We start from the raw sequence: 115343 nt of genomic DNA, 5'->3' as shown, positions 1-115343 counted from the left end.
GATGGTGGCAATGGTAACCTTTGCCAAGGACATCAAGACCGTAGTGTTCACCACAACCCCACAGATGCACTGTGCGGCTTGTGAGAATAAGATCAAGAGCAACCTTCGCTTTGAGAAAGGTATCAAGAGCATTGAGACTTCTGTGCCAGACCAGACAGTCACAGTACAGTATAATGCCGACAAGACAACCCCTGAGAAGCTCCAGAAAGGTTTTGAGAAGTTTGGCTATAAGGCTCGCATCCTGAAAGATGGCGAGAAGGTTGAGAAGAACACTGGGGAGAAGTGTGACTTGATGTAATGTTCTACGTATGGCGCATCAGGTAATAAGTATAAATAGGGAACGCAGTGCGTTCCCTATCTGTTAGCCCCACTCCTTCTTCACATCAAAGCAGGGACAGGCTTTGTTGGCAAATTCATTATGACCATGAATCGTGGCTAATGGATATTCCTCCTTCAGCTGCTCGATGAGCGAGCGCATTGCCACTTTCTGGTCTCGGGTTCTTGTATCCTTCGGCTTACCTTTCTTTGATAAGCCGCCGATGTAGCAAATGCCTATACTGATGGAATTATGGCCCTTGCAATGGGCGCCAACCTCCTCTATCGCACGGCCTACATGAATGCTGCCGTCACGATAAATCACGAAATGATAACCTATGCAGCGCATTCCGCGCTCGCGGTGCCAGCGGTCAATATCCGCTACGGTGAAGTTGCGACCTTCCTTGGTCGCACTGCAATGAATGATGATTTCTTTTATCTTACGCATGATATTACTATTTTAAATGAATGAATGTTAGGGTGGAAATCCTAAAATGCTATCGAGATTTCATCACGACCCCAATCTATGATACGTAACTTGATACACTCCATCTTTTTAGAAGCCTTCCTTAATCGTTCACAAAGTCGGTCGAAGTATTCCTGAGAATGAATTACCAGCCCAGAGGCTACAGCCTTACCCAGAATGATGCATCCATATTTCAGCGTCATCGGACCATTTCCGGGCTTGAGACAAGGAGAATTGATGCCCACTTCCCAAACAGCCTGTCCCTTCCTCAGAATAACAGGCATTTTCCTACTCTTATTAGCTATAGAAACAAAAGCTATCTCATAGTCTCCTGCAGGCAAATAATGCTCAGGATGTTCTATGGTATTACAAACTTTCGTACCCTTTATTACTAATGTGCCATCTACTCCCCATCGGGTAAAGCGACGGCGATAAATGATTATTTCCATAAATATCTAAAAATAAAATTGATTTATTGATAGGGCCATTAAGGATTTCCTTACTGAAAATCCTTAATGACCGAAAATGACCGTGACCGTTAATGACCGGATGTATTAATAGTCACTTATTTTGAACCTCTATTATACAGTAGGTTGAACCTTCTGGTAACGCATATCGGGCAGCACACCTATCAATCCCTGTCGCTTCCAGTTTTTCAACATCTGTCTAACAACCTCCCGAGTAACGTTTGCTCCTTTTACCGCAATACTTTGCTGCAATGCCTGCTCGAAGGAGAAAGTAACGTCAAGCCGCTCGAAGATGGAATCATTTTTGCCGCGTCGGGAACGATCATAAGTTGTCTGACCGCAATAACTCTTGGATGAGAATGCATCCTCTATGCGACTACGGAAGAAGTAGAGAGCATTGTCCAACTGATAATCTGCCAGTATATTGAAGGCTTCGAGCATGGTTGGTGTCTGCGTCTTTACGATCATTTCCTTCCATAACAGCGGATTCTGTTTCAGCTGCTTCTCGGCACCCTGGAAACCATGTTTCTGAATCAGCGTCTCGGCCACCTTACAGAGCATGATGCAGGTCATCATTCTCATCGTGGTAGGACAGATACGGAAACGCTGGCGGGCTTTCACCTTGTCGTCATTTTTCATGGTCTCCAATCGTATCTGTTCCAGCCACTCCCTGCCCTTATTCTCCAACTTAGGCAGAACCACCTCGCCCTCCATCAGGGGCAAGAGATGAGCTATCTGCCGTATGTGCTCACGTTGAGTTTCGGTCAGCACAAAGAGATTGTCTGTAAGCGGAGTGAACGTGTTGTCCGGCGTTCGCGCCACGACAATACGGCTTTGGAAACCATCCGTATAATTGTTCACTACTCGATAGAGTGCATCTGGCGTTCCGCACATCACAACGTTCCACAAAAGATGTTCGATATGAACATTCACCGCATCTGCACTTCTTGCCTCGCGCTCATAGCTTGTTCCGTCGTAAGCCTGTCTTAACATGACAGAAAAGTCGCTCATTGCCGATTTCCACTTCTGTGCTACAGTGTCAGCTTCCGGAGTGAACGAGAAGGCGTGCTTGCCTTCAGTATTAGCCAGTCGTTCTGCAAGATTCGCCACCGTATTATTTAAAGTAAGACATCTTACAGGCAGCTTTGGTTCTTCCGGTTGCTCCTTCTTGTTCTTAGCCGCACGCTTCCTGGCTCTCCATTCATCCTCCTGCTGCTGATACATTTTGTCCATCTGTTTCACTTCCGAAGTCCATGCATCAACCACGGGGTCGATGCTTCCCTTGCCTGATGCAAAATCACCGGCAATGTAGGAGATAAGGTTCAGCGAGTTCATCTTGCCGTGAACGGAAACCTTCACGCCAGTAGCAAGCATTCCGATGGTAGGACAGATGGCTGTAATCACTGGCATTGCCAGAGCCGGCCCAACAGCACTGATGGAATCACGCACGCCTTGTGGCATCTTGGGTAAAGCATCGTAATAGAACAGATCATCCTTGGCGTTAGCTTCGTCCAAGGCATTCACCAGCGCCTCGCTGTCTTCATCTGCATTCCCGTTTGAAGCCCCCTGTTTCAGTTTCTCCTGTCTCAGCGCAGCCAGCACATCCTTCAGTCGCTTAGGCATTTGCGTGATTTTCTCGTTCAATGCCGACTTGATGCAAGCCATCTTTTCCTGTTCGGGAAACCCATCGTAGCAGGGAATAATCTGAGCCAGCAGATTGCGGTCAAAACCACAGATATGGCGCAGATTCACAGCCAGCTCAAAGGTCAGCGTATTGCGGTTGGAGCGCATCGGCTCCTGCCCATCATTATACATCTGCCACCACTTCTTAATGATTTCGCCATAAGGAATCCCGAGGTAATTGTCTTGAGAAGCAGAAGAAGAAGCTGATGAACCAGCTGGGGATGAAGCAGCAGAAGAAGAAGAAATTCTCGAATTCTCTAATTCTTGACTCTTAAAACTCCCTTGAGAATCCTTCTTGAATTCTTCCTTCCAAGGCATAAAGTGCTTGTTTGCCTTGTGCGCCCCTTCCGGTAGTTCCTCCTTCCCATACCGTTCTCTTTCTTCTAGAACCTTCCCTTCAGCTGCCACGGCAGCCTCATCGTATTCATCCTTGAAGAGCCGTGGCGAAAGGAATAGCAAATCTTCGCCATCCGATGTGGTAGTGAAATAAACCCGATTAATGTCGTGAGCCGAAGTATCCATTTCGCACTTGAGCATCGTAGCAATTCGTACCTGATTCTCCAGAACCGTCTTGCCCTTTTCGCGTTCAAACACCGCATGTCCGCCCTGTCGTGCGCTACGTTCCAGCATCAGCAGTCCGTACTTGTCCGGTTCCTTCAGCAGCAGCTTGGCAGCCTTGGCGAAAGCCTCCGGCTCATCCATATCAAATCCGAAAGCACCGCTTGGCAGTTTCATTCCCTTCACCACGCCTTGCGGATAATGGCCGGAGTAGTTAAACTGTACCAGTCTCCGTTTCGCAGCATCGTTTCCGGCACGAGCCAGGCGAAGATTCGCCTTCTGCTCATTGCTTCCACGCAACTGCTTATACTCCTCTTCCGAAGTGATGGAGCGGGCAACCTTGTGCCCATTCTCCACCTTAATTAAATAACAACTCATCTATCTTATTACTTATCGTTTTAATTGATAATCCACTAAAGCATCAGCCCCTTCTGCTGACTCAACAGTCAGCGTTTGGGCGATGTTGAGTCCTTCATGGCAGAACACCTTCAGCGTGAGCTGAATAGCCCCATCCTTGGTCTTGCTCAACCGACCATGCGCCAGTTTCTTAATCAGTTCCGACTGGCTTTTCGGCTTAGAAACTGCTACGAAATCAAATGTTCCGTCTTGCATTTGCTGAGCCACACCATGACGGCGAAAAGCTTCTACAACCCCCTGATTTACAGAATCAGGACTGAAGAGGAAATACTGCTTATCATCATAGTAAGCCATTCCACCCAACTGCACATGCTGGCAGCCGTTATTATTCACCTGCTGGTTATTAACCTGCTTCTTATTTGCTTTTTTCATAAATCTTAAATTAAAATTGAAGATGAACGAAAGAAGTGTCGTAAGTTTCAGTTTGCGCAAATTATCCCGGGACAATTCTCACGCCACCTATTTCAATTCAAGATTAATTACTTGCCAAGTTTCTCAATGTCTGTAACGAGGATGTCTTGGTAAACCTGACCATTATACTCACGAGTCGTGAATCGGAGCGTAACCGCCACCAATGTTCCCGGAGCAAACTTACACTGGGCAATGTTGCCCAGCATTGCAGCAGCATACTGGTTCTCATACTTGCCGCCCATCTCCTGGAGAACGATGTTGCATTTCATCATCTGTCCGTTCTCACTTTTCTGACTCTGTACAGCGAACGCCTCGCCCTGCTGCACCACTCTCATAAACATTCCGTTCATAATCTATAAACCGCAAGGTCTAACCTTCCTTTAAGGTTTTCTTTAATCCGCCCAACCTTGCTAAAGCTGGTGCAAAGATAGCAACACTTTCGATGCGGCGGAATAGTTGGTGAAAGAATGCCCCCTCATCTTTTCACCACTTTTTATTTCAGCTCTGCTTCAAGGATGTTTTTCATCACGATAAGCAGGCTGACGGCTCCGTCGCCCCCACAGGCCATTCGCCGTTCATATTCCTTATTAATAAGGTCGAAGAAGAGTTTCAGATAGAACCGCTCCGTAGCTTTCTTCATCTCCTTCCCGTCTCTGATATTCCTCAGCGTAGGATAGTTGATGCTGCTGTCGAGCCTTGCCAGTTTGCTGTGCGTATAGCCCAGCTTGATGACGGCTTCATAGGCAATGCCCAGAGCCGTAAGCTGATGTTTTTTTTCTGCCATGATTCCTGATCGGTTTGCGAGAGAAGCCGTGGATCACCGATGGCCATCTTCAATCACGTTGTGAGGTTCCCCGCCTCCGCTCAGGTTAAACTAAAATAAAAACACTCGGAAATGAGAAAACTGATTCCCAAATCCGAGCGCAAAGATAAGAATATTAGTCTGTAGATAAAAATACGCATAAAAAAATAAGGAGGCTATTTCTTATCAGCTGCTTATCTGCTGGTAATCAGACAGAAAGAGGGCGCTGACAGAAGTATTCCATCAACGCCCTCATTATCTTTATCTGTAACAGCTGCTTTTTATCCGATTGCAGATAATATGAATTGCTTTATTTTAGCATGCATTTCTTTGGTTAAAGTAGTATTACTGGATCCAAAATCGGCATGGTTTCCAATATAGGCTCTCACGTTCACTCCTACAGCATCGCTGATAGCCTGAATGCTTCCTGCTAACACGAAACCATCACCATAAGGAGTAACATGCAATATGCCCAGAACATTTGCTACCAGTTTCAGATTAAATCCCCATTTATTGTTTCGAGGTTGTTCCTTTTTGAGCAAAAGGGAAATTTCTTGTTCAGCACAAATATTCCTCCAAATAGTATCGTAAACAGTCCAGTCTATGTTCAGAAAGCCTCTGATTCCCCGTGTGAGTTTCTCTATCTCTTCTACCCATCTCTCCACATTAGCCTTAGCTTCTTCGTCCATCAATTCCAAAGGAGATTTCACATTCAAATAGTCTGTTACGGGTAAAATAATCTTGTTTCCTTCGTTATCGTAGCGTCTGCTTTTGTATGCCGCGATTAATTTCACAAAAAAGGGCTTATTCTTCAAACGACGAGCCAAGACCATACAGACAGCCCGGTTAGGATTACGCTCGGCAGCATCATCCTCTTCATCTGGTGCTGCATCACACATCTGGGTGAATAGAACCGTAAGAATGATTATGGCGGTGGACTCAGACTGGTGCCGTTTCACGAGATCTCCATAAAGAAATTCCACCTCATTATCACGATGTTCCTTGATTGCAGACAGCTTCTGGCGAATCATTTCCGTTTCACTCCATACTTCTACGGCATTTAGACCGTTCAGTTGTTGCTCAAGCAAACAGAGAATCCATGTCCAGGTTCTAAACAAATCATCGCCCCTATAACGGGCACGTAAGGAGGTAAGCCTCTCCTCCGAAAAACGTTCAAACTTTTCCATCCCCTAATCAGCTTAATGAGTAAATGTATCCGGCATATCCTTCATAAAACTCTTCACCTTATCCATAGCAGATTGTCCCATGCCAGGAATCGGCTGTGCTCCGATTACCAGATTATTAAACACCTCAGAATCGAGTTCACGCACCACGAATTGGTTTTTGCCGCATAATATAGCCTTTCCTTTTTCACCATTGGGAAGCATCTTTATCCATGCTCCCGCTCCTGATGCGCCTGCTATAAGTGCAGTCTGGCGCGAATTCTCCGGATCGATTTTTACCGCACCACCTTCGTTTGCACCGAATGTAAAGTCAAGATCACTATCCCAATCCTCACGAGCAGTTTTGAGATATTTATCCATCACTTTGGTCAGACGATCTAAATTGAGATGAGGGAAATGAAAAGTCACTTTACTGAAGCCATTAGGGTATTTTTTCAGCATATCCCAAAACACATTCGAACTGTAAACCGCAGATAGTTCAACCTTCAACAGTTTACTCTTCAGCAGTTTGCAGAAGGATGCTTCGAGAATATTAGCCACAGTTTTTGTATGGCTGAAAGCCGTAGATTTTCGCTCTATGGCGATGCGTTGGATTCCTGGGCGATTGTCGATGATGACCAGACAATTTCTATAATCAGCATATTTTTGAGACATCAGGTGTTCGTCGGTAATCGTTACGTTTGTAACATTTGCCACACGCATCACATAGACATTATCTTGTGGTTTCACTATTTGTTTGTGCCAGTATGGTTTCTTTCTGGCATTCTCAAACGGGAATGGTTTCTCGAAATCAGCCAGCAAAAGCTCTTCAAGCAATTGCTGGCGATTTTCAAATGATTCTTGCACATTTACTTTTACCCAGTCGGGGAACTCAAGTTGATATTCTTCGTTAGGTCTTATGATGCGTAAGAAATTGTAGTTGTAAATTGCAAATCCAGACATAGTCTTCAATGTATGTTTATTTGTTTATAAGTTTATTCAAGTTTAAATTTTATATTTATAGCCTGCTTTTTATAGCAGAATTGCCTTCAAAGGTACAAAATAATTGCGAAACATCTACATTTTATTATAAATATTAACACAAAAATGTAGAAAAAGACTTACCTAGGGATTTTACCTTTTATACAAGGAAATGAGTATAAAAGCTGATTATGTAAATAATGCTTACCGCCCCAAAACAGAGCAATATTAAAGGAAGAAACTATTCAAAGGATAATGATATAAAACATACTTATGATAGCCATGTTCGATATTTTTACTCTTCTATATAAAGAAGCAAAAGAACTGATATCAAAGTGGTTTTATAGATTTCCAAAGGGAAAAACGCAAAAATGCTCTTCCTCACATCAATTCATGCTCCAAAGAAAGAGCATTTATGGCAGAAATGAGAGTGAAGGGAAGGCGAAAATGGGGCAAAGAAGCAACGATATTGTAGGAAAAGGACGCTGACATATGTAGCTTATTTCTATACATTTACACACAGATAAAAATATATAATGGCTTATTATAAATCATTAATGCAGAACAAATTACAAGTACAGTACTAGCATTAAAAGAGTATTAATTAAAGCCTCAGAATCCGGTCATTAATGCCCGGTCATTATCGGTCATTAAGGTTTTCGGGGGCGAAAAAGAGAGCTATAATATAATATTAAAATATTTAATATATATTATAGGGGCTAAATGACCGGAAGTAATTTTTCTTAATGACCGATAATGACCGGTCACTAATGACCGGATGCAGCCCGTTGCCATGACACTCTTCACCTACTCTCGAAAGACTCCATTTCACAAGATTCCGGAAAACTGAATTCAAGTGGCCGGAAAAGTATTGCTTCCTACAGCGCTTTTTCGTACCTTTGCACCAGCAATCGAAAGAAAGCTATTTTGTACCTAAAGGCGGTCATCTATGAAGACCGAGACAGGGAGCAAAAGATGACAGGCGCCGGTCATCAATGAAGACTCTGAAAAGGACAAAAAAAAGCATCTGGGAAATTGTGATTAAATAAACTCTTTAAAGCATAACATAGTATGATTAATTACAGCATCGTAATGCGTAGCGTGAACGCAAATCTTCTGGAAATCAACCAGGCTAAGTCACGCATCAACCAGGCAAAGAAGGAGGGTACTACCCCTGACCCAAAGGACCTGGAACTCGTGAAGACCGAGAAGCAGAACGCTTTCGCTATCTCACAGTACACCGACATCATGACCATCGAGAAGTTTGCCAAGCACATCACTTCACATGGAAGTGTCTATTCGAGAGCCGACATCAGCGCCATCCTCTACATCGCCGTAGACTGCATGCGTGAGATGTTGCTTGAGGGCAAGAAAATCCGTCTGGGCGATCTCGGTGATTTCTCTCTCCTTCTCACCTCAAAGGGTGCCGAGGATGCTGACAAGTTCACTTCGCAGAACATCACCGGCGTGAAGGTTCAGTGGGAACCGGGTCAGGAGTTCAAGAACCTTCGCGATGACGCCGAGTTCAACCTCGTAGCCAGCCGCAGCGCTCAGGCAGCTGTTATCAAGGCGATTAAGGAGGGTAAGACCAACGTTGACCTCAACGCGCCAACTACTCCGGATAATACGCCAGGCGGTTCTACCCCAGGTGGTTCAAACACCGGTCAGACCGGTAGCGAAGGCCAAGGCTCTGAATCAACCGGCGGTACTACCGGCAAGGACGATACTGGCGACGGCCTTGAATAGCCCAAGGATAGACTGGCTAGGGTGCTAGCCCCTAGCCCAGCCTATCCGCCCACAAAAAATTCAACATTCAACACTCAACATTCAACATTAAAAAACCATTCAACATTCAAAAAAAATGAAAGCGAACACTTGGAAAACAATTCTGCAGATAGCCATCAGCATTCTGACCGCTATCGCTACTACGCTCGGAGTAACGAGCTGCATGGGATAAAGAACATGGAGTCTACCTTATTATAATAAGCAGACTCATCCATAAATAAATCGACCGCTCACCTCAATACGAGGAGAGCGGTCTTTTTCGTTCTACCGAGAATTCCGGTCATTAAGGTCACGGTCATTTTCGGTCATTAAGGATTTTTGGGGTTCAAAATGCGAATACACTGTGTGCGCAATTGAATACCATTGAGAGTGCCACGAAGGTTATGGCAATGGCTATGTAATAGTTTTGCTCTATCGTTTTTATATTCCTTCAGTCAGGAACTTGCGAAGATGCAGGTGCGTGATGCCGTCATTATCATTTTTGGTGAGCAGAGGGGTCATGGAGATAACGTACTTCGGATAATTGTCCTTGATGGCACGGAGATTACCGAACTCCCGTTCTCTGGTTGCATCGTCGGCTATGATGTAGGAAGCTTGCACGTAGATGCGTTCGCCGCCTGGTTTGGTACATACAAAGTCGATTTCTCCAGCTTGCAGTTGTCCTACATATACTTGATAGCCCAAGCGTATGAGGTTCTGATAGATGATATTCTCTATCACTTTCTCAATGTCTCCTTCACGTGTTCCCCCGGCAATGGCATTTCTGATGCCGTTGTCTTCAAAATAAAACTTATCGTTGGTTTCAAAGATGCGTTTGCCGTGGATGTCATAGCGGTTCACCTTGTGTAGGATATAGGCTTCACAAAGGAAGGATATGTAATTGATGATAGCCGTGGACGTTATAGATTCGCCTTGTGATTTCATATATTTGGCGATACTGTTGGCGGAAATCAACTTACCGGTGTTGTCTGCGAGAAAACGTACTAAATTCTCTAAGAATGGCACGTTTCTTATCTGGTTGCGCATAATGACATCCTTAAGTAAGACGGTATGGTAAATATCCATTTGATATTCACGTGCATCATCCTCTTCAAGACCTATCTTTGCCAGACCAGGCAGACCACCATACTGAATGTACAGAGCAAGTGCTTCGTCATTATCTGATAGTTGATGAAATTCCAGAAACTCGTTATAGCTCAGCGATTGGATATAGATTTCCTTATATCTGCCACCGATGAGTGTGCTCAGTTCATTGCTCAGCATGCGGGCATTGCTACCTGTGATGATAATGTCGGTGTTGGGTTCTGTGCGATAACTTCGGATGGAGCGTTCAAATTCCCTGATGTCTTGTATCTCATCGATAAGGATATAGTTATGTTTATCGGACTGAAAGTGCTCTCCGATATAGTCGTTGAGATCCTGATAGGTCTGAATGTTGTCAAACTCTCTTTTCTCCTTATCTATAAAGATGATATTGTTGCAGTCATCTGCCTTCTTGCGGTCACGAATCATTTTCATCATGCAGCTTTTACCTACACGACGTTGACCTACTAATACGATGATAGTCTCCTTTCCAAGATACCTTTCTATCTTGTCGATATATGATTGACGAATAATAGTTGCCATATTTTTATCACTTATAAATGAAATTTTCTGCAAATATACGATTTTTATCTTTTATAATGGATGAAAATCCTAAATATTTTGCTTTTATCTTCTATAAAAGATAAAAAATGGCGTTTTATTCTCATTTTATGATAATCATAAAGTGATTATTTATCTTCCTTCAGATACCAGTCTTTGATGTATCCGGAATAATGCTTGGCAAACTCCTCGGCTTGGCCGGGAGCGCAAGCTTTCACCTTCTTGGCAGGAATACCCGCCCAAATCTCATGTGCAGGAACCTTGGTGCCATGGGTAACTACAGCACCTGCTGCAATAATAGCCCCTTCTCCAATGTCAGCCTTATCTAGCACGGTGGCATTCATTCCGATGAGTGCACCTTTTCTGACTGTGGCTCCGTGGACGATGGCACCATGTCCCACAGATACATCATCCTCCAGGATGCAAGGCATCGTACCGGTTTGATGGATGCAGGCGCAATCCTGCACATTTACCCTGTTTCCACATCTGATGGCATCCACGTCAGAGCGCAATACCGCACTATACCAGATGCTGCAGTCATCACCAAGAATGCAGTCACCGGTCAGTACGGCATTCTCAGCGATAAAACAATTCTTTCCCCATTGAGGAGTCTTTCCCTCTACTGTCTTTATAATAGCCATATTGAATATATATATTTAAATTTGGGTGCAAAGGTAACAAAAATATTGAAATCACCTTATACTATTTCAGATACTTCTTCAGCCACAAATCGAAGAACTTGTCATATACCACGTAGGCATCATCCTGCTGGGTGATGAAATCCTTCTCCAGCAATCCCTTCAGGGCGGAATTTACAGAGCTTGGCGACGGGAGATGATATTTCTTTGCGAAGGCTCCGCTCTTTACGCTTCTGGCTTCGCCCTCTGCAGAGATGGCGATGAAGACATTGCGCTGCTTTTCCGGCATCTGGCGCAGAAGGGTCTCGTAGGTGTCTGATGCCATGTTGAGATTGTAGTTGATGGCATCATCTACCATATCCAGAGTGCAGGTACCCTGTTCGGGAGTCTTGAGGAAGAGAACATTCATTACTCGCTGGATGTATGAAGTGACACCACCGAAACGGGCGAAGAGTTCTCCGATAATGGCAGTATCTAGATGCTTGTTGCGCTCCTCGAACTTGGCTGTGGCAAACTCCTTGTATTTCTCCACATCCAGAGGCTTCAGGTTCATCAGCGTCACGCTCTGATAGAATGGGCGGGCAGGAGATGTGAACATTTCTGCCATCAGATGGCGGTGAGAACCCGAGAAGATGAAGTGGGCATTGGTGCAATGCTGAATGTAGGTACGGAGTAAAGCTTCTATGCGGTTGTCGGCATAGTTGGTGATTTGCTGAAACTCGTCGATGGCAACAAGACATGGCTTGTCGGCTTGGTTGAGATAAGAGAATATCTCATCAAGCGTAATTTCGGGATTTACTATGTTGCCGATGCCTATTCCCCAAACTGGAGCCCCGTTGATATCGAAAGAGATTTCTGAACGGAGAGAAGAGAGTGCTATCAGGAATTTCTCCCAAGCGCTTCTGCCTTTAGGGCGAAGTTCATCAATAATGGCTTTGCCGAACATATTGACCAGATCGCTGACGGAATTGGTTGAATAGATGTCTATGATAAAAGTATAATAATCTTTTTGGATGACTGGCTGGGCAAAGCAATGATGAATCAGCTCTGTCTTTCCGATGCGTCGAGGGGAAATCAGAGCCATGTTATTCTCATTGGTCAGCATCTCTGTGATATGCTGGGTTTCTTCCATACGGTCGCAGAAGTATTCCGGACCGGCGTAACCGTTTGTGACGAAAGGATTCTTCATTACCATATCTATACCTTATTATATATTTTACGGCTGCAAAGATAATGCAAACGAGCGCAATGTAAGCTTGCTTACAAATTGCCGAGTGCAGCTTATCTTCTGCAAAGATACAACTTTTATTCCGATTATCATAAAGTGATTATCATAAAATGATAATAAAATAAGGAATTTTATCATTTGATGATTATCATAAATTGATAATTATGACTTGGAGACTCCCTAATGTCAATAGAAAAAGGGTTGTAATCCTCGAAAAGATGGATTGCAACCCTTTATACCTTATTATATATAAGAGTTAAGATAACTCTATCATATATTCAAATGTGGAAGCTGATTACAGCTGAGCCAACTCTACAACCTTATCTACTGCAGCGCTCAAGCCGTCCTTGTTCTTACCGCCAGCCTGAGCATAGTGAGGCTGACCGCCACCGCCGCCCTGAATCAACTTGGCAGCTTCGCGAATCATCTTACCAGCATTCAAACCGTGATCCTTTACCATATCATCGCTGAACATTACGCTGAGCATAGGCTTGTCGTTATAAACAGAACCTACCACGCAGATCATGTTCTCTGGCAATGCCTCGCGAACCTTGAATACCAAATCCTTGGCAGCTGCTGGCTCCATTGGCAATACGGCTGTAACAACCTTCACACCATTGATTTCTTTTGCATTCTCTACAAGCTTATCCTTGGCACGCTCTACAGCCTGAGCCTGGAACTTCTCAACATCCTTCTTCAAGGCATCGTGCTCGTCGATGTACTTTCTGATGACACCTTCGAGATCCTTGGCATTGTTGAACAAGCCCTTCAAGGCTACGATGGTATCCTGTAAGCCGTAGATAGCCTCCTCGCAAGCCTTGCCTGTCAAAGCCTCGATACGGCGGATGCCGGCTGCTACGCTGCTCTCAGAGATAATCTTGAAGAAACCAATCTTACCGGTGCTCTTGGCGTGAATACCACCACAGAACTCAGCAGATGGACCGAAGCGAACCACACGAACCTTGTCGCCATACTTCTCGCCGAAGAGGGCGATAGCGCCAAGTTCCTTAGCCTCCTCGATAGGAGTATCGCGGTGCTCATCCAATGGATAGTCGGCACGGATCATCTCGTTTACCATGTGCTCTACCTTGCGGAGCTCCTCATCAGTTACCTTCTGGAAGTGAGAGAAGTCGAAACGCAAGGTGTCCTTATCTACATAAGAACCCTTCTGCTCTACGTGCTCGCCCAAAACCTGCTTCAGACAGTAGTCGAGCAAGTGGGTTGCAGTATGGTTGGCTGCACTTCCCTCGCGGTTCTCGATATCTACGCAAGCCATGAAATCTGCGTTTACATCCTTTGGCAACTCCTTTACGATGTGGATGCTCTGGTTGTTCTCGCGCTTGGTGTCGATAACCTGGATGGTCTCATCCTCGCTAACGAGTACACCCTTGTCGCCAACCTGTCCACCCATCTCACCATAGAATGGAGTGTTGTCGAGTACCAACTCATAGAAAGAGTTCTTCTTCTGAGTCACCTTGCGGTAGCGCAGGATGTGGCACTCATATTCTGTATAGTCGTAACCTACGAAGTTCTGGTCACCTTCCTTCAAGACTTCCCAGTCGCCGTTCTCTACAGCAGCAGCATTGCGGGCACGTTCCTTCTGCTTCTTCATCTCCTCGTCGAAGCCTGCAGCATCTACGGTGTAACCATTCTCACGGCAGATAAGCTCTGTCAGGTCGAGAGGGAAACCGTATGTATCGAAGAGGCGGAATGCGCTTTCGCCATCAAGCTGAGTCTCGCCATGAGCCTTGAGCTCGTCCATATCGCCATTGAGGAGGTTGATACCCTTCTCCAAGGTGCGGAGGAATGAATCCTCTTCCTCTTTCATCACACGGGTGATGAGCTCCTGCTGAGCTGGCAACTCTGGGAAGGCTGCACCCATCTGCTCTACCAATACATTGACGAGCTTGTACATGAATGCCTGCTTCTGGCCGAGGAATGTGTAAGCGTAACGTACGGCACGGCGCAAGATGCGTCGGATTACGTAACCTGCCTTGGCGTTGCTTGGCAACTGACCATCGGCGATAGAGAAGGCTACGGCACGGAGGTGGTCGGCGCAGACACGCATAGCGATATCAATCTTCTCCTGCTCATCCTTGCCCTCGCCATTCTCACCAGTAGGAGTAGTGAAGCCATACTTCTTGCCAGAGATAGCCTCAATTTCCTTGATGATTGGCTGGAAGATATCTGTATCATAGTTAGAGTGCTTGTCCTGCAACATGCGAACCAAGCGCTCGAAGCCCATACCTGTATCGATAACGTGCATTGGGAGTGGTTCGAGAGAACCGTCAGCCTTGCGGTTGTACTGCATGAACACGATGTTCCAGATTTCGATGACCTGAGGGTTATCCTTGTTTACCAACTCACGGCCTGGCACCTGAGCCTTCTCCTCTGGAGTACGAGAATCCACGTGAATCTCTGAGCAAGGACCGCAAGGACCTGTATCGCCCATCTCCCAGAAGTTGTCGTGCTTGTTACCGTTGATGATGTGGTCGGCTGGCACGTGCTTAGCCCAGTAACCTGCTGCCTCGTTGTCGCGTTCCAGACCTTCCTCCTTGCTACCCTCGAATACGGTAACGTAGAGGTCGGCAGGGTTGAGTTTCAACACTCCGGTCAGGTATTCCCAAGCCATATCGATGGCACCCTCCTTAAAGTAGTCGCCGAAGCTCCAGTTACCGAGCATCTCGAACATGGTGTGGTGGTAAGTATCGTGACCCACCTCTTCGAGGTCGTTGTGCTTACCGCTTACACGGAGACATTTCTGAGTATCAACACGACGAACATCCTTGCCTGGGTCTTTTGTACCGAGGATGATGTCTTTCCACTGGTTCATACCAGCGTTTGTAAACATCAGCGTTGGGTCATCCTTGATAACCATAGGTGCTGATGGAACAATCTTGTGGCCTTTACCTTCGAAGAATTTCTTGAAGGATTCGCGCACTTCATTAGCTGTCATCATATCTTTTTTATATTTATCTTTAATTTCTTTTTCCTGTTTTGGAGAGGGGATTGAGTATCCTCTCAGAAAATATTTTTGCCCTTTAGGGCATTTTCTTCCGAAAATCTTTGCAAAGATAAGAAGAATTGTTTAATTTTGCAACTAAATTAATTATTTTTGAAATTAAAGACGGAAAAAATGGCAATAATTCCAGATAAAACAACGAAATTGTACTATTCTATCAAGGAAGTAGGTGAAATGTTTGGTCTAAACGACTCTACGTTGAGATATTGGGAAAAGGAGTTTCCTTTTCTCAAACCGAAGGTTGCTGGCAACAAAGTGCGCCAGTATACCGATAAGGATATTGAGCAGGTAAGGCTCATCTACAACCTTATCAAGGTGAAGGGATTGAAGATTGCGGCTGCCCGTAAGTATCTGAACCAAAACAGAACGGGTGCCGAGAAATCTTCTGAAGTTCTCGACACCCTTATTTCTGTAAGAGACCAGCTCAAAGAACTCAAAAAGCAGCTCGATGGACTGGTTTAGTAACTTTGGACTTTATGATTAGCTAGAGTTACCACGCTTCTTCGCCGAAGACATTCTCGATGGTAACTTTAGCAGCTTCTTTCTTGGTGAGCTGACGGCTCCAGGCTACGCGTGCCTTGGTTGCAGCACCTGCACCGTGGTTGTTATATTCGCTGTAGCGGGCTGTCTGTTCGTTGCTCTGCTTGCCCCAGTTGTGCCATCCTTCTGGACGGATGTGGCTGCCCATTTCGCAATTCATGAAGAGGGTAGCTGCATAAGGGCGCCATGGACGGCCCAGATAAACCTTGTCTACACCTGGCTCGGCGGTAAGCTTGCACTTGTTGAATACATAGCCATATTCCTGACCGGCAGGACTGGATGCGGCTGTGATGTAGCTGTTGGCCTTGCTGCGAATCTCACAATTCTCAAACCATGCTCTTCCCGGACCAAAGATGAAATCGGTGGTTCCTTCGATGTAGCAATCGTAGAAGGCTGAACGGTTGTTGGCTATACCTGTATAAACGGTATCCTGATTGCCCAGCAGACGGCAGTTCTGAACCAGGATATGATCGCCTTCAAGATGCAGGGAGACTGCTTGTCCCAGTTTGGCAGCATTGTTCTCGATGGTGATGTTTTTCAGGGTGATGTAACTGCCCTGTACCTTCAGGGTATAAGTGCGGAATGTGCCCATCGGTTTACCCTTTACAGCTGCTTCTGAATCGAGTCCACCTACAGGCATCTTGATGTTGGCATGATCGTCCCATGTGATGATGGTGTTATCACGGTCTTCACCACAGATGGTGATGTTGGTGAGCCATGAAGGGAGGATGAGTTTCTCCTTGTATACGCCTTTCTTTACGTAGATTACCTTGCTGTAATCCATGAAAGCGCGACATACTTCGATGGCTTCGTCGATGGTGCGGAATTCGCCGGTACCATCACGGGATACTACAATCGTGTCGGGGTTGTCATACTTGTTGGCTGCTGCCAGAGGCAACAGGGTCAACATCATTAAAAATGATAAGAATAATTTTTTCATATTGTTTTTAAGCTTGTTGTTTTGAATCTGTTTTTATAAGATGTTGAAATCTGTATGATTTCATAGAGAATCGCCAGATTTTAAATCCGGCGATTCTCTATTATTTATCTTTTCTTTATTATCATAAACTCCTAAGTTACAGGATTCTCTGTACTTCCTGCAGATCATCAATATTCCGGAGTTGGTTCATAATGGTCTTAACTTCTTCGCGGTCGTGAACACGGAGTTCGATGGTACCGTCGAAGATACCGTTATCACTACTGATTGTTATCTTGTGGATATTGATACCCAACTGGTCGCTAATCACCTTACTTACATCCAGCAGCATGCCCTTACGGTCGATACCCTTGATTTCGATGGTTGCATCGAAGAGTATCTGCTTGTGCATATCCCATTTGGCATCTACGATGCGGTTGCCGAAACTGGACTTCAGTTTGGCTGCTATGCTGCAAGAGCGCTTATGTATTTCGATGCGGTTCTTGTTGTCGATAAAGCCCATAACGTCATCGCCAGGAATCGCATGGCAGCAGCTAGGGAAGATAAACTGGTTGATGTTCTCCTCGGTCAGGATGAGTGGCTTCTTCTTGTTGAAGTCTTTGCCCACCACGAAAAGATCCTGAGGCTTCACGATGCCTTTTTCTTGAGCCTTCTCCTTGCTCTTGCCCAGGAATGGGATATAATTGCGCCAGCTGCTGGCCTGCTGTTTCTTAGGCTTGCCCTGCAACTCATCGAAATCTTTATCGCCTAGGATAATCTGATGGTCTCCCAATGACTGGAAGAGGGTTTCAGGCTTCTGGATATTATGAAAATCGCATAGGCGGTCTACCACCGACGCACTCATCTCGATGCTGTTCTTCTTGAGCCATTCGGTGAGTATGTTTTCTCCCTTCTTCTGAACCTCTCGTGAATCGCGGCGCAGGATAGCCAGAATCTTGCTCTTTGCCTTGGCTGAACTGACGAAGTTGACCCATTCTTCCTGTACATGCTGGCTCTTGGAAGTAAGAATCTCAACCTGGTCGCCACTTTGCAGCTTATGGCTCAGCGGAACCAGCTTATGGTTTACCTTGGCTCCGATACAGTGGCTGCCCAGGAAGGTATGAATCTGGAAGGCGAAGTCGAGGGCAGTACAGCCTGCCGGCATCGTCTTGATTTCTCCCTTTGGTGTGAAGACGAAGATTTCTGAAGCATAGAGGTTCAGCTTGATGGCATCGAGGAAGTCCATGGCATCCGGCTGCGGATCGTCCAGAATCTCCTTGATGGTGCAGAGCCAGTCGTTCAGCTCGTTCTCATCTTCTGTATATTCACCTTCGTTTCCTTCTTTGTATTTCCAGTGGGCAGCAAACCCCTTTTCTGCTACCTCGTCCATACGGTCGGAACGGATCTGCACTTCTATCCATCTTCCCTGCTTACTCATCAGGGTAACGTGGAGTGCCTGATAACCGTTTGCTTTCGGATGGTTCAACCAGTCGCGCAGACGGTCTGGATGGCTCTTGTAGATTTTGCTGATGGCTACGTAGATATTGAAACATTCGTTTACTTCGTTTGCTCTCACTTTTGGCGTAAAGATGATGCGCACAGCAAGAATGTCGTAAATCTCATCGAAGGTAACGTGCTTGTTCTGCATCTTGTTCCAAATAGAATAAGGGCTCTTCACGCGTGCTTTGATTTTGTATTCTACGCCTAACTTGTCGAGTTCTTCTCGGATAGGTGCAGTAAAACTCTCGAAGAGGGTATCGCGCTGTGATTCGGTATCGGCAAGCTTATGCTCTATGTTGGCATACTCCTGTGGATGGTCGTAGCGGAAGCTGAGGTCTTCGAGTTCGGTCTTGATTTTGTTCAAGCCCAATCGGTTGGCGAGGGGTGCATAAATATACAAGGTTTCGCCCGCAATCTTGTATTGTTTGTTGGCCGGTTGCGATTCCAGCGTGCGCATGTTGTGCAGGCGGTCGCAAATCTTGATAAGGATAACACGGATGTCATCGCTCATAGTGAGCAATAGCTTTTTGAAGTTTTCTGCCTGTGCTGATGCCTTATCGCCGAAGATTCCACCACTGATCTTGGTGAGTCCATCAACGATTTGTGCCACCTTGGCTCCAAAGATGTTTGAGATATCTTCTACGGTGTAGTCGGTATCTTCTACCACATCATGAAGCAGTGCGGCACAGATGCTCGTTGAGCCGAGCCCCATCTCCTCGCAGGCTATCTGAGCCACGGCGATAGGGTGCATGATATATGGTTCGCCCGACAGGCGCACACCTTTGTGCGCCTGTCGGGCGAAGTTGAATGCCTTGGTCACTATATCTACCTTCTTGCGGTGTCGCGAACTCAGGTAGGTGTCAAGCAGGTGTTGAAAGGCATCGCCAATCAACTGGTTGTCAGCCTGCTCTCTTTCGAGGTCTTTCAAGTTCTGGTCATCCATAGTGGGTCCCTCCAATAAATAATGTTCTTAATTAGACTGAAAAAACTACAGCATACGTAGTTCTTTTATTTCACTTTGATTTTCTTTCCGGCACGGATACTGTTACCCTTGATGCCGTTCAGTTTGCGCAGTTTCTTAACGGTTGTTCCGTTGCGTGCTGCTATTTCAGAAAGGGTATCACCATTCTTGATGGTAACACTCTTGCTGCCTTGTTTTCTGTTTCTGCCTCGCTTGCTGCTCTTCTTGCTGCGTGAAGAAGCGCTGTGGCGACTGTAGCTGCTTCGTGGGCGGCTATAGGTTGGCTGTGCATCATTGACATCTACGGTAGCGCGCTTCAGGAAGAGTTCATCGGCTCTGTAAGCACAGATGCTGTCCTGCTGGTCGATGAAACTACCGATGAGGGTAGATGGAAGACGCAATACCATCGGATGGTTCAATCCGTTGATGATATCATGACGATACTGTGGATTCAGATTGCGCAGGTGCTCGATATTGATGTTCAGCACTTTGGAAATCTGCTCCAGGTGGATATCTTTTGATACTACGATAGTGTCTGTCTTTACTGGCAGTTCGCTTACCATAGGGCAGATGTTATGATCGCAGTAGTAGTTCATGATGTAGTTGGCAGCGATGAAAGCTGGTACATATCCACGTGTTTCCTTTGGCAGATATGGATAGATGTTCCAGTAGTCGGCGTTGCCTTTTGCACGATGGATGGCCTTGTTGACATTGGTTGGACCGCAGTTGTAAGCTGCAATCACGAGGCTCCAATCGTCGAATATTTTGTACAGGTCGCTCAGATAGTGAGCGGCTGCATAGGATGCTTTTACCGGGTCGCGGCGCTCGTCGATGAGTGAGTTTACCTCCAGACCATATCGCTTGCCGGTAGGCAGCATAAACTGCCATAAGCCTGTGGCACCAACGCGTGATACAGCTTTAGGGTTGAGTGCCGATTCAATAACTGGCAGATATTTCAATTCCAGTGGCAGGTTGTAAGCCTCTAATGCCTCTTCGAAGATAGGCATGTAGAAGTTACTTGCTCCCAACATAAAACTTACCGAACGGCGTAGTTTACCGCTGTAACGGTCTATGAATTTCTGTACTACCTCATTGTATGGCATTTCGATGATGGTAGGCATTCTCTTCAGACGGTCGATATACACTTCCTTCTCGAAGACAGGGTTTACATCGCGGTATTTGCAGGTTGTATCTGCCATCATGTAAGTCTGTGCATTGTAAAGGTGGAGCAGGCTGTCGAGGTTATCTTCCATTCCCTCAGGTACTTCGATTTCCTCCTGCTTTCCGTCTTTGTCGGTAACGGTGATGATATCATCGTTATTTGTTTCTTCTGTAACGTCGGTTTGGGCATGAATGCCTTGTAAGCTGAACAGCATCGCTGCTGCCATGACTAGTATTTTCTTCATATTGATGTTTTATCTCGTCTATGTTTCTAATTTCTATTTTGCGTTATAATATATATAGGTGTATTCTAACTCCTCACGCATTAAAATGTGAGTGAGCAACTTACGCCGAGGCTTCCAGACCGCAGCGGATTGGCAGTCTTGTTGCCGTTATTCAGCATGGTAGGCTCTATTCTGAGCGAGAGATCATCGGAGATGTCAAATTCCGAGAGCGATGCATCTACGTAGGCATCAATCACTGAGAAGGCATAGATGCCTATCATGACGAAGGTTCCCAAGTCTCTCCAACGGCGATATTTATCTTTTCGCTTGCGGAAGATTTCCTTATAGCGTTCTATGTTCGATTCGTTGATCTGGGCGCCCAAGTGCAGAAACTGATTGTAGCTCTGGGTGTTGGGGTCATCGTCCATAATATCCATGTAGGCTTGCGAATAGTCGTGATACATCTGGTTGTTCCAGGTGATGGCGTATGTACAGCCTACGAAACCGCCATAGATGAAGGGCAGTTTCCAATATTTGCGATTGTATATCTGTCCGGCACCAGGTAATACAAGTGCTAACCACATGGCACGCTTGGTATCAGGTCGCCAGGTTGCCCAGTTGCGCTTTTTGCGTACAGGCTTTGCTGGTTGGGTGAGGCTTGCCAGTTTGCTGCTGTCTTGTGCGGTAAGCATCGAGTCTATGGCTATTTTTGCCGAGTCGGCTGATGCAATGGTTGGCACATCGGTCACTTGTTTTTTTTGTTTCGACTTTTGTGCCTGTGCGCCCATCGGTGCCAGAAGTAGCAGGGTTGCCAAACAGATTTGTGATATACTGAGTTTCACTTTTATTCTTGCTTTAACTGATCGAAAACATTCATGATGTGCTCCAGCTCCTCTTCGTTGGCGAATGGAATGCTGATTTTTCCCTTGCCCTTAGCAGAGCAGGTGAACTGCACTTTGGTATTGAGAAACTGTGACAGGCGGTTTTTGAGTTGTGTAAATTCCTCAGGCATCTGAGCCTTAGCCGTGATGGTTTTCTTACCGCTCTCGATGTCTTCTCCGCTCTTGAGTCGCTGTACCATCTCTTCAACCTTTCTTACTGAGTAGCCGTTCTTCTGTATCTCCTTGAACAACTTGATTTGCAGCGAAGGTGAGTCGAGGGCCAGTAGGGCACGGCAATGACCCATGTCGATTTCTTTCTTCTGTAGTGCCATCTGCACCTGGGCAGGAAGTTTGAGCAGTCGCAGATAGTTGGCGATAGCTGCACGGCTCTTGCCCACACGTTCTGAAATTTTCTCCTGTGTCATACCCTCGTTTTCCAGAAGGTGTTCGTAGGCGAGTGCTATTTCTATGGCGTTGAGGTCTTGGCGCTGGATATTCTCTACGAGCGCCATTTCCATTACGTTCTCATCGCTGATGGTGCGGATGTATGCAGGGATAGCTGTCAGCCCCGCAAGTTGTGAAGCGCGCCAGCGGCGTTCACCGGCGATAATCTGGAATCTGTTTTCTGAAACCTGTCTTAAGGTGATAGGCTGGATGATGCCTATGGCCTTGATGCTTTCGGCGAGCTCATGTAGGGCTTCGTCGTCAAACTCCCGGCGTGGCTGATTGGGATTCGCCTCAATCTGGTCGAGAGGAATTTCATTGATGGTACTGCTGCCCTGGGTGCGCACTCCCTCGGTAGAGATGAGGGCGTCGAGTCCGCGTCCTAAAGCGTTGCTCTTTGTACCGTTGTTGTATTTCTTGTGTACTGCCATTTTTTTACTTTTAATTTTGAACATTGAACTTTCTAAAAGAGTTCAATTTCCAAATCTTAACTATTCTTGTTGATAATCTCCTTTGCCAAGGCCAGATGGTTCTTGGCTCCATTGCTTTCTGCATCGTAAAGGATAACTGGGAGACCATGGCTCGGACTCTCGCTCAGCTTCACGTTGCGCTGGATTACGGTCTTGAACACCAATTCCTGGAAGTGGCGTTTCACCTCGTCGTATATCTGGTTGGCAAGGCGTAGACGACTATCATACATGGTGAGCAGGAAACCTTCTATCTCGAGTTTCGGATTCAGCTTGCTCTTGATGATCTTGATGGTGTTGAGTAATTTGCTGATACCTTCAAGAGCGAAATATTCACATTGAACTGGGATGATGACACTGTCGGCTGCCGTCAACGAATTGACGGTGATGAGGCCGAGCGAAGGCGAACAGTCTATCAGGATGTAGTCGTATTCGTCACGGATAGGCTGCAGCAATGTCTTAATCACCTTTTCGCGATTTTTGAGATTCAGCATCTCTATCTCGGCACCTACCAGGTCGATATGACTAGGTATGATGTCGAGTCCATCAATGTCGGTGGTGTAGATGGCATCGCGCACGTCTGCATGGTCGATGATGCATTCGTAGAGCGAGCAGTCTACCTCGCTGATGTCCACGCCCAATCCACTGGAAGCGTTTGCCTGTGGGTCGGCGTCCACTACGAGTACCGTTTTCTCTAGCGTGGCAAGCGATGCTGCCAAGTTAATGGTGGTAGTAGTCTTTCCTACACCGCCTTTTTGGTTAGCTAATGCGATGATTTTTCCCATTTTCTTAGTAAATTTTCGGCAAAGATACAAAAATATTGTGAGAAAGTCGCTATCTTTAAAGGTTTTTTCGTACTTTTGCACCAAAAAGAAAGATATTTTTATGGAAAATAAGAAACCGTTAGTATTAATTTCGAATGATGATGGCTATCATGCCAATGGAATCAAGACCCTGGTGAACTTTCTGAAAGACTGGTGCGACCTGCTGGTTGTAGCACCGGAAAGTGCCCGTTCGGGATTCGCCTGTGCCTTCTCGGCTACTACTCCCTTGCGCTTGAAGCGTCGCCACAATATGGGGAATGATGTGGAGGTTTGGTCATGTAGCGGCACACCGGTTGACTGTGTGAAACTGGCGTTGGATCAGTTTCTTGCTGATCGCAAGCCTGATCTGATTATCGGCGGTATCAATCATGGTGACAATTCTAGCGTGAATAATCATTATTCGGGAACTATGGGTGTAGCTAAGGAGGGCTGTATGCAGCATATTCCAAGCATAGCCTTCAGCAGTTGCAATTATGATGAAAATGCTGATCTCACTCCTTTGCGCAATGGGGTACTGAAGGTTGTTAAGATGGTGCTGGAGAAGGGATTGCCAGAATATACCTGTCTGAATGTCAACTTCCCGGCTTTGCCTCCGTTCAAGGGTTTCAAGGGTTGCCGGATGACTCATGGCTCCTGGATCAATGAGGTGGATCATCGCACTCATCCGCATGGATATGATTATTATTGGATGGTTGGTGAATACCGTAATGACGAACCAGAGGCAACGGATACCGACCAATGGGCTGTGAATCATGGTTACATCGCTATTACCCCAACTAAGATTGATGTAACGGATTATGATTGGTTAAAGAATTTTGAATTATGAAGTATTACCTGATAGTAGGCGAGGCTAGTGGAGATTTGCATGCCAGCAGATTGATGCGCTCGTTGAAAAAAATAGACGAGTTTGCTGAATTCCGTTTCTTCGGCGGTGATTTGATGGCTGCTGAAGGTGGCACTCGCGTCAAGCATTTTAAGGAGTTGGCTTATATGGGTTTTGTGCCTGTACTGCTACATTTGGGTACCATCTTTTCGAACCTGAAGAGATGCAAGGAAGATATTGTGAAATGGAAGCCGGATGTAGTGATACTGGTAGATTATCCGGGATTTAATCTCAAAATAGCTAAGTTCTTGAAAAAGAACACTAATATCCCTGCCTATTATTACATTTCTCCTAAGATATGGGCATGGAAGGAGTGGCGGATCCGCAGCATTAAGCGCGATATCGCAGAACTCTTCTCAATCTTGCCATTCGAGGTGCCGTTCTTCGAAAAGAAACACCGTTATCCTATTCACTATGTAGGTAATCCTACGGCTCAGGAAGTAGGGGAGTTCAGGTCGGGATATCATCAGAGTTTTACGGAATTCTGTCAGGAGAATAATCTTGACACTTATCGTCCTGTTATCGCTTTGCTGGCAGGAAGCCGCCTGCAGGAAATCAAAGACAATCTGCCAGCGATGATAGAGGTGGCTGAGCGTTTTGAAGATTATCAGATGGTGCTTGCCGGTGCTCCTTCGATAGACGATGCTTACTATGAGAAGTTTATCAAGGGTACACCTGTCAAACTGGTGCGTAACAAGACTTATCCGCTCTTGTCGCATGCTACGGCAGCTCTTGTTACCAGTGGTACTGCAACCTTAGAGACGGCTCTTTTCGATGTGCCTCAGGTGGTATGTTATGAAACACCTGTACCTCATCTCATCCGTTTCGGTTTCAAACATATTATCAAGGTGAAGTTTATCTCGCTGGTGAATCTTATCGCCAATAAGGAGATTGTGCCGGAGATGCTTGCCGACCGCTTTTCGGTTGATGGTATTGCCAACGAACTTTATCAGATTCTTCCGGGAGAACCTGGCAGGGATAAGATGTTGGCAGAATATCAGGAAGTTCGAACTCAGTTAGGCGATAAGGTTGCGCCGGATGAGGCTGCGGGCATCATGTTTGATCTTCTGGTTAAGCGTAGGGAAATGCTTCTCCGTATGGCTCGTGAACGTGCTGAAGCTGAAGCCAAAGCCGCAGCTGAGGCTGCAGAACGTGCGCGACAGAAGGCGATAGCTGAAGCCGAGGCTGCTAAGAAACGTGCCGAAGAGGAAGCTTTGGCGGCGCAGAAGCGAGCAGAAGAAGAGGCTGAACTGGCAAGAATAAGAGCAGAAAAAGCCCGATTGGCGGCTGAGGCTAAAGCACGTGAGGCTCAGCAGCGTGCAGCCCAGGCACAGTATGAGGCGCAGGAAGCCCAGAAGGGTGAACACTTTGAAGAAGAACAGGGAAAAGGTGAAATGTTTTAATAAAAAGTAATCTCTTTCAGTTCTGTGGCGGATATCAATCCGCTGCAGAACTGCTGACTAAGGCAGACTTGAAGGTATACGCTAAAACCATCATCACGGAAATCAGAAAGTATGATCCGGATAATATCATCCTGATGGGCTGTCCGCATTGGGACCAGGATATTAATATCGTGGCAAAGAGTCCTATCGAGGGTGTGGAGAATGTGATGTATACCCTTCATTTCTATGCAGCCACCCATAAAGATTACAGATGATCTCATCAAGACATGGGGCAAGATGGTGAAGCAGGCACTGAAGAAATATAACAGATAACAGCATAGTTTATCGCAACTACTTTCGTGAGCCAACGAAGCTACTTGTGTTTTTTATGGTGATATGAAAAAAAAGGCAGGGGTTCTTTGAGGAATCCCTGCCTTTCTTTGTGCTTGGCCAAACTGCAGGTTTGGCCTTTATCTCATAAAAGATGTATTATCCAAACAACTGGATGGTGTATAGGTAGATTACTGCTGCTGGTATCGCCATGAGCGAAGAGTCGAAGCGGTCGAGCATGCCTCCATGTCCTGGCAGGATGTTGCCGCTATCCTTTACTCCGAGGGTACGCTTGAAGAGGCTTTCTACCAGATCGCCCCATGTGCCGAAGAATACCACAACCAGACCTAAACCTTCCCAACCGAGAATGCTGAGACGATGGGCTTCGCCATCGTTGGCGATATAGCCGATGATGCCTGCTGCTATCAGTACGAATATGCCTCCGCCTATGCTGCCTTCCCAACTTTTGGCTGGACTGATGCGAGGAAAGAGCTTATGCTTGCCGAAAAGCGAACCGCTGCAATAGGCACCGGTATCATTGGTCCAGAGGAAAATGAAAATGCTCAAAGGCAGCAGCATGTCGTAATGTATCTGGCCATCGAAAGCTGATGTCTCGAAACTCAATACATTAATCATCGAGAAAGGCAAGGCGATGTACAACTGAGAGAGCATGGTGTAAGCCCAATCGTTGATGGCATCCTTATTGCCCGTATACAGTTCACTGATGAAGAGATAGAGGATGGTGAGCAGATAAGGTACGAAAACCACGAAATTGCCCACAATGCCCATGCGGAAACCAGCCACGGCAAGGAAGAAGTAAACACCCGCCACGGTGCTGATGAAACGGTTTACCGTAACGTTCTCCTTCTGGTTAACTAATCCGCAATACTCCCAGATGCTCAATCCGGTAATGAGGGCGAACAGGATAACCATTGCCCTGGGATTGAGAAAGCAAGATACCATGCACACCACGAAAAATACGCCTGTGATGGATCTTATCACTAGATTCTTCTGTTTGTCAGTCATATCAGTTTGTTTTATTCGTTCTTGTTTTCTTCCGAACCTTCATCCTTCTTGGAAGTCTCTTCAGAATCTGCATTCTTCTTCTGGTTCTCTTCATGCTCCTTGATGGCAGCCTGAACTTCAGGAAGCTCCTTTACGGCGTCATCGTCTATCTTAGGCTGTTCGTCTTCCATGATTTCCTGCGAACGGCTCAACCAAGGGCGCTTGCCAAAGATATGTTCTACGTCTTCTGCCATAATCACTTCTTTCTTGATCAGAAGTTCTGCTAAGGCATTGTGGCCTTCCTTGTGCTCCATCAGAATGTTCTTGGCACGGGTATACTGCTCGTTGACAATCTTCAGAACTTCCTGGTCTATCTCGCGGGCTGTAGACTCAGAGTACGGACGCTGGAATGCATATTCGTTCCGGTTGTAAAAGCAGATGTTTGGCAACGTCTTGCTCATACCGAGATAAGCTACCATACCATAAGCACTCTTTGTGGCGCGCTCCAGGTCGTTCATGGCTCCTGACGAAATATGACCGGTGAAGAGTTCTTCTGCGGCACGTCCACCCATTAATGAACACATCTCGTCGAGCATCTGTTCCTTTGTGGTTATCTGGCGCTCTTCTGGCAGATACCATGCTGCACCGAGAGCCTGACCACGAGGCACGATGGTAACCTTGATGAGAGGGTTGGCATACTGGCAGAACCATGAGATGGTTGCGTGGCCTGCTTCGTGGAGAGCGATGCTACGCTTCTCGTCGGCAGTCATCACCTTAGTCTTCTTCTCCAGACCGCCTACAATACGGTCTACTGCATCGAGGAAATCCTGCTTGCAAACAGCCTTCTTGTCGTGGCGTGCAGCAATGAGGGCTGCCTCGTTACAAACGTTGGCAATATCTGCACCCGAGAAACCTGGAGTCTGGCGTGCCAGGAGATCAACATCTACAGTTTCGTCAATCTTGATAGGTTTGAGATGAACCAGGAAGATAGCCTTACGTTCGTTCAAACCAGGGAGATCTACGTGAATTTCGCGGTCGAAACGTCCGGCACGGAGCAAGGCGCTGTCGAGCATGTCTACACGGTTGGTAGCTGCAAGGATGATGACACCACTGTTGGTGCCGAAACCATCCATCTCTGTAAGGAGAGCGTTCAAGGTGTTTTCGCGCTCATCATTACCACCCATGGCTGGGTTCTTGCTGCGGGCACGGCCTACAGCATCAATCTCATCGATAAAGATGATACAAGGTGATTTCTCTTTAGCCTGGCGGAACAGGTCGCGTACACGTGAGGCACCTACACCTACGAACATTTCAACGAAGTCGGAACCGCTCATGGAGAAGAAAGGTACGCCAGCCTCGCCGGCAACAGCCTTAGCCAAGAGGGTTTTACCAGTTCCCGGAGGGCCTACGAGAAGAGCTCCCTTTGGAATCTTACCACCCAAGTCGGTATATTTTTGTGGGTTTTTCAGGAAGTCTACAATTTCCTTCACTTCCTGCTTGGCACCTTCCTGTCCGGCCACATCCTTAAAGGTGATGCCGATGGCATTTCCCTTTTCGTACATCTTAGCTTTGCTTTTGCCCACGCTGAAGATGCCGCCGCCCATACCGCCGCTGCCCATACCGCCGCTGAATCTTCCAGACATCCAAAGGATGAAGAATACGAAGAAGAGCAGAGGCGCCAGATTGAAGAGCGTGCTTAAGAAGTCGTTATCCTTCTGGTTGTCGTAGCTGAAGGAGCGTATCTTCTTTTCCTTCAACATCTGGTTGGCATAGCGTTCCACTTCGTCAACCGAGCCGAACTGTACTTTTACGTATGGGTTAGGACCTACAGACTTTGCCGGCATATTGTATACATCGCGCGTATATTTCGGGTTGATGTATATCTTGAGGGTGCTTTCTGTTTTATTGGCCACAACACTGAGCACATAACCCTTGTCTACATACTGTTTGAACTGGGTGTATGTGGCTTCCTTGGCAGCGCTGCCTCCAATCGCATCGCCTCCTCCAGTAAAGAAGAGGATGATCATGGTGATGAGGCAGATGGTGAAAAGCCAGGTCATATTAAATCGTGGCATCTTTGGTCCACCATTGCCACGAGGCTTCATATTATTGCTTTGTTCCATTTTATTTTATATGTATAACTTTTAGTCGAAAAACAATGTCTGATCCATCATGTAGGATGGGAGAGACTGACTAGTCGAGATCAGGTATATGGGTAAGCTTTGCATCCTCCCATAAATGTTCGAGGTCGTAATAAGCACGTACTTCCGGAAGAAAAATGTGTACTAATACGTCAACAAAGTCCATTGCCACCCACTGGTCGTTGCCGAGACCTGCTACATTTACAGGTTTTTCTTTCAGGTTCTTGCGCACGATGTCTCCCACAGAACCTGCGATAGCTTCAACCTGAGTAGGGCTTCCTCCCTGGCAGATGATGAAGTACTTGGCAATGCTTCCATCGATTTCTGTCAGGTCGGCGATAACAATGTCTTGACCTTTCTTTTCTTGTATACCTTCTTTAATAGTCTCTACGAGTTGTTTAACTGTGTTCATTTATCTTTTCTTTCTTACTTAATTTATATTCTCTATTTTTCTGCAAAGATACATTATTATAATGGAAAATCGACTTAAAAGGCAAAAAAAATGTGGAAAATTAAAGAAATTGCGCTTTTTTTAGAAAAAAGTGCCGAAAAATTTTGTAGGTTCAAAAAAAACTAGTACCTTTGCACTCGCAATTGAGAAAAGAACATCTCGCTTGCTGATATTGGGATATGGTGTAATGGTAACACTACAGATTCTGGTCCTGTCATTCCTGGTTCGAGTCCGGGTATCCCAACAATCAAAAAGTTCTATTTTAAGTTTGGGATATGGTGTAATGGTAACACTACAGATTCTGGTCCTGTCATTCCTGGTTCGAGTCCGGGTATCCCAACTCATACGGTAAGGCATCTTTCAGTAATGAAAGGTGTTTTTTTTGTTTATAGGAATTCTGTTTTATGGAGTATTCATAACAATAAACCCCAGAGCTTTCGCCCTGGGGTTTATTGTATTTATTTCTTCTCGGCATCAATAGCCTTGATTTTCTGCTTTACCATTTCGAGGTCAGCCTTGAGTTTCTCAATCTTACGGTTCATTTCTTCTACCAGACTATTGCCCTTCTTGCTGGCTGTGTTGAAGAAACCAAGGTTGTTCTCGTAAGTAGTAATCTCGCTGCGCAACTGGTCGTAGCGGCGCAAGAGTTTGCCACGCTCATTGCCGAGTGCATTGCCGCCTTCCTTGGCAACATTCTTCAAGTTGTTCTTGAAGTTGTCGAAGTGGCGCTTTGCGTTGGTGGCATGAAGTTTCTCGTAGGCTGCATCGATAGCCTCATGATACTCTTTATAGACCTTGTCTTTCTCTTTGAAAGGAACGTGTCCGATTGCACTATATTGCTTGGCAAGATCTTTGAGCTTCTTTTGGAAATCGTTGTCTGAAATCTCTGCAACTACAAGTTCCTTGAGCTGGGCAATAATGTTGCGCTTCTTGTCTAGATTGGCATGTTCCTCGCTGCGTGAACCGGCATTCTGCTTGTTGCGGGCTTCAAAGAACTTGTTGCAGGTATCCAGAAATTCCTTCCAGAGCAATTCGCCTTGTTTATGAGGTACGGTACCCACCTTCTTCCATTCTTTCTGAAGAGCGATGAACTTGTCGCCAGTCTTCTTCCAGTCTGTACTGTCAGCCAGTTCCTTTGCCTTGTTTACGAGTTGCTGTTTCTTTTCGAGATTGGCAGAGTAGGTATCTTTCAATCCTTTGAAGAATTCTGCCTTCTTGTTGAAGAATTCATCGTTGGCGATGCGGAAACGCTCGAAAATCTTGACGTTCATCTTCTGAGGGGCAAAACCGATAGTGCGCCACTCTTTCTGAATCTCTATGATTTCCTGGGTAACCTTCTCCCAGTCCTTAGCAGTCTTGTATTCTCCTTGGTTGGCAGCCTCTACCTTTTCGCAGAGGGCAGTTTTCTTGGCGAGGTTTTCCTCTTCCTTGGCACGCAGGTCTTCGAAGTGCTGCTGGTGCTTCTTGTTGATAACAGTGCTGGCAGCCTTGAAACGCTCCCAAATCTGTTCTCTCAACTCCTTGGCAACAGGACCAATCTCACGATATTGCTGGTGGAGGTCCTGAAGCTGGTGGAAGGCAGAAATAACATCCTCTTCCTCATTGAGTTTCTCTGCAGCCTCGCAGAGTTTGGTCTTGGCTTCAAGATTCTTCTTGAAATCATATTCGCGGGCTTCGCTGTTCAACTTGAGCATGTCGTAGAACTGCTCTACATAGAGCTGGTAGTTCTTCCATACCTCGTTTGCCTTGTCTGCAGGGATGTTCTTGATTTCCTTCCATTCCTGCTGCAAGGCCTTGAAGTCCTGATATGATTTGTTGGCCTCCTCCGGTGAGGTGGTCATGGCCTTTATCTTTTCGATAATTTCCTCTTTTTTGCGGAGATTATCTTGTTTTTCTTCTTCTTGTGCCAGGAAGATCTTGGCTCTTTTCTCCTTGATGAGTTGCATCTCAGCCTTGAAGGCTTCTTCGGTGTCATCCGGTAGAAGAATATACTTCTCTGGGTCACCGCCTTTTGCGAGATACTCTTTCATCTGTGCGTCTCTTTCTGCGAGATGAATCTTGTAGAAAGTAGTCTTGAGTAGGTCGAGTTCCTCCTTGTTTGGATTTTCGCTGCTATGAGCGATTTCCTTTACTCTTTCGAGCACTTCCTGCTTGGTGGCATAAGCCTTCTTGGCAGGGTCTTCCAGGGTGCTCTGCTGCAACAGAGCTTTTTCTTGAGAGTCCATCATGTCACTTTGTTTAGTTTATGATTCGAGTTTCTTGGGCCGGTAGTCGCTTATCCGCAATTCGACCCCATACAAAATTATATTATTAATAAGTTGCAAACTTAAAAAAAAAAATCGAATATCTTGCCATGATATTCGATTTTTTAATTTTTTTTGTATTTATAATTGCCTTTTTCTTGCTAATCATCGTTTTATGTGCTCTTTCGGGCTACTTAATGCATATCAGAGTGGTATATGCTTAGAGCAGGCGCTTGTATCTGAGGAAGCCCCATGAAAGTGCAGAAACGAGCACGGAGATAACCAGGGCAATGGCAAATCCGTAATGGCTGTCTTCCATACCGTTGATTAAGTTCATACCGAACAATGAGGAAATCAGCGTAGGCAACATCATGACGATACTGATACTGGTCAAGGTACGCATCGTGGTATTCATGTTGTTGTTGATGATGCTCGAATAGGTATCCATCGTCGACTCCAGAATGTCGGAGTAGATGCTTGTGGTTTCGCGTGCCTGTGTCATCTCGATGTTTACGTCTTCGATGAGGTCGGCATCAAGTTCGTCCACCTGCAGCTTGAACTTCAACTTAGACAGGAGATTCTCGTTGCCTCGGATAGAGGTGATGAAGTAGGTAAGGGAGTCCTGCAGGCGGCTCAGGCCAATCAGGCTCTCATTGTTCACACCATGATCGAGGTTTCGTTTTGCCTTTTCTATGAGCGAATTGATCTGTTTCAATCGCTTCAGATACCAAACCGCTGATGAAAGGAAGAGACGGAAGGTCATGTCTACATAGTCGGTGAACCCCTCGCTGCGCTTCTGCTGGTAGCTTACGAAATCAATCATCATATTGGTTTCATAATAGCATACGGTGATGGTAACATCGCGCTTATGGATAATACCCAGAGGCACGGTGGTGTATGGGGTACGGCTGCGTATTTCCTTGACATAAGGGATACGGAGGATGATGAGCATCCAGCCATCGTCATATTCATAGCGGGCACGCTCATCGGTATCGCTGATATCCGAGAGAAAATAATCAGGGATCTTGAATTCTTCTTCCAGCAAGCGCTGGTCTTCATCAGTTGGACATGTTACTTGTATCCAGCAGTTTGGCTGCCACTCATTGAGTACAGTCAGATTCTTGTCTATATTCCAATAAGTCTTCATAGTTTGCTAATCTCCACATAATAAAAGTTTGGGGTATGGAGACTAGCGCTTGGGTACGGCCTACTGAAAGGCTTCATCGTTGCTGAATCTCCACGCCTTACAATTCATTATTGTTCTCCGCGTGATAATCGTCCATTTTGGTGTTATTTTAATGAAACTTATGCAAGTGAATTTGTATGATCTGCTACAGAGATTTTACAAGACTTGCGAAATCGACTGCAAAGGTAATGATTTCTTTTGAAAACTGGAACAAAAAAGCCGAGAATTTTCACTCTCGGCTTTCTTTTTTAATCTTTTTGTAATTTCGTTCCCCATTTTTTACTTTGCAGGAATCTCTGTCAGGAGCTGCTTGACGAGGTTCCAGAAAGGAGCTACGCAACTGATCTGGCAACGCTCATTGGCTGTGTGAGGACTAAGAAGAGTAGGACCGAATGATACGACATCGAGGTTAGGATACTTACTCAGGATGATAGAGCACTCCAGACCTGCGTGAACAGCCTGTACCTTACCGTCTGTGCCGTTCTGCTCTTTGTAAACCTTCAATACGTGTTCCAGAATGTCGCTCTTAGGGTTAGGGTTCCATCCCATATAGCTGCCGCTGAATTCAACCTTCATGCCTGCCATGTTGAAACAGCTCTCTACCATTGTGGCAAGATACATCTTGTAGTATTCGTGGCTAGAACGGGCCAGAATCTTGATAGCAGCCTTGCCGTCACCAATCTCAACGATTGCGAGGTTTGAAGAGGTCTCTACGATTTCAGGCATAGATGGAGCCATACGCAATACACCATCGTGGCAAGCGTAGATTGCATCTACAAGATTATCCTGAATTTCGGCAGGAACCTGCATCTTTGGAGTCTCTACATTCTCAGCGAAGAACTCGATGTTCTCAGTTGTTTCAATGCCTTCGAACTCATCACAGATTTCGTCCTTCCAGTCTGCTACCAGGTCATTCAAAGCTTCAATGTTCTCCTTAGGCAGGGTCAGAACAACCTCAGCCTGGAATGGGATGGCATTGCGCATGTTGCCGCCCTGCCATGAAGCTAGACGGGCATCGAGTTCTGAAATAGCTTCACGAACGAAACGAACCATGCATTTGTTGGCATTCGCTCTGCCTTCGTTGATTTCGATACCGGAGTGACCGCCCTTCAATCCCTTGAGGGTTACCTTAACGGCAGCATCTTCCTTGTCGGTTTCTACCTCTTTATAATCGAGAGTTGCTGTGATGTCGATACCGCCAGCGCTACCGATAACGAACTCGCCCCAAACCTCGGTATCGAAGTTCAAGAGAATGTCGCCGTTCAGTTCGCCTGTAGGGAGATCGTTGGCACCATACATGCCTGTCTCTTCGTCGGCGGTAATCAAGCCCTCGATAGGACCATGCTGCAAATTTTTTGATTCCATTACCGCCATGATGGTAGCTACGCCAAGTCCGTCGTCGCTACCGAGTGTTGTATGATTAGCACGTACCCAGTCGCCATCGATGATGGTTTCGATAGGGTCTGTTTCAAAATTATGCTTGCTGTCTGGTGCTTTCTGAGGAACCATGTCCATGTGCGCCTGCATAATAACGCCTTTGCGGTTCTCCATACCTGGAGTAGCAGGTTTGCGCATCACGATGTTGCCTGCTGGGTCTTGGAAAGCCTCTACACCTGCTTCTTTTGCCCAATCGAGCAAATAAGCCTGAATCTTTTCCAAATGTCCAGATGGACGTGGAACTTGTGTTAACTTGTCAAAGTTACGCCAGATTTCAACTGGGTTCAAATTCTTAATGTCAGCCATATTATTTTTATTTTAATGTTAAATGTTCAATGTTAAGTTGGACATACGCCCCTAAAGCAAGAGGATTCTTCACTCCTCACTCTTCACTTTCCCGGTAAACGCCAGTGCTATCCAGGCATAGATTCCCAAAAGGACCACAAGCAGGGTTTGCACGGAGTGTACGATGAGAACGAAGAAGAGGGCATCGTTTGCCTGAATGCCATAGAGAATGAGCATTGTCTTGACGGCAAAATGCCAAGGTCCGGCTCCGTTAGGAGTTGGTACGATGACCGCTATGCTGCCCACGATGAATGTCACCAGACCGCACATCAGATTAAGATGGGAGGTTGCCTCGAAGCATTGGAAGGTGAGATAGTAGTGGAAGAAATAGCTCAACCAGATGCCCAGTGTAAGGGCGATGTAGAGCGGTACATTTCTGACACCTTTCAGCGAGATGATACCTTGCCAGAGTCCTCCCAGTGTTGCTTTCACCTTATTATATATAGCGAGTCGCTTGAGCAGATAGTGAGCCAGGATGAGTACTGCTATGCCACAGATAGCTGTCACTATGTAACCTGTGGCTGTAAACTGGCAGAATAAACTGTCCATGCTCGTACCTGTTTTCTCAAAGAAATTGAGGAATACCGGAATCTGCATCACAAAGACCAGCGCCGTAATCATCAGCACGAGGAGTGAATCGATGGCTCTTTCTGTAACGACGGTACCCAAGGCTTTCGGAAACGAAACATCATCCCATTTCTTCAATACGCCGCATCTGGCAAACTCGCCCGCACGAGGAATTACAAGACTCAGAGCATAGGACAGGAAGATGGAGTAGACGCTGATACTGGAGCGGGCCTTCTCGCCTAATGGTTCCAGCGACTGTTTCCATCTCCATCCTCTGAACACCTGGGCAGAGATGCCAAAAGGGAACGACAGCAGCATCCAGGTCCAACTCATCTTGTGAAGCAGAACATCTTCTACTTGCTTGAAGTCGAATCCGCGATACATCCAATAAAGGATGGCGCCACCCAGAATGAGCGACAAAGCCACCTTCCATATGTTGTTTGCTATCTTCTTTATATCCATAATTAGATGCAAAGATAATACTTTTATTGACAATATCGTTCGAATCTGCATATTTTTAGCATAAATAAACGCTTGGGCGCCATTTATGGCTAAAAGTATAGCCTTTTTTTTAAGAAACAAGTGGCTCTTTCCCTTTTTTACCCAAAAAGATAAAAAAAATCGCATACTTCGTGTGGATTCTCAAAAAATAATCGTATTTTTGCAAAATATATAATATAAAGATAAGATATGAAAGCTGTAAAGCCTAAGAAGAATCTCGGTCAGCACTTCTTGACCGACCTCAATATAGCAAAGCGCATCGCCGATACGGTGGATGCCTGCCCGGATATACCTGTTCTCGAAATCGGACCAGGTATGGGCGTTCTTACCCAATATCTCGTAGAGAAACCAAGACCCGTCAAGGCTGTGGAAATCGACTCGGAGTCGGTGGCGTATCTTCATGAGAATTTCCCGACACTCAAGGATAATATTATCGGTGAAGACTTCCTGAGAATGGATTTGAACCAGATATTCGATGGAAAGCAGTTTGTACTGACAGGTAATTATCCATACGATATCTCATCGCAGATATTCTTCAAGATGCTCGATTACAAGGATCTCATTCCTTGCTGTACCGGAATGATCCAGCGCGAGGTGGCATTGCGTATGGCATCAGAACCAGGTAACAAAGCCTATGGTATCCTCAGTGTGCTCATCCAGGCATGGTATGATGTGGAATATCTCTTTACGGTAGATGAGAATGTGTTCAACCCACCACCCAAGGTAAAGAGTGCGGTAATCCGTATGACTCGTAACAAGGTGACTGACCTTGGCTGTGATGAAAAACTGTTTAAGCGTCTGGTTAAGACTGTCTTCAACCAGCGTCGCAAGATGCTCCGTGTAAGCCTCAAGCAGATGTTCCCGGGTGTAACCCCACGCGAGGATTTCTACACCACAGACATTATGACCAAGCGCCCTGAACAGCTCACTATCCAGCAGTTTGTAGAACTCACCAACTATGTGGGCGAAGAATTGAAAAGATTAGAATTAATAAAATAAAAACATATAATTATGATAGACGTTAAAGAAACTTTGAATTCTGCAGCAGAGCGTATGGAGATGGCAGCAATGTATCTCGCAGAGGAACTCTCTCATGTTCGTGCAGGTCGTGCTAATGTAGCCATCCTCGATGGTGTGCGCGTAAATAGTTATGGCAGTATGGTTCCTCTGAACCAGGTAGCTACAGTTACAACCCCTGATGCCCGTACTATCGCTATCCGCCCTTGGGACAAAAAGGCTATCAAGGATATCGAAAAGGCTATTATGGATAGTGGTGTAGGTATCACTCCTGAGAACAATGGCGAAATCGTACGTCTGGGTATTCCTCAGCCAACAGGTGAGCGCCGTAAGGAACTCGTAAAGCAGTGTAATAAGATTGCTGAGCGTGCTAAGATTGAGGTGCGCAACGTGCGCCAGGAAATCAAGGATAAGTTGAAGAAAGCTATCAAGGATGGACTTTCTGAAGACTTGGAGAAGGATGCTGAGAACGATTTGCAGAAGCTCCACGACAAGTACATCAAGCAGCTCGAAAACCTGATGGACGAGAAGGAGAAGGAAATCATGACAGTCTAAATCATTCTGGACTTACATTATTTAATAAGTGATAATGAGAGGACTCGTTATTAAAAATACAGGCAGCTGGTACACCGTCAAGACAGACGATGGCCAGCTGATTGAAAGTAAAATCAAGGGCAATTTCAGATTGAAGGGCATCCGCAGCACCAATCCTGTGGCTGTAGGCGATTATGTGCAGCTTATTACCAATCAGGAGGGTACGGCATTTATCTCTTCTATCGAAGACCGCCAAAACTATATCATTCGTAAATCACCTAACCTCAGTAAGCAGAGTCATATTCTGGCTGCTAATGTAGACCAGGCGCTGCTTGTGGTAACGGTGAATTATCCGCAGACATCTACTACCTTCATCGACCGATTCCTTGCTGGCGCTGAGGCCTACAGAGTGCCTGTTATCATCATCTTCAATAAAAGTGACATACTTTCAGAAGAAGAATTGCATTACGAGAAGATGATGTGTACGCTCTATGAAACCATCGGATATAAATGTATCGAATTGTCGGCAGCTACAGGCGAAGGTGTTGAACTGTTGCGACCTCTTATCAAGGATAAGAAATCTTTGTTGAGCGGCAACAGCGGGGTAGGAAAGTCAACCCTCATCAACCAGCTCATTCCTGATGCAGAGCAGCGTACCGCCGAAATCAGCGAGGCGCATAATAGCGGAATGCATACCACAACCTTCAGTGAGATGCTGGAACTGCCGGAAGGTGGTTATCTCATTGATACTCCGGGCATCAAGGGTTTTGGTACCTTTGATATCGAAAAGGAAGAGCTGACCAGCTATTTTAAGGAAATCTTCAAGTTCTCTCAGGATTGTAAGTTCTCTGACTGTACCCATACCCACGAACCGGGGTGCGCGGTAATCAAGGCGGTTGAGGAACATTATATTGCAGCTAGCCGCTATCAGAGTTATCTCTCTATGTTGGAGGATAAGGACGAAAACAAATACAGAGAGGCTTTTTGATAGGGAAGAGTGAAGAACGAAGAGTGAAGAAATTAAAAAAATCATATTAATGAAAGAACAGAAGGACGTCAGGCAGCGTATCGAAGAAGGTGAGTTCGCACAGAGTGCAGAAATCAGTGCGAGCTATCTGGATGAGGACATCTTGATTATAGATAATGTCAAGGTGTTGCAGAACCCCGATCCTATGAGATTCCAGATGAACATGATTGCATCCTGTCAGAGAGGCAGCCTGAGAGCTGAACTCAACGGGCGGGAATTCACCGTGGAGAAGGGCGATATATTTATCAGTCCGCCTAACTCAATTCTCGACATCAAAGAGGTGTCGGAAGATTTTGCATGCACAGCCATGTGTGTCAGCAATCACGGCTTGCTTGGTATTCTTCGTTCTCATATCTCGGTATGGAACCGTGCCATGTATGTGAGCAAGGTTTCGGTGTTGAAGATGAACGAGGTGGATATGGTATTCTATTCTAAGTTTACCGACTTGGTGCGCCTCTGTCTGGATCCGAAGTTCAACGACCGCAGTTCATGGAAACCTTATCGCCGTGAGATTGTGGAGACGCTCTTGAAGAGTGCTCTCCTTGCCGTGAGCAATCTTTTGCTGACAGATCTCCCGAAAGAAACTTTGGGAACCAGTGCCAGCGATTTCTTTGATAAGTTTCTGGAGATGTTGCAGCAGAGCGAAATCAAGCATCAGCCTGTAGAATATTTTGCGCAGCAGCTTTGCATCACGCCAAAATATCTCTCCATTATCTGCAAGCGCCATTCCGGCAAGACAGCCATCGAGTGGATTACGGAGTATACGCTTGCTGATATCACCTATTATCTCCGTTCTACAACGAAAACAATCAAGGAGATTTCAGGTATACTGGGCTTCTCCAATACCTCATTCTTCGGTAAATATGTAAGAGAGCATCTGCACATGTCACCTCTGAAGTATCGTGAAAGTTTGAGAAAACAATAACAGCAAAATAAAAACTCGCAAATTCTAAAGAAAGAATCTGCGAGTTTTTTGTTTCTGTCAAATAGGGTGGAGCTGGAGGGATTCGAACCCTCGTCCGCACAAGGAAACCATACGCTTTCTACATGCTTATTCCAGCCTTCGGTTTTCGAGGCATGACAGGACCTGGACCACCAATCATACCCTTATCCTCTAAAATTTCATCCATGCAACGAGGCGTACATGAACTATTTCCGATTTACCTGCACCGCTTGATCAACAAGATTCGGAACAACATCCGTTGAGCGATGTCTCGTTCCAGCACCCTGTGCTGGAATAAAGCTAGTTTACTATACTTCGACTAGGCAGCGAGAGCGTAGTTATTTTCGCCAATTAATTTTTTGTTCACTAGGATTTAGGAGGTAGCCAACGAGCCTCCGCATGCTTACGTACCATTTCATCTCGCCGTCAAATCCAGTCAACCCCGAGAATTTTCTGATATTGGGTGCAAAGATAAGGCGAAAATTTGAAATTACCAAATATTTTTAGGGAAAAAACTGCCAGCATCCTCATTTTCATTATTTTTAGGTATTGCATACCTTCTTAGAAATATGTACCTTTGCAGCCTGATTCAAGATAGTAATAATGATTATGAATATGCTAAATAAGAAAATAACTTGGAGAAAACAACATAAATGGTTAGGCATCGGTATGAGTTTTTTCATACTGATGTTCTGCTTGTCGGGTATTCTGCTCAACCACCGTTCGCTTATCAAAGATGTGGACGTGAGCAGGAAATATCTGCCAAGCCGCTATGAATTTAAGAATTGGAATGGCGGGTTGCTGAGGGGAACGCTTGCTTTGGATGATGCCATATTGCTGTATGGAAACGGGGGAATCTGCCAAACGGATTCTACAGTATCCACATTCAGGGACTTTAATAAGGGGATTCCAGCAGGAGCAGACTGCCGACAGATAAGAAATGTTATCAGAACGGATGATGGTTCTGTCTGGTCGGTATCTCCATTTTCACTTTACCGGTTGGGGAGTCACAAAATATGGAAAAGCGTAACTCTTCCGACAGAGCCGGAAGAGAAGTTGAGCGACATTTCTGCTCATGGAGATACGCTTTTGGTTCTCAGCCGCTCCTATGCTTATGTTTCCTTGCCACCTTATCAGAACTTCCAACGGATAGAATTGCCTATGCCAAAGGAGTATGATGGGAAGGTTACAGTCTTTCGTACGATATGGCTGCTTCACAGTGGAGAGTTGTTTGGCAGCATAGGTAAACTCATCGTAGATGGCATTGCCATCATCCTGGTGTTGCTCTGCATCTCAGGTCTTATCTTCTGGTTAAAGCCTAAACAGAAGAGGTTGCTTCGCTTTTCGCTACAATGGCATGACAAAATAGGCCGATATACCATCATGCTTACTTTATTGATAGCCCTGACAGGTTGGTGCCTTCGTCCACCTGTGATGATAGCTTTGGTGTTGAACAAGATGCCGTCTATTCCTGGGACGACGCTTCATAGCAAGAACCCTTGGAATGACAAACTCCGTGTGGTGCGTTATGATGAAAAGTTCGGTGACTGGCTCTTGTCAACTTCGGATGGTTTCTTTTCCGTGAATTTCCAGACAGGAAAGTTGGAGTCCATCTCCAATACTCCACCAGTCAGTGTTATGGGATTGAATGTCCTTCAGCAAAACAAAGATGGTAAATGGTATTGCGGTTCGTTTAGTGGTCTCTTTGTTTGGGATAGAGTAAAGGGGACAACCGTTGATTATTCTACCGGGAAAGCTGCTTTAAAGAACGCTGGCGCACCATTCGGAAAAAAGGCGATAGCAGGTATGAGCCAGGATTTCTCTGATACGCCTGTCATTGCTGAGTATAATGAAGGAACCGACTTTGCGCCACAACCCGCTTATATGAACCAACTGCCCATGTCATTATGGAATGTGGCTCTGGAGGCTCATAGCGGTAGAATCTTCATAGGTAGTATTGCTACATATATATTTATCTTCGTGATGGGAATACTTGCCGTATGGTGCCTTTGGTCTGGATATGTCATTAGACTGGTGAAGAAAAAATAAAAAAAGTTTGAATGCGTTGTTTTAATTGCCATATTGCCATATTGTATGTGCAAATGGTTGATACTCAGCGTAAAAGTACGTATGGCAATTCTCGGAAAAGCGCCGGGAATTGCCATATATTGTTATTGTTGCCTCTACTCATCTCCCAACAATCCTCTTATTTCCTGGTCGAAGTCAGAGTCAATACGTTGGGTCTTATTGAAAATTTCGTATTCTTGTTCCGCTTTCCTCTTGGCTTGTTCCGCAGAAATTTTACCTTTGTCTGGTAAAATTTGGTAGCGTCGGAAAGAGAGGAATTCATTTACGCTTGCCGAGAACTGCTGCATATTAAACGTGTTTTCACGCTCAATAAGATCCTCGATATAGTCGAAGAAACCTGTGACGGCACGTTCTAATTGGCGGATTTCTTTCTCTTGCAGATAGTTCTTGGCGATGCTTACATCCGATTTTAGAACACGACCATCTGGTGCATTTTTCCAAGTGGTAAGTCCCATGTGGTCCTTAGTATGGTCAGCCTTGGAGTATATAATCTCTGCTGCTGTATGTCCAGTGATAGCATAATGGAAGCGGTTTTGAACCATTGCATAGAATTCGCGTGTGGTTGGCGAGTTCTTGTCATAGTCGGTACTACATTCTGCATAAATATCTGTTATTTGCTGCCAGATACGGCGTTCGCTTGCTCGAATAGAGCGTACACGTTCGAGTAACTCACGGAAATAGTCCTTTCCGAACACTGCCGTGCCTTGCTTCAATCGCTCATCGTCCATAGCAAATCCCTTGGTGATATATTCGTTGAGAATCTTTGTTGCCCATTGGCGGAAGCGAGTAGCCTTTAATGAAGAAACACGATAGCCAACCGCAATGATGGCATCGAGGTGATAGAAGTCCACACTATGTGTCTGCGACTTATTGGCCATGGCTCCATGCTGAGTGGTTATTTCCATTTTGGAAACAACCACTTCTTTATCCAATTCCCCTTCCTCAAAAATATTCTTCAAGTGCTTACTGATAGCTGGTACACCAACACCAAATAGCTGTGCCATAGCTTTTTGTGTACACCAAATCGTCTCGTTCTTGATAACCACCTGTACCTTGCCTTCAGAGTCAGGCATACTATACAGTAAAAATTGTATTTCGTTACTCATCTTGTTATTCCTTTTTTGCGTTATCATTAAAGTTGATGCTGTTAAGCTGTCGCATAATCTCATTCTCTAAGCGATGGCTTTCCTCGAATTGCTCTGCCAATGTATTCTTGTAATCAGTCATTCGCTTATTGAATTCCTCTTCCGTGATGTCAACATAGTCTATCTTGATGTCAAAATATTGACCGGCTGAAAGACTGTAACCCTTTTCTTTGAGTCGTCAAAGAATAGCACGGACACATTGGTACCTGTATTGGCAAATACGAAATCTTCCATTCCATCAATTTATTGATTTTAATGCAAATATAATGATTTATTTCGAAAAAGAAGTCATGTTGGTTGATTCTTTAACACGATATAACTAATTGACGATACTATAGATGAGTAAGAATGCACTTCTGTGAATAAAATTACTAAAGGATGACAAAGATCGATATTTGCTCTTTTCGGGCCTATCAGAGAAGCTTTCGGCTCTTTCAAGGCGATTTCTCGAAAGATATTCACCAGCGGAGCCGATTGCTATGTTTCACTCAGAATGACCACACTGGTCATGCTGAATTTAAAATATGCCTCTTTTTAAAGTGGTCTCAGAAAATAAAAAAAGTTTGAATGCGTTGTTTAAATTGCCATATTGCCATATTGTATGTGCAAATGGTTGATACTCAGCGTAAAAGTACGTATGGCAATTCTCGGAAAAGCGCCGGGAATTGCCATATATTGTTATAGTGAGAATTTAATGCTGTTTTTGCCTAATAACCAGATACTCAGTACCTTTCATCGTTCTTTTCCTCTTTAGCCCATCGATGTTCTTTAGGCATCGACCGAACGAAAGAAGGCTTTTTGCTTCCAATGATGCCCCATATTTCGCCTTTAACTCGCTAAAAATGGCGGCGGCAGTCATGAAAGTACCCTCATTTTCGTCTTCTGTTGGCGTAAAACTCTCGCTGAAGCATTGCATGACTGGATCTATTTGCTGGTATCGCCTGTTGTTCTCCATGATGAGAGCCGTCTGTTCTGCATCAAAATAGGTCTTTTCTCCATTCCAGATTGCCTTTTCTGCTTGGGCAAAGAGTTGCTGATAGTTGGGGCGCACACTTACATCAATAGGACCCGTCAGTTCGATACCGATGAATCGGCGGTTGCCGGAAGGATCGGTCAGGATGTCGTCCATATTGCTTGTGGCGATGAAGGAGGCGGTGCGGGGAAACTCCTGTACATGGCCGCCATAGGGGGGCTTGTATTTCACGTTTGGCAACTGGATGAGATTTTTCAGGAATCCCTGTTGTACCTTGGCTGAAATCTGGTTGAATTCATCCAGATTGATGAGTAGGCACTGGCTCATAGCCTGCAACACCTGTCTCTTCTCCGAGAGAATCAGATTATCGGTGTAGCCCCATTGCAGCTGGGGTGGAATCAGACGGCGGCAAAAAGTACTCTTGTTGTAGCCCTGTTTTGAAATGAGCAGGGGAGCCACGCTGTTGCCATACTGTCTGCCGGTGCGGTTGTGCCATTGCTCCACCATGGCTAGAAACCAGGTGTAGAACCAGTCTTCCCAGTGCGGGTTGTTGGTAGGCACGGTACGTGCCAAGGCACGTATATGGTCCTTGCCGTCCCAGTTGTCATAACAGGTGAACAGAAATTCCTCTACGGGATTATAGTTCTTGATGAAATTGGATTCCAGAAAATTTCTAACGTCCTTGATGCTGACGTTGATACCTGCCAGTTGCACTTCTAGTGTCAGACTCTTCTGTACTCTCGGTTCCACGGCTTGAAATCCAATCCATTCCTTGTCCTTCGGTACATATTCGGTATATTTCATCACCATGTTGTATCTCAGGTCATACTTCTCATTCAGATATTTCATCATCTTCTCGATGTTCTCTTTCGAGCCTTTCATGCCTTTTTCTTTCTTGTCAGTCGGGTCGCTTTTAGCCTCAGGTATGGATGGGGTTGGTTCCTGAAGCATCAGTTTCTCGTCTACTTTCAAGGCGACAGCCTGAGGATTATAATAAGGCAGGTTATCGAGCGTAAGGAGAAAATAGCTTCTTATCGAAGGCTTTTGGCTGGCTATCTCGGCATGGATGACAGACTGGTAGATGGGCAGAATGTGTCGGTAGGCACTTTGGTAGAGTCGGTCGGCATGTTCTTCATCTGTAGGCAGTTCACCCTTTTCATCGGTGAATTTCACCAGTATTTCCACGCTTCTGCCATCGGCTCCGGTCACGGCGATGAGGGTGGAGGGGAGGAAGGCAGCTTGTTTCTTCACGAGTTGGACGTCTTCAGGTTTCAGTATGTTCCTGAACGATAGGAGCAAGAGACCGTTGAATGCCTTCATCCTGAGATTCCCGTTTTCATCTTTCAGAAACTCGGCGGCAGGGTATACCCGGTGCCAGGTGGGCATGTCTTTATACCCATCGTAACCGAAATTCATGGAAGGAACCATATCTCTGAATTTCTGGATGGTAAACTTGGAATCATCTTTGAGCATACGCTCCAAAAGGTGTCCGATACTTCTGTTGGTAACGCAAAGCTGGTGTTGCCGGTTGGTTCTGATGACTGTTATTTTCATCTGTCCTGTTATTAAAGTTATTTCTTTTTCGAGTGAGGCTTACGTAATGTTTGAGTAGGGCTTACTTGGAGTTCAAAAGAGGCTCACTTGGATTTCAAAAGAGACTCATTTGGGGGGCAAAAGAGGCTCACTTGGATTTCGGAAAGCATTACTTGCTAAGCCAGGATGTATCTGAAACTGCGTCGCGACGTATCTGTTGCTGCGTCGTGACGCAGTTATTGTTACGTCGCGATGTATCAGATGCTACATCGGGACGTAATTTCTTCCGCATCGATGGCGAAGTTACGAAAAAAGATTGAAATCCCCAAGCATTGAACCGAAAAAATGCTTTTTTGCTCAATACTTTCTGTGTTTTTCTCAAAAAAATACGCTAAAATCTCCTGAATAGCTTAAAATGAGCTATTTATGAATCTTTTACCTCGGTAGAGGTAATGATTGGGCAACAGTCCCAATTTCTGCAATATGCATACGTTTGCTGTCAAACAACTCTTCTCTGCTGCAAAGAGAGAATAACTACACGAAATAACAATCGCTATATTGGGATAATTTACATAAAATAGTTTAATTTATAATGATTATCGCAAAAATTAATGTATATTTGCAGCTAAATTCAGTGAATTTATGAAACAAAACAAGATAAGATAAAAGATATCTTAGCAAGTATGTTGTAGAACTTCCGATAATAAAATATTATTTGAATATGGGCATAAGCAAAGAATTAACAGAAGAGGATGTCAAGTTCCGCTATATCAACGAGAAGCCATCACAGGCAAGGGATGGTCAAAGGATAGTGTCAATGCATTGCTAAAGGACGATACAGCGTATCTTGGGAATAGATGTGAAGGTAGATGAATTGTAAAATGTGGGACGCTGTCCCACAAATTCAGATTGATATAAAAAGGTGAGACATTGTCTCACTTATTTGAAATAGAAATTTTGGGGACGTGTCCCCAAAATCTGATAATAATACAGAATTATGGCAAACGAAATAACAAAGATTTCGGATAATATTGAAGATTTACTTGATAAGGTGTCTGGTCTAATAGAACAGGCAAGGACTTACGTGAAGACTTCGGTCAATACTGCTGAGGTCTATACCAAGTATTATATAGGCAAGTATATAGTGGAGTATGAACAGGAAGGGAATGTTCGAGCGCAATATGGAAAGCAAGTCTTGCAAGAATTGTCAAAGAGTTTGACTGTTCGTTTTGGGGCAGGTTGGTCATATCCAAATCTCCGCAATATTAGGCAATTCTATATTGTATATGCAAAAAGGTCAACCACTGGTTTCCCTTTTGAAAACAAAAATGCTAACCAGTGGTTAGCAAATTCAAAAGATAGTGATAATCAGACGTTTAAACTTTCTTGGAGTCATTATTTGATTCTGATGCGAGTGGAAAATCCAGACGCTCGTTCTTTCTATGAGATAGAGTGCGTCCAACAGCAATGGTCAAAAAGACAGCTGAGTCGTCAAGTAGGCAGTTGCCTCTATGAGCGATTGGTTTTGAGCCGTGACAAGGATGAGGTGATGCGTTTAGCAAAGGAAGGTCAAACTGTAGAGAAACCTTCTGATGTTATCAAAAGTCCTTTGACCTTGGAGTTCTTGGGCTTGAAGCCAGATGCCGCTTACTCTGAGTCGAAGTTGGAGAATGCCATTATCAGCAAGATGCAACAGTTCCTACTCGAATTAGGCAAAGGCTTCCTCTTCGAGGCACGCCAGAAGCGTTTCACCTTTGATGAAGACAATTATTATGTAGATTTGGTCTTCTATAATAGATTGTTGCAATGCTATGTCCTTATTGATTTGAAAACAGATAAGCTTTCTCATCAAGACCTTGGACAGATGCAGATGTATGTCAACTATTATGACCGCTATGTGAAGCAAGACTTCGAGAAACCAACCATCGGCATTTTGCTTTGTGAGAGTAAGAACGATGCACTTGTAGAGTTAACATTGCCAAAAGACTCTCATGTATATGCTTCTGCGTATCAATTGTATTTGCCAGACAAGGCTTTACTGCAAGCCAAGGTGAAGGAATGGATTGCAGAGTTTGAGAGTAACTCAAAAGGTTTTGAGTAATTGGCAATATATGGCAGATAATCCCTAAAGAAAAAAGAATTGCCATACCCATAACAGCTTTGTAATCAGAGAGATTACTGGCTGGTATGGCAATATGGCAATTCTTGGAAGGAAAATATTCAAAAATATGTCTTGTTACTTCACGCTCCACTCAAACAAACCGCAAGAGTGGGTTTCTGGCTGCTTCAACTCGAGTTTCACAGCCTTGGTCTTCACTGGGTCGAAATTCACGATGCAGGCTACACCACGCTTGCATGGATAAGCATCGGCTCCAGGAACTTCCTTCCAGTTACCAGCCTCGTCCTGATAGTAGAGCTTCCAGCTGTCTGGCACCTTGCAACCGCCCCAAGGCTGGTCGTCGTACCAATATACGGTGCTGGTCTTGATCTCCTTGCTCTCAGGGAAGGTGTAGGTAATCCACTCTGTGGTGTTCTTCTTTGGCCACCAGTGGATGTATGGGATAGAACGGTCGTTCTCATCGGCAGGAACCAGTCCGTCGGTGATACTGCTCTTGGCTGGCACAGGAGAAGAGAATTCTACCTTAGCCTGAGCTGCGAGAGTTGCAGGAGCTGATGGCTTGGCAGCCTTGACATCCTGTGGTAACCATACCTTCATGTTGCCGTTACCACGATGAGCCCAGGCGAAGTATGGGATGAGGGTCAGGGTCTGGTCCTTGGTGCTCAGCTTGCCACTCTTGTCGTAGGCGAGAGTCTGCACGTTCTCAGTCAAGGTCTCCATGTTCTGACCCTTGTAGAGTGTCAGTACATTCTTATATTTAGGGTCGATGAAGCCATCGTACGAGAGCTTGCCCTCAGCGAACTGAGGTTCGCGGTTCTCCAGGATGCTCATGATATCGAAGCCCTGGTTGTCTGGCCACTCTGCACAATATACGATAGGACCACGCTCGATGCTGATGCAGCCACGGTCGGCCTCTACCTTGTTGTTGGCACGTACGGTGCGTGCCTCCATATCGAAGTGAACGCGAACCACATCGCCCTTCTTCCACTTGCGGTTGATGGTATAATAGCCATCCTCTGTTACCTTAGCCTCTACCTTCTTTCCGTTTACGGTGATGGTATAGCCCAGACGCTTGCCGTCGCTGTAGTAGTAAAGGTCAGATGGAACAGGCTGACCCTTTACCCAGCCCGGGATGCGGATCTTCATACCGAACTGACCTGCCTTGTTGTCATCCACCTTGATGGCGATATCTCCGTTCCAAGGGTACTGTGTATCCTGGCTCAGGGAAACCTTCTTGCCGGCTACTTTCAGAGAAGAAGAGTTGCTGAGGAAGAGGTTGACATATACATTCTTATCCTTTACTGCATATACATAGCCCGGGAGGGATGGCAGGAAGCGGCAGATGTTGCTAGGGCAGCAGGCACAGCCGAACCAAGCCTGACGCTGGTGCTGACCCATACTCTCCAATGGGTTAGGGTAGAAGAAGCCGCCGCCGTCCATACTCACACCACTGATGAGACCATTGTAGAGGGTGCGCTCCAATACATCGTAATACTTACTCTCGCCATGGAGGAGGAAGAGACGGTAGTTGACATAAACATTGCCGATAGCTGCGCAGGTTTCGCAGTAGGCACTCATGTTAGGCAACTCGTAGTTCTTTCCGAAAGCCTCGCCGTTGTTGGTGGCTCCTATACCTCCGGTGATGTAGAGTTTCTTGCTTACGATGTTGTCCCAGATGCGGTCGATGGCGTGGATATAGGCAGTATCACCGGTGAGGGCTGCTACATCTGCCATACCTGCATACATATAGGTAGCACGTACGGCATGACCTACAGCCTCGTCCTGCTCCAAAACCGGTTTGTGGCTCTGAGAATATTCCTGTTTGATAGATGTCTTGCCACGATAGTCGAGGAAGAACTTAGCCTCTTCGAGATATTTCTTGTTGCCTGTAGCGAGATAGAGTTTGCAGAGTGCCATTTCGGCAATCTGATGTCCCGGTACCACACAAGCCTGTCCTGGGTTAGGACCAACCTCGCGAACCACACAGTCGGCATAGCGTATAGCGATGTCGAGGAACTTGCGGCTGCCTGTAGCCTGCCAGTGAGCCACGGCACCCTCAACCATGTGTCCAAGGTTGTAAAGCTCATGGCTCAAGTCCTCCTCCATGCTCCAGCGCTTGTCGCCAGCCCAGAAATGAGGATGTTTCGGGTTCTGTGTACGGGCGGTATAGAGGTAACCGTCAGCCTCCTGGGCAGGAGCAATGATGTCGAGCACGCTGTCGATATATGCCTTGAGTTTCTTGTCAGGGTAGGTCTGGAGTACGTAGCTGGCACCCTCGATGGTCTTGTATGGGTCGGTATCGTCGAAACTGTAGGGCATCAGTTTGCCTACATCATAGGTGTCGCTTGGATGAGCGGCGCGCTCAAAGTTCTTGTATCTTCCCTCTGATTCGCACTTGCTGAACGCCAGCGGGATGGTTACCTTGCGAGAGGTTTCGATACGCTGTCCCCAGAACGTATTGTTCCAAACCTTTACTGATGTGAAAGGCACCGGAGTGATTGGATAACCACCCGAGCTCTTGTTCACCTTCTGTGCCGAAGCAGGCATCAATGCCAATGCTGCCAAGGCTGATGTCATCAAAATTTTCTTCATGTATTGCTAGTTTATTTTGTTTATTTTTTGTAAGGGATGTATTCATCCCAGAGTTTCAATGAGTGCAGGTAGCCTGAGAAAGGCCATGCCTCTTCGGCGTTCTTGCCCAGAAGCATAAACTGCGATGGCTTGACGAGGAGCTGGATATCCTTCTGACTGACGAGTTTGTCGTTGATGTAGATGCTCTCGATTCTGCCATCGAAGCAGACATATACGTGCTGCCACTTGCCTTCCAGGGTCTTCATCTCCTTGTAGCCGGCATCCTCGTACCATCCGTAGTGGTTCATCACACCGCAGCGTGGTTCGGTGCCGTTTACCAGCATCAGCTTTTCCAGTTCATCGTGAGAAGAGGTGAAATCGGCTACGCATTCATTCTCGGCAATCTCCGGATTCAGAATCCATGCCTCGATGGTGTATGGAGCGTTGTCGCGGATAGTGGCAGGGAGCATGAAGTTGCTTCTGTAACTCTCCTTGCCGGTAAAGGCGAATGCCTTCTTGCCCTCTATGGTCTTGATGATGGCTGCTGTATCGTGCTGTGTCTCGAACTCGCCCTTGAGATGAACATCCAGTGGACTGCCGTTCTTGATGTAAGGCACAGTATCGCCCTCGTTGTAGTAATCGGCGCTGATATCTACCACCAGTCCCTGACTGTTCTTATCGGCTACAGCCTCACGCACGATGTTGCTCTGGGCATCGAAAGCCTTTTCTGCCACCTCCTGTTCCCAGTTATAATAACGGAGATTGGTGAGGGTTAATTGTTTTTCGCCTGTACTAATTACCAGTTTTCCTTCAGAAAGATTCAGTCGAGGATCGTTTTCATCTATCTGATGCCAGCTTCCGTTGTCGAAAGCTTGGGCGGTGAGGGTATGCTTGCGTGTCTTGCCGAGCTGCGGATGAGTCATCACCAGCTGGGTGCCCGGTTGCAGGGTGATGGCATCTTTGCCAGCCATGCGCTCTCTGAGGGCGGTGCCCTGAAGAAGCGAAAACTTGCCGGCAAGCATTCCCTCGTTGTTATGCCAGGTTGTGCCATCGAAGTCGGCTGCTGTCAGACCGAGCCACTGCTGTGGGGCTGAATCTTCTACGGAACCGTAAACCTTGATGTTCCAGATGGCGCCACCGAAACCGTTCTTCTGTCCGCCGGTATAGGTGAGGCGGATGTACTGTGCCTTGACATTTCCGAAATCTACCATCGGTGAACCAGCCAAACGGTTCTGTCGCTTGTCGGAGAAGGTCTGCCAGTGCTTGCCGTCATTCGATGTCTCGATGAGATACTGATAGAACTGGGTTCCGTATTCAAACTGAGTCCAGATGCTCTTGATGCTCTGCTTTTTGCCCAGGTCAATCTGGATCCAGGCTGGTCCGGTGGTGCGAGGGCGCCAGAGTGTTCCGTTGTTGTCATCTACCGCATATTCCGGACGGAAATCGTTATCGTAATAGGAAGAGGCGGTAACCTTGGCACCGAAGGCTAGGTTCTTAGCCACCTTCATCTCCGGTTTCAGATCGAGACCTTCGTGGGTTGGGATAACCTCCTTGATGGTACCGTCGGCATTGAATTCGAGTTTATCGATAGCCACCTGACGATGGAATCCACGGTTGGAGTGCGGATTGTCGTGGCGATGATATACGATGTAGTAGTTGTCGCCTTCCTGGAGCACGCTGTTGTGTCCCGGACCATGAACGGTTCCGTCGGCATTGGTCTTGAGGATAGTGCCATGGTAGGTATAAGGACCGAGCGGACTCTTGGCTGTGGCGTAATCTACGCGGTAGCTGGCATCCTCGCAATGCTCGCAGGAGTAGAGGAAGTAGTAGATGCCGTTGCGCTTGAAGACGAAAGGAGCTTCGAAGAAGTGAGTAACCTCAGTGTTCGGGATGAGCTTGGTTTCGCTGAACGACTTCATATCAGGATTCAGCTTACCTGCTCCGCAACCGAAGCCCTTGTAGATGCCCCAGGTTCCCCAATACATATAGACCGAACCGTCATCATCGCGGAAGGTCTGACCATCCAGGGTGATGGCATTCTTTACGAATCTATCCGGTACGAGCACGGCTTCGCTCTCGCCCAGCACATTCTTCCAAGGACCGCGAGGTGTATCGCCCACACCCAGATGGAGCTTGCAAGGCTGGCAGTAGAGATAGTAATACTTGCCGTCGGCTTCGTTCTTCATCACGTCGGGAGCCCATATCCAGTGGCTGTCTGGCCAGTTCATCGGCATCAGGGTCCAGTTCTTGAAATCCTTGCTGCACCAGAGCTGTGCCGGTCCGAAACCGGCTCCGCTACCGTCAGTAGTAGCATATATATAATAGGTATCACCAAACTTCTTGATGGTTGGGTCGGCAAAATAACCAGGCAGGATAGGGTTGCCTGCTCCCGGAGTGTTGTAGGCAGCTTTCTGGGCAGCACCTGTCTCAGGCGCTGCCGCAGCTGTAGTTACTAACAATGTTACAATTATATTTTTACTAACCATATGAACATCTTTTCTAAATATTTATTTCTTAATAAGTTTAATGACGAATCCACCGCCTGAAGCAAGATGGATCTTCAATTCTGATTTCTGATTGATGACGGATTTCTCTATCTTGTAATCCTCGGCATCATGGTTGGCATTGATACCGTCTTTCAATACGATAGCCTCGTAATCGCCATCTGTGAGGAAGTCAAACTTCAGGGTGAGCGTGCGCTCATCCCAGTTACTCTGACCGCCTATATACCAGTTGTTGCCCTTCTTTCGGGCAGTAACGATATACTTTCCGATTTCTCCCTGTGGCACGATGGTCTTGTCGAAGACTACTGGCAATGAAGCGATATATCGGGTGTATGGCTCATCCGCCTCGTAGTTGGTAGGAGTGTCGGCGAGCATTGTAAACGGACTGTCCTGTACGATGTAGCAGGCTGCCTGGTGGCATCGGGTACCCATCGAAATCGGTTTGGTATAGATAGCCTTCCAGTTGTCTCGGGTTCCGTTTCTCATCGCTCCCGGTGTGAAATCCACCTGTCCTGCCATCATTCTGATGTATGGGAAGGTGACATCATAGAGCGGCATATCATTCTTGGCTTCCGTCCAGCGGCACTCTTCCATACCAAAAACACTCTCGTAGTTGAGGATGTTGGGGTAGGTGCGGTTCAAACCGTGTGGCTTGTAGATGCCGTGCAGGTCGAGGATGAGATGATGCTTGGCTGTGCAGGCAGCCAGGCGTTCCACCATTTCGATGGCAGTCTGGTCGTCGCGGTCCATAAAATCCACCTTGAATCCCTTGATGCCCATATCAGCATAGGTCTTGCAGATGGTTTCCAGGTTCTCGTCCATCACGTTGAATACTGCCCAAAGCACGATATCCACGCCCTTGCTCTTACCATATTCTATGAGTTTAGGCAACTGGATATCGTCTATTGGTTTCAGAATGCTTCCCTCTTTCGAGTTGTACCATCCTTCATCAAGGATGATGTATTCCAAGCCGTGATTATGAGCAAAATCTATGTAATATTTGTAAGTATCGAAATTGATGCCTGCCTTGAAATCTACACCTTTCAGATTCCAGTCGTTCCACCAGTCCCAAGCCACCTTACCCGGTTTGATCCAGGAAGTATCGCCTATCTTGTTGGGAGCAGCCAGGGCGTACACCAGATTGTTGGTTGGCATCTGGGTATCGTGCTCTGTGATGGCGAAGATGCGCCAAGGATAATTGCGTTTGCCGTTGCTGGTTGCGATGTAATCGCAGGTGCTCTTTACGTGGCTCATGTGTCGCCAAGGGTAGTAAGCCATCTCCTTAGGGTAGGGAGCAAAGGCGGCTCTCAGGATTCCCTTCTCTTTATCTTGTTCGTTGCTGTTAGCCTTCAGCCACATGCCCGGATACTTCTCCAGGTCGCTCTCCAGGATAGTGACTTTCGCCTTTCCGCAATCTATGGTTGCCGGGAGAAAAGCCAAATCCTGCTTAGCGGTATCGAGCCGTGTTTCGTGATAGATATTCTGGAAAGCCATGGCAAAAGGCTTTTCTGGAGTCGTAGTGTATGGCAACCATGCCTTCTTGTCCTTGCCAAACTGGTAGGCGGCGGTTTCATTCAGGATGATGGTCTTGCCTTTTCGCTGGGTATAGAACCGGTAAGCCACTCCCTCATCGTAAGCTCTCAGGATGATGCCGAAACCATTCTTCAGTTTCAGATTCAGTTCCTGATAAGCTGTTTCAAAGTTTTGCTGACGATAGAATGGCGCATGGATGGTTTCCTTATGGTTGCTAAGCTTGTGGCTTGCTACCTTCGGATTCTTACCCATGTCCATTCCATCGTTCAGCGTTACACCTATTAAAGACTCCTGTAAAAGAATGGAGCCATTGTATTTAAATTGAAGAGAGAGAGACTTGTTGGTGTTGAGTTCTGCTACGATTTTACCATCTGGTGATTTCACCAGATAGTTCTCTGCCGATACTGTTGCCCCTATATATAATAAGGTGGCGATGAAAAAGAGTTTCTTAACCATAACTTTCTAGGTTTATTGTTGTTTTGTCTGTTTTGTTGTTCGCTTGGTGGCAATGCCTGTATTACCGGATTACCACAAGTTTTTATTTCTGCTGCAAATTTACGAATAGAATTGTTTATGTAATGCAAAGAAAGTCCAAAATGATGAAAATATCGTATCAAAAGCCCCCTGTTAGACGATAGTTGCATCTTTATGTACGATAATTTTAGGACTTCGTTGATTTTTTCTGTTATTTTGCAGCCAGAAAAATAAACGAAACAATAATAAACCTAGAAGATATGGATTTAAAGCAGTTCACATTATTAATAGGAGTAGCTTGTTTGCCTGGAATGACAACAGCAGCCACGGTTTATCGCACTATCTCAAAGGTGGAGGCAATATCAGTGGATTGTCCGGTGGGCACAGCTCCCCGACTTCCTAATCTCGTATGGGTAACCTATTCTGATGGTTATTCAGAGTATCGACAGGTACGCTGGGCTAACGCTCCGCTTGCTGATGAGCAGGCTGAGGCTGATGCGCACAAACATCCTGCCGGGAGCCAATATGAGATAGGTGGTTTTGTGATTGGTGATGAGACTACCGACAATGGTTATCCTGTCAAGGCACAAATCAAAGTGGTGGCTGAAGGCTATCAGACTCCAGAAAAGGAAGTGGCTCATACCTTCTCACTCGCTGATGTGAGCATAGATGGTGACAACCGACTCACCCACAACCGTGATGAGGCTATCCGTGAGATCTGTTCCTGGGATGTTACCCAACAACTCTACAACTATCGCGATACCTACGGACTCAGTACCGAAGGGTATACCAAGAGTGATGGCTGGGATTCGCCAGACACCAAGCTCAAGGGTCATGGATCTGGTCACTATATGTCGGCAATTGCACAGGCATACGCCGTGGCAACCAATCCTGAACAGAAGGCAATCCTCCGCAAGAACATCACCCGTATGGTGAATGAGTTGCGAGAGTGTCAGGAGAAGACCTTCGTATATAATAAGGATCTGAAGCGCAACTGGGAGGCTCGTGATTTCGCTCCTGAGGCTGAACTCAGAGAGATGAAGGGCACCTGGGATGCTTTTGATGAGTATAAGAAGCACCCTGAACTTTATGGCTACGGCTATATCAACGCCATTCCAGCTCAGCATTGTGCTCTGATTGAAATGTATCGTGCTTACAACAACTCCGATTGGGTTTGGGCTCCTTATTACAGCGTACACAAGCAACTTGCCGGTCTGATAGACATCGCAACCTATTTTGATGATAAGGAAATCTGCGACAAGGCTCTCCTCATCGCCAAGGATATGGGACTTTGGGTATGGAACCGTATGCACTACCGCACTTACGTAAAGCAGGACGGCACCCAGGATGAGCGTAGAGCCAAGCCGGGCAACCGCTACGAGATGTGGGACATGTACATCGCCGGTGAGGTGGGAGGTATGAGCGAATCGCTCTCCCGACTTTCCGAGATGGTTTCCAATCCGGATGAAAAGGCAAAGCTCCTCGAGGCTGCCAATTGTTTCGACGCACCTAAGTTCTATGATCCGCTGAGCAAGAACATCGATGATATCCGCACCCGCCATGCCAACCAGCATATTCCGATGATTATCGGAGCGCTGCGCAGTTACAAAAGCAATCAGAAGCCATACTATTACAATCTGGCTGAGAACTTCTGGAGACTGGTGCAGGGGAGATACATGTATGCGATGGGTGGTGTAGGAAATGGAGAGATGTTCCGCCAGCCATATACCCAGATTCTGAGTATGGCAACCAATGGACTGCAGGAAGGCGAATCGGAGGCTTATCCGGATATCAACGAAACCTGCTGCGCGTATAACCTCGTCAAGTTGAGCAAGGATTTGAACTGTTATAACCCTGATAATGCGCAGTATCTCGACTATATCGAGCGCACGCTGTACAATCAGATTATCGGTTCCCTCAATCCAGACCAGTATCAGACCTGCTATCAGTATGCGGTAGGATTGAATGCCACCAAGCCGTTCGGCAACGAGACTCCTCAGAGCACCTGCTGTGGCGGTACAGGTTCTGAAAACCATACCAAGTACCAGCAGTCGGCTTATTTTGCCAACGATCATACCCTCTGGGTAGGTCTCTATATGCCAACCACCCTCCACTGGAAGGAGAAGGGCGTGACCATCAAGCAGGATTGCCTATGGCCGGCACAGCATTCAGCCATCAAGATTACGGAAGGCGAGGGCGATTTCACCCTGAAACTCCGTGTACCATACTGGGCTACTCAAGGTTTCTCCATCAAGGTGAACGGCAAGGAAGTGGCAAAGAGCTATCAGCCTAGCACCTATGTAGAACTGGAGCAGAAGCACTGGAAGGTGGGAGATGTCGTAGAACTCGACATGCCGTTCAGCAAGCATATCGAATATGGTGCCGACAAGCTTTCGAGCGATGTGGCAAGTCTGGACGGTACTCCGCTGAAGACATCCTGGGTAGGAACCCTGATGTACGGACCATTGGTGATGGCGGGCACAGGCGCACAGACCTGGAATCAGGCTACGCTGAACATCGACTCCCGATTGAGTAATATTACCGTGGGCGAATCGAACGGCGTGACAACAGGTGCAGGAGCCAATCTCCTTACCCTGAAGCTGGATGGCAAGGAATTCCAACCCGATTATTACCGCAACGCCAACAGTACCCACTACTACCGCATCAACCTGACCGATGCCAAGAGCAAGAAGAGCAAGAAGGTGAAGATAGATTTCACCGAACTGAATTCTCTCCTGAATCTTGCCGCAGAGCGTAAGTCAGACCAGGAGAAGTGGAATGCCCTCTCGCAGAAGGTTCCGGAGTATGCTCCATGGGCACCATTCGGCTATGAGCGCATGCAGAAGGTGATGGCTCAGGCACAGGAACTGGTGGAAAAGGGTAAGAAGAAGGTAACCCAGGATGAACTGGAAGGTACTACTGCCATCCTGAACCGTGCCATCAACACGATGCGCCCTGGCAATCTTGCAGAGATGGAAGATCTCAGAGAACTCTCCGGTCTGCTTCGCCGTGCCGGTTGGCCGGATGAAAATACCAGCGCAGAACTAAAGGATGCCATCAGTTATGGCAGAATGGTTCAGAAATACGTGACCGACGGAAGTGGAACTCACGACATGATTCATGCCGCTGTGGGAAAACTGAAGAAGGCGATGAAATAATAAATAATAAGCCGTTACAGGCAATTTCTGAATAGAAATATAGGCTAAAAGACGAAAATATCGTCTAAAATACCAAAATTAGACGATATTTTCACTCTTTTGGACGATTTTGTGGCATGATATGATAAATATTATGTTACTTTGCAATCGAAATTTTTAAAAAACAATTATCAACCTAACAAACAATAGAAATGAGACAGACACAAAACATTTCAGGCTTTGTACATAGTCAAGCTTATGTAAAAGCCATCGCGTGTTTGGTCCTTGCCTGCGGAAGTACATTACCTACTTTAGCAGCAAGTGTGACCTCATCAAGCCTTTCTGTTCAAATTGTTCAACAGAATAGTTCCACCATTAAAGGTGTGGTAGTAGATGAACATGGTGAACCTATTATAGGTGCCAGCGTCGTAGAACAGGGTTCTTCTAATGGAACGGTTACCAATTTAGATGGTAACTATGTTCTGCAATTAAAAAAAGGTGGTAAGGTTCCCGTAGTTATATCCTATATTGGATATAAGAGCGTTACTACTGCTAAGGGTGGTAAGATTATACTTCAGTCAGACAATAAACTCTTGGATGAGCTTGTAGTCGTGGGTTATGGTACACAGAAAAAAGCAACCCTTACAGGTTCTGTTTCCCAGATTTCGGGTGATGATCTCCAGAAAGTGGCAGCTACAAATGTGGCTAATACTTTGGCTGGAAAGACTGCTGGTATCATAGCCAACAACCGTAGTGGTGAACCAGGTGCCGATGAGGCTTCTATTCTCATACGTGGTAAGGGAACTCTGGGTGATACCTCACCGCTTATCGTGGTGGATGGTGTTGCTGGTCGTAGTTTTAGCCGTTTGAATCCTGAGGACATAGAGAGTATTTCTGTGTTGAAGGATGCTTCTGCTGCCATTTATGGTGCACGTGCAGCTAATGGTGTTATCTTGGTAACAACCAAGCGTGGTAGCAGTGGACGTACTCGCGTACAATATAATGGTAGCCTTACTTTTACTCAGCCTACTCGCATTCCTAAGATGCTTAACTCGTATCAGTATGCTAACTATGTGAATGAATATGATGCCGATGAGCGTCATGGTCAGGCCGGTCTTACTTATTCTCCAGAGGCCTTGGAACATTATCGTACAGGTGATGATCCTGTCAACTATCCAAGTACAGACTGGTGGGGCGAAGTGGCAAAGGATTGGACTACCAAAACAGAACATAGTCTTTCTATCTCAGGTGGTTCGGACAAGGTAAACTATTATCTCTCAACCCAATATATGAATCAGAATGCTATTTATAAGAATTCTGATCATGGTTATAAGCAGTATCAGTTTGCTTCTAATTTGGATGCAAAGCTGAATAAGAGTGTAAAGCTAAGTCTTGACTTGAATTTCCGTCAGGAGGAGCGTAAGCGTGGTATTTATTCTACCCCGTATCTCTTTACTTATTTGATGAGTACCTTCCCCGGTAGTGCACCTTATTTCCCTAATGGACTTCCACGTACGGGTTATGATGGACTGACTAATAATGCTGCAGTCATGGTGTCGAGTGCTCCTGGTTCCAACAACTCCAAGAATTTGATCTTTAATGCTAAGCCAAAGTTGCATGTTGACCTTGACTTGATTACTAAAGGTTTGTATGCGGAAGGATATGCTGGTTTAGACTATACTCAGCAGAATGGTAAACAAATAAATCAGCCTTACGATCTCTACGAATACGATAATGCCAAGCAAGAGTATAACAATCGCCGTAATGATACTAGTAAAATAAGTCTGAACGATTGGAGTTCTTACTACTATACTATTACATTAAACGGTCGCTTGGGTTATAACCGAACCTTTGCTGAAAAGCATAAGGTGAGGGCTTTCGTGGCTTATGAGCAGAGCAAGTATAAGTATCACACCATTAATGCTTATCGTACAAACTTCCTCTCAAATAAGTTGATGGATATTTTTGCAGGTAGTGATGTGCCTGCTGATAAGGATAATGGTGGATATTCTGACCTTACCACTCGTATGAATTACTTTGGCCGTATAAATTACTCGTATATGGATAAGTATCTTTTCGAGGCTACGGTACGTGTGGATGGTTCAATGAATTTTGCTCCAGGTCATCGTTGGGGTACATTCCCTTCATTCTCTGCAGGTTGGGTTATTTCTGACGAGCCATTCTTCAAACCATTGAAGAATGTTGTGGATTTCTTGAAGATTCGTGGTTCTTGGGGACAGATGGGTAATGATAATATCTCTAAGTATCAGTACCTTTCAACTTATCAGTTTACACAAACTGGTGCTTACTTCGGAGCAGGAGAGAAAGGATCCATTAACAAAGGATTCTATCTGACACGAACAGCCAATCCATTGGTAACTTGGGAAACTGCCAATACGCTCAACTTAGGTATTAGCTCTACATTCCTTAATAACAAATTCTCATTGGATATCGACTGGTTCCAGTCTCGCCGTCGTGATATCTTGATTAGACGCAATGCTTCTATTCCATCATATTCTGGATTAGTATTGCCAGATGAAAACTTGGGCAAGGTGAATAACTCTGGTATCGAACTTGTGGCTACCTATCGTGATCGCAAGGGTGATTTCGAGTGGAGTGTTACTGGTAACTTTACTTATGCCGAAAATAAGGTGAAATATATGGATGAGGCAGCTAGTACCCCAGACTGGCAGCGTACAACCAACCATCCTATTGATGGACTTATACTTTATCATGCTTTGGGCATCTATCAGACTCAGGAGCAGGTGGATAACACTCCTCACCTAGATAATGCCAAGCCTGGAGACCTGATTTACCAGGATACCAATGGCGATGGTAAAATTACATGGGATGACGCTGTTCGAATCAATAAGTCGGCTACACCTAAAATCCTATACGGATTGACATTGAATGGTAGTTGGAAGGGTATCGACCTGAATGTTTTCTTCCAAGGTCAAGCTGAAGCTGTGCAACTTGTTCAGCCAACCATGAATATGATTACAGACTTCTATGAGGGACGTTGGCGTGCAGATAATACCCCTGAGGAAAATATGAAAGCTCGATGGCCAAAGGCCTTTATCAAGCAGACATATGGGGACACTTGGAATGGTGTAGCTTCCGACTGGTGGTTACGTAATGCAGCCTTCCTTCGCTTGAAGTCTATCGAATTGGGCTATACCATACCTAAGAGTATCACTCAAAAGATCGGTATCGAGAAGTTCCGTGTATATATCAATGGAAACAACCTCTTCACTATTGATAAGATGAAGGTTTGTGATCCGGAAATCGGTTCTTCTTACAATGACGATGGCTACTTGATCAACTCTAATGGTATTCTTGGATATCCATTGCAACGCATGGTTACCATAGGTACAAACGTCACATTCTAACAAATAAATGATCATACAATGAGAACAAAATATATTATGTCGATTGCTTTCGCAGCAATGACGCTTTCGCTCACGACTAGTTGTGACGACGGCTTACTTGATCAGAGCCCGCTCAATAGCTACTCCGACGATGCTGTGTGGGGGGATTTGGCTCTGTCAAAGATTTATCTGAATGCTCAGTATGCCAATCTTGAGGCAGAAAACATGAAGGGTACTCGTTATTCAAATTATACAGAAGAAGTGTACCAAAAGCACCTTTATGGTTCTGAGACGGTGACCGCAGGTCTTCTTAACTGTGACACCTATAGTTTTGGTTGGGATAAGACCAATGGTGATGCTTGGGGCACAATTTATGGCTATATTAAGAGTTTGAACCTTATGTTGGAGAAAATTGATAATGTGCCTGGTGATGAGGCGGAGCGCAATTGCCAGAAAGGACAGGCACTCTTCCTTCGTGCTTGGAACTATCATTTGCTCTATAGCCTCTATGGTCGTGTACCATTGGTTGACAAGACTTTCCAACTCAATGACAAATTTGAGTTGAAACGTGCAGGATTGGATGAGGTTGCAGATTTCATCTGTAAGGATTTGGATGAGGCTGCCACTCTCTTACCCGTAAAATATGATGATTCAGAGTTGGGACGTGCTACCAAGGGAGCAGCCTTGGCTTTGAAGTCAAGAATTCTGCTCTATAAGGCAAGTCCTCTCTTCGGTACTCCTTCACGTGAAAAATGGAAAGCTGCAGCTGATGCAGCTAAGGCAGTCATGGATTTGGGCGTATACTCTCTTAAATCGGTAAGTAACAGTGAGGATTATGGTGCCTTGTTCCTGGATCCAACAAACCCTGAGGTTATCTTCGAGAAACTCTATGATCCTAAATATGGTGCAGGAGAGAATAATTCTTATATTTTCCAAGCTCCTTGTGGCAGTGGAAATGGTTTTGAAGGTTGGGGAAACTTTGACCCAAGCCAGGAAATAGTAGATAAGTTCCAAATGGCTGATGGTACCAAGCCTGTTCTGCAAGACCGTTATACCTCTTATCCATGGGGTGGTCGTGAAATCCGTTTCAATGCAGCATTTATCTTGGATGGTGATAAATGGGGATATGGCAACTCTGCCCGTGAAGTGGAAACCTTCATTCCGGCTGAGGATGGTGTTGTAACTGGTAAGGATAGTAATCAGGGTGAATCGTGGTGGAATGCCAGCAATACTGGTTATTCTATGCGTAAATTCTTGGATCCTTCATACGACAACTACGGTACAACCCAGCATGTTACGCCTTGGTTCTTCATTCGTTTGGCTGAGATTTATCTCAACTATGCGGAGTGCGAAATCCAGTTGGGCAATATCGATGAGGCGATGACTTATATCAATAAGGTGCGTACACGTGCCCTTCTTCCTGCTGCCACTGCTGCAAATACAGAGCAAGCTTGGGATGCTTATTATTACGAGCGCCAGATAGAACTCGTATTTGAAGGTCAGCATTGGTTTGATCTTCGCCGTTGGAAGAAGATGGAAGAGTGCTATAGTAAGCCTGTTACGGGAGTAATCATTTACAAATATAAAGATGGACACAAGGAGTATCAGACTGGTAATGTTGTAGCCAATCGTATATTTAATGGTGAGGCTCCTGCTGGGGCACATTATTGGATGCCTGTTCCTCGTTATGAGTTACGTCGCTCTAATTTGATAGATGGAGCTCCTTATGAGTAAAGAGATAAAAAGGGAAGGTTCCTGTGGTTAGCCAAAGAACCTTCCCGATAAAAACAATATATTAAAACGAATACTTATGAGAAAAAATAAATATATATTTGGGGCTTTGGCTTTGCTCTTGGGCATGGCTTCATGTACTGATTATACCGAGCACGACCCTTATACAGTAACTTATCCTATCCCTGATGGCAAATCATTGTATCGTCCAAGAGAATTCTCTGGTCAGGATTGGCGTAATGATACCTTCCAGTATTGTTATAATCGTGCCGCTTATACTGAAAATCTCGCCATTTTTTGGGAGAGCGGATTTGGTAAGGACTTAGCATCTCCACCTTCTTTGGAAGGTACTGATATGAGTGTAGACTTGGAAAATCTCAAAACTCAGTTGGAGAAATTTTATAAGTTCTATCGTGATGACCTTGGCTTCCATACAGAAGGTTCTAAGGCTGACAAGTATCGCATGATGGTGATGCTTCAGTATTCTTTGGATGGCACTGCGTATGGTGGTACTTATGATAATACCATTGGAGCTTTTTGGGCAGCTCCTAATCGACTGAAAGATCCAAAACTCAATACAGTTGCCCATGAGTTAGGACATAGCTTCCAGTTGCAATTGCAGGCTGATGGAGCACATGGATTTGATAGTACGTTTGGTGGTATCTATGAGATGACTTCACAATGGATGCTTTGGCAGATTAATCCAAACTGGATAGATGATGAAACTTACCATTGGGATGCTTTCAAGGGATTGACTCACAAAGCTTTCTTGCATGGCGATAATATCTATCATTCTCCATATGTATTAGAGTATTGGAGTCAGAAGCATGGAAAAGATATTATGGCGAAGCTTTGGAAGGCTGCTCAAGAGTACCAGGATCCAGTTGCGGTATACCAGAATGTGACAGGAACATCTCAACAGCAGTTCCTTGATGAGATGTATGATTGTTATGCTCGCTTGGTAAACTTTGATTATGACCGTGTGCGTGATGTAACTCGTAAGTATGCTAACTCTTTTCCAAGTGCTAAAGAGTATATGAATGAGATAGGTGATGGTTGGTTACAGGTAGATCCAAGCCACTGTCCAGAAAACTATGGTTTTAATGCTTTGAAGTTGGAAGTTCCAACCACTGGTTCAACAGTATCTGTGAATTTCAACAATATCATGGGTGATCCTAATTACACTTGTGATTGGTGGTGGTGTGGTAGTTACCGTTTTGGCTTTGTTGGTGTAACAGAGTCGGGTAAGTCTGTCTATGGTGAAGTTGGAACAGCAGACTTTGACAATCGTAATGCTTCTGTTTCATTTGAGTTGCCTAAAAACGAGCAATTGGCTCATTTGTGGCTTGTAGTTACTGCTGGTCCAAAGGATGGACACTGGAGTTTGGCTCAGTTGCCATTGGCACAATGGCCTTATCAAGTGAAGTTTAATGGTACAAAGTTGATTTAGGTATAACTTTTTTAATTTTTATTATTTTGAAGTTTCAGTATTTATTGGCTGCGTCATTAGCGATTGCTATGGCGCAGCCGGCAAATGGTCAGATGTTCTTTGGTAAGCCAAAGGTAGTTTCTGATTCTGCTTATCTGGCTCAGGCTCAAACTCCTCCTATGGGATGGAACTCCTGGAATAAGTTTGGTTGTAATGTCAGCGAAAAGCTGATTATGGATATGGCGGATAAGATGGTAGAGTCTGGTATGAAGGATGCGGGATACCAGTATGTTGTTATTGATGACTGCTGGCAGGTAGAACGCGACTCGCTTGGCTTCATTCAGGCAGATCCCGACCGCTTTCCTCACGGAATGAAATACCTGGCTGATTATATTCATAGCAAGGGCTTGAAGTTCGGTCTTTATTCCTGTGCTGGAAGCTACACCTGTCAAGGTCGCCCTGGCAGCCGTGGTCATCAGTTTCAGGACGCCTTGATGTATGCCAAATGGGGTGTAGATTACTTGAAGTATGACTGGTGCTCTGATGAGGGACAGAATGCGCAGGCTGCTTATGCTACTATGAGCGATGCAATCAAGGAGTCTGGTAGACCTATCATTCTCAGTATTTGCGAATGGGGCGAGCATGAACCTTGGAAATGGGGTAAGGGTATCGGACATCTGTGGCGCGTTACTGCCGATATCAGAGATTGCTTCCAATGTCTCTTCGACTGGGGTGGTGTAGGTGTACTCAACGTCATCGACAAGATGGCTGATCTTTATCCGTATGCTGGACCGGGTCATTGGAATGATGCCGAGATGCTGGAAGTGGGTAATGGCGGTATGACCAAGGATGAGTATATTACTCATTTCTCTATGTGGTGTATGCTGGCAGCTCCGCTGATGGCCGGCAACGACTTGACCAAGATGGATAAGGATACCCATGAGATACTGACTAACAAGGAAGTGATTGCCGTTGACCAGGACCCTATGGGCGAGCAGGGACGCCGATTCATGGATATGGGAGAGAAGGAAATCTGGGCAAAGCCTCTGAGCAATGGCGAACTGGCAGTCTGCTTCCTGAACCGTACCGATTTCCCTTGGAAGCTGGACTATAACTGGAGAGCCCAGACTATCTATTTTGCCAACGAGGTGAACATTCATGCCAATGAATATGTTATCAGGGATCTTTGGAAACATAAGGATATTGGTACTACTGCTCAGAATACCAAGACAACTATTCCTGCTCATGGTGTATTGATGGTGAGACTTTCGAAGAAAGCTAAATAAATATAGTTAGTTCCGTTGCTGACGTAAAACTGTTGTTTTGCAGAATGCAACGGAACTTTTTTGTTTCTTCCCTTATATTGATAACGCTCTCGTTTCTCCTGTTTTATACGTACATATCCGAAGCGTAAGGTGTGTTATCTTAATACCCTATAACTCATAACTTAAACAGTCATACATCCACGTTTATTTGGTTTGAATATCTTGATTTGTGCGGTTGCTGGCATATGGCAGCAATCACATACATCTAATTCTTTAAGGTGATAGATTGGTCTTCTCTCATCATATCAGCTATGTGTTTTAGCCTTTTAAGAATACTAAAGAAAGCATTCTTTCATCATAATGATAAAGGAATACGATATTGAGGTTTTGTATTAAAAAGAAAACCATCTGATAGAACTAATGCTATCAGATGGTTTTCTGTATTATTATTGTTTAAACAAGTGTGCTATCTGGCGATGGCTTGTCTATAGGGTGTTGATTTCCCATTCGTCTATTGTCCTGTTGTCTTCCGAGAAGTTGATGCCGACCAACACTTTCTTGCGCTTGTCATCAGCAAAGGCCGAGGCATATTTCTTGTCCTCGATTTGAGCCAATGCCGTAGCGGCATCCTTTTTATATTTCAGTTCAAAGACATAGATACTGTCGGTGGTTTTCAGTACCATATCGATTCTGCCGTCAGAAGTAGGCTGTTCTGGGGTAACATCCACTCCTAGCATGGCAAATATGGTGTACAACACCGCTTGGTAATGGCGCTCATTGTTGTTGATCAATGTATAAGGGAACTTATCGTAGAAAGTCTTTAGATGAGGCAGGAATGCCGACATGTCTCCATCACGAACCAAGCAGTCGTAGTAGGCTCTACACAAAGCATCGTAGTTGCCCATTCCATCTGGTGAATAATAACGGAAAAGACTTGTGGAGAATCCTTGTCGAACCTCTTCGTTAGGAAATCCAAGACGGTATTGCTTGCTTCTCTTGTCGTACTCCTTGATAGTAAGATAGCCACTTTGGTACAAGACAGGCACTGGGTCTGAAATCTTTTCTGTAGGAGCGTCAAAGCGTTTGTCGGATGTCCAAATATCATCTAGCTGAAGCATATCGTATCCTTTTTTTTGCAAAAGCTCAACCAGAAATGTTGGGGTACCCGATGTAAACCAATAGCTGTTAAATTCTTTGTCATCCAATGCATTGATGATGCTGAATGGGTTGTAGATCCCAGGTGACTTTGCAGAAAAATGATAACCGTCGTAATGATAGCGCAACTCTGCCAGCGCTTCGTCGTAAGTTAATTCGTTCTCGTCTGCCAATTCTTGGATGTCTTCCTGATAGTTGGTCAAGAGTTCTTCTTCTGTGAAACCACAAACGGAGGCATACTCATTCTTCATCGTGATAATCTTGAGGTTGTTCAGCTCGCTGAAAATGCTCAATTGGCTGAACTTCGAAATACCTGTGATGAAGACAAAACGCAAGTTGGCGTCTTGTTGTTTGAGAGGGCTGAAAAAATCTCGCATGATGTCGCGTATCTGATTCTGCAAGTTTTCATCTTTCACGGAGTCGTGCATCGGGCAGTCGTATTCATCAATGAGCACCACCACCTTCTTGCCAGTCTGTTGACGAGCAGCCGATATGATGTTGGTTAATCGAGAACTGTAAACATCTGGATTGACAGTAGGGGTAGCGATGTGGTACAAACGTTCATATTCAGACAATATGCGATGAAGTGTTGTATGTAGGTTCTGTAGCTGATAATACTTGCCACTGCTCAAGTCGATATGGATTACAGGATAAGTTTCCCATTCGTTTTCCAGTTTCTCGATGGCAAGTCCTTCGAATAGTTCCTTCTTACCCTCAAAATATGCCTGAAGGGTAGATACAAGGAGAGACTTTCCAAATCGTCGAGGACGACTCAGAAACAGATTTTGTGCATAATGCACCAATTGATATACAAGGTCTGTCTTGTCAACATAAGAGAAACCTTCCTCAATTATTTTTTCAAATGTCTGTATTCCTATAGGATATTTCATAATTGTCATCATTTCTTTTTATGGAATTCTTTTGGCAAAGATACGACTTTTTATAATATCCCCCAAGTTTTTTGGCATAAATCTATTATTCTGATATAGTTTTTGACAAATCTCTAAGATGTTCTTTGGAAAAATACGATATTTCTATCATTTTAGACGATATTGCGAGCGTTTTTGCTAGATTATCAGTACTTTTGTGGCGAAATATCAATAACGAAAGTAATAAATAACGCAAAAATCATAACCGAAATGAAACGAATCTTCTTATCGCTGATACTCACAGCGGCAACCTTGCCTTGGGCTACTGCAGCCCTGGCGCAGCAGGACCCATCTGAGGCTCCTGCCACCAGACCCGTAAATCCTGTTTCTGCACCACAGAAACTCATCTTCGTACCGGACTCTCTGAAACCCTATGATTTCAACAAGGATGATGAGAGATGGTGCTGGCGACATAGTGCACAGACCCAGAATATCGTGTATTTCTGGGAAAAGCCGTTTGGGGATAATCCTCAGAATCCTCCTACGCTCAAAGGGCATTCGATGAAATTCGATCTGGGTAATCTGCAGACTCAGGTAGAACGGTTCTACCGTTTCTTCCGCGATACCCTGAAGTTTTCTCTGCCGGGAAGTATCTGCGACCAGTATAAGATGATGGTGATGGTAAACTATTCGCTGGAAGGAACTGCTTATGGCGGAACTTACGATGACTTTATCGGAGCGCTCTGGGTAACACCTAACCGTATTCAAGATCAAAAACTCAACTGTCTGGCTCACGAGTTGGGACACAGTTTCCAGCTTCAGATCATGGCAGACAAAACGGGCGAAGCCTGGGGAGGAAGCGGCTTCTTCGAGATGACATCCCAATGGATGCTCTGGAGAGTGAATCCTGACTGGCTGACGGATGAGAAGTATCATTTTGATGCCTTCAGACAGCTTACCCATAAGGGGTATCTGCATCTGGACAACATCTATCATTCGCCATACGTGATAGAATGGTGGGCTGAGATGCATGGATTGGAAAGCATCGCCCAGCTCTATCGGGAAGGAAAAGTAGGAGAGGACCCGGTTGTTACCTACAAGCGGAAATATAAGATGAGTCAGAAGCAGTTTAATGATGAAATGTTCGACTGCTATCGTCATCTCGTGAACTTCGATTTCGGTTATGCGCGTAAGGAGACCCGTCCTTATGCTTGCACCTTTGATACCAGGATGCTGAAGCAGAAGAATGGTTATCTCCGTCCGGATACAGCTTCGGTTCCAGAGAACTATGGTTTCAATGCCATCAAACTGGAAATCCCGAAGGCAGGCAAGAAGGTTACTGTAGATTTCAGAGCACTCGATGCTGAGGGTAAGGCGTTCAAGGCTTCCAAGGACAAGATGGCACGCACCATCGGTTATCGTTATGGATTGGTGGGAGTAACCGCCGATACTGATGAATGCATCTATGGTCAGATGGGTGATGCGATGAATGGAAAGGTTTCGTTTCAGGCTCCAAAGTCCCAGCTTCTCAAGGCGCTCTATCTCGTGGTGATGGGAGCTCCTTCGAATCATTCGCTCGATCCATCTTCCCGCCGTTTCCCTTATGAGGTAAGAGTGAAGTAAGAACAACTTAAAATTTCCGTTTATGAAACAACTAATGATAAGCCTCTTGTTGTTGCTTTCTTGTTTTTCTGTGCAGGCACAGGAAAAGTCTGGTAGCCGGGAGGTAACAAAAGTCAAGAAACTTTATACCTTGTTTGGTGAAACTTACGACTCATTCACTCGTATGCCATTGAGTGCAAAGGTATTTCTGATGTTGAAGGATTCTACTATTGTAGATACCTTGTCGGCAGAAGTGTATAATAAAGATAGTTTCTTTAAGTTCCCCGTGGAGAAGATTCGCCGTGATTATATCCTCAAAGCAACTTATCCAGGTTATTTCGATACATTCATCAACTATACTTTCGAGCCGAAAGGCAGAAAATATGAGAATGCCTTGCCTAAGATATTGATGAAGAGAGATAATCAAAACTACGAGGCGCAGCTGGATGAGGTGGTTGTTAAAGCCACCAAGATTCAGGTGGTGCATCGTGGCGATACGATTGTATATGATGCGACAGCCTTTGCCTTGCCTGAAGGGTCCATGCTGGATGCTCTCATTAAGCAGTTGCCAGGTGTAGAACTCAAGGAAGGGGGAGAGATTTTTGTGAATGGCAAGAAAGTGGATTTTCTTACCTTGAATGGCAAGAAACTCTTCAATGGCAATAATCAAGTGATGCTTGAAAACCTGCCTTATTATACGGTGAAGGATATCAAAGTGTTTAACAAGAAACGCACTTTGGCAGAGCAGATAAGTAAAGGTGAGGGCAGGGATTATGTGATGGATCTGAGCCTGAAACGTGATTATATACAGAATGCATTAGCTACCGTGGAAGCTGGTGGTGGAACCCAAGACCGTTGGTTGGCACGTACTTTCGGACTATTGATGGGAGAAAAGCATGATGCGATGCTCTATGCCAATGCCAACAATCTGAATGAGGATGGTGCTCCAAGGAAAAATGGCGATTGGCTTCCTTCTCGTTTCTCGCAAGGTGTGAAGACCAATCGTGAGGTAGGACTTTCTGTCCGTTCCGGTAATAAGGAGAAAACCATCGACAACGATTTCCAAACGACAGTAAAATGGAATGAAGAGAAGATAGAGAGTGAAAGTCAGGGAGAGGTATTTGCCAAAGATGGCAATATCTTAAAGCAAGGGTTTACCAAGGAAAAGAATAAATACTTCAGCTGGCGACTGGAAGATGAATTCCAGCATTTTACAGATAAGTTTGCGCTCTATACTAGTTCCTATGTGAGCTATGACCATGCCAAGACCCTGTCTTCGGCAGGAACTTCTACTTATCGTGACCAGCTGATTAATGAAAGTTTGAATCAAGGTCTCGTTAAGGCAGATTATCTTTATGCGGGTACGAGGCTTTACCTTGAAAAACGCTTTTCGTGGGGTGATGCTATTATTTTTACTTCACGCATAAACGTTTCTCATAATAAGCCAAATGATACCTATTCGCTCAATAAAATGAATTATGCTGTCGAAGGTGCTAAGGATGTTCGTAATCTCTATAGCGACCAGCACAAGCATTCCTATGATTATAGCTTTGGAGTGGGATATAATCTGAGCTTATCTTATGGTTGGAGTATCAATATCCCAGTATCATTCATACAGCAGTATGAGAATCGCCATCATTCCAACTATCGTCTGGATCGTTTGGATGAGGGGGGATTTGATGAGTTAGGCATATTGCCTTCTACTACCGACCAATGGATGAAGGCGCAGGATGCAGACAATACCTATAGTTCAGACTTGTGGAAAAAAGGTTGTAAAAGTGAACTCCAGGTAATCAGACAAGGTGATGAAGGTTTCTTGCAAATTGTCTTGCCTCTAGAGTGGCAACAAGAACAGTATCACTATATGAGACTGGATATGGACACGGTGGCGAAGAGGAGAAAGTTTCTTTTTCAGCCCCAGCTTTTTTATACGAACTGGGGCAGGAATTCTAAGCAGATAGATTATAGTCTCAGTATGAAACAGCCAGACTTTGCCGATCTGATGCCATACGGCGATGATACCAATCCTCTGGCTGTTCGTATCAATAATCCAGATCTTAAGATGCTGATTCGCCATCATCTGGGAGTTTATATGAGTTGGAGTTCTGATTCTACCGACTTGAGCAGATGGGTGGATATGGAGGCTAATTTGGTGAGGAACTCATGGGGTACGCGCACCTCTTATAATACAAAGACGGGTGCTTTTACCTATAGGAATGACAACGTGAACGGAAACTGGGATGCCAAATTGGCTGCAGGTTTTTCACGTTCCATAGACAAGCAGCATCGCTTCCGTTTCTCGGCAGATGCAAAACTGGGTTATGTGAGCAGCGTAGATTTCGACATCGACTACGATAACAAGGGGGCAGAACTGAGTAAGGTGAATACTTGGAGTCCATCAGTAGGCGCAAGCCTGACCTATCAGCTCAAGGATTTCCTATGGAAGGTGAAGGGAAAGTATGAGGGAAAGTACAGTTGTAGTAATCTGGAAATTTTTGAAGACATCAAAGCCTGTGATTTCCAATATGGCACGGAACTGCAATATACCATCCCTTGGATGAAAGTGGGTATTCAGACAGACCTCACCATGTTTACCCGAAAAGGTTATAACAGTAACGAGATGAACACCGACGATTTGGTATGGAATGCCATGTTGACCCGTACCTTCTGCAAGGGAAATGTTACAGCCAAGCTTCAAGCTTACGACTTGTTGCACCAGTTGACCAACAAGGTTTATACCGTCAATGCTCAGGGCAGAACCGAAACTTGGTATAATACCATCCCTCGTTACGTGATGTTCTCGTTGGCGTTCAAGCTTCATAAGAAGGCAAAAAATGCGGAATAGGCATCTTTTATGCTTTTAATTATGAGGTTTGATAATAATACAGAAAACCATCCGATATAACTAATGCTATCGGATGGTTTTCTGTATTATTGTTGTTTAAATAAGTCTCTCTATATCTTCTATTGAAAGTCCTGCTCCTTGGGCAACTTGCTCTTGTGTGAGCCCCATGCCGAGAAGACGCTTTGCGGTGGCCAACTTTTCTTTGGCAATACCTTCTTCTCTGCCTTCTTCCTTCGCTGTATCGATCGAATTTTTTATATCTCGGTAAGCCTTGAGGCTGTCTTCATATTCTCGTAGCTCTTGTTGACTGAATTTTGCGATTTCTGCTTCTTCAAACAACTTCGTGAAAATTCTTTCTTTTAAAGCTTTCGGTCGTTTGTCAAGCTTGGGTAAATTCTTGAGTACATAGAGCCATTTGTCATACAGCGTTTCTAGCTCTGTCTCGCTTTTGTTGAACTTTGCAATCTCAATATACTTGAAAGAAAGCTTGTCGTTAAAGACCTTGAATGTCTTTTTGTCTAGCAGGCCAACATCGTGGTTGATTTCTTTTTGGTCGAAAGCTTCTTCCTTAAAATCAAAATTGAGCAACGCTACCGTGTAAACATGGGCTAGCTTGAAATTCCAATCCTGTCCTTTTGGTGCTTGCTCTCTGATAGGAAATGTAGAGTAGAAGAGAGAACGGTCTTTGAAATATTTCTGAAAAGCGTTCTGCATCTCAACAATGAACTTTTCTCCTTTCTCATTTTCACAATACACGTCAAAGATAGCTTTGCGCTCAGCGAAAACATCACCAACGTGCTCGCTATTGAGGTAGCGGACATCCTTAATGACTTGCTCTCCATCAAAAAGTGAATTTAGAAAGTTGATGAGCAAGTCTTTATTTGGCTTTGTTCCAAAGATACGTTTGAAACCAAAGTCGGTAAGTAAGCTGATATATCGTTCTTCTGATAATCTCATAATCTGTTCTTTTTATAGATTCTTTTGGCAAAGATACGACTTTTTATAATATCTCCCAAGTTTTTTTGCACAAATCTATCATTCTGATGTGATTTTTGACGAATCTTTAAGATGTTCTTTGGGAAAATACGATATTTGTATCATTTTAGACGATATTGCGACCGTTTTAGCTAGATTATCAGTACTTTTGTGGCGAAATATAAATAACATAAAAATGACAATCGAAATGAAGAATAAGACTTTATTATCGACATCTCTCGCCTTGATGATGGCGATGCCGATGCAGGCACAACAACTCAAAGAGTATGCGGGGGATGCAGAGCTACGCATCCCGGAATGCAAGATAACGGCACCACCCAAATCTATGCATTTAGATAAATTTTATAAGAAATACGTGGATGTGAATGGCATTCCGATCGTAACGTCATGGCGAGTGCCAGACTCATGTATAGTGGCTGCGCATCATACACTCTATGCTATGACGAGTATGTTAAAACCAGAGGTGTTGGAAGCGATGAAAAAGCATGGAACTCGTGTGGCTATTATGGCTAGATATGAGGGCGAGACCGACATCCCAGAACATCATTTCATGATCAATGACACTACGGTGAATATGGATGTGCGGGCTCGAGGAATGGAAGGTACGATGGAAGTACCTGTCACAACCTGTGCGGAAGAGAACATCCTTGCTTACCAAATAGATAAGTATCATGCCGAGGATATCCTCATCCATGAGTTTGCACATTCCATTCATTTGATAGGTATCTATCAGGTGGATCCTACCATCAATGAAAAGCTAGACTCGCTTCTTGACAAGGCGAAAGCTCGTGGCATTTATGCCAATACTTATCGATTGGACAATGGGATGGAATATTTTGCCGAGGCTGTACAAGACTGGTTTAATGTAAATGCAGAGGTACAACGTGCTGACGGCAAGCATAACTGGATTAACACCCGTGAGGAATTGCAGGCGATGGATCCTGATATGTATCATCTGTTGGCACAGTATTTCCCTGCTACTCAATTACAGATAAGCAAGCACAAGAAGCAAAACATTTATACTTGCGATTATACAGACTTGTTGCGTGCCAAGAACTTTGCATTCACCAGGCAAAAGCAGAAAGTAGAGGAGGGATACATGCCTTTCCGAGGACATCAGGTTTATTATCGAATTGTGGGCGAACGCCAGGAAGGTAAGGCACCTATCATCTTGCTGCATGGTGGACCAGGCAGTACCCACAACTATTTCGAGGTGCTGGATCAAATTGCCGAGACTGGCCATCAGGTCATTATGTACGACCAGTTGGGCTGTGGAAAATCGTATGTAGAAGGTCATCCGGAACTTTGGAAGACTGAGACGTGGGTGGATGAGCTAGATGCGCTCCGTAAATACTTACATCTTGACCAAATACATCTCTTGGGACAGTCGTGGGGAGGTATGTTGGCTTTGGCGTACGTCTATGAACGTCATCCCGATGGGATTCGCTCACTCATTCTCTCCAGTACCAATCCATCGGCTTCGATGTGGGTAAAGGAGCAACATCGCTTGGTAAAATACTTACCGGAAAAAGAGCAAAAAGCCATAGCCAAGGCTGAGGCTACGGGGGATTTTGACAGTAAGGCATACAAAAGTGCAATTGCTCACTATATGGAGCAACATTGTGCTGCACCTGTTACTGCCGACTCGCCTGAATGCCTGAGAAGAGAGAAAAAGGCTGGTACCTTGTCGTATATTTATGGTTGGGGACCTAATGAGCTAAATGCTACTGGCGACTTGAAGGATTTTGAGTATTTGGAGAAGATGAAGAGCATCGACATCCCTACCTTGGTAATTAGTGGTAGTGATGATCTTTGTACTCCTGCCATCGCCAAAGCCATGCATGATGCTTTGCCTAACAGTAAATGGGAACTCTTCGTGGGAAGCCGCCACATGCCTTTCGTAGAAGACCATGATCATTACTGCAAGGTTTTGGCAGAATGGTTGATGACACATTTGTAAAGGCTTACGTAATGGCGCATCTCTTTTTATAATGGAATTTTGTAAAAATATAATATGAAGAATAAAGGATTATTGACTGCATCTCTCGCCCTGATGATGGCTTTGCCGATGCAGGCACAGAAGTTTGAAGATAACTTTGAGGACAAGACGTTGCGACTGGATTATATCGTGGCGGGAGATAGCGTGAACCAGGCTATCTATTTCGAACAGGCTTACAGCAACCCTACATGGGCGGGCAGAAAGACAAGACTGGATGAGAAATTCCTGAACGGAAACGGACAGGTGACCGTGTATGAACATGGTACCAACAAGGTGCTCTATATAAACACTTTCTCTACACTCTTCCAGGAGTGGCAGCTTACCCTGGAGGCGAAGCATCTGCAGAAATCATTCGAGAGCAGTTTCCTCGTGCCTTTCCCAAAGAAGCCGGTGGATGTTAGCATTACCCTGAGCGATACGCATCAGAAGGTGACGGCTGAACTGCGCCATACCATCAATCCACAGGATATCCTCATCCGACCATTGGGCGAGAATGGTATCCCTTACCGCTACATCGTGAAGAGCGGAGATGCTGCCGACTGTGTTGACCTCGCCATCATCGCCGAGGGTTATCGCCAGGACCAGATGGATAAATTCTATCAGGATGCGCAGCGGGCAGCCGATGCCATCTTCGAGCGCGAACCTTTCGCTTCGCTCAAGTCGAGATTCAACGTGGTGGCTGTTGCGGCTCCATCGCTCGATGAGGGACCAAGTATTCCGCACGAAGGGAAATGGAAGAACACGATGGCTTGCTCTCATTACGATACTTTTTATTCGAACCGTTATCTCACCACGAGCAAGATTCATCGCATCTATGATTCCTTGAGTAATGTGCCTTTCGAGCAGATCATCGTATTGGTGAATTCTCCTACGTATGGTGGCGGCGGCATCTATAACCAGGTAACGCTTTCTACCTCTGATCATCCTACGTTCAAGAAGGTGCTGGTACATGAGTTCGGTCATGGCTATGCGGGCTTGGGCGATGAGTACAGTACCGATGAGTACGACCCGATGTATCCTAGTGATACCGAGCCTTGGGAGCCGAACCTCACCACGCTGAAGGATTTCCAGAGCAAGTGGGCAGATATGATGCCGAAGGGCGTGAAAATTCCTACGCCGCTTGCCAAACTTCCAGATTATAAGAATATCAGAAACGCGAAGGAGCAGAAGAAACTCAACGAAGCCGTCTTCAAGATTGGTGTGTTCGAGGGGGCGGGCAACCAAAGCAGGGGATGTTACCGTCCGGCGCAGGTCTGCCGTATGCGAATCAACGAAGTGGATGATTTCTGTACGGTTTGCCAGCGTGCCATCCGACGCATCACAGATTTCTATACTGGGAAATAATATTTTCCTAACTGGAGAAAAATACTTAAGAAGTTAACAAGTAAAATATCAAGCATAATGAAGAATCAGATTTTAGCTCTTTCGCTGTTGAGCGCAGCTTTGGCGATGCCGGCAGCTACAGCTTCAGCACAGGGCACATTAGAAGATTACAACAGAGCCTATGCGCTGCGTCATCAGTTTTCAGCCGACTCCGTGTTCCATTGGGCACGATCATCGGCTTGGTGCGATTCCACCCACGTACTGCATTATCAGATTTCTACTCCTCAGGGCAAGAAGTTTGTATCCTATGATGCCGACAAGGATGAGATGAAGACTTATGATTCGCAGGAAGCGTTGGAGAAGGCGCTGGGCATCAAGCCTCGTCCAGCCTATAAGCCTCAGTTTGGAAGACGCCATGAGCGCCATTGGATGGAGGTAGATGAGGAGAAGGAGGCTTATCCGGTACTTTCGCCCGACGGCAAGATGGAAGCCTACATCGAAGGTTACAACGTGGTGGTTCATGAGGCAGGAAAACCTTATACCGAAGCCAAGCGAATCCTCACCCAGGATGGTACCATCGGATGCTATTACAGCAACCGCATCCAATGGAGTCCAGACGGCAAGCACATCTTCGTATGCAAGCGTGTTCCGGTAGAGAAGCGCTATGCCTACTACGTGGAATCTTCGCCTGCCGACCAGCTGCAGCCTATCCTCCACAAGCAGGAGTATGCTAAGCCGGGCGATGCCCTGCCACAGCACTATCCGGTCATCATCGATGTGGCTACCGGAAAGAAGGTGGAGGCTGACAAGCATCAGATAGAAAACCAGTATGAACTGGAATGGATGCAATGGACGCCAGACAGCAAGGAGGTGACGATGGAGTACAACCAGCGTGGGCATCATCTCTATCAGATGCTGGCGATGAATGCCGAAACCGGCAAGCTTCGTACCGTGGTAGAGGAGCGTGCCAATACTTTCGTGAACTATGGTCGTCTGTGGCGTCAGTTTATCAAGGATGGCAAGCAACTGCTCTGGATGAGCGAGCGCGACAACTGGAACCATCTCTATCTCTACGATGTGCAGAAGTCGAAGGTTATCCGACAGATTACAAAGGGCGACTGGTTTGTTCGCGGCATCCAGCGTGTGGATGAAGAGAATGGAGAAATCTATTTCTCGGCTAGTGGCGTGAACAAGAATGAGGACCCATATCTGGTGCATTATTATAAAATAGGTATCGACGGCAAGAATATGGTGGCGCTCACTCCTGAAGAGGGAAATCATAGTGCCCAATATACCTATGATTACCGTTATCTCCTGGATACCTATTCTAAGGTGGATGCCGCTCCTGTTACCGTGCTCAGAGATGCGCAGACCGGTAAGCTCGTCAAGACTCTGGAGACGGCTGATATCGCTACGCTGAAGAAGCACGGATGGGTAGCTCCTGAGGTGTTTGTGGCTAAGGGACGTGATGGCAAGACCGATATGTGGGGCATCATCCAGCGCCCTACCAATTTCGATCCGAACAAGAAATATCCGGTTATCGAGTATATCTATTCGGGTCCGGGCGATGCCTATACTCCGAAGAGTTTCATGCCATACAACTGGTACACCACTTCGCTTGCCGAACTCGGTTTCATCGTAGTCCAGCTCGATGCGATGGGAACTTCCTATCGCGGCAAGAAGTTTGAGGAGGTTTGCTACAAGAATCTGAAGGATGCCGGATTCCCAGACCGTGAGCTCTGGATCAAGGCTGCAGCCAAGAAGTATCCTTATATGGATGCGGATAATGTGGCAATCTACGGTTGTTCGGCAGGCGGACAGGAGAGTACCACCGCCGTATTGCTGCATGGCGATTTCTACAAGGCAGCCTATAGTGCCTGCGGCTGTCACGACAACCGGATGGATAAAATCTGGTGGAACGAGCAATGGATGAGCTGGCCTATCGACTCCAGCTATGTGGAGTGCAGCAACGTGGAGAATGCCCACAAGCTGGAGCGCCCGTTGATGCTGGTAGTAGGAGAGATTGATGATAACGTAGATCCATCGAGCACCTATCAGGTAGTGAATGCCCTGGAGAAAGCCAACAAGGATTTCGAACTCGTGGTGATTCCTGGAGCCCATCATACCATGGGCGAACTCTATGGCGAGCACAAGCGCTATGACTTCTTCGTGAAGAATCTGCTGGGTGTGAAACCGCCTAAATGGAGCGATGTAAAGAGCAAGTAATTCAGACTTCAATCTGTTGATAGTGAAACTTCTCACTTGAATCATTATTTAAGTTTTTGCCTCGAAGCAAACGGATAGTCTTACTTTTAAAAAGTAGCTATTTGCTTGTTTCGGGGCTTTTTTTGTTCATTTTATTGCTATTTCTCGTTATATTTTTGTAATTTTGCGGCATTAATTTATCTAACAACAGAAAATAAAGACCCATATAATGAGAAAGATATCTATACTAATGGTTTCTGTGCTCTGCATGATGATGCCTGTAGGGGGTGAGGCTCAGGTGCCTACCGCCTTTGTTTCGAAAGGAACTACGGATATTCAGGCGCAGCCACATACGATAACGCAAACCAGTTCCGGTGCACAATGGGCTCCTGTCGACCCTATGGTGCGCTCTATCACGATGGATAATGGTTTGCCGAGTAATGCCGTGCGTAGCGTGGTTCAGGGTTCTAAGGGATACATGTGGTTTGGTACAGACAACGGATTGTGCCGCTTTGACGGTTATGATGTCAAAACCTATTATAATCCCTTTACGACTGTAGACCAGTATGTAAGTGCCTTGACCGCTTGTGAAGAAGGACTCCTCGTAGGTTGCAATAATGGAGCCTATCTGTTCAGTTATGAAACCGACCGGTTCCAGAAACTGAGCGATAAGATTACGGCTCCTGTTCTTAATTTCTCGCTTGACGGCGATCAGAATGTGTGGATTTCTACCATCGGACAGGGGGTGTTCAGATACAATCGGACTACTCACGAACTGCATCAGTATCCGATGAAGAATATTCAGGGTAAAGTGCAATGTATGCTGGTTGATGCCAATAACCAGGTATGGATGCTCTCTAATCATAGTAAAGCCAGCATCTATCATCTCAATAAGTCGACCGACCAGTTTGAGGCTTTCCCGGTAAAAGGCGATGCAAACAAGTTTTATGGCCTGGCGATGCTTGCCTCACCAGATGGCAATATTTATGTCGGAACCTGGGATAACGGACTTTTCAAACTAAACGCCGATGGTAGTGCCGAGCAGCTCATCAGCGGGACTCTGAGTAATGCAGTTCATCATATCCACCAGCTTTACAACAACGGCAACAAGTATATTCTCATAGCCAGCGATGATGGATTGGTGCAGTATGACATCCAGAACCGCTCCTGGAGTATGTTGTCGGAAGTAAACGATCCGAGCCGGAGTACCAACGAGCGTTTTGTTTATGGTATTGCGGGCGATAAGGAAGGCGGCATCTGGGTAACTACCTTCTATGGAGGTGTGAGTTATCTTCCTTCTACGAGTGTAGAAGAACGTTTCCGAGCTTACTCAGCCCGACAGGGGGGATTGCGCGGTAATGTGGTAGGAAGATTCTTCGAAGACCAGCAGCATCGTATCTGGATAGCTACCGATGATGCCGGACTCGACTGCTTCAATCCCCAGACCAACAGTTTTGTTTCTTATCCGGGCAAGGCGGCTATGGGCAAGTATAATGTTCATGCGCTCTTTGCTGATGAAAACGATTTGTGGGTGGGAACCTATGGTAATGGTGTCATCAGAATGAACATGGCTACCGGAGCGCAGCAGATTTTCCAGACCGATGGAATGGTTTCGGGAAGTAATGCCTATTGTATTTATCGCGACCGGAAGAACCGGCTGTGGGCGGCTTCGATGGATGGAGCCAGTCTTTTCGACGAAGGTCAGCAGAAGTTCAGAAAAATCAAGTCGTTCAAGTCGCTTACCATCGATATCAAGGAAGATCCTCAGGGCAACGTATGGTTTGCTACCCAGGGAGGCGGCTTGTGGCGCTTGGGTAAGAATAATGCCTGGAAACAGTATAAGCATGTTGAGAATGATTCTACTTCGCTGGTGAGTGATCAGGTGAACTGTCTGACTATTGGCGAAAAGGGGCAGCTCTATGCTGTAACCGGCGACGGACTCTGCGAATTCCTGCCTTCTAAAGGTATCTTCCGCCGTATCTCCATCGATGCGCCTAGCCAGGATTTCACGAGCCTTGTCATTTCGCAGGGAGTAATGTGGATTTCTACAAGCAAGGGAATTGTGAAATATACGCCGGGTGAACCTGTCCAGCTATTCAATAAATATGACGGACTCACCTGCGACCAGTTTATGCCAAATGCCGGACTCCTGGCTTCTGACGGCAGAATCTATTTCGGTTCGACAAGAGGTTTCAACTGCTTCTATCCATATCTCGTCAAGATAAACCAGGTAGCTCCTCCTGTGGCAATTACCTCGGTAGAACTCTTCGGAAAGCCGATAGAGGCGGGAAGCGACCAGTTGGATAAATCTCTGAGTCATGCTGCAGAACTCAATCTGTCTCATAATGAGAATACCATCAATATCTCGTTTGCCGCCCTGAGCTATGTCTCGCCAGAGAAGAACCAGTATGCTTACAAACTTGAGGGAGTAGACAAGGATTGGATTTATACCCACGAGCATCGTGCCAACTATACCAATCTTCCTGCCGGAACCTATACCTTCTTGGTTAAGGCAACCAATAATGATGGTGTATGGTCGAAGAATGAGGCAAGACTCCAGATTGTGGTTCATCCGCCGTTCTGGTGGTCTCTGCCAGCCAAGATTCTGTATCTTCTGCTCATCGGTTACGCAATCTACTGGTTCATGCAGATCCGGTTGAAACGTGAGAAACTCCGTCATCAGGAAGAACTCGACCAGTTGGAACTCAAGCAGGATCAGGAGATGAGAGATGCCCGCCTGCAGTTCTTCACGATGATAGCCCATGAAATCCGTACGCCGGTAACGCTTATCATCGGACCTTTGGAGAGTCTGAAAGAGCATTGGAAACAGGTTTCCGAAAAACTTACCGATGGTGAGACTATCACGCAGACGCTTTCTGTTATCGACCGTAACGCCCAGCGTTTGCTCCTGCTCGTCAATCAGCTGCTCGATTTCAACAAGGTGCAGCAGAAGGGCATGCAGGTTCATTTCCGTTTGAATAACATTTCGAAGCTGATGCATGCTGTGGCAGAGCGCTTCGCTCCTACCTTCGAGCAGAAAAGCATCCGTTTTGATGTTGATTATCCTGCTGATGATCTCGTGGCGATGATAGATCAGGAGGCCATTACCAAGGTTATCAGCAATCTGATGACCAACGCCTTGAAATATACCGAGGATTATGTACGCTTGTCCTGCCGCCTGCTGGAGAATGGAACCCATTTCCGCATAGAGGTGGAAGACAACGGATTGGGAATCAGTCCTGACGAAAAGGAGAAAATCTTCGGAGCCTTCTATCAGGCACGTGACAACAAACCGGGAACCGGAATCGGTCTCAACATCGTGAAGAATCTCGTTGAGGCTCATCATGGTATGGTTGAAGTAGAATCTGCAGTAGGTAAGGGATCTACCTTTATCGTAACCTTGCCGCTCAACCAGTTGGATGCTGTGGTTGAGAAGGCGGATGAAATGGTGAAGGAAGAAGAAACTGTTGCTGAGGAAAATCTGCTGACAGATGAAACTCCAGTTGAGCAAGGTTCTCAAAAGGCAGGCGATGCTGTTGCCAGTCCACTTCGTGAACCGGCAAAACCGGTGATGCTGATTGTGGATGATGATGAAGACATGCGCCAGTTTGTGAAGGCTCATTTCGAAAAGATGTATACGGTTTATACTGCCGACAACGGAAAGAATGCGCTACGTAGACTGGAGAAGCATCCGGTTTCGCTCATCATAAGCGACTGGATGATGCCGGAGATGGACGGTCCGGAGTTCTGCCGTAGGGTGCGTGAAAATTCTGAATATTCTCATCTCCCGTTCGTGATGCTCACGGCAAAGACCGATGATGCGGCGAAGACGGAGAGTATGAACTGTGGAGCCGATGTCTACATAGAAAAGCCGTTCTCGATGAAGTATCTTGAGGCAAGCGTAAGACAGCTTCTTGAGATGCGCCGTCTGTTGAGGAGTAAGTTCTCTCATACTCCGCTTGAGCCGATAGCAGAGATAGCTCCAACTCAGGTTGATAATGCGTTCCTGGAACGAATGTCTCGCATCATCGAAGAGAATGTGGCGAATCCGGAACTCAACGTGGCGTTCCTTGCCGAAAAGATGGGCATAAGCCGCTCTTCGCTCTTTAATAAGATTCGCGGTCTTGCCGATGTTACGCCAAACGAGATGATCCAGCTCGTGAAACTGAAGAAGGGCGCACAGCTCCTGAAAGAAGGAAACTACCGCATCAGCGAAATCAGCTATATGGTAGGTTTCAGCAGTCCTAGCTATTTTGCCAAGTGCTTCCAGAAGCAGTTTGGCGTCAAGCCGATGGATTTCGTAGCTGCGGAATCGTAGGATAGAAAAACTATTCGGATAGAATAAAAAATCGCCTGGGTGCTCAGATGCATCCAGGCGATTGTCTTATTTGTAAAAAGCCTATTCTTTATTTCTTTGTGGCTCTGATGAAGAAACCGATGAGGCAGATGTAAGCCAGGAGCGAACAAACCTCAGACATCGGATTAACCCACCAGCTGTCGGCGATACTTACCTCTATGCCGCCAAACTTCAGAAGGGCGCTAACCACACCCATCAGAGCTCCACCGGCGATGAAGCCGCTGGCGATGAGCGTTCCCTTCTCACCACGTTCGCTGTTCACCTTGGCATCCTTGCTGCGCGAAGTAACATACCAGTTGATGACTCCACCCACGAGCAGAGGAACGTTCAGTTCCAGCGGAATAAACATACCCAGAGCGAAAGCCAGGGCAGGAATCTTGAAATAAGTCAGCACGATGGCTATTACGGCTCCGATGCCATAGAGCACCCAAGGAGCTCCCACGCCATTCATCAAAGGGTCGATAACCGCAGCCATAGCATTAGCCTGAGGAGCTGCAAGCGAACCCGATGCGAAACCGTAAGTCTCGTTCAGCAGCATCATCACGCCGCCCACGGTAGCCGCACTTACCAGGGTACCGAGGAATTTCCATCCCTCCTGTTTCTTAGGAGTTGTTCCCAGCCAGTAACCAATCTTCAGGTCGGTAATAAACGAACCTGCTACCGAGAGGGCTGTACAAACCACACCACCCATAATCAGGGCAGCCAGCATGCCGCCAGGACCTTTCAGGCCGACAGTCACCATCACCACAGAGGCGAAGATGAGCGTCATCAGGGTCATTCCCGAAACAGGGTTTGAACCCACGATAGCGATGGCATTAGCCGCTACGGTAGTAAAGAGGAAGGCGATGGCAGCCACGAGCAGAATGGCGATAATGGCGAAGAGAAGGTTGCCATCCATCACGCCAAACCAGAAGAAAAGGAAGGTTACGAGGATGGTAACAAGCGAACCGATAGCAATAATCTTGAAAGAGATGTCGCGCTGGGTGCGCTTCACGTTCTCATCCACATCGCTCTTGCCCTTCAGCTCCTTGGCAGCCAGACCTACGGCACTCTTGATGATGCCCCAGCTCTTGATGATGCCGATGATACCCGCCATGGCGATACCGCCGATACCGATGCTGCGGGCGTAGGCACGGAAGATTTCCTCCGGACTCATCGCCCCCACGGTCTTCACGATGCTAGGATCCCAGGCGCTCAGCACGCTATCATGGAAGATAACGCTCATGCCCGGAACAATCAGCCACCATACTACGAGCGAACCCAGACAGGTGAAGAAGGCATACTTCAGACCGATGATGTAACCCAGACCTAATACGGCAGCACCTGTGTTTACCTTGAATACGAGTTTTGCCTTGTCAGCCAGGTCGCATCCCAGACTTACCACACGCGATGTGAAATTCTCGTTCCACCATCCCAGGCTGGCTACGATAAAGTCGTAAAGACCACCCACCAGTCCGGCTATGAGCAGCGGCTTAGCCTGGTCGCCTCCCTTGGCTCCGCTCACCAGTACCTGCGTGGTAGCCGTAGCCTCAGGGAACGGATACTTGCCGTGCATATCGCTTACGAAGTACTTGCGGAAAGGAATGAGGAAAAGGATTCCCAAGACTCCTCCCAAGGCCGAAGCCATGAAGATCTTCATAAACGAAGTGGTCATCTCCGGATATTTAGCCTGCAGGATGTAGATGGCTGGCAGGGTAAAGATGGCTCCTGCCACCACAGCACCCGAACAGGCTCCGATGCTCTGGATGATGACATTCTCGCCCAGCGCCTTGCTACGCTTGGTAGCGGTACTTACGCCCACGGCGATGATGGCGATAGGGATGGCTGCTTCGAACACCTGACCCACCTTCAAGCCCAGATAAGCTGCGGCGGCAGAGAAGATGACTGCCATCATGATTCCCCATGTAACCGACCATCCGTTCACCTCAGGATAAACCTTGTCAGGCGACATCAGCGGCTTATATTCCTCCCCGTCTTTCAGTTCGCGGAATGCGTTCTCGGGGAGTTGCAAATTGTCTTTTTCTTCCATTATTTCTCAATTCTGATGATATACTCACTCATGAAACTTACACCTGGCTGCAGACGGTTCATCAGATACTTGTCCTTAAACTCGCCATCATATTCAGCCCAGTCGCTCAAACCATACCATGGCTCGATGCAGATGAATGGAGCGTGCTTGCCTGTTGGGTTCCAGATACCTACGGCTGGAGTCTTGAACTCGAGGGTTACATGAGGTTCGCCCTGCTCGTTGAGAATGCTCACCTGCTTAACCTGACTCTTGTCGAAGATAACAGCATCTTCTGCGAAAGTCTCCTCGTTTACTTCCCAGATACCCTTGTCGGTTTCTACGGTTTCCTTAGCCTGACGGTCGATGCATCCGCCTACGTTACCATAGAGACGAACAGGAGCCTCGTTGTCGAGTTTCAGGGTAGCCTTCATTTCTTCGCCCTTCTTGCAGCCAGGAACCATGAATGCTGGGTGACCGCCAATCTGGAAGAAGATTTCCTTGTCGTCGGTATTCTCTACGTGCCAGATGACATGAATCTCGTTGCCCTGCAGGCGGTAAGAGATGGCAAGGTTGAAGTGGTAAGGATAGTTCTTCTGAGTCTCTTCGTTGTCGATGAGCGCGAAGGTGAGGCGGTCGGCAGTCTTGCCAACGAGTTTGAACTCTGTATCGCGTGCGAAACCATGGCGAGGAAGGTGATACTCCTTGCCCTCTGTACGATAAGTGTCTTTCCACAATCCGCATACGATAGGGAAGAGGATAGGAGAGTGGCGGTTCCAGTATTTCTCGTCGCCATCCCAGAGATATTCATTACCATTAGCATCCTTGATGCTCTGAAGTTCTGCTCCGAGAGATGAAATCTCAAGTGTGAGCTGATCATTCTTAATCTGTTCCATTGTTATTAATTCTTTTGTTTAGTTTTTAATGTTTCATCTGATTATCTTTTTTCAAAGATATTGCAAAGGTACAATTTATTTTCGTAAAGCACAAGAAAAGAGCGTTTTTTCTCAGATATTACAATATATTTATACGATTTTGTTAGCTTATCTCGAATATTTGCTGTAACTTTGCAGCCCGAAATAGATAGATAACAAGAAGTATAAGAAAGAAAATAGTATTTAATCTAATGACAAGCAGTAATAAAGTTAAAGGCTTTGCGGCGGGTATTGTTGCCGCAGTATGTTATGGTACCAATCCTTTGGGCACGCTCGAACTCTATGGCGACGGATTCAATTCCAGTTCTGTACTCATCTATCGTTATCTCTTGGCGGTACTGATGTTTGCCGTGGTGATGCTGTTCCGCAAGGAGAGTTTCAAGGTGAAGTGGGGACATCTGATTCGTCTTGGCGTGCTGGGCTGCATGTTTTCGCTCTCATCAGCTACGCTTTATGTCAGTTTCCATTATATGGCGGCAGGTATTGCCAGCACCATCCTCTTCGTTTATCCTATTATGACGGCCATCCTGATGACGGTCTTCTTCCACGAGAAGGTAACGTGGTCTACCTCGCTTGCCATTCTTCTGGCGGTATCGGGAGTAGGATTGCTCTATCAGGGCGATGGAAACGATAAGTTGAGCACGGCGGGTTTTGCCCTCGTCATGTGTTCATCCCTGCTCTATGCCCTTTACATCATCTCCATCAACCAATGGAAGAATCCGGGCATGTCGAACATCAAGTTTACCTTCTACATTCTGGTGTTCGGACTCATCACGATGCTCATCTATTCGTTCATTGCGGGCGAGCCGATACAGATGCTGCAAACTCCGGTACAATGGGCTTATGCCGCCCAGCTGGCTTTGTTGCCAACGGTATTGTCGCTTTTCTTCATGACCATCTCCATCAATCTCATCGGCAGTACTCCAGCCGCCATCATGGGAGCCTTGGAGCCAGTAACAGCCGTCATCATCGGCGTATGCGTCTTCGGCGAGAGCTTCTCTCTGCAGCTGGCGATAGGCATCCTCGCTATCCTGGCTGGCGTAACGATTATCATCGCAAGAAAGAAAGGGTAAAAGGGTAAAAAGAAGAAAAAATCCTCGCTCGAAAAAGAACTCGAACGAGGATTTTTTTATCTGTTCTAGCCGCAAGCAAATAGGCTCGCAAGCCGCCAGGCGTTAAGATGATTATCTCAGGATATCCTTTAGGGCAAAATTGGCAAGGATGCTGGTGCTCTGGCTCAGCATGCGGATGAACTCCTGGGCTGAGTTTTTCATGTAAGCATCTTTCAGAATGTGGATGCAGCCATCCATTTCGTTGTCGGCAGCATCGATAGGAATCGCCTTCATGCCGTTCTGCAGAATGGTGGTCGATTCGGAGAGAATGGTCACCAGATTACTGCGGCTCAGAAGATCAAAGATGATGTTTACATTATTCACCTCAACCATAATCTTGTAGTTCAAATCTTTGCCCTCTACCATGTGATCAAAGGCGTTGCGTGCCTGCAGACCCTTGCAAGGAAGGATGAGGTCGTAACGCTCCAGATCGGAAAGCTTGACCGATGAAAGGCGCGCCAGCGGATGATTCACGTTCACGATGGCGGCAAGACGGTTGCTGAAAATAGCTCGGCTGTCTACCGCCTTCTCGTTCTTCAGAGGCTTGAAAGCCAGAACGAGGTCGAGTTCGCGCTTCTTCAGTCCGTCCATCAGTTCCTGCATGGTGCGGTATTGGATGTTGAGCTTTACATGAGGATAGGCGTGGAGAAAGGCGATGAGCGTCTCGGACATGATGTTGCTGAAGGAGAACGTTACGCCGATGTTCAGTTCGCCTGTAAGCATTTCCTTCAGATCGTTCATGTGGTCTACACAGGCTTCGGCAGAATTGACCGCGTTTTGGGCGTAAGGTCTCAATTCCTTGCCCGCCTCTGTGAGGTAAACTTCATGAGAATTGCGCTCGAAGAGAGGCAGACCTATCTCCTGTTCCAGATGCGAAATCTGCTGTGAGAGGGTGCTCTGGGTTATGTATAACTTGCGCGAAGCTTCAGAGAAGTTGAGCGTCTCGGCTACCTTCAAGAAATATTTCAGTTGTCGTATTTCCATATTGTTCCTTTATTGAAGCTATCGGCTATAGAAATAACCGATAGCTAAATTTGGGTGCAAAGATAAAACATTTATTTTAATATCCTCTTTTTTTGAAGAATAAAATGATGTTTTATCGCATCTCTACTTCTTTTTATCCGGTTATCATCCGATGAAAATCAGATTTCTAACCAGATGATTATTTGATTTCTACTTCGTGCAAATCTACGAATTCGCCATTCTTCTTCTTTCTTTCTACCAGCATGGCAAGCAGTTTGCGCTTGCGGTTGTCGGCGATGAAGCGGCGGAAGAATACGTTTGGAATAGCCACACCCAGGGCGATGCAGATGATGACGAGCGAAGCCTTGATGAGGTTGTTCATACCTACGGTTACTTCGCCTACCACGCCGTGCATGTCGATGAAGGCGAACAGGGCACGATACATCAGAACTCCCGGTACCATTGGGATAACGCTAGGAATGGTGATGCATTGGTGAGGGGTATGGAACCAATGGCGCGCCTTGATCACGATGATGCTGATGAGCGCAGAACCGGCAAGCGAACCGATGCTCAGACCCATGTCGAGACCGATGTTGCCGTTAGATGGACCCAGGTTGACGAAATTGCGGAAGCATACGGCGATGATACCGCCCACAGCTACAACCGGCAACAGACGGCGAGGTATGCTGAAGATGGTAGAGAAGCCCATGGCCGATACGGCAGCTGCGATGGCAAACTCCCAGTATTCGTGATGAGGAGTCATCGTAAGATCCTTCACGAAGTTGTCGATATGGCAAACCTGGATGGCGAAAGCGATACCGAACGCCATTGCGAAGATCATCAGCAGGGTGTTCAGGGCACGAACCATTCCCACCTCAATATATCCGTCGAGCATATCGCACACAAAGTTGATGAGTGGAACTCCCGGCACGATGAAGAGGGCGCACGCCATCAGCGGATGCCAAGGGGTATCTGAATGCATGAAGGCTGGAACCGCTTCGGCAATCGATGGGTTGAGCGAAAGAAATGAGGTGAGCCAGGCTATCAGAGTGGCTACGAAAGCCGAAATGCCGATGGCTACATAGTTGTTGCAGCCCTTGGTTGGCAAGAACATTCTCAGGCGGAAACCCAGAATGGCTGCAAGCGAACAGAAGAAGAAGGCTGGCCAGTCGCAACCGAACTGGATGCAGAATCCGCCGCAGGCAAAACCGCCGCCGATGGCTACCTGCCAAGGGGTGAAGCTGCGTGGGGTGGCCTTGATGTCGTTCAGAGCCTGCTCATACTGTTCGAGCGAATAGTTTTCCTTGATGGCCTTCCAGGTGAGCTTACTTACCTGGGAAATAGAGGTGAGGTTGATACCGTGCTTCTCGCATCGCTGGAACTTGGAGAAGGAGTGCTTCTCGTCGCTATAGTTTACCATCAGCACGTTCCAGTTGATGTAAAGGTGCATATATCGCTCGTCGAGACCGAGGAAAGCTGCTGCACGCTTCATGGTTCGCATGATGCGGGATGTGTCGGCAGCACTTTCCATGAGAATGCTACCGGTACGTAATAATAAGTCGAGTTTTCTTCTGAGTTCTGATTCTGCTATTTCCTTGCAGTTGCAGTTATCTTCTACGCAAGCGCAGGTTTTCAATTCTTTTTCTGTCATATATGTTTATCCAAATACAAAAATAATAATCTGAATGGTTACAATTCTGAGGAACATGGCGAATGGATATACATTCGCATAGCCTACTGTTGGCGCATCAGCCGAAGTCTGCTCACGTACGTAAGCCAGGGCAGATGGGTTGGTGTTGGCACCTGCCAATACGCCGAGTAATGTATAATAATTGATGTGGAACACGAGCTTGCCGATGATGCCGCCCAGAATGATTGGTATCATGGTGATGGCGATGCCGTAGAGTATCCAGGTCAGTCCGCTTTCTGATGCTACGGTCTGGATAAACTGTTCGCCTGTGCCGAGACCCACGCAAGCCAGGAAGATGCAGATGCCGATTTCGCGCAGCATCAGGTTGGCTGAAATGGTATTGTAGGTAACGAGGTTGTATTTCGGTCCGAAATAACCTATCAGAATGGCTACTACCAATGGGCCGCCGGTAAGTCCGAGGCGCAGATTCTCGTTGATGCCTGGGATGAAGAACGGAATGTTGGCTACGATACAACCCAGCATGATGCCCAGGAAGATTGGGATGAGGTTAGGGTAGTTCAGACGCTTCATCTGGTTACCCAGCACCTTCTCGGTATGAGCGATGGCGAGTTCCTTGCCCACTACGGTTACGCGGTCGCCCAACTGGAGTTTCAGGTCTGGGGTTGCGATGAGGTCTACACCATTTCTGTTCACGCGGGTAATGTTGGCGCCAAGGTTGCTTCTAATCTGCAACTGGCTGATGCTCTTGCCGTTGATGCCCGGTTTGGTAATCAGGATTCGGCGGTTGATGAGTTCGCTGCTGAATTCCTCGTCCTTTACGTCAACCTTCTCGCCGAGCAGGGCGATGATAGGTTCTTCTACGGTAGGATGAGCCACAATCTGCAGAATGTCGCCCTCTTCTATCACGGTCTGTCCGTTAACTATCTCGTCCTGGCGTTCACCGTTGTTACGGATAATCTTGGAAACCATGAAGTCGCGCTTCAGCAAATAGCGGATCTGCTTGACGGTATCTTTGAAAACCATCTGGTTAGAAACCTTTACGGCGAAGGTGTTCAGGGTCATCGCTTCAAGATGTCCCTTGCCTCGCTTAGCTTCATCCTCTTCCTTCTGCTTGTCTACGCGTAGCGCGAACCTTAATATAATGAAGCTGAGGATAACGCCGAGCACACCCATAGGATAGGCGATGGCATAGCCGGCTGCGATGGATGGGGCGTCGATGTGGCGCAGGTCGCTGAATGCCTGCTGGGCTGCACCCAATCCAGGAGTGTTGGTTACGGCACCCGAAAGGATACCGGCCATAGAGGTGATGGATGTTCCCGAAAATGAGAAGATGACTAAGGTAGTAATGATACTCAGGGCCACAACAATCATGCTGAGCAGGTTGAGACTCTTGCCGCCGTTCTTGAACGAAGCGAAGAAGCCCGGACCTACCTCCAGACCGATAGAGTAGACAAAGAGGATCAAGCCAAATTCCTTGAGGAAGTGGAGCAGATGCTCATCAAGGTTGAGAGAGAAATGTCCAAAGATAAGACCGATGAACAGAATCCAAGCCAAGCCCAGGGAAACACCTTTTACTCTGAGCTTACCTAAACACAAACCCAAGGCGATGACCAGCGAAAGAATCATCACAGAGTGGGCTACTCCGCCTCCCCAAAGGTCTGGGAAGCCATAAAATAGATTTTTTAAAATCTCCATTTTTCTTTATCTATTAATGTAAATACTGAATTTTCAAAAACATTCTTTCTTATCGATTTCTGAAATCGATTGCAAAGGTATAGATAAAAACGAAAGCAAAACTCGTTTTATATTTAAAAGCTACGAATGCGGCTATAAGAGTTTTCTATAGCGAAAATAGGCTTTGCGGGCTTTTCTTTTCTCTTTCTTATGCATTTCTAGCCCTTTCTATGCTCATTATATCAGTTTTTTTTGTAATTTTGCAACCGGATTATTATAAACAGGAAAGAATATGCTGAATATTGACGAAATAAAGGATAAGAGAATTGCCGTGCTCCTTTCGGGTGGCGTCGACAGTTCGGTTGTGGTTTGGGAGTTTGCCCAGCTGGGCCTGCATCCTGATTGCTTCTACATCAAGATTGGTCCTGAGGAGAAAGAGGAGTGGGACTGCTCTTCGGAGGAGGACCTGGAGATGGCTACGGCTGTGGCTAGAAAGTATGGGTGCAAGCTGCAAGTGGTTGACTGCCATCATGAATATTGGAACGAGGTAACCCGTTATACGATGGAGAAGGTGAAGGCTGGTTTTACGCCTAATCCGGACGTGATGTGCAACCGCCTGATTAAGTTTGGCGCCTTCGATGAGAAGATGGGACACAACTACGACCTCATCGCCACGGGGCATTATGCGCAGACCGAAACGGATGAAAATGGCGATAAATGGCTTGTCACGAGTCCTGATCCTGTGAAAGACCAGACCGATTTCCTGGCTCAAATAGAGAGCTGGCAATTGAAAAAAGCGATTTTCCCTATCGGCCATCATATCAAGAATGAGGTTCGCGAGATAGCCGAAGAGGAGCATCTGATAAATGCCAAGCGCAAGGACAGCCAGGGAATCTGCTTCCTGGGACAGATAAATTATAATGATTATATCCGCCGTTATCTGGGCGAGAAACCGGGCGATGTTATAGAGATGGAAACGGGCAAGCGCATAGGCGAGCACAAGGGTTTGTGGTTTCATACCATCGGCCAGCGCAAGGGCTTGGGCTTTGGCGGCGGTCCCTGGTTCGTGATTAAGAAGGATGTAGAGAACAACATCCTGTATGTGAGTCATGGTTATGATCCGCAGTCGGCATACAAGAAGGATTTTCCTCTCCATGATTTCCATTTCCTCACACGCGAGGTTGCGATGCTGAAGGTAACTTTCAAGATTCGTCATACGCCGGAGTATCATCCTGCTACGATAGAAAAACTGGAAGACGGCCGCTGGATGATTCATTCAGAAGAGGCGATTCATGGTGTGGCTCCCGGCCAGTTCTGTGTAGTTTATGATGAGCATCATCATCGTTGCTATGGCTCGGGCGAGATTACGGTATAAAAAGAAAAAGGGAGTATCATCAGCATTTTTTCATTTGCTGAATACTCCCAATATTTATAATTCTGTTTCAGGCATTTTGCTCGTGGGCATAATTTGCATAGTTGCCCAAAATCTGTTCAATATGGATTACTTCTGGACAAGAATCCCAAGTAAAGCCACCCCCCATGAGATACCAGTTGTTTCTTTCTTTTACTGGGACTTTTTTCATGCTTGGGAATGCAGAGATAGGCATCGTTATGGAACGGCCATCTTGCAGGGTAACTTCAAACTTACCTCTTTTGGGAAAGGATAAAGCCTTTATCTTTGGCTTCACATCCCAATAACCTTCTTTCTGATACATATTCTTACTCTTTTATTTTAATGATTCTTATTGTCTTACCTTTCTTGAACTGCTTCCATTGATGAAGTAATTTAGATTGGTATTTTTCTGCTATCTTAATCACTTCTTTGACCTGCTTATCTGTTAAGTCACCTTGTTTTGCCAATTCTATATTTGGCTCTAACCAAATTTTGCAGAGTTCTTCTGTCCCTCGTTTACCCACATGAACATGAGCTCTGTTTTCATGGAAATCTGTATTGTAAAACAGAAAGTTCCATATTATTTTGGCAGTTATATAGAGAAGTACTTTAGGCATAATTTAATATAATCTTATTGCTTTAACAAATCTATTTGCAAAGATACAAAGTTTTGGCGAAACAATAGCACTTTTATTGATTTATTTCTCTAAAAAATCAAACTGCATAGGAATTTATACTTTTTACCCTTCCCCGATAATGCTGTCCAGCAACTCCTGGCAGGCATCTTCGAGAAGCGTGATGACGAGCTCGAAGTCGCTATAGTCGCCATAATACGGATCGGGAACGGTGGTGTATTCGCGATGATGGGCCAGAAAATCGGCCATGCGCACAACCTTCTTCCTATCAGACTCTGAAGAAGCCATGGAGGTAATGGCACGGTAGTTTTCGTTGTCCATTACCACGATGGTTTCGAAACGGGCGAAGTCTGACTTCTGAAACTGGCGGGCATGGCTGTTGAAATTGTAGCCATGCTCGGCGCCACATTTGCGCATGCGGCTGTCGGGTAACTGACCTATGTGCCAGCCCCCGATGCCCGCAGAATCGATTTCAAACTCATCCTGAAGCCCTGCTTTTTCTACAAGACTCTTCATGATTCCCTCGGCTGCCGGAGAGCGGCAGATGTTGCCCAGGCAGATGAATAATACGGTATGTTTACCTTTCTTTGTCATGTTGCTAACTTTTTTTGTTTGCAAAGTTAGCATAAATCTCTGTATTATGCAAGATTTTTCTTCATTTTTCTTCCCACAAAGTTCCAGGAAGGCATCTTCTTCAGGGTGCTGCGGATAGGCTGAATGTCCCAGAGCAGGAAGATGATGAGCACGCCTATGCCGATGAGACAGGTTAGTCCGTAGAGCTCGCGGATGCTGATCATCAGCAGGTTGCCGGCATCATAAGGCAGTCCGCGCGACATGTTTTCTGCCATCTGATGGCGAAGTCCGTAGCTGTAGAGTCCGGAGCACATCGCCGAAACAGGGCCGTTGCGGATGATGCCTGCCATCGTCAGTCCCATGAAGAAATGCTCAAACGGCATCAGCTCTTCCAGATATACGGTAAGCATGCAGAAGAAGATGGCGTTGCCGATGCTTCTGAGGAAGATGGGCAGATAGAGTGCCTCGATGTTGAGTCCCGGGTCGATGAGGAAATACATCATTACGGGATAACATACCATCGTTGCCACGCCTATCGTGAGCAGTCGGGTATATTTCTGATGGAGCACCTTGCACCAGAACAGGCAGAAGAGGCATCCGGCGATAGACCCCACCCATTCTACGAAGTTGAGCACATTGGTGGTAAACGTGCCGAAATGAAGCACGCCGCCCGTAAAGGCTGTCTGCAGCACCTTGGGCGTACTGCCCATAAACTCTACGAAGGCGAAGAGGATGAGCAGGGGGATGAGCCGTTTATACTTCCATGCCGCGGGAGCGATGAAAGGATGACGGATGTGGAGCATGCGCTGGATGCAGAAATAGCCGGTTATGATAAAGAGTACGACATCTATCTGCATGATCTTTGAATCGAGCCAGTTGTAATGCTCGCCGTAGGTGAAGAAGAAGATGAACTCCAGCATCCATGCCGACCAGAGGAAGCATCCCAGATAGTCGAGGCTGATGAAGGGCAGGGGTTTCATGAAGCGGAAGTCGTGGGTGGTTACGAAGACCGTGAGTGCTACCAGCAGCAGGGCGCCCGTCATCGTCCAGTTGATGATGCGCCAGTCCTGGTATATATAAATAAGGTGTTCGGTAACCCAAGGCGTGAAGAACATGTTTCCCAAAACCACGCTATAGAGCAGGGGGAAGAAGATGGTAAAATCGCGCTTGGGGGTCATCCACAACTGGATGTTGCTCATGCATTCGAAGGTTCCGCAGAGTTTGAAGAAACCTGCTAGGTAAGAGAGTATGCACATCACGGGAACCGAATCGGTCCACATGATGAGGAAATTGCAAGCCGCTATTACCAACGCCGCATTCAGCAGAAGTTGGCGGTTGGTAAAATGAAACTTCATCTTGAAGAGAAGGGGGAATGGCATCGCCACGCCCACTACGTTGAACATGATGATCATGAGCACGTCTTCTCTCATCAAACTGTACTCGCCCATCACCTGGCTCATGGCTCCTCCATAAATTCCGCCCGACATCAGGAAGATGAAGGCGAAGAGGAGATAAATCCAAGGCTGCAACCGGCGAGGAATATATCCGTTGAACGAAGGGACGCGGAAGGGTCCCTGTAACATAGGAGGTCCTGGCATTTTTTTAATTAATAATTTATAGTTGATAGTTTATAGAACATTCTATTTATAGTTTATAGAACATTCTATTTGAGGCGAACCTTGGTTTCTACGTTCAGTCCGGCACGGAGCAGAGCTACCTGTTTAGGGTCGTTATCGCGGGTGAGGGCGATGCGAACCGGTACGCGTTGTTCTACCTTTACGAAGTTGCCGGTGGCATTATCTACCGGAATCATGGAGTAGGCGTTGCCGGCAGCTGCTGAGAGTGCCTCTACCTTGCCGTGGAATACTACACCCGGAATGGCATCGGCTGTAAAATCTACCGCCTTGCCCACCTGGATGCCGTCCATCTGGGTTTCACGATAGTTGGCTACTACCCATACATCGTTGTCATCCACGATACGTGCCAACATCTGTCCTGGCTGAACCAGCTGCCCCTCGTGGATATCTTTTCTGCCCATTACGCCGTCGCAGGTAGCCACGATTACGGTATAAGAAAGGTTCAGACGGGCCAGATTGAGCTGAGCCTCTGCCACACTCTCGCCGGCACGCGAACCGCCCAACTGCTGGGTCTGTACGTTGCGGACCGAGGCGGCACTTGCCTTCCGGCTGCTTGCCTGCTCATAACGAGCCTTGGCTCCCAGATAGCGGGCGTAGGCATTATCATATTGCTGGCGGGTTACCGCATCCTTCTTCATCAGGGCTGCAAAACGGTCAAAATCCTGCTTGGCGTTCATCATGTCTACACGTGCCTCTTCGATACCTGCCGAAGCCGTCTGCACGTTGGTAGTGGTGGTTCCCATGCTGGCTGATACAACCGAAGAACCTGCCTTAGAACCGCGCAGACCAGCCTCTGCCTGAGCCACATGCAGGCGGAATTCTGAATCTTCGATAATGACGAGTGTATCGCCCTTCTTCACGTGCTGATAGTCGGAGAAACGGATTTCCTTGATAAATCCTGATACGCGCGTGTTGATAGGCGTAATGTGGCGATTCACCTGGGCATCATCGGTATAAACCACGTCGCTACCATGATAAAAATGGCTGAAACACCAGCCGATGGCTCCTATAAAACAGAGGATGATAACTACATTATATATTCTCTTGATAATCTTCTTATTCATAATTTATATTTGTTTTATTGTTTGAAAAAGAGCAGATGAATTGGCTTTCCCTTCGGACGCCGAACCTTGTTTCTTCGTTCTTCACTCTTCACTTTCTAAATTTCTCCCACTACGTATTTCATGCGGTAATAAGCGTATACGATGTTGATGCGGGCATCTACCTCGCTCAGTTCGGCGTTGAGCTTCAGGTTCGATGCATCCACCATGTCGGTTACCAGCGCCAGCTGACTGAGATAGCGGGCATTCATCACCTCGTAGTTCTGCTGCGCCAGTTCTACGCTCTTGCGTTGCGTTTCCAGTTCTACGTAGGTTTGCTGATATTGCACGTAGGCAGCCTGTACGCTATTGTTCAGCTGTTCAGCCTGCAGGGCATGGCTTTCTTTTGCCTGTCGGGTTTCTACGGCAGCCTGTCTGATGCGCTTGTTGCTCTTGAAGAGCGAACTGAGGCTGTATTTCACGCCTACGCCCACATACCATACGTTCAGATTCTTGTCTATCGGCGGCAACTCGAAGAGGATAGGTCCGTCAAAATTCTCGGCAGCCACCAGAGCCACTTTCGGCAGCAGGTCGCTCTTGGCAATCTTCTCCTTCTGTTCCGCTATTCTGATGGCGTTGCTGCTCTGTTCCAGCAGGGGCGAATTCATCGTGCTTGCCGTCTGCCAGTAAGCTTCGCCATCCTTGGCGTAAGCCTTGTCTGCAATCGTAGCGTCCGGAATAATCAGCATCTCCTGTTCCCCTTTATCTTCCTGGTTCATGCCGAGCGTATTCAGGAGCTGGTGGTTCAGGATACTGCGGTTGTTGCGTAGCGAAGTGAGTCCCAGTTTCAGGCTCTCCATCTGCAGTTCGTATCGGGTGATGTCGTTCTTGAGCGCCATTCCCTGGGTTTGTTTCGCCTTGATGTCGGCGATAAGCTGGCGGGTGAGCTCGATGTTTTTTTCATATACCTTGATACGGTTGTCTATCTTGTAGAGGTCCAGATACTGTCCCAGGGCGATGAAGCGAGCCTGCTGACGGGTGAGTTTCACGCCCACCTCTGCCTGCTGCTTGCCCAGTTCGGCGAGGCGGATGCCTGCGTTGATGGCGCCACCAGCATAAACCACCTGCTGTGCCTGGAAGGCGAAATTATTGCCGAAGTGGGGCGATTTCAAACCTTGGGCGTTACTGAAGTCGCGGTCGGTCATCAGGGCGTTTCCGATGTAACTGAAGGAGAGGGATGCATCGAGGTCGGGCAGTTTCTTGCTTTTAGCCGATTCGATACCGATGCTGGCAGCTTCTACGCCCGATTTCGAGGTTCGTAGCGACTTGCTGTTTTCTTCGATTCTCTCGAAGAGTTGGGCGATGGTCATCCTGGTTTGAGCCACAGCCCATAGAGAGCCTCCCCAGATGAGAAGGCCTGCAATCATCATTTTCTTTATCATTCAAAAAATCTGTTTTTTATTATTCTTTAAAAATTCTGTTATCTCATGAATTCGGGTGCAAAGGTACGGCGATTTTGGCGAATATCCGTTTTAAATTTTTCGTGCCGCATGGATTTTTTCGGAACAAAAGTTCTTTTTTCTCACATTATTTCCGTATATTTGCACACAAAAAGCGAATAAAAGGTATTTATGGTAGAATTATCAGAACTGAACAGTTATCAGGAGGCCAGTCTTTTCTGCTCCGATTTGAGCGAGTGGCAGGAGGGGCCTCAGGTATTGACCTATGGAGCCATTCTCCTTTGCCGCAAGGGCAGGGCCGTGATGAATGTGAATTATAAGGATTGGGATCTCTATGAGGGAGCCGTCATCACCCTGTTTCCGAATGATGTGGTAGAGGTGAAGAAGGTGGAGCCTTCTGCTTCCTGCGAGGGAGATGCCTGTGCCGCCATGAATGCTTCGACCTTCGAAGTGGAGATGCTGAAATATAATCCATCTCTGCTGCGCGAAGCCAGTCTGCAGCTGGAACAGACGGTTTATTCTGCCTTGCGCGAGGACAGATGCCGGCAGGATTCGCCCGTGGTTACCCATATCATCGACAGCATGTTTGCCCTCCTCAGACTCTATTTCGAGCAGCATGACTGTACCTGTATCTCGCAGTTGGTACTCTATCAGCTCAAGGCCTTCTTCATAGGGTTCCACGAATATCTGCAACGCAATCCGCAGAACTGCCCCGACGAGGTGAAATCTTACAGGGTGAGGGAACTCTTCAACCGCTTCATGATGCTCATGGAACGCGATTACAAGAAGTCGAGAGATGTCAACTATTATGCCGAGCAGATGAACATCACCTCCAAGTATCTTTCGAATATCGTGAGACAGGTAACGGGTCATACACCCAAAATCATCATCGACCAGTATGTGGTGCTCCAGCTGAAGATGCAGCTCAAGCGCTCCGCCCAGAGCATCAAGGAGATGGCATGGGAATATCATTTTGCTGATGCCAGCTTCTTCTGCCGCTATTTCAAGAAACATACCGGAATGACGCCGCAGCAGGTGAGAGAATGAATACAGTAATTATAACATAAAAATTTTCAAAACATGACAACAACACTTATCATATTGGTTATTACGGTAGCCCTGTTCATCTGGGGCAGGGTGAGGGCCGACATCGTGGCGCTTACCGCCCTGGCTGCACTCCTGGTTCTGGGTATCCTGACGCCTGCCGAGGCGCTGGCGGGCTTCTCTTCGCCCATCGTCATCATGATGATAGGACTCTTCGTGGTGGGTGGAGCTATCATGCAGACCGGACTTGCCAAGCTTACGGGCAATAAGCTCATGGCGCTCTCGCGCGGCAACGAAACCATTACCTTCCTGCTCGTAATGCTCGTTACCTCCTTTATCGGCGCCTTCGTGAGCAATACCGGAACGGTGGCCCTCATGATGCCTATCATCATGAGCATAGCTGCGGGCTCGGGCATGCAGTCGTCGCGTTTCCTCATGCCGCTCGCCTTTGCCGGAAGTCTGGGCGGAATGCTCACCCTCATCGGTACGCCACCCAACCTGGTTATCGATGAAGTATTGACCGAGGGCGGTTATCAGCCGCTTGCCTTCTTTAGCTTCTTCCCTGTGGGCATCATCGTCATCGCCATCGGCATCATCGTGCTCATGCCGCTCAGCAAAATCTTCCTCAGCAAAAAGCAGAACGGTAAGAAAAAGAAGCAGGGCAAATCGCTTGATGACCTGGTAGACGAATATCAGCTGCTCGATAATCTGCATCGCTACATCGTGCCTAGCCGCCGCCCTTCTGCTGCCCTCGACGAGAATGGCGAGCAGATGGATATCGTGGGCAAAACCCTGAAGGATCTGAGTATCCAGAAGAAATATGGCGTGAGTATCATCGAGATAAGAAACGAGAAGAAATCACGACTGGGACTGGTGAAGGATGTGAGCCAGAACATGGCGAAGAGCAGCAGCACCATTCAGGTTCACGATACCTTATATATAATAGGTGAGGAGGAGAAGATGAAACGCTTTGCCAGCGATTACGGCCTCAGGAAGATGAAGGATGTGAAGATTGATTTCTACGATCTGGGACTGACCGAAATCGTGGTGATGCCTACGTCTAATTTTGCCGGTCTGCGCATAGGCGATGCCAACCTGCGCAAGCGTTTCGGCATCAACGTGCTGGGCGTAAAGCGTGGCGATGAATATATTACCGACAATCTGATAGCCGCCAAACTGCATGTGGGCGATATGCTCCTGGTGCAGGGCGAATGGACCAATCTGGCTCATCTGGCTACCGATACGAGCAACTGGGTGGTTATCGACCAGCCAGAGAAGACTGCCGACAAGGTGCTCTTGGATTATAAGGCGCCTGTGGCGGCTGCCATCATGCTGCTGATGATTGCGATGATGGTGTTCGATTTCATTCCTGTGGCTCCGGTCACGGCGGTCATCATCGCCGGACTGCTGACCGTCTTTGCCGGATGTTTCCGGAATGTGGAGGCGGCTTACAAGACCATCAACTGGGAGAGTATCGTGCTGATAGCCGCCATGATGCCGATGTCTACGGCGCTTGAGAAGACGGGTGCTTCTGCCTTGGTTTCTCAGGGGCTGGTAGAGAGTTTGGGTTCGATGGGACCTACGGCTCTCTTGGCAGGTATCTACTTCACCACTTCTCTGATGACGATGTTTATCAGCAATACTGCCACGGCTGTGCTGATGGCTCCTATTGCCCTGGTGGCGGCCCGGCAGGTAGGTGTGAGTCCTTATTCCTTCCTTTTTGCGGTTACGTTGGGCGCCAGCATGTGCTTTGCCTCTCCGTTCTCCACGCCTCCTAATGCGCTGGTGATGAAGGCGGGTGGCTATACGTTTATGGATTACGTGAAGGTAGGTTTGCCGTTGCAGATTATCATCGGCGTTGTGATGACCTTCGTTCTTCCGCTCCTGTTTCCTTACTAAGGATTTTTGATATCAAGATAAAAGCCCCCGATGTTTTTCCCGCATTGGGGGTTCTTTTTTTATCGGGTTAAATCAGGCCTTTTTATTTTCCCAATTAGGGAGATTTTTTTCTCCAACTGGGCAAGTAATTTTGCGCGCTTTCTGAATCACGATGCAAAGATACGAAATCCCGTTTTGTCAGTTGTGCGATAGCGTGCGATGCTGTGCGATAGCGGAACATTTTCCTAAAAAATTACGCTAAAATCAGCCGAATAGCTAAAAATGAACTATTTATGAGTTTTTCACCTCAACAGAGGTAATGATTTAGCAACAGTTCTAAATTCTGCAATCTGCATACGTTTGCTGCCTAACAACTCTTTTCGGCTGCAAAAATACAAAAAAATAATGAATCTAAGAATTTTATTAAACAAAAAATATCAAACAGAGTAATATGTTGCAAAAAGCACGGTCTTACTAGTAGTCTGTAAAGTCTAAAAGTTGAGTAAAACGTCGTTCGTCACATACTGATGATTGATGAAATATCACACGTGCCTTACTAAACTTTTAGACTTTACAATCTACTAGTTGTTTATTTTGCGAAATACGTATTTACAACATTTGTTGTTGTATTTTGCAATTTTAGCAACTTGTCGGTAAATTCTAAAACTTTAAACTTAACAGGGAAAGTTTTTGTACCCTTTCCTTCTGATGGAAAAATAACATAAAATGTTTCTACGTTTTCCTGCTGTATTAAGTATGGCTTCTCTATAGTATGAGTCTGTCCATTAAAGGAGAAACTAGTTGTGTATGTCGTATCTTTGAATATAAGATTCGAAGTATAAGACTTTCCTTTTGGCAATTGCAACTCCCATTTTTTACCTTTTAAGCTGTCGATTTTAAATGATTGTGCATGAACTAATTGCCCATTTAGGAACAATAGAGAAATAAAAAAATATTTAAAAATTAACTTCATATTTATTTAATTACTTTATACCTGTTAATACTATATTATAATCTTGTAAAAAATACCCAGCATTAACTGAGTACATACAAGCAAGCTCAGGGTCCATATAAATAGCAGCACCCGTATTGGAGTTATATCCTACACATAACACATTATGGGCAGAGCTTTCTATTTGGCTATTTACATCAGTCATGACGGGATGCTTGGCATCTATTGCAGACTTATAATTTGTAAATGTTTGAGTTTTAAAGAAATGTGTTACAAAAGGCTCGATATAATCCAAAGAAACACCATCAATCAAAGGATTTGAATTATATGTTTGTGTATAATATAGAATATACGCTCCCTCATTTACTGTTCCACCAAAAACTTTATTGTTTGCATACTCCATAATTGATGTTACGCAGGCATTAGGTATTTGCTTTGCCATTGTTGTTGGCAAACTACTTTTGACAAAGACATCACCTTTTTGTTTTGAATATTTTGTCGGGTTATAAATTATTTGAGTGGAAATCTGTTCTTTCGACACATTGTCTGGCTCGATTAAATCAGTCCCTTCACATGCGACCAAAAAAGTCACAGGAATAAAAAATAACAAATGTTTTATCTTCATATACATTTTCCTTTCCAAATGGTTTCGTCATTCAATTCTTGCACTTGTAGCAACCATTTTTAAACCTACAAGATTCTATATTTTTTGCAAATTTACAAAAAAAATATTTTAAGTGTTGAAAAATTAAAATTATTTATCTTTTTTAACAATCTATCTTTGTTTGGTAACTACTCAGCACCCCTATAGAAAACTTCTCGTTAATAAAGCATAAACTTGATTTTGCTTATTTTCTTCATCATTACAAACTTTTTAATGATTGAGTCGATGAGGACGTAGGCTGTTTAAAACAGTTCATTTAACGAGTTCTTTTCCGATGATGCCTCCAACATGTCTCCTTTGTCTATTATCGCCTTTCAACAGATTATCTGCCAGGAGATGCGTTTTTGCATTCCCCGTAAGTCAAAAGTCTGCGTTAATGGATGTAAATCGTGATTTTGCCATGTGGAGAAAAATGCTTATCTTTGCACCAAAAAAATGGCAAGCGACTGTACTGACATAGATGTTGTTTTGCGCCAGATAAACCAGCGTCTGCGCAAACTTGAGAAGTCCGACTCCGAGAAGACTGAGGAGATCGGACGCCTCAACCGTGTCATTAACCAGAAGGACGTGGAGATACATAATCTAAAGACAGAACTTGCTTCCACAAAGGCAGAACTTGCCGTTGCTAAAGAGCGCATCAAGGAACTCGAGGGAGCTGATGACGATACATCAAGTACACCAGGAAAGCCCGAGAAAAACAGCAGTAACAGCAGTATCCCTCCATCCCAAGAAAGTATCGCTTCCCGTGAGCTGCGCAGGACAAAGTCTCTTCGCAAGCCAAGCGGAAAGCCGAGCGGTGGACAGCCTGGCCACAAGGGTCACACACTGCAGACTATAGCAGAACCAGACGTAATTGTAAAGCACGAACCAGTCTATTGTAAATGCTGTGGTCGGCTCTTGATTGATATACCATGCCAGAAGATCCGTAAGACACAAATTGTTGATATCAAGGTGGTCGTAGAGACCTGCGAGGAACAGTATTACGAGAAGGTCTGTGAATGCGGTTGCGTAAACAACTGCGAAGCTCCCAACTGTCGTATCAAGTATGGTGACAACCTCCGTGCACTGGTGACATACCTTAATGTAGTGCAGTGTATTCCGTTCAAAAGGATTGCAGAACTTATATCCGACCTGTCCGGCCAGAATATAAGTGAGGGTACAGTGCAGAACATACTCAAAGAGAATAGCGGCAAGGCAGACTGTGCATATGAGGAAATACGCAAGAGGCTGGAAACAGCGTCTGTCGTAGGAGCCGATGAAACTGGTGCTACGGTAGGAAAGCATCTGCATTGGAACTGGATATTCCAGAACGACCTGCTTACATACGTGTTCCAGTCAGAATCGCGAGGTCAGAAGGCCATAGATTCCAGGTTTCCAAAGGGACTTCCCTATTCGACACTTGTGACTGACAGACATCAGAGCTACTTCAAGATGAATGTTAAGGACCATCAGGTCTGCCTGGCTCATCTTCTTAGGAATGCAGAGTATCTGAACGAACTGGATCCAAACCAGAACTGGTCACGGAGATTCATCCATCTGATAGAACACTCTATAAATCTCAGAAGAGAGGACAACATTACCTCTAGAAAGATAAAGGTACTGAAGACAAAGATGAAGAACCTCTTGGGTGAAAGCCTCACGCATTTAGATAACGAGTTTGAGAAATTCAAGAGGGGTATCCTTAAAGTCAAAGACTACCTATTTACCTTTCTCTCCAATCCAAGTGTGCCTTACGAGAACAATGCCAGTGAGCGGGGAGTTAGGAAAATCAAGATAAAGCAGAAAGTCAGCGGTTGCTTCCGAACAGACAGCGGTGCCGATGATTTTGCCAAGTTGCACTCCATTGCTGAAACTGCTATGAAGAACGGAAATTCTAAATTCAATGCAATTCTTGCTGTAGTACAACAGTAAGACGATTACTCATGCCCATAGGGGTGCTGAGTAGTTACTTTGTTTGTTTTTATACACAACTACTTCTCTTGTCTTGTAATTATTTGGATGCAAAGTATGTTTAATGGTTAAGTTTTTCGAAAGAAGAGCATTTTTTGTTTTGCGTATAATTTACGTTAAATTTTATAGGATTAAAGTACAATGATAACATTTTTACTCTATCTTTGCAAAATAAACATTTAATTTTCAATAGTTATGAAACATTTATATTTTTTTCTTATAGTGTCATTCTGTTCATCATTACTCAGTTGCACTAATGATGACAGCTTTCTCGCTCATGATTTTGAGACTCAGCAAAATCGTGCTTTGTCTATTTACACCGGAAACTACAACATCTATCAGATTGCTAAAAAGGTGTCATTACCATCGGCTTCCACAACCAAATTAAACTCAGTAATAACAAATTGCTGTAACGACTATCCTGTTATTAAGTGGCTACATAATTATGCAAAAGATAAAAAATACAATTTTTCAGATGTAAATATTACATCTAAAGGCATGAATGGGAATCCTGCTGCCTATGACCATAGTACAAAAATCCTGTCATTTTTAACAAGCAATGCTATAAATAACACAACTTATCCAGAAGAGTTCATACATATGAACCAAGATAATGTGTATTTTGGAGGAATTGGCACATATGAAAAAACTGCCATGCTAAATATAGAGTTCGAATCAAAATTCATTCAAGATGTTATTCATGCGCCTTATGGAACACAGTTAGTTGGTTCTGGCAATAAGTATTACAATTCATATATCAATTGGGTGTATTCATTTAATCCAACATCTTCATTTCCAAATTTTACCGCAGTAGAATCTGGTTATAACAATATTTCTTGGTGGCAATTTGCTCAGGACTTCAAGGAAAGTTCTCCTTCTCCTTACAAAGATTACGTTATGAGCAATGTGCTTGTAGCAAAACTTATAGATATTATAGGGAATAATTTTGGCAAAAATACAAAAAGTATCGCTTTGGCTAGTTCAAAAAACAGTACAATCTTACCCCAAAGTTTCAAATATAAAGGAAAAACATTTATAGTAAAAGAGAACATTATCAAAAATGCACAAAACAAAATCTCTTTTGCCAATATTGCTGTATCTAGTACTTTAAAAATCAACAAATGTATCCCTGTAGATTCTATAGTCAGACAAGTATTCTCAAAAGAACGTATAAAGTATCTAGCCGAAAGAAATGAAAAAATCATTTGCTTAACTGTATTTGATGGTCAAAGTGGAAAAATAGAAGAAGTCAGTTTTTCTCTGACTTTTGCACCTGATATTACAGAAAAGGAAATTTTTAATTTAGAGCAAATTATAAAAAATCAACTTTTTTCTTTTGAAGATACAAATACTCAAGAACATTATAGATTTGTACAAGCTATAGATTTTACATTGCTGAACAAATGATATAAACCTGTTGACGATTTCTTACTCGCCAACAGGTTTAAATTTAAATCACGCATACGTAGGGACGATTGCTGGATAAAAAACATTCAAATATATCTGTATAGGCGTTTAGAGCTTACAAAAACTTCACATAGAATATCAAACTGGTTGATTTTCAACAGAAGTGTTACAAGTGATACCTAAGACTTTTAGTGGTTTTTATGAAATAGCTGCACTATTTATTGCAAGATACACTCATTCTCAATGTTTTAGGTAGTGTGTACTAAATACCCATGCAGACAAATATATTTTGCTGCGTTGGCTCTTCTTAAATTTTATTACATTTATGTATATAGGTTTTGGGAGACATTTACCGCTATACATAAAATGGAGTTCTGGAGACTATCAAATGGTTCTTATCATTAATTAGAGAAAGATTTTGTACTAAAATTTGAGAAGAACCTTGCGCATTTGTTCCTTGCTCCTTGCCATAAGATACAAATCTGATTATAATCGAAAATGATGATTTCTTCTATCTTTTGAGATATTCCATTGCTCCTTGAACCATTCTATAATAGGCTGTCTATTGATATACAAAAACAGTTGGTTCGGCTTGGTAGAATCAGAAAACACCTTGATTTCCGCATTCTCCACATTGAACTTTCTTCTGTGTTCCTCGGAATAGAGTGAACCGCTAAAGTTGAGTGCCTTTCCGGTCAGAAGCACTCCGATTTGCTCGACTGTGAATCCTATCTTCCTGCACAGGTCTTCCATTTGCAAGCGTGCCTCCAACATCGGGAACCAACGTTTGGCTCTGCGGATGATGTTGTTGAGCATCGTTACCTCTGTGGTGTGCTTGCTCTCCAAATTCGCAACCTCCGATTGGTGCTTCCGCTGCATCTCGTCAAGTTGTTTGCCGTGGCTGTCCTCTATTCGCTGTATTTTCTCATGGAGTTCAGCTATGTATTGCTCTCGGTCTGTCACAAGCTCGCACAACTTTCGGTTGTGTTGCTCCACCTCCTTCAATTTTCCACTGCCCAAAAGAGAACCAATCTTCGACACAAAGGCTGTCTTGGCTTCCGTCTTGGCTGCCTGTAGCTTCTCCGTGTTGATTTCACTCTTGGTCTGTTTGAGCAGTCGCTCCGCTTCCTCCACATCGGATTGCAGCAGCTTCATGCAGTTTTGAAGTCTCTCCGTCTCTCGCTTGATGTTGCGGTAATACTGTGCCGTAGTGGTATGCCTCGCATCCGATCCACGGACACCTCGTTTCAATCCATACTTGCCCATGGCTTCCGCATAGCTGTCGTGATAGCCGACCATCTTGTCACGGTTGAGCACATCATCTGCACACAGCCTTACGACATTGGCTTTCTTACGATATGTCCGCTTGCCCTCTCCCATAGGTTTGTCCTTGGCTTTTCTCCGTTCGCCTGTCACTATCGGAACGATGGAGGCGTGGAGGTGTGGCGTATGCTCGTCCATGTGGAGAACAACTGACACGACATTTTCCTTGCCGAATGTGTCCTGCAACCATTTCAAACTGTCGTTGCACCAATCGTCAAGCTGTCCTTTTTCTGCGATGTTCATCATGTCCTCATGTGTTCCCGAAAGAACTGTTCTTATCACCCTAACCTGGTCGTTGGTAATCTTTCGCTTGATGCCTGCAGTCTTGATGCGGTGGGAGATGGCTTCGTCACGACCGTACACACCACTCGGCATCTTGACCAGTTCACGGTTGAGATGCGTTCTCGTTGGGTCTGCGTTGTCGGGAATCACCTTGCGTTCTATGTGGTCTGATTCCCTTGCGTCAGAACTGCCCTTTGCCTTCTTGAAATCCAAACTGAAATGTCCCATAATAAACTTGTTTTAGAGTTGTACAAATCCGCTTGCCACATTGCGTCCTGCGCATGGCTTACGGGGTTTCAAAAGGGGATGCCCCTTTGCTCAATGGGCGTTTTTAGCGGTGGCGTGCCACTGCGTCAAGAAAACGCCCTATTGAGCTATGGCTTTTCCGTTCAGAATAGCCATTGGGGCAGAAAACACATCACATGCCCAAGGCTGCGCCTCTCTTCCGAGGTGGAACGGTTCGCTTAACAGGCTGTACTTGGTGTACCGACTGTTTGGATTTCACTCCGCACAGATAGTCGTTCAAGTCATTGTACTCGCTGTACAAGTGGGATGCGTCCCTCACATGATAGCCGAGGGCGTTCTCGATGGCAAGCGTTGCCTTCCGCCCTGCCTCGTCGTTGTCGAGCAGACAACTGATGCGCTCGTAGCCGTGGAGTGCGTCAATAGCCTTGTCAACGTTGCTTGTTGAGTTGAGTATCACGTAGTCTTGTGCTTCCAATGACGGACAAGACGGAAACTTTTCCATGCGTAACGAGAGAAAGGAAAGATAGTCCATCATGCCCTCGAACACATAGCAAGCGTATCTTGGCTCGCCTTGCTGTCGGATATGTGTGATGTCTTTGGGGGACATGCAACCCTTGAAGAATCGGTTACGAACCTCGTAACCGCCCGACTTGTTCTTGAAGCCGATGGCGAAGTAGTTCTTGCCATTATGCGAGAAGTGGAGTTCCACACATTCCTTTCGGGCGATGCACAGGTCAATATTCCGCTCGCTCAGATAGCGCAGGAGTGCAGGGTGGTTGAGTTCCCTAACCTCCAATATCTCAAAACTCGGCTCGGAGGCTTGCTGAGGGAAAGAAAAGTCGGTCGGGTGCACATGGGGTGCTTGCTTCTCTATCTTGTCCAAGAGATATGGCAAGCTGTCTGATGCGTAGAGGTATGACGCAAGGATGATGTTGCCGCCCTTGCCCATTCCGAAATCGAACCAACTGTTCATCATGGTGTTCACCTTGAAAGATGCCTCGCTCTCATTTCTCAGCGGTGACTTGTACCAAAGGTTTGCGCCATGCTGCTTGACAGGGCGGTGTCCCAAACTTTGCAGGTAGTCTGCAATCTTGATTTGCTTTGCTTCTTGAATGTTCATGTTTTACTGTGGATTAAGTGGTGTATGTATTTCTGATGAATTGTTGAGAATGGTATGTATTGGTATGATAGTCAAATACTTATCTTCTCAACAAACTCTCAACAAATGGTTCTTTTCAACAAAATCATCGGGCAAAAGAGAAAGACAGGCATTAGCTGTCATGTTTTCTCTTTTCAACAGTCTCTTTCTTTTGTTGAGAGATTTGTTGAGAAAATGTTGAGCCTTAAATACTTGATATTCAACACTTCTTTCATCATATTCAACAATTCAACAAAATTATATGCTATTTAGCTTGTCCCTCGTTACAGTGTAGAACCTGCCCACACGTTTTGTTGGCGAGTAGTGACCGCTGCTATTGTAGTTGTACTCGTATGAGGTGTAGGTGAGGGCGTTCTCTGAAGGTTGCAGCTTCCAACAGTCCTGCACTATCTTTCGCACAAGGTGCTTCTCCGCTTTCACGTGGTTGCATTGCAACAAGGCGATTGCGTCATTGAGGCAGAACTGCAAGCTGTCGGTTTGGGTGTTCTCCATGACCTCAAGGAACAGCTCCGACATTTCCACCTCAAGTCTGTTACGGTTGCAGCGTATGATTCTCCTCAGAGCATCGGTCGCTATCTGTTCGGGGGCGAACCACATTCGGCTCTTGTGCTCTGTGGATAGCGTTCTGCCTTGCAGATGGAACAGAAAAGCGGGTATCTCCGCCTTCAGTTTCTCCAAGAAGTCGGTATCGTCAGATTGCAACGATGAAATCTTCCTCACCCAATATCGGGTCTCGCCCTCGTCAATGATGACAGGGAGTGATTCGTTGTTGGAACACAGCACGAACTTGGCAAAGAAGGAAATCTCGTTCCTGTCCTTGCCCTTGGCTTCCACCTTGTACGAGAGGGTGGTGCTGAGGTTCTTCAACCGCTCGGAATCCTCCCTGCGACTGAGCAACACCTCGTCCACGACAATCAGCAGCTTGCCAGCCCAATCGGAATTGAACTGACTGCGGAAGTCCTCGTTGGTGTTGAATGTCACGTTGTCTTGGAACAACGCTTTCAGAAAGTTCAAGAACGTGGTCTTGCCTGTGTTCCTCTCCTCTGATACGAGCAGCAGAATGGGCAACTTCTGCACAGGTCTGAGATAGAGCAGTTGCAGGTAGTCCATGCCAAGCTCATATTGCTCACCGAAGATGTGACTAACCAACTTCTTGATATTAGGGAAGTCCCCTTGCATCGGCTTATGTCCTATCGGCTCGTATAGGTTGAGGAAACCGTCTATCACCGTGCGGTGGTTCACATGTTCGGGAACGGTACAGAAGCCGTCATACTTGTGAACGTACTTGACGAACTCTTTGCCGTAGTCCTGACGCAAGGTCTCCATGTTCCATGGGATGCGCTTTCTTACCTTTCCTCCTGTGATGGTAGGTTGGTCAACCACCTTGTATAAGGTAGTGCCAACACGGATGAACATCTCGTTTGTCGGAGGTGCTGCCTGTGGCTGTTTGCTTCCCACAGCTACAGGTTGTTTGTTGTCGTTTGTCTTGCTCATAATCTAACCTTTGTGAGTTGATAAAATTAAAGTTGCAAAGGTAAGGGCGGAAAATCAAAATGCAAAACACAAACTTACGCAGAATGGAGAAGTTTGCACCGACAATGTTAAAAGATTGGAAATCAAGGTGCTTGATGTAGCCAATCGGGATAAGATGAAACAAAAAATCCCGAAGAGAGGTTTCCTTGCGAACCTTTCCTCGGGATGAACAAAAATGTATTCCTGCATGTCATACGTTTTATATGTCATACGATAAGCATGTAAAACGTTTGACATCGGCAGCTCTGCATTCTTCACAGAAATGCTTGATACGACAGTGAATCAGTACGTAGGCAAGTCAATACGACAGTGAATAATCGAAGCGTCAAAAATGCGACCATTCTTAGCTGAAGGCATTTGTCCCTCCGTAGATTTGCAGGACAATGGCTGTTTTCTCTTTTGCTCCGTACAACCTCTTGAAGATAGCATCACGAAGTTGCGCTGCACCATTGGAGGTTAGACGGAAGCAAATGGCAACAACCATAGGGAATCCATACAGCGTTTGCCAAACATCTTTGGAAAGTTTTTGCCTCTTTTGGACTTCCGACATCAACAACATACCTTCTTTATATATGGCTCTTATCACGGCTTTGAGCTTCGGGGTTGTGACATAAAGCATATCTACCAACTCATTTTCACTCATCCACAAGTCCTCCAGGTTGGACGGAATGGATAGCATTCCATTTCCGTCCACGGTGATTACAGTCCTTTTCATGCCATCCCTCCCATTGCAGGCAAATGCCCCTTGATTCGACTTTCAAAGACAGATATGTCATGGTCAAGCTTGGTGCTTGTCACCTTGGCATATATCTGTGTCGTGGTGATATTCGTGTGACCAAGAATCTTGCTCACGCTCTCTATCGGCATACCATATTCCAAGGCTAAAACTGCCCAACTATGACGTGAGACATGAAATGACACACGCTTCTTTATACCACACATTGCTGCAACTTTCTTGATGCGCTTATTGATGCTGTCAAGATTACCGATATTGAACAAGTGGTTGTCTTTTCTGAAAGACTTGTATCTCTCAATAATCAGCATGGGAATATCCATCAGCTTGATTTGGAAAGGCACACCTGTCTTCTGACGTTTGGAAATAATCCAAGGAGCATCGTTTACTATGCTGATGTTATCTTCCGTCAAATTCTTGATGTCGATGAAAGATATACCTGTCCAACAGCCAAAGATGAAAAGGTCTCTCGCAAATGCCATGTTCGGGTCTTCCAACTTTATCTCTGTCATGGCGGTAAGCTCGTCCAAGGTCAAGAACTCACGTTCCTTGTGGTCTGGGTCAACGTGGTACATGGCAAATGGATTTCTCGGTATCTTGCCGTTGTAGTGGGCTGCCGTTACGATATGTTTCAGTGGTATGGAGTAAATCCAAATGGAGGACTGCGCTAGTCCGACAACATTCTTCAAATACAGGCAATAGTCACGGATGAACTCCTCGGTAAGCTCATTCATGGACATATCGCTGCGCTTGTACTGATACTTAATAAACTCGGCAACGTACTTTCTTACGTCAGATACTTGCGGTAGGTGTTCTTGGCTCTGTCCTTGCCTACACGCTTGGCAAAAGCAGCGTTCTCCTTGTCAAAGGCTCTGAGCAAGGTCTCATACTCCGTGCCTATGCCTTGGTAGGCATTTCTCACCATTTCAGCGGTAACGAACGCCTCACGGTCGGAAAGTCGCTGGTAATGCTTGGCGATTTGAGCCTTGATGTTGTCAAGCGCAAAGTTCACCTCCTTGGCTTCCTTGCTCTTGCCAATGGCTCTGTTGCCCTTGGCATCCCAGATTGCCTTGGTCACGCTCTGCTTGCAACTGAACTGTGCGATGGTTCCGTTGATTGTCACTCGCCCCATGATTGGGACAATTCCATTTCTCTCCTTGCTTCTATTTACATAGAAGACTGTCTTGAAAGTGCATCTCATAATTCTTACTTTTTTGTTCGGTGCAAAATTAAACTATGAGAGCTGCATGGCAAAACCAAAACTTACGCAGAATGGGGAAATATGAACCGCCACCGTTAAAAATGCTTATTAGGGCGTTTCTGCGAGGTAATGATTTGAAAGCGTTTCTATTTCATCAATCTGCGTTTTCCGCATTTCCTCGTCTTTGCCACTTAAAGCCAACGACTGCCACAACCACTTGAAACTCAAAACAAAAGCATCATTCTGCTATTTTTTGCTTTTTTAGGCGTTATTTTCCGCTAAAATCTTTCAACAATAAACTCTAAACCCCTGAACTTTGTAAGTATGCTTCACATGCCCAGCTGTTCGTTAGCCATGGCCGTTCTGGATGAATGCAGGATTGGTGCCGTAGATAAGGTGGAAAACCGGAATCTCATGTCTGTATGCTCCGTTTTTTCCTTGTTGGCACCCTTCAGATGGCCCATTTGCCCGCACATTTCGTAAGATTTGTTGTCGGAATACATGAATCTTACGTCTGTGAAATGAGCCGCTAATGCCGGAATTGCCATCGGAATGAGCACTTCCTGCATGTCTTTTGATGCCTGAGAGATGGCAAATTTTACAAATTCAGTACCCTTACTGGGTTTTGGCATCGCCGGAGCGATGTTGCTAAAAATATTATAATCTATTGCTTTTTAGAGAGTTAAATCAAATTTCATGTTCATTTTTTCTTGCTTGCAGTCTCAGTCTCAGAGTCTCAGTTGTTTTTTTTATGGTCTCGCTTCCTATATATATTATATATAACTAATTAATAATCAGTAAGTTATAAAGACTTAAGAAGCGGGTTTGAAGTTGGATTGTGACATTTTTCCTAACTGAGACTGAGATTTGAGACTGTTTTGAAGAGGAAATGAGGGTAGGGATGAGCCTGTTTCCTGCCTCCCCGAAGTCCCCATTTCCTCTAGAAGGCCTCGACTCCGTTTTATCAGTTTTTACCCCTGCCGCTGAATGATTTCCTATCTTTGCTGCGTGTTTGAAAAATAACCTTTTCTTACGCCTTTGCAAAGTGCCCGGCAAGCATGGACCTACCTTTTATGCCGCAAAGTCAAGATTATTATTTGGAATAAGCAAAGATTTTGGGGCTTTTTCTTGGTGGTTTATCAGAAAATGAGTAGTTTTGCGGGCGTGAATCAAATAGATAACGAATAAAATAATGAATAAGACAACGACTCAAATTACGATGCTCGGAACGGGAAATGCTACGGTTTCCCAGATTTATAATACTTGTTTTCTGCTCCAGACTCCCGGCTCCCTGATGCTGGTGGATGCGGGCGGAGGAAACGGAATACTGGCGCAGCTGAAGAAGGTGAATGTTCAGATTTCTGATATTCATCACCTCTTCGTTACCCATGCGCATACCGACCATGTGTTGGGTGTGATCTGGGTAATCCGAATGGTGGCACAATGTAAGGGTTACGAGGGATTGCTGCATGTGTATGGAAACGATAAGGTGATGAAGGTGATCAAGACCATCATCGACATGATTCTTGCCAAGAAGCAACTGGCTAGGGTGGCTGAAAGGGTGGTGTTCCATCAGTTGGAAGATGGCGATAGTTTCGAAGTGGGGGATATGAAGCTGGAATGCTTTGATATTCAGTCTACTAAGGAAAAACAGTTCGGATTCCGAGCTGAGCTGCCTTCTTCTGATGAATCGGGTAAGCCTTTGGTCTTGGCGTGCCTGGGCGATGAGCCTTATAACGAGCAGAACCGACGCTACATAGTGGGGGCTGACTGGATGATGTGCGAGGCGTTCTGTCTCTATGCCGACCGCGATACGTTCAAGCCTTATGAGAAATGCCACAGTACGGCGCTTGATGCCGGAAAACTGGCGGAGGAACTGGGCGTGAAAAATCTTATCCTGTATCATACGGAGGAGAAAACGCTCGCTAATCGTAAAGAAAATTATACCCGTGAAGCTGCCGAGAACTTCAAGGGTAGAATCTTCGTTCCGGATGATTTGGAGGTGATAGAGCTGTAGTTTTTTTATCCCACAGATTTCACAGATTTACACAGATTTTTGACCTGTACGGTCGGGGATTTCACAGATTTTTTTGTTTGGATATTTGGGGGGAATCCTTCTCCCGATTATGGCAAGAATGAATCTGTGTAAATCTGTGGAATCTGTGGGACTTTTTAATGGTGAGTTTTATCAACTTAATCGGCTGAATCCGGTAGGAAAATCTTGGTTACTTCCCGCTCTCCGAAATCTATCATGGCGTTGAAGAGACTCACTTTTTCCGCCTTTCTGAGGTCTTCTAGTGTGAGGTCGGCTTCCTGGATGATGCCGGCTTCCAGGAGCTGGGCACGCTTGGTTCCCTGGAGCAGGGGATGCTTGGGGGTGAGCCATCTGTTGCCATCAAAAAGGGCGAGATTGGTGAAGGAGGTATCGGTAATGAGCCCGTTCTTTACAATGATGATTTCATCGCAATCGTCCTTCTGGACTACCAGGGCGTTGAGCGCACTTCGGTCTGTGCTCTTATAGGTGTAATCGATATTATTATCCTCTACCACCTTGAGGGAATGAATCTCCTTCATCTTGTAGGGGGCGTACTCGATGGCTTCCACGCCCTGGATGCCATAAACCACTCGTGCCTTGTAAAGGTTCATTTCCTCTTTTGGGGAAATGAGGGATGAGAGTTTTATTTCTTCAGATGCGAGGGCTGGAAAGAACCTGAGGATGGTTCTCTCCATTCTTGCCTGATGATAGGGCAGGGCCAGAGCCTTGCCGTTCTTGATCTTTATTGTTTCTACAAATTGCTGTTTCATTATCTCTTTTATTTTTTCTAAGATGAAAGGTGGATTTAAATCGGAAGGTAGATTTTCTGAATCACTTCCTCGTATTCCCTCCGGCAATCGCTCTTCGAAGTGATGCCGCCGCCTGCCTTGAAATACAATTCTCGGCTTTCCTTCGGCTTCTTTCCTTCGTTTGCCTTGAAATTCTTTTCTCCGTCGGCTTCAAAATCAACCGGCGAAGTTTCTTCTTCGATGAATCTTATCATGACGGCAGAGTTGAGTTCGCCCTGGTCGTAGATTCCCATGATGCCCGTGTAGAAGCCACGGTCGTAGCCTTCTGCCTCGTGGATGATCTGCATGGTTTTATCCTTCGGGGCGCCCGTGATGGAACCGGCTGGGAGCTGGGCATC

The 115343-nt window shown here is 45.8% G+C and carries 81 protein-coding genes, 2 tRNA genes, 1 other RNA gene and 4 pseudogenes (2 of these 88 only partly in view); 33 read left to right on the top strand and 55 right to left on the bottom strand.

What is annotated here, in order from left to right:
* A protein-coding gene (locus tag KUA46_RS09050; protein ID WP_022120729.1) for a heavy-metal-associated domain-containing protein crosses the window boundary here: on the top strand, window positions 1-298 show its 3' portion. 32 nt of this gene lie to the left of the window's left edge; 298 of the gene's 330 nt are visible here — the last part of the coding sequence; its start codon lies off the left edge, out of view; its stop codon occupies window positions 296-298.
* 63 nt (window positions 299-361) lie between these two features.
* Here the strand turns inward: KUA46_RS09050 and KUA46_RS09045 are convergent, their stop codons facing one another.
* The 8 genes from KUA46_RS09045 to KUA46_RS09010 all read right to left on the bottom strand — a co-directional run bounded on the left by KUA46_RS09045 (window position 362) and on the right by KUA46_RS09010 (window position 7245).
* Window positions 362-763, bottom strand: coding sequence for an N-acetylmuramoyl-L-alanine amidase (locus KUA46_RS09045; protein WP_218486890.1), 402 nt, complete (start codon window positions 761-763; stop codon window positions 362-364).
* 41 nt (window positions 764-804) lie between these two features.
* Complete coding sequence (locus KUA46_RS09040) at window positions 805-1230, bottom strand: DUF5675 family protein (RefSeq protein ID WP_218486891.1); 426 nt, start codon at window positions 1228-1230, stop codon at window positions 805-807.
* 132 nt (window positions 1231-1362) lie between these two features.
* Window positions 1363-3867, bottom strand: coding sequence for a DUF3987 domain-containing protein (locus KUA46_RS09035; RefSeq protein ID WP_218486892.1), 2505 nt, complete (start codon window positions 3865-3867; stop codon window positions 1363-1365).
* A 12-nt stretch (window positions 3868-3879) separates the two neighbouring features.
* On the bottom strand, window positions 3880-4278 hold the full coding sequence (locus KUA46_RS09030) for a hypothetical protein (protein ID WP_218486893.1): 399 nt from the start codon (window positions 4276-4278) through the stop codon (window positions 3880-3882).
* 107 nt (window positions 4279-4385) lie between these two features.
* On the bottom strand, window positions 4386-4667 hold the full coding sequence (locus KUA46_RS09025; RefSeq protein ID WP_215652438.1) for a DUF3127 domain-containing protein: 282 nt from the start codon (window positions 4665-4667) through the stop codon (window positions 4386-4388).
* A 143-nt stretch (window positions 4668-4810) separates the two neighbouring features.
* Window positions 4811-5101, bottom strand: coding sequence for a hypothetical protein (locus tag KUA46_RS09020; protein WP_118066981.1), 291 nt, complete (start codon window positions 5099-5101; stop codon window positions 4811-4813).
* A 299-nt stretch (window positions 5102-5400) separates the two neighbouring features.
* Window positions 5401-6306 (bottom strand): hypothetical protein, encoded by a 906-nt coding sequence (locus KUA46_RS09015; protein ID WP_218486894.1) that lies wholly within the window; start codon window positions 6304-6306, stop codon window positions 5401-5403.
* A 12-nt stretch (window positions 6307-6318) separates the two neighbouring features.
* A complete protein-coding gene (locus KUA46_RS09010; protein ID WP_215652772.1) occupies window positions 6319-7245 on the bottom strand; it encodes a hypothetical protein in 927 nt (308 codons plus the stop codon).
* A gap of 1089 nt (window positions 7246-8334) precedes the next feature.
* Between KUA46_RS09010 and KUA46_RS09005 the strand changes: the two genes are divergently transcribed.
* Both KUA46_RS09005 and KUA46_RS09000 read left to right on the top strand, forming a co-directional pair.
* The gene (locus KUA46_RS09005; RefSeq protein ID WP_218486895.1) at window positions 8335-9009 is read left to right on the top strand and encodes a DNA-binding protein; all 675 of its coding nucleotides are present in this window, start codon (window positions 8335-8337) and stop codon (window positions 9007-9009) included.
* Window positions 9010-9124: 115 nt separating this feature from the next.
* On the top strand, window positions 9125-9220 hold the full coding sequence (locus KUA46_RS09000; protein ID WP_153072405.1) for a smalltalk protein: 96 nt from the start codon (window positions 9125-9127) through the stop codon (window positions 9218-9220).
* Window positions 9221-9468: 248 nt separating this feature from the next.
* On the opposite strand, the gene KUA46_RS08995 is transcribed toward KUA46_RS09000, so the two are convergent.
* From KUA46_RS08995 to alaS, 4 genes are all read right to left on the bottom strand, one after another.
* The gene (locus KUA46_RS08995) at window positions 9469-10674 is read right to left on the bottom strand and encodes an ATP-binding protein (RefSeq protein WP_218414710.1); all 1206 of its coding nucleotides are present in this window, start codon (window positions 10672-10674) and stop codon (window positions 9469-9471) included.
* Window positions 10675-10820: 146 nt separating this feature from the next.
* Entirely contained in the window at window positions 10821-11333 is a 513-nt protein-coding gene (locus KUA46_RS08990; protein ID WP_153087963.1) for a gamma carbonic anhydrase family protein, read from the bottom strand.
* A gap of 61 nt (window positions 11334-11394) precedes the next feature.
* Window positions 11395-12519 carry an AAA family ATPase gene (locus tag KUA46_RS08985; RefSeq protein ID WP_217326704.1) on the bottom strand — a complete coding sequence of 375 codons (1125 nt, stop codon included), beginning with the start codon at window positions 12517-12519 and terminating at the stop codon, window positions 11395-11397.
* A gap of 334 nt (window positions 12520-12853) precedes the next feature.
* A complete protein-coding gene (gene alaS, locus KUA46_RS08980) occupies window positions 12854-15517 on the bottom strand; it encodes an alanine--tRNA ligase (protein WP_218486896.1) in 2664 nt (887 codons plus the stop codon).
* 177 nt (window positions 15518-15694) lie between these two features.
* Here alaS and KUA46_RS08975 point away from each other — a divergent pair, with 177 nt between their 5' ends.
* Entirely contained in the window at window positions 15695-16042 is a 348-nt protein-coding gene (locus KUA46_RS08975) for a MerR family transcriptional regulator (protein WP_022121419.1), read from the top strand.
* Window positions 16043-16070: 28 nt separating this feature from the next.
* Here KUA46_RS08975 and KUA46_RS08970 read toward each other — a convergent pair whose 3' ends face one another.
* From KUA46_RS08970 to KUA46_RS08945, 6 genes are all read right to left on the bottom strand, one after another.
* Window positions 16071-17060 carry a pectinesterase family protein gene (locus KUA46_RS08970; protein ID WP_153083487.1) on the bottom strand — a complete coding sequence of 330 codons (990 nt, stop codon included), beginning with the start codon at window positions 17058-17060 and terminating at the stop codon, window positions 16071-16073.
* A 136-nt stretch (window positions 17061-17196) separates the two neighbouring features.
* A complete protein-coding gene (locus tag KUA46_RS08965; protein ID WP_434725784.1) occupies window positions 17197-19479 on the bottom strand; it encodes a RelA/SpoT family protein in 2283 nt (760 codons plus the stop codon).
* Window positions 19480-19544: 65 nt separating this feature from the next.
* Window positions 19545-20903 carry a lytic transglycosylase domain-containing protein gene (locus KUA46_RS08960; RefSeq protein WP_022121422.1) on the bottom strand — a complete coding sequence of 453 codons (1359 nt, stop codon included), beginning with the start codon at window positions 20901-20903 and terminating at the stop codon, window positions 19545-19547.
* 80 nt (window positions 20904-20983) lie between these two features.
* On the bottom strand, window positions 20984-21670 hold the full coding sequence (locus KUA46_RS08955) for a DUF5683 domain-containing protein (RefSeq protein WP_117691774.1): 687 nt from the start codon (window positions 21668-21670) through the stop codon (window positions 20984-20986).
* A gap of 56 nt (window positions 21671-21726) precedes the next feature.
* Entirely contained in the window at window positions 21727-22638 is a 912-nt protein-coding gene (locus KUA46_RS08950; protein ID WP_022121424.1) for a ParB/RepB/Spo0J family partition protein, read from the bottom strand.
* A gap of 56 nt (window positions 22639-22694) precedes the next feature.
* Window positions 22695-23459, bottom strand: a complete 765-nt coding sequence (locus KUA46_RS08945) for a ParA family protein (RefSeq protein WP_117586026.1) — start codon at window positions 23457-23459, stop codon at window positions 22695-22697.
* 100 nt (window positions 23460-23559) lie between these two features.
* Here KUA46_RS08945 and surE point away from each other — a divergent pair, with 100 nt between their 5' ends.
* From surE to KUA46_RS08930, 3 genes and pseudogenes are all read left to right on the top strand, one after another.
* Window positions 23560-24324, top strand: coding sequence for a 5'/3'-nucleotidase SurE (gene surE, locus KUA46_RS08940; RefSeq protein ID WP_153138646.1), 765 nt, complete (start codon window positions 23560-23562; stop codon window positions 24322-24324).
* Window positions 24321-25463 (top strand): annotated as a pseudogene (lpxB, locus tag KUA46_RS08935) (lipid-A-disaccharide synthase); the annotation flags it as partial. The gene surE and the pseudogene lpxB, both read left to right, overlap by 4 nt.
* Window positions 25464-25852: 389 nt before the next feature.
* A pseudogene (locus KUA46_RS08930) lies at window positions 25853-26026 on the top strand (cellulase family glycosylhydrolase); the annotation flags it as partial.
* Between the two features lie 226 nt (window positions 26027-26252).
* On the opposite strand, the gene KUA46_RS08925 reads toward KUA46_RS08930, so the two are convergent.
* The 3 genes from KUA46_RS08925 to rsfS all read right to left on the bottom strand — a co-directional run bounded on the left by KUA46_RS08925 (window position 26253) and on the right by rsfS (window position 29651).
* On the bottom strand, window positions 26253-27119 hold the full coding sequence (locus tag KUA46_RS08925; protein ID WP_022121429.1) for a phosphatidate cytidylyltransferase: 867 nt from the start codon (window positions 27117-27119) through the stop codon (window positions 26253-26255).
* 11 nt (window positions 27120-27130) lie between these two features.
* Window positions 27131-29221 (bottom strand): ATP-dependent zinc metalloprotease FtsH, encoded by a 2091-nt coding sequence (gene ftsH, locus KUA46_RS08920; RefSeq protein ID WP_118078742.1) that lies wholly within the window; start codon window positions 29219-29221, stop codon window positions 27131-27133.
* Between the two features lie 70 nt (window positions 29222-29291).
* The gene (gene rsfS / locus KUA46_RS08915) at window positions 29292-29651 is read right to left on the bottom strand and encodes a ribosome silencing factor (protein WP_006847152.1); all 360 of its coding nucleotides are present in this window, start codon (window positions 29649-29651) and stop codon (window positions 29292-29294) included.
* Window positions 29652-29863: 212 nt separating this feature from the next.
* Between rsfS and KUA46_RS08910 the strand changes: the two genes are divergently transcribed.
* Both KUA46_RS08910 and KUA46_RS08905 read left to right on the top strand, forming a co-directional pair.
* A tRNA-Gln gene (locus tag KUA46_RS08910) sits at window positions 29864-29934 on the top strand.
* 25 nt (window positions 29935-29959) lie between these two features.
* Window positions 29960-30030, top strand: a tRNA-Gln gene (locus KUA46_RS08905).
* Between the two features lie 118 nt (window positions 30031-30148).
* Here the strand turns inward: KUA46_RS08905 and KUA46_RS08900 are convergent.
* From KUA46_RS08900 to KUA46_RS08885, 4 genes are all read right to left on the bottom strand, one after another.
* Complete coding sequence (locus tag KUA46_RS08900) at window positions 30149-31918, bottom strand: DUF349 domain-containing protein (RefSeq protein ID WP_118078741.1); 1770 nt, start codon at window positions 31916-31918, stop codon at window positions 30149-30151.
* A 235-nt stretch (window positions 31919-32153) separates the two neighbouring features.
* On the bottom strand, window positions 32154-33080 hold the full coding sequence (locus KUA46_RS08895) for a magnesium transporter CorA family protein (RefSeq protein ID WP_022121433.1): 927 nt from the start codon (window positions 33078-33080) through the stop codon (window positions 32154-32156).
* A gap of 318 nt (window positions 33081-33398) precedes the next feature.
* Entirely contained in the window at window positions 33399-34862 is a 1464-nt protein-coding gene (locus KUA46_RS08890) for an aminoacyl-histidine dipeptidase (RefSeq protein ID WP_218486899.1), read from the bottom strand.
* Between the two features lie 69 nt (window positions 34863-34931).
* On the bottom strand, window positions 34932-35930 hold the full coding sequence (locus KUA46_RS08885; RefSeq protein ID WP_218486900.1) for a lysylphosphatidylglycerol synthase transmembrane domain-containing protein: 999 nt from the start codon (window positions 35928-35930) through the stop codon (window positions 34932-34934).
* Window positions 35931-36158: 228 nt separating this feature from the next.
* Here KUA46_RS08885 and rsmA point away from each other — a divergent pair, with 228 nt between their 5' ends.
* Genes rsmA through KUA46_RS08865 form a run of 4 tightly spaced genes read left to right on the top strand, consistent with a single transcriptional unit; the run spans window position 36159 to window position 39472 of the window.
* Window positions 36159-36968 (top strand): 16S rRNA (adenine(1518)-N(6)/adenine(1519)-N(6))-dimethyltransferase RsmA, encoded by an 810-nt coding sequence (rsmA, locus tag KUA46_RS08880; RefSeq protein ID WP_022121436.1) that lies wholly within the window; start codon window positions 36159-36161, stop codon window positions 36966-36968.
* Between the two features lie 12 nt (window positions 36969-36980).
* Window positions 36981-37541: a ribosome recycling factor gene (frr, locus tag KUA46_RS08875; protein ID WP_218486901.1), complete on the top strand. Its 561-nt coding sequence runs from the start codon at window positions 36981-36983 to the stop codon at window positions 37539-37541.
* Between the two features lie 34 nt (window positions 37542-37575).
* Window positions 37576-38508 (top strand): ribosome small subunit-dependent GTPase A, encoded by a 933-nt coding sequence (gene rsgA, locus KUA46_RS08870; protein ID WP_006847160.1) that lies wholly within the window; start codon window positions 37576-37578, stop codon window positions 38506-38508.
* Between the two features lie 49 nt (window positions 38509-38557).
* Window positions 38558-39472 carry a helix-turn-helix domain-containing protein gene (locus KUA46_RS08865; RefSeq protein ID WP_022121437.1) on the top strand — a complete coding sequence of 305 codons (915 nt, stop codon included), beginning with the start codon at window positions 38558-38560 and terminating at the stop codon, window positions 39470-39472.
* 64 nt (window positions 39473-39536) lie between these two features.
* Here KUA46_RS08865 and ssrA read toward each other — a convergent pair.
* Window positions 39537-39934, bottom strand: a transfer-messenger RNA (tmRNA) gene (gene ssrA, locus KUA46_RS08860).
* A 159-nt stretch (window positions 39935-40093) separates the two neighbouring features.
* Here ssrA and KUA46_RS08855 point away from each other — a divergent pair.
* Window positions 40094-41539 carry a PepSY domain-containing protein gene (locus tag KUA46_RS08855; RefSeq protein ID WP_218486902.1) on the top strand — a complete coding sequence of 482 codons (1446 nt, stop codon included), beginning with the start codon at window positions 40094-40096 and terminating at the stop codon, window positions 41537-41539.
* 134 nt (window positions 41540-41673) lie between these two features.
* On the opposite strand, the gene KUA46_RS08850 is transcribed toward KUA46_RS08855, so the two are convergent.
* The 3 genes and pseudogenes from KUA46_RS08850 to KUA46_RS08840 all read right to left on the bottom strand — a co-directional run bounded on the left by KUA46_RS08850 (window position 41674) and on the right by KUA46_RS08840 (window position 45250).
* Window positions 41674-42684, bottom strand: coding sequence for a virulence RhuM family protein (locus KUA46_RS08850; RefSeq protein WP_040552966.1), 1011 nt, complete (start codon window positions 42682-42684; stop codon window positions 41674-41676).
* A gap of 4 nt (window positions 42685-42688) precedes the next feature.
* A pseudogene (locus tag KUA46_RS08845) lies at window positions 42689-42898 on the bottom strand (SAM-dependent DNA methyltransferase); the annotation flags it as partial.
* A 516-nt stretch (window positions 42899-43414) separates the two neighbouring features.
* Complete coding sequence (locus KUA46_RS08840) at window positions 43415-45250, bottom strand: VapE domain-containing protein (RefSeq protein ID WP_256625015.1); 1836 nt, start codon at window positions 45248-45250, stop codon at window positions 43415-43417.
* A gap of 976 nt (window positions 45251-46226) precedes the next feature.
* On the opposite strand from KUA46_RS08840, the gene KUA46_RS08835 reads away from it, so the two are divergent.
* Complete coding sequence (locus KUA46_RS08835) at window positions 46227-47330, top strand: PDDEXK nuclease domain-containing protein (RefSeq protein ID WP_218486903.1); 1104 nt, start codon at window positions 46227-46229, stop codon at window positions 47328-47330.
* 135 nt (window positions 47331-47465) lie between these two features.
* Here KUA46_RS08835 and KUA46_RS08830 read toward each other — a convergent pair whose 3' ends face one another.
* From KUA46_RS08830 to KUA46_RS08820, 3 genes are read right to left on the bottom strand one after another with little or no spacing between them, the layout of a single operon-like run.
* Complete coding sequence (locus KUA46_RS08830; RefSeq protein ID WP_218486904.1) at window positions 47466-49940, bottom strand: glycoside hydrolase family 127 protein; 2475 nt, start codon at window positions 49938-49940, stop codon at window positions 47466-47468.
* A 20-nt stretch (window positions 49941-49960) separates the two neighbouring features.
* Window positions 49961-52405 (bottom strand): family 43 glycosylhydrolase, encoded by a 2445-nt coding sequence (locus tag KUA46_RS08825; protein ID WP_218486905.1) that lies wholly within the window; start codon window positions 52403-52405, stop codon window positions 49961-49963.
* A gap of 21 nt (window positions 52406-52426) precedes the next feature.
* Complete coding sequence (locus tag KUA46_RS08820) at window positions 52427-54412, bottom strand: glycoside hydrolase family 97 protein (protein WP_218486906.1); 1986 nt, start codon at window positions 54410-54412, stop codon at window positions 52427-52429.
* A gap of 329 nt (window positions 54413-54741) precedes the next feature.
* Between KUA46_RS08820 and KUA46_RS08815 the strand changes: the two genes are divergently transcribed.
* From KUA46_RS08815 to KUA46_RS08795, 5 genes are all read left to right on the top strand, one after another.
* The gene (locus tag KUA46_RS08815; protein WP_256625022.1) at window positions 54742-57588 is read left to right on the top strand and encodes a beta-L-arabinofuranosidase domain-containing protein; all 2847 of its coding nucleotides are present in this window, start codon (window positions 54742-54744) and stop codon (window positions 57586-57588) included.
* Between the two features lie 191 nt (window positions 57589-57779).
* Complete coding sequence (locus tag KUA46_RS08810) at window positions 57780-60956, top strand: SusC/RagA family TonB-linked outer membrane protein (protein WP_218486908.1); 3177 nt, start codon at window positions 57780-57782, stop codon at window positions 60954-60956.
* Window positions 60957-60974: 18 nt separating this feature from the next.
* Window positions 60975-62669: a RagB/SusD family nutrient uptake outer membrane protein gene (locus KUA46_RS08805; protein WP_256625016.1), complete on the top strand. Its 1695-nt coding sequence runs from the start codon at window positions 60975-60977 to the stop codon at window positions 62667-62669.
* Window positions 62670-62745: 76 nt separating this feature from the next.
* Window positions 62746-64116 (top strand): DUF6055 domain-containing protein, encoded by a 1371-nt coding sequence (locus tag KUA46_RS08800; protein WP_153092023.1) that lies wholly within the window; start codon window positions 62746-62748, stop codon window positions 64114-64116.
* Window positions 64117-64208: 92 nt separating this feature from the next.
* Window positions 64209-65381 carry a glycoside hydrolase family 27 protein gene (locus KUA46_RS08795; RefSeq protein ID WP_434725816.1) on the top strand — a complete coding sequence of 391 codons (1173 nt, stop codon included), beginning with the start codon at window positions 64209-64211 and terminating at the stop codon, window positions 65379-65381.
* Between the two features lie 464 nt (window positions 65382-65845).
* On the opposite strand, the gene KUA46_RS08790 is transcribed toward KUA46_RS08795, so the two are convergent.
* Window positions 65846-67414, bottom strand: a complete 1569-nt coding sequence (locus tag KUA46_RS08790) for an ATP-binding protein (RefSeq protein WP_218486928.1) — start codon at window positions 67412-67414, stop codon at window positions 65846-65848.
* Window positions 67415-67654: 240 nt separating this feature from the next.
* Here KUA46_RS08790 and KUA46_RS08785 point away from each other — a divergent pair, with 240 nt between their 5' ends.
* Window positions 67655-69007, top strand: a complete 1353-nt coding sequence (locus tag KUA46_RS08785; RefSeq protein WP_218486910.1) for a DUF6055 domain-containing protein — start codon at window positions 67655-67657, stop codon at window positions 69005-69007.
* Between the two features lie 22 nt (window positions 69008-69029).
* Window positions 69030-71831 carry an outer membrane beta-barrel family protein gene (locus tag KUA46_RS08780; protein WP_218486911.1) on the top strand — a complete coding sequence of 934 codons (2802 nt, stop codon included), beginning with the start codon at window positions 69030-69032 and terminating at the stop codon, window positions 71829-71831.
* A 96-nt stretch (window positions 71832-71927) separates the two neighbouring features.
* On the opposite strand, the gene KUA46_RS08775 is transcribed toward KUA46_RS08780, so the two are convergent.
* Window positions 71928-72788: an Rpn family recombination-promoting nuclease/putative transposase gene (locus tag KUA46_RS08775; protein WP_118311749.1), complete on the bottom strand. Its 861-nt coding sequence runs from the start codon at window positions 72786-72788 to the stop codon at window positions 71928-71930.
* A 226-nt stretch (window positions 72789-73014) separates the two neighbouring features.
* Here KUA46_RS08775 and pepI point away from each other — a divergent pair, with 226 nt between their 5' ends.
* The 4 genes from pepI to KUA46_RS08755 all read left to right on the top strand — a co-directional run bounded on the left by pepI (window position 73015) and on the right by KUA46_RS08755 (window position 82672).
* On the top strand, window positions 73015-74787 hold the full coding sequence (gene pepI / locus KUA46_RS08770; RefSeq protein WP_301331655.1) for a proline iminopeptidase: 1773 nt from the start codon (window positions 73015-73017) through the stop codon (window positions 74785-74787).
* A 54-nt stretch (window positions 74788-74841) separates the two neighbouring features.
* Window positions 74842-76170, top strand: coding sequence for a M64 family metallopeptidase (locus KUA46_RS08765; protein WP_256625017.1), 1329 nt, complete (start codon window positions 74842-74844; stop codon window positions 76168-76170).
* A 57-nt stretch (window positions 76171-76227) separates the two neighbouring features.
* Entirely contained in the window at window positions 76228-78375 is a 2148-nt protein-coding gene (locus KUA46_RS08760; protein WP_218486912.1) for a DPP IV N-terminal domain-containing protein, read from the top strand.
* A gap of 208 nt (window positions 78376-78583) precedes the next feature.
* The gene (locus KUA46_RS08755) at window positions 78584-82672 is read left to right on the top strand and encodes a hybrid sensor histidine kinase/response regulator transcription factor (protein ID WP_256625018.1); all 4089 of its coding nucleotides are present in this window, start codon (window positions 78584-78586) and stop codon (window positions 82670-82672) included.
* Window positions 82673-82760: 88 nt separating this feature from the next.
* Here the strand turns inward: KUA46_RS08755 and KUA46_RS08750 are convergent, their stop codons facing one another.
* Window positions 82761-84740, bottom strand: a complete 1980-nt coding sequence (locus KUA46_RS08750) for an OPT family oligopeptide transporter (RefSeq protein WP_218486913.1) — start codon at window positions 84738-84740, stop codon at window positions 82761-82763.
* Complete coding sequence (locus KUA46_RS08745) at window positions 84740-85612, bottom strand: aldose 1-epimerase family protein (RefSeq protein ID WP_153138352.1); 873 nt, start codon at window positions 85610-85612, stop codon at window positions 84740-84742. The genes KUA46_RS08750 and KUA46_RS08745 overlap by 1 nt, the downstream gene beginning before the upstream one ends.
* A gap of 230 nt (window positions 85613-85842) precedes the next feature.
* Between KUA46_RS08745 and KUA46_RS08740 the strand changes: the two genes are divergently transcribed.
* A complete protein-coding gene (locus tag KUA46_RS08740) occupies window positions 85843-86724 on the top strand; it encodes a DMT family transporter (protein ID WP_217759404.1) in 882 nt (293 codons plus the stop codon).
* A gap of 111 nt (window positions 86725-86835) precedes the next feature.
* Here the strand turns inward: KUA46_RS08740 and KUA46_RS08735 are convergent, their stop codons facing one another.
* From KUA46_RS08735 to KUA46_RS08725, 3 genes are all read right to left on the bottom strand, one after another.
* Entirely contained in the window at window positions 86836-87747 is a 912-nt protein-coding gene (locus KUA46_RS08735) for a LysR family transcriptional regulator (protein ID WP_117586008.1), read from the bottom strand.
* A 178-nt stretch (window positions 87748-87925) separates the two neighbouring features.
* Window positions 87926-89377, bottom strand: a complete 1452-nt coding sequence (locus KUA46_RS08730; protein ID WP_218486914.1) for a threonine/serine ThrE exporter family protein — start codon at window positions 89375-89377, stop codon at window positions 87926-87928.
* Between the two features lie 6 nt (window positions 89378-89383).
* Entirely contained in the window at window positions 89384-91072 is a 1689-nt protein-coding gene (locus KUA46_RS08725; RefSeq protein WP_218486915.1) for a putative transporter, read from the bottom strand.
* A 274-nt stretch (window positions 91073-91346) separates the two neighbouring features.
* On the opposite strand from KUA46_RS08725, the gene mnmA reads away from it, so the two are divergent.
* Complete coding sequence (mnmA, locus tag KUA46_RS08720; RefSeq protein ID WP_153093346.1) at window positions 91347-92426, top strand: tRNA 2-thiouridine(34) synthase MnmA; 1080 nt, start codon at window positions 91347-91349, stop codon at window positions 92424-92426.
* A gap of 67 nt (window positions 92427-92493) precedes the next feature.
* Here the strand turns inward: mnmA and KUA46_RS08715 are convergent, their stop codons facing one another.
* The 6 genes from KUA46_RS08715 to KUA46_RS08690 form a co-directional block, all read right to left on the bottom strand.
* Entirely contained in the window at window positions 92494-92766 is a 273-nt protein-coding gene (locus KUA46_RS08715) for a DUF2442 domain-containing protein (RefSeq protein WP_117691669.1), read from the bottom strand.
* A gap of 4 nt (window positions 92767-92770) precedes the next feature.
* On the bottom strand, window positions 92771-93061 hold the full coding sequence (locus tag KUA46_RS08710) for a DUF4160 domain-containing protein (RefSeq protein ID WP_153082187.1): 291 nt from the start codon (window positions 93059-93061) through the stop codon (window positions 92771-92773).
* Window positions 93062-93184: 123 nt separating this feature from the next.
* A complete protein-coding gene (locus tag KUA46_RS08705; RefSeq protein ID WP_256625019.1) occupies window positions 93185-93673 on the bottom strand; it encodes a low molecular weight protein-tyrosine-phosphatase in 489 nt (162 codons plus the stop codon).
* A gap of 44 nt (window positions 93674-93717) precedes the next feature.
* The gene (locus KUA46_RS08700) at window positions 93718-95235 is read right to left on the bottom strand and encodes a hypothetical protein (protein WP_256625020.1); all 1518 of its coding nucleotides are present in this window, start codon (window positions 95233-95235) and stop codon (window positions 93718-93720) included.
* Between the two features lie 80 nt (window positions 95236-95315).
* The gene (locus KUA46_RS08695; RefSeq protein ID WP_117691661.1) at window positions 95316-96356 is read right to left on the bottom strand and encodes an HlyD family secretion protein; all 1041 of its coding nucleotides are present in this window, start codon (window positions 96354-96356) and stop codon (window positions 95316-95318) included.
* A gap of 92 nt (window positions 96357-96448) precedes the next feature.
* The gene (locus KUA46_RS08690) at window positions 96449-97759 is read right to left on the bottom strand and encodes a TolC family protein (protein WP_256625021.1); all 1311 of its coding nucleotides are present in this window, start codon (window positions 97757-97759) and stop codon (window positions 96449-96451) included.
* Window positions 97760-97960: 201 nt separating this feature from the next.
* Between KUA46_RS08690 and KUA46_RS08685 the strand changes: the two genes are divergently transcribed.
* Window positions 97961-98836, top strand: coding sequence for a helix-turn-helix domain-containing protein (locus tag KUA46_RS08685; RefSeq protein ID WP_218486919.1), 876 nt, complete (start codon window positions 97961-97963; stop codon window positions 98834-98836).
* Window positions 98837-98869: 33 nt separating this feature from the next.
* The gene (locus KUA46_RS08680; protein ID WP_218486920.1) at window positions 98870-100732 is read left to right on the top strand and encodes an SLC13 family permease; all 1863 of its coding nucleotides are present in this window, start codon (window positions 98870-98872) and stop codon (window positions 100730-100732) included.
* A gap of 568 nt (window positions 100733-101300) precedes the next feature.
* On the opposite strand, the gene KUA46_RS08675 is transcribed toward KUA46_RS08680, so the two are convergent.
* Window positions 101301-101684: a hypothetical protein gene (locus tag KUA46_RS08675; RefSeq protein WP_106812876.1), complete on the bottom strand. Its 384-nt coding sequence runs from the start codon at window positions 101682-101684 to the stop codon at window positions 101301-101303.
* Window positions 101685-101694: 10 nt separating this feature from the next.
* A complete protein-coding gene (locus KUA46_RS08670) occupies window positions 101695-102288 on the bottom strand; it encodes a C39 family peptidase (RefSeq protein WP_022328649.1) in 594 nt (197 codons plus the stop codon).
* A 474-nt stretch (window positions 102289-102762) separates the two neighbouring features.
* Between KUA46_RS08670 and tnpC the strand changes: the two genes are divergently transcribed.
* The gene (gene tnpC, locus KUA46_RS08665) at window positions 102763-104238 is read left to right on the top strand and encodes an IS66 family transposase (protein WP_434725783.1); all 1476 of its coding nucleotides are present in this window, start codon (window positions 102763-102765) and stop codon (window positions 104236-104238) included.
* A 234-nt stretch (window positions 104239-104472) separates the two neighbouring features.
* Window positions 104473-105684 carry a hypothetical protein gene (locus KUA46_RS08660; protein ID WP_117727910.1) on the top strand — a complete coding sequence of 404 codons (1212 nt, stop codon included), beginning with the start codon at window positions 104473-104475 and terminating at the stop codon, window positions 105682-105684.
* Between the two features lie 486 nt (window positions 105685-106170).
* Here KUA46_RS08660 and mobV read toward each other — a convergent pair whose 3' ends face one another.
* From mobV to KUA46_RS08630, 6 genes and pseudogenes are all read right to left on the bottom strand, one after another.
* Window positions 106171-107517 (bottom strand): MobV family relaxase, encoded by a 1347-nt coding sequence (gene mobV, locus KUA46_RS08655; RefSeq protein ID WP_117727909.1) that lies wholly within the window; start codon window positions 107515-107517, stop codon window positions 106171-106173.
* 190 nt (window positions 107518-107707) lie between these two features.
* Entirely contained in the window at window positions 107708-108655 is a 948-nt protein-coding gene (locus KUA46_RS08650; RefSeq protein ID WP_218486870.1) for a toprim domain-containing protein, read from the bottom strand.
* Between the two features lie 276 nt (window positions 108656-108931).
* Complete coding sequence (locus KUA46_RS08645) at window positions 108932-110110, bottom strand: primase-helicase family protein (RefSeq protein ID WP_256625012.1); 1179 nt, start codon at window positions 110108-110110, stop codon at window positions 108932-108934.
* A 460-nt stretch (window positions 110111-110570) separates the two neighbouring features.
* On the bottom strand, window positions 110571-110942 hold the full coding sequence (locus tag KUA46_RS08640; RefSeq protein WP_113748336.1) for a hypothetical protein: 372 nt from the start codon (window positions 110940-110942) through the stop codon (window positions 110571-110573).
* Window positions 110939-112161: pseudogene (locus tag KUA46_RS08635) on the bottom strand (site-specific integrase). The gene KUA46_RS08640 and the pseudogene KUA46_RS08635 overlap by 4 nt, the downstream one beginning before the upstream one ends.
* 329 nt (window positions 112162-112490) lie before the next feature.
* Window positions 112491-112793 (bottom strand): hypothetical protein, encoded by a 303-nt coding sequence (locus KUA46_RS08630; protein ID WP_153086400.1) that lies wholly within the window; start codon window positions 112791-112793, stop codon window positions 112491-112493.
* A gap of 560 nt (window positions 112794-113353) precedes the next feature.
* Here KUA46_RS08630 and KUA46_RS08625 point away from each other — a divergent pair.
* Window positions 113354-114178 carry an MBL fold metallo-hydrolase gene (locus tag KUA46_RS08625; protein ID WP_218486869.1) on the top strand — a complete coding sequence of 275 codons (825 nt, stop codon included), beginning with the start codon at window positions 113354-113356 and terminating at the stop codon, window positions 114176-114178.
* A 176-nt stretch (window positions 114179-114354) separates the two neighbouring features.
* On the opposite strand, the gene KUA46_RS08620 is transcribed toward KUA46_RS08625, so the two are convergent.
* Window positions 114355-114966 carry an aminotransferase class IV family protein gene (locus tag KUA46_RS08620; protein ID WP_218486868.1) on the bottom strand — a complete coding sequence of 204 codons (612 nt, stop codon included), beginning with the start codon at window positions 114964-114966 and terminating at the stop codon, window positions 114355-114357.
* Between the two features lie 35 nt (window positions 114967-115001).
* Window positions 115002-115343, bottom strand: the 3' end of a protein-coding gene (locus KUA46_RS08615) for an aminodeoxychorismate synthase component I (RefSeq protein ID WP_218486867.1). It continues 804 nt past the right edge of the window; 342 of the gene's 1146 nt are visible here — the last part of the coding sequence; the start codon falls outside the window, past its right edge; the stop codon is at window positions 115002-115004.

This window comes from Segatella copri, assembly GCF_019249765.2.
Taxonomy (GTDB): Bacteria; Bacteroidota; Bacteroidia; order Bacteroidales; family Bacteroidaceae; genus Prevotella; species Prevotella copri_K.
This window is presented reverse-complemented; position numbering and strand designations above follow the sequence as displayed.

Coding starts and splice junctions, on each gene's coding strand:
- KUA46_RS08745 (WP_153138352.1), bottom strand. CDS start 85,612: ATGGAACAGATTAAGAATGATCAGCTCACACTTGAGATTTCATCTCTC.
- KUA46_RS08715 (WP_117691669.1), bottom strand. CDS start 92,766: ATGTATCAGAAAGAAGGTTATTGGGATGTGAAGCCAAAGATAAAGGCT.
- KUA46_RS08710 (WP_153082187.1), bottom strand. CDS start 93,061: ATGCCTAAAGTACTTCTCTATATAACTGCCAAAATAATATGGAACTTT.
- KUA46_RS08820 (WP_218486906.1), bottom strand. CDS start 54,412: ATGGTTAAGAAACTCTTTTTCATCGCCACCTTATTATATATAGGGGCA.
- KUA46_RS08900 (WP_118078741.1), bottom strand. CDS start 31,918: ATGATGGACTCTCAAGAAAAAGCTCTGTTGCAGCAGAGCACCCTGGAA.
- KUA46_RS09005 (WP_218486895.1), top strand. CDS start 8,335: ATGATTAATTACAGCATCGTAATGCGTAGCGTGAACGCAAATCTTCTG.
- KUA46_RS08800 (WP_153092023.1), top strand. CDS start 62,746: ATGAGAAAAAATAAATATATATTTGGGGCTTTGGCTTTGCTCTTGGGC.
- KUA46_RS08965 (WP_434725784.1), bottom strand. CDS start 19,479: ATGGATGACCAGAACTTGAAAGACCTCGAAAGAGAGCAGGCTGACAAC.
- KUA46_RS08850 (WP_040552966.1), bottom strand. CDS start 42,684: ATGAGTAACGAAATACAATTTTTACTGTATAGTATGCCTGACTCTGAA.
- KUA46_RS09020 (WP_118066981.1), bottom strand. CDS start 5,101: ATGGCAGAAAAAAAACATCAGCTTACGGCTCTGGGCATTGCCTATGAA.
- KUA46_RS08885 (WP_218486900.1), bottom strand. CDS start 35,930: ATGGATATAAAGAAGATAGCAAACAACATATGGAAGGTGGCTTTGTCG.
- KUA46_RS08725 (WP_218486915.1), bottom strand. CDS start 91,072: ATGGAGATTTTAAAAAATCTATTTTATGGCTTCCCAGACCTTTGGGGA.
- KUA46_RS08630 (WP_153086400.1), bottom strand. CDS start 112,793: ATGCCAAAACCCAGTAAGGGTACTGAATTTGTAAAATTTGCCATCTCT.
- rsgA (WP_006847160.1), top strand. CDS start 37,576: ATGAGAGGACTCGTTATTAAAAATACAGGCAGCTGGTACACCGTCAAG.
- KUA46_RS08750 (WP_218486913.1), bottom strand. CDS start 84,740: ATGGAAGAAAAAGACAATTTGCAACTCCCCGAGAACGCATTCCGCGAA.
- KUA46_RS08855 (WP_218486902.1), top strand. CDS start 40,094: ATGATTATGAATATGCTAAATAAGAAAATAACTTGGAGAAAACAACAT.
- surE (WP_153138646.1), top strand. CDS start 23,560: ATGGAAAATAAGAAACCGTTAGTATTAATTTCGAATGATGATGGCTAT.
- KUA46_RS08895 (WP_022121433.1), bottom strand. CDS start 33,080: ATGAAGACTTATTGGAATATAGACAAGAATCTGACTGTACTCAATGAG.
- KUA46_RS09035 (WP_218486892.1), bottom strand. CDS start 3,867: ATGAGTTGTTATTTAATTAAGGTGGAGAATGGGCACAAGGTTGCCCGC.
- mobV (WP_117727909.1), bottom strand. CDS start 107,517: ATGGGACATTTCAGTTTGGATTTCAAGAAGGCAAAGGGCAGTTCTGAC.
- KUA46_RS08780 (WP_218486911.1), top strand. CDS start 69,030: ATGAAACAACTAATGATAAGCCTCTTGTTGTTGCTTTCTTGTTTTTCT.
- KUA46_RS08825 (WP_218486905.1), bottom strand. CDS start 52,405: ATGGTTAGTAAAAATATAATTGTAACATTGTTAGTAACTACAGCTGCG.
- rsfS (WP_006847152.1), bottom strand. CDS start 29,651: ATGAACACAGTTAAACAACTCGTAGAGACTATTAAAGAAGGTATACAA.
- KUA46_RS08985 (WP_217326704.1), bottom strand. CDS start 12,519: ATGAAGAATCCTTTCGTCACAAACGGTTACGCCGGTCCGGAATACTTC.
- KUA46_RS08810 (WP_218486908.1), top strand. CDS start 57,780: ATGAGACAGACACAAAACATTTCAGGCTTTGTACATAGTCAAGCTTAT.
- KUA46_RS08650 (WP_218486870.1), bottom strand. CDS start 108,655: ATGAACATTCAAGAAGCAAAGCAAATCAAGATTGCAGACTACCTGCAA.
- KUA46_RS08830 (WP_218486904.1), bottom strand. CDS start 49,940: ATGAAGAAAATTTTGATGACATCAGCCTTGGCAGCATTGGCATTGATG.
- KUA46_RS09025 (WP_215652438.1), bottom strand. CDS start 4,667: ATGAACGGAATGTTTATGAGAGTGGTGCAGCAGGGCGAGGCGTTCGCT.
- KUA46_RS08700 (WP_256625020.1), bottom strand. CDS start 95,235: ATGTTACAGGGACCCTTCCGCGTCCCTTCGTTCAACGGATATATTCCT.
- KUA46_RS08755 (WP_256625018.1), top strand. CDS start 78,584: ATGAGAAAGATATCTATACTAATGGTTTCTGTGCTCTGCATGATGATG.
- KUA46_RS08950 (WP_022121424.1), bottom strand. CDS start 22,638: ATGGCAGTACACAAGAAATACAACAACGGTACAAAGAGCAACGCTTTA.
- alaS (WP_218486896.1), bottom strand. CDS start 15,517: ATGATGACAGCTAATGAAGTGCGCGAATCCTTCAAGAAATTCTTCGAA.
- KUA46_RS08685 (WP_218486919.1), top strand. CDS start 97,961: ATGGTAGAATTATCAGAACTGAACAGTTATCAGGAGGCCAGTCTTTTC.
- KUA46_RS08970 (WP_153083487.1), bottom strand. CDS start 17,060: ATGAAAAAATTATTCTTATCATTTTTAATGATGTTGACCCTGTTGCCT.
- KUA46_RS09045 (WP_218486890.1), bottom strand. CDS start 763: ATGCGTAAGATAAAAGAAATCATCATTCATTGCAGTGCGACCAAGGAA.
- KUA46_RS08645 (WP_256625012.1), bottom strand. CDS start 110,110: ATGTTCATCCGTGTTGGCACTACCTTATACAAGGTGGTTGACCAACCT.
- KUA46_RS08705 (WP_256625019.1), bottom strand. CDS start 93,673: ATGACAAAGAAAGGTAAACATACCGTATTATTCATCTGCCTGGGCAAC.
- KUA46_RS08680 (WP_218486920.1), top strand. CDS start 98,870: ATGACAACAACACTTATCATATTGGTTATTACGGTAGCCCTGTTCATC.
- KUA46_RS08840 (WP_256625015.1), bottom strand. CDS start 45,250: ATGAAAATAACAGTCATCAGAACCAACCGGCAACACCAGCTTTGCGTT.
- KUA46_RS08945 (WP_117586026.1), bottom strand. CDS start 23,459: ATGGGAAAAATCATCGCATTAGCTAACCAAAAAGGCGGTGTAGGAAAG.
- KUA46_RS08960 (WP_022121422.1), bottom strand. CDS start 20,903: ATGAAGAAAATACTAGTCATGGCAGCAGCGATGCTGTTCAGCTTACAA.
- KUA46_RS08995 (WP_218414710.1), bottom strand. CDS start 10,674: ATGGCAACTATTATTCGTCAATCATATATCGACAAGATAGAAAGGTAT.
- KUA46_RS08785 (WP_218486910.1), top strand. CDS start 67,655: ATGAAACGAATCTTCTTATCGCTGATACTCACAGCGGCAACCTTGCCT.
- KUA46_RS09015 (WP_218486894.1), bottom strand. CDS start 6,306: ATGGAAAAGTTTGAACGTTTTTCGGAGGAGAGGCTTACCTCCTTACGT.
- pepI (WP_301331655.1), top strand. CDS start 73,015: ATGAAGAATAAGACTTTATTATCGACATCTCTCGCCTTGATGATGGCG.
- KUA46_RS08740 (WP_217759404.1), top strand. CDS start 85,843: ATGACAAGCAGTAATAAAGTTAAAGGCTTTGCGGCGGGTATTGTTGCC.
- KUA46_RS08815 (WP_256625022.1), top strand. CDS start 54,742: ATGACAACAGCAGCCACGGTTTATCGCACTATCTCAAAGGTGGAGGCA.
- KUA46_RS08730 (WP_218486914.1), bottom strand. CDS start 89,377: ATGACAGAAAAAGAATTGAAAACCTGCGCTTGCGTAGAAGATAACTGC.
- KUA46_RS08760 (WP_218486912.1), top strand. CDS start 76,228: ATGAAGAATCAGATTTTAGCTCTTTCGCTGTTGAGCGCAGCTTTGGCG.
- KUA46_RS09000 (WP_153072405.1), top strand. CDS start 9,125: ATGAAAGCGAACACTTGGAAAACAATTCTGCAGATAGCCATCAGCATT.
- KUA46_RS08660 (WP_117727910.1), top strand. CDS start 104,473: ATGAAACATTTATATTTTTTTCTTATAGTGTCATTCTGTTCATCATTA.
- KUA46_RS08835 (WP_218486903.1), top strand. CDS start 46,227: ATGGCAAACGAAATAACAAAGATTTCGGATAATATTGAAGATTTACTT.
- KUA46_RS08675 (WP_106812876.1), bottom strand. CDS start 101,684: ATGAAGTTAATTTTTAAATATTTTTTTATTTCTCTATTGTTCCTAAAT.
- KUA46_RS08955 (WP_117691774.1), bottom strand. CDS start 21,670: ATGGGCGCACAGGCACAAAAGTCGAAACAAAAAAAACAAGTGACCGAT.
- KUA46_RS08620 (WP_218486868.1), bottom strand. CDS start 114,966: ATGAAACAGCAATTTGTAGAAACAATAAAGATCAAGAACGGCAAGGCT.
- KUA46_RS08775 (WP_118311749.1), bottom strand. CDS start 72,788: ATGAGATTATCAGAAGAACGATATATCAGCTTACTTACCGACTTTGGT.
- KUA46_RS08640 (WP_113748336.1), bottom strand. CDS start 110,942: ATGAAAAGGACTGTAATCACCGTGGACGGAAATGGAATGCTATCCATT.
- KUA46_RS09010 (WP_215652772.1), bottom strand. CDS start 7,245: ATGTCTGGATTTGCAATTTACAACTACAATTTCTTACGCATCATAAGA.
- KUA46_RS08865 (WP_022121437.1), top strand. CDS start 38,558: ATGAAAGAACAGAAGGACGTCAGGCAGCGTATCGAAGAAGGTGAGTTC.
- KUA46_RS08890 (WP_218486899.1), bottom strand. CDS start 34,862: ATGGCTGACATTAAGAATTTGAACCCAGTTGAAATCTGGCGTAACTTT.
- KUA46_RS08625 (WP_218486869.1), top strand. CDS start 113,354: ATGAATAAGACAACGACTCAAATTACGATGCTCGGAACGGGAAATGCT.
- ftsH (WP_118078742.1), bottom strand. CDS start 29,221: ATGGAACAAAGCAATAATATGAAGCCTCGTGGCAATGGTGGACCAAAG.
- KUA46_RS08790 (WP_218486928.1), bottom strand. CDS start 67,414: ATGACAATTATGAAATATCCTATAGGAATACAGACATTTGAAAAAATA.
- KUA46_RS08795 (WP_434725816.1), top strand. CDS start 64,209: ATGTTCTTTGGTAAGCCAAAGGTAGTTTCTGATTCTGCTTATCTGGCT.
- KUA46_RS08990 (WP_153087963.1), bottom strand. CDS start 11,333: ATGGCTATTATAAAGACAGTAGAGGGAAAGACTCCTCAATGGGGAAAG.
- KUA46_RS08670 (WP_022328649.1), bottom strand. CDS start 102,288: ATGAAGATAAAACATTTGTTATTTTTTATTCCTGTGACTTTTTTGGTC.
- KUA46_RS09030 (WP_218486893.1), bottom strand. CDS start 4,278: ATGAAAAAAGCAAATAAGAAGCAGGTTAATAACCAGCAGGTGAATAAT.
- KUA46_RS08975 (WP_022121419.1), top strand. CDS start 15,695: ATGGCAATAATTCCAGATAAAACAACGAAATTGTACTATTCTATCAAG.
- rsmA (WP_022121436.1), top strand. CDS start 36,159: ATGAAAGCTGTAAAGCCTAAGAAGAATCTCGGTCAGCACTTCTTGACC.
- KUA46_RS09040 (WP_218486891.1), bottom strand. CDS start 1,230: ATGGAAATAATCATTTATCGCCGTCGCTTTACCCGATGGGGAGTAGAT.
- KUA46_RS08805 (WP_256625016.1), top strand. CDS start 60,975: ATGAGAACAAAATATATTATGTCGATTGCTTTCGCAGCAATGACGCTT.
- tnpC (WP_434725783.1), top strand. CDS start 102,763: ATGGCAAGCGACTGTACTGACATAGATGTTGTTTTGCGCCAGATAAAC.
- frr (WP_218486901.1), top strand. CDS start 36,981: ATGATAGACGTTAAAGAAACTTTGAATTCTGCAGCAGAGCGTATGGAG.
- KUA46_RS08925 (WP_022121429.1), bottom strand. CDS start 27,119: ATGACTGACAAACAGAAGAATCTAGTGATAAGATCCATCACAGGCGTA.
- KUA46_RS08690 (WP_256625021.1), bottom strand. CDS start 97,759: ATGATGATTGCAGGCCTTCTCATCTGGGGAGGCTCTCTATGGGCTGTG.
- KUA46_RS08735 (WP_117586008.1), bottom strand. CDS start 87,747: ATGGAAATACGACAACTGAAATATTTCTTGAAGGTAGCCGAGACGCTC.
- KUA46_RS08765 (WP_256625017.1), top strand. CDS start 74,842: ATGAAGAATAAAGGATTATTGACTGCATCTCTCGCCCTGATGATGGCT.